At 72.6% G+C, this 115,343-nt stretch carries 97 protein-coding genes, 2 tRNA genes and 1 pseudogene (1 of these 100 running past the window's edge); 60 read left to right on the forward strand and 40 right to left on the reverse strand.

Features of this window, described 5'->3' with window-relative positions:
- The first annotated feature begins 254 nt into the window (after positions 1 to 254).
- Positions 255 to 1,577, forward strand: coding sequence for a helix-turn-helix domain-containing protein (locus ABT023_RS00560; protein ID WP_350880149.1), 1,323 nt, complete (start codon positions 255 to 257; stop codon positions 1,575 to 1,577).
- Positions 1,578 to 1,680: 103 nt separating this feature from the next.
- Here the strand turns inward: ABT023_RS00560 and ABT023_RS00565 are convergent, their stop codons facing one another.
- Both ABT023_RS00565 and ABT023_RS00570 read right to left on the reverse strand, forming a co-directional pair.
- Positions 1,681 to 3,180 carry a cellulose binding domain-containing protein gene (locus ABT023_RS00565; RefSeq protein ID WP_350880151.1) on the reverse strand — a complete coding sequence of 500 codons (1,500 nt, stop codon included), beginning with the start codon at positions 3,178 to 3,180 and terminating at the stop codon, positions 1,681 to 1,683.
- Positions 3,181 to 3,378: 198 nt separating this feature from the next.
- Positions 3,379 to 4,416: a DUF4192 domain-containing protein gene (locus ABT023_RS00570; protein WP_350880153.1), complete on the reverse strand. Its 1,038-nt coding sequence runs from the start codon at positions 4,414 to 4,416 to the stop codon at positions 3,379 to 3,381.
- 199 nt (positions 4,417 to 4,615) lie between these two features.
- Here ABT023_RS00570 and ABT023_RS00575 point away from each other — a divergent pair, with 199 nt between their 5' ends.
- The 5 genes from ABT023_RS00575 (at position 4,616) to ABT023_RS00595 (ending at position 11,388) form a co-directional block, all read left to right on the forward strand.
- On the forward strand, positions 4,616 to 5,533 hold the full coding sequence (locus ABT023_RS00575) for a fructosamine kinase family protein (RefSeq protein WP_350880155.1): 918 nt from the start codon (positions 4,616 to 4,618) through the stop codon (positions 5,531 to 5,533).
- Complete coding sequence (moaA, locus tag ABT023_RS00580; protein ID WP_350880157.1) at positions 5,530 to 6,543, forward strand: GTP 3',8-cyclase MoaA; 1,014 nt, start codon at positions 5,530 to 5,532, stop codon at positions 6,541 to 6,543. The genes ABT023_RS00575 and moaA overlap by 4 nt, the downstream gene beginning before the upstream one ends.
- Positions 6,544 to 6,546: 3 nt before the next feature.
- The gene (locus tag ABT023_RS00585) at positions 6,547 to 6,822 is read left to right on the forward strand and encodes a MoaD/ThiS family protein (protein WP_350880159.1); all 276 of its coding nucleotides are present in this window, start codon (positions 6,547 to 6,549) and stop codon (positions 6,820 to 6,822) included.
- Positions 6,823 to 6,832: 10 nt separating this feature from the next.
- On the forward strand, positions 6,833 to 8,077 hold the full coding sequence (locus ABT023_RS00590) for a metallophosphoesterase (RefSeq protein WP_350880161.1): 1,245 nt from the start codon (positions 6,833 to 6,835) through the stop codon (positions 8,075 to 8,077).
- Between the two features lie 116 nt (positions 8,078 to 8,193).
- On the forward strand, positions 8,194 to 11,388 hold the full coding sequence (locus ABT023_RS00595; protein WP_350880163.1) for a UvrD-helicase domain-containing protein: 3,195 nt from the start codon (positions 8,194 to 8,196) through the stop codon (positions 11,386 to 11,388).
- A gap of 20 nt (positions 11,389 to 11,408) precedes the next feature.
- Here the strand turns inward: ABT023_RS00595 and ABT023_RS00600 are convergent, their stop codons facing one another.
- Together ABT023_RS00600 and ABT023_RS00605 are read right to left on the reverse strand one after the other, a co-directional pair.
- Complete coding sequence (locus tag ABT023_RS00600; RefSeq protein ID WP_350880164.1) at positions 11,409 to 12,098, reverse strand: prepilin peptidase; 690 nt, start codon at positions 12,096 to 12,098, stop codon at positions 11,409 to 11,411.
- A gap of 10 nt (positions 12,099 to 12,108) precedes the next feature.
- Positions 12,109 to 13,137, reverse strand: coding sequence for an EamA family transporter (locus tag ABT023_RS00605; RefSeq protein WP_350880166.1), 1,029 nt, complete (start codon positions 13,135 to 13,137; stop codon positions 12,109 to 12,111).
- A 511-nt stretch (positions 13,138 to 13,648) separates the two neighbouring features.
- Here ABT023_RS00605 and ABT023_RS29035 point away from each other — a divergent pair.
- Complete coding sequence (locus tag ABT023_RS29035; protein ID WP_502890562.1) at positions 13,649 to 14,089, forward strand: LppU/SCO3897 family protein; 441 nt, start codon at positions 13,649 to 13,651, stop codon at positions 14,087 to 14,089.
- A 185-nt stretch (positions 14,090 to 14,274) separates the two neighbouring features.
- Positions 14,275 to 15,513, forward strand: coding sequence for a DUF8462 domain-containing protein (locus tag ABT023_RS00615; protein ID WP_350880170.1), 1,239 nt, complete (start codon positions 14,275 to 14,277; stop codon positions 15,511 to 15,513).
- Between the two features lie 39 nt (positions 15,514 to 15,552).
- On the opposite strand, the gene ABT023_RS00620 is transcribed toward ABT023_RS00615, so the two are convergent.
- A complete protein-coding gene (locus tag ABT023_RS00620) occupies positions 15,553 to 16,098 on the reverse strand; it encodes a GNAT family N-acetyltransferase (RefSeq protein WP_350880172.1) in 546 nt (181 codons plus the stop codon).
- Positions 16,099 to 16,255: 157 nt separating this feature from the next.
- Here ABT023_RS00620 and ABT023_RS00625 point away from each other — a divergent pair, with 157 nt between their 5' ends.
- Positions 16,256 to 16,798, forward strand: a complete 543-nt coding sequence (locus ABT023_RS00625) for a DoxX family protein (RefSeq protein WP_350880174.1) — start codon at positions 16,256 to 16,258, stop codon at positions 16,796 to 16,798.
- A 214-nt stretch (positions 16,799 to 17,012) separates the two neighbouring features.
- Complete coding sequence (locus tag ABT023_RS00630) at positions 17,013 to 18,467, forward strand: glycosyltransferase 87 family protein (protein WP_350880176.1); 1,455 nt, start codon at positions 17,013 to 17,015, stop codon at positions 18,465 to 18,467.
- 63 nt (positions 18,468 to 18,530) lie between these two features.
- On the opposite strand, the gene ABT023_RS00635 is transcribed toward ABT023_RS00630, so the two are convergent.
- The 4 genes from ABT023_RS00635 to moaC all read right to left on the reverse strand — a co-directional run bounded on the left by ABT023_RS00635 (position 18,531) and on the right by moaC (position 21,295).
- Entirely contained in the window at positions 18,531 to 18,962 is a 432-nt protein-coding gene (locus ABT023_RS00635; RefSeq protein ID WP_350880178.1) for a molybdenum cofactor biosynthesis protein MoaE, read from the reverse strand.
- Positions 18,959 to 20,218 carry a molybdopterin molybdotransferase MoeA gene (locus ABT023_RS00640; RefSeq protein WP_350880180.1) on the reverse strand — a complete coding sequence of 420 codons (1,260 nt, stop codon included), beginning with the start codon at positions 20,216 to 20,218 and terminating at the stop codon, positions 18,959 to 18,961. The genes ABT023_RS00635 and ABT023_RS00640 overlap by 4 nt, the downstream gene beginning before the upstream one ends.
- A 118-nt stretch (positions 20,219 to 20,336) precedes the next feature.
- The gene (locus ABT023_RS00645) at positions 20,337 to 20,807 is read right to left on the reverse strand and encodes a MogA/MoaB family molybdenum cofactor biosynthesis protein (protein ID WP_350880182.1); all 471 of its coding nucleotides are present in this window, start codon (positions 20,805 to 20,807) and stop codon (positions 20,337 to 20,339) included.
- Positions 20,804 to 21,295: a cyclic pyranopterin monophosphate synthase MoaC gene (gene moaC, locus ABT023_RS00650; RefSeq protein ID WP_350880184.1), complete on the reverse strand. Its 492-nt coding sequence runs from the start codon at positions 21,293 to 21,295 to the stop codon at positions 20,804 to 20,806. The genes ABT023_RS00645 and moaC overlap by 4 nt, the downstream gene beginning before the upstream one ends.
- Positions 21,296 to 21,974: 679 nt before the next feature.
- Between moaC and ABT023_RS00655 the strand changes: the two genes are divergently transcribed.
- The 4 genes from ABT023_RS00655 to ABT023_RS00670 are packed head-to-tail and all read left to right on the forward strand — an operon-like array spanning position 21,975 to position 26,917.
- Positions 21,975 to 24,506 carry a putative bifunctional diguanylate cyclase/phosphodiesterase gene (locus tag ABT023_RS00655; RefSeq protein ID WP_350880186.1) on the forward strand — a complete coding sequence of 844 codons (2,532 nt, stop codon included), beginning with the start codon at positions 21,975 to 21,977 and terminating at the stop codon, positions 24,504 to 24,506.
- Entirely contained in the window at positions 24,503 to 25,855 is a 1,353-nt protein-coding gene (locus tag ABT023_RS00660; RefSeq protein ID WP_350880188.1) for a glycosyltransferase 87 family protein, read from the forward strand. Before ABT023_RS00655 ends, ABT023_RS00660 begins: the two co-directional genes overlap by 4 nt.
- Positions 25,852 to 26,487, forward strand: coding sequence for a phosphoribosyltransferase (locus tag ABT023_RS00665; protein WP_350880190.1), 636 nt, complete (start codon positions 25,852 to 25,854; stop codon positions 26,485 to 26,487). Before ABT023_RS00660 ends, ABT023_RS00665 begins: the two co-directional genes overlap by 4 nt.
- Before the next feature lie 19 nt (positions 26,488 to 26,506).
- Complete coding sequence (locus tag ABT023_RS00670) at positions 26,507 to 26,917, forward strand: TFIIB-type zinc ribbon-containing protein (RefSeq protein ID WP_350880192.1); 411 nt, start codon at positions 26,507 to 26,509, stop codon at positions 26,915 to 26,917.
- A gap of 63 nt (positions 26,918 to 26,980) precedes the next feature.
- Here the strand turns inward: ABT023_RS00670 and ABT023_RS00675 are convergent, their stop codons facing one another.
- The 5 genes from ABT023_RS00675 to rpsF all read right to left on the reverse strand — a co-directional run bounded on the left by ABT023_RS00675 (position 26,981) and on the right by rpsF (position 31,957).
- Positions 26,981 to 29,647, reverse strand: a complete 2,667-nt coding sequence (locus ABT023_RS00675; protein WP_350880608.1) for a replicative DNA helicase — start codon at positions 29,645 to 29,647, stop codon at positions 26,981 to 26,983.
- Between the two features lie 643 nt (positions 29,648 to 30,290).
- A complete protein-coding gene (gene rplI / locus ABT023_RS00680; RefSeq protein WP_350880194.1) occupies positions 30,291 to 30,737 on the reverse strand; it encodes a 50S ribosomal protein L9 in 447 nt (148 codons plus the stop codon).
- A 14-nt stretch (positions 30,738 to 30,751) separates the two neighbouring features.
- Positions 30,752 to 30,991, reverse strand: a complete 240-nt coding sequence (gene rpsR / locus ABT023_RS00685) for a 30S ribosomal protein S18 (protein ID WP_007073789.1) — start codon at positions 30,989 to 30,991, stop codon at positions 30,752 to 30,754.
- A 41-nt stretch (positions 30,992 to 31,032) separates the two neighbouring features.
- Positions 31,033 to 31,578, reverse strand: a complete 546-nt coding sequence (locus ABT023_RS00690; RefSeq protein ID WP_350880196.1) for a single-stranded DNA-binding protein — start codon at positions 31,576 to 31,578, stop codon at positions 31,033 to 31,035.
- An 88-nt stretch (positions 31,579 to 31,666) separates the two neighbouring features.
- Positions 31,667 to 31,957 (reverse strand): 30S ribosomal protein S6, encoded by a 291-nt coding sequence (gene rpsF / locus ABT023_RS00695; protein WP_120683045.1) that lies wholly within the window; start codon positions 31,955 to 31,957, stop codon positions 31,667 to 31,669.
- Positions 31,958 to 32,685: 728 nt separating this feature from the next.
- Here rpsF and ABT023_RS00700 point away from each other — a divergent pair.
- Complete coding sequence (locus ABT023_RS00700; protein ID WP_350880198.1) at positions 32,686 to 33,477, forward strand: deoxyribonuclease IV; 792 nt, start codon at positions 32,686 to 32,688, stop codon at positions 33,475 to 33,477.
- Positions 33,474 to 35,669: a hypothetical protein gene (locus ABT023_RS00705; protein WP_350880200.1), complete on the forward strand. Its 2,196-nt coding sequence runs from the start codon at positions 33,474 to 33,476 to the stop codon at positions 35,667 to 35,669. Before ABT023_RS00700 ends, ABT023_RS00705 begins: the two co-directional genes overlap by 4 nt.
- A gap of 145 nt (positions 35,670 to 35,814) precedes the next feature.
- Here the strand turns inward: ABT023_RS00705 and ABT023_RS00710 are convergent, their stop codons facing one another.
- Positions 35,815 to 37,323: a glycosyltransferase family 87 protein gene (locus ABT023_RS00710; protein WP_350880202.1), complete on the reverse strand. Its 1,509-nt coding sequence runs from the start codon at positions 37,321 to 37,323 to the stop codon at positions 35,815 to 35,817.
- A 294-nt stretch (positions 37,324 to 37,617) separates the two neighbouring features.
- Here ABT023_RS00710 and ABT023_RS00715 point away from each other — a divergent pair, with 294 nt between their 5' ends.
- Positions 37,618 to 38,391, forward strand: coding sequence for an AfsR/SARP family transcriptional regulator (locus ABT023_RS00715; RefSeq protein ID WP_350880204.1), 774 nt, complete (start codon positions 37,618 to 37,620; stop codon positions 38,389 to 38,391).
- 70 nt (positions 38,392 to 38,461) lie between these two features.
- On the opposite strand, the gene ABT023_RS00720 is transcribed toward ABT023_RS00715, so the two are convergent.
- The 3 genes from ABT023_RS00720 to ABT023_RS00730 form a co-directional block, all read right to left on the reverse strand.
- On the reverse strand, positions 38,462 to 38,929 hold the full coding sequence (locus tag ABT023_RS00720) for a DUF2690 domain-containing protein (protein WP_350880206.1): 468 nt from the start codon (positions 38,927 to 38,929) through the stop codon (positions 38,462 to 38,464).
- 224 nt (positions 38,930 to 39,153) lie between these two features.
- Positions 39,154 to 41,982 carry a transglycosylase domain-containing protein gene (locus tag ABT023_RS00725; protein WP_350880208.1) on the reverse strand — a complete coding sequence of 943 codons (2,829 nt, stop codon included), beginning with the start codon at positions 41,980 to 41,982 and terminating at the stop codon, positions 39,154 to 39,156.
- A gap of 191 nt (positions 41,983 to 42,173) precedes the next feature.
- Positions 42,174 to 42,647, reverse strand: coding sequence for a DUF5318 domain-containing protein (locus ABT023_RS00730; protein ID WP_350880210.1), 474 nt, complete (start codon positions 42,645 to 42,647; stop codon positions 42,174 to 42,176).
- Positions 42,648 to 42,822: 175 nt separating this feature from the next.
- Between ABT023_RS00730 and ABT023_RS00735 the strand changes: the two genes are divergently transcribed.
- The 3 genes from ABT023_RS00735 to ABT023_RS00745 all read left to right on the forward strand — a co-directional run bounded on the left by ABT023_RS00735 (position 42,823) and on the right by ABT023_RS00745 (position 45,199).
- Positions 42,823 to 43,461 (forward strand): PadR family transcriptional regulator, encoded by a 639-nt coding sequence (locus tag ABT023_RS00735; protein WP_350880212.1) that lies wholly within the window; start codon positions 42,823 to 42,825, stop codon positions 43,459 to 43,461.
- Positions 43,462 to 43,484: 23 nt separating this feature from the next.
- Positions 43,485 to 44,564, forward strand: coding sequence for an inositol-3-phosphate synthase (locus ABT023_RS00740; protein ID WP_350880214.1), 1,080 nt, complete (start codon positions 43,485 to 43,487; stop codon positions 44,562 to 44,564).
- A 104-nt stretch (positions 44,565 to 44,668) separates the two neighbouring features.
- Complete coding sequence (locus ABT023_RS00745; protein ID WP_350880216.1) at positions 44,669 to 45,199, forward strand: hypothetical protein; 531 nt, start codon at positions 44,669 to 44,671, stop codon at positions 45,197 to 45,199.
- Between the two features lie 22 nt (positions 45,200 to 45,221).
- On the opposite strand, the gene ABT023_RS00750 is transcribed toward ABT023_RS00745, so the two are convergent.
- Positions 45,222 to 45,701, reverse strand: a complete 480-nt coding sequence (locus ABT023_RS00750) for a methylated-DNA--[protein]-cysteine S-methyltransferase (RefSeq protein WP_350880218.1) — start codon at positions 45,699 to 45,701, stop codon at positions 45,222 to 45,224.
- A gap of 218 nt (positions 45,702 to 45,919) precedes the next feature.
- On the opposite strand from ABT023_RS00750, the gene ABT023_RS00755 reads away from it, so the two are divergent.
- Complete coding sequence (locus ABT023_RS00755; protein ID WP_350880220.1) at positions 45,920 to 46,432, forward strand: NfeD C-terminal domain-containing protein; 513 nt, start codon at positions 45,920 to 45,922, stop codon at positions 46,430 to 46,432.
- A 53-nt stretch (positions 46,433 to 46,485) separates the two neighbouring features.
- Positions 46,486 to 47,982: a flotillin family protein gene (locus ABT023_RS00760; protein ID WP_350880221.1), complete on the forward strand. Its 1,497-nt coding sequence runs from the start codon at positions 46,486 to 46,488 to the stop codon at positions 47,980 to 47,982.
- A 55-nt stretch (positions 47,983 to 48,037) separates the two neighbouring features.
- Here ABT023_RS00760 and ABT023_RS00765 read toward each other — a convergent pair whose 3' ends face one another.
- Positions 48,038 to 49,501 (reverse strand): CCA tRNA nucleotidyltransferase, encoded by a 1,464-nt coding sequence (locus tag ABT023_RS00765; protein WP_350880223.1) that lies wholly within the window; start codon positions 49,499 to 49,501, stop codon positions 48,038 to 48,040.
- 126 nt (positions 49,502 to 49,627) lie between these two features.
- On the opposite strand from ABT023_RS00765, the gene murJ reads away from it, so the two are divergent.
- The 7 genes from murJ (at position 49,628) to ABT023_RS00800 (ending at position 58,206) form a co-directional block, all read left to right on the forward strand.
- Positions 49,628 to 51,373: a murein biosynthesis integral membrane protein MurJ gene (murJ, locus tag ABT023_RS00770; protein WP_350880225.1), complete on the forward strand. Its 1,746-nt coding sequence runs from the start codon at positions 49,628 to 49,630 to the stop codon at positions 51,371 to 51,373.
- A 431-nt stretch (positions 51,374 to 51,804) separates the two neighbouring features.
- Positions 51,805 to 53,412 (forward strand): protein kinase family protein, encoded by a 1,608-nt coding sequence (locus tag ABT023_RS00775; RefSeq protein WP_350880227.1) that lies wholly within the window; start codon positions 51,805 to 51,807, stop codon positions 53,410 to 53,412.
- Between the two features lie 43 nt (positions 53,413 to 53,455).
- Complete coding sequence (gene sigM, locus ABT023_RS00780) at positions 53,456 to 54,235, forward strand: RNA polymerase sigma factor SigM (protein ID WP_350880229.1); 780 nt, start codon at positions 53,456 to 53,458, stop codon at positions 54,233 to 54,235.
- Complete coding sequence (locus ABT023_RS00785) at positions 54,232 to 55,236, forward strand: RsmA family anti-sigma factor (protein WP_350880231.1); 1,005 nt, start codon at positions 54,232 to 54,234, stop codon at positions 55,234 to 55,236. Before sigM ends, ABT023_RS00785 begins: the two co-directional genes overlap by 4 nt.
- 220 nt (positions 55,237 to 55,456) lie before the next feature.
- On the forward strand, positions 55,457 to 56,410 hold the full coding sequence (trxB, locus tag ABT023_RS00790; protein ID WP_350880233.1) for a thioredoxin-disulfide reductase: 954 nt from the start codon (positions 55,457 to 55,459) through the stop codon (positions 56,408 to 56,410).
- An 80-nt stretch (positions 56,411 to 56,490) separates the two neighbouring features.
- Positions 56,491 to 56,814, forward strand: a complete 324-nt coding sequence (gene trxA, locus ABT023_RS00795; protein WP_350880235.1) for a thioredoxin — start codon at positions 56,491 to 56,493, stop codon at positions 56,812 to 56,814.
- A 222-nt stretch (positions 56,815 to 57,036) separates the two neighbouring features.
- Positions 57,037 to 58,206 carry an N-acetylmuramoyl-L-alanine amidase gene (locus tag ABT023_RS00800; protein ID WP_350880237.1) on the forward strand — a complete coding sequence of 390 codons (1,170 nt, stop codon included), beginning with the start codon at positions 57,037 to 57,039 and terminating at the stop codon, positions 58,204 to 58,206.
- 28 nt (positions 58,207 to 58,234) lie between these two features.
- On the opposite strand, the gene ABT023_RS00805 is transcribed toward ABT023_RS00800, so the two are convergent.
- Complete coding sequence (locus ABT023_RS00805) at positions 58,235 to 58,900, reverse strand: GNAT family N-acetyltransferase (RefSeq protein ID WP_350880239.1); 666 nt, start codon at positions 58,898 to 58,900, stop codon at positions 58,235 to 58,237.
- Positions 58,901 to 59,200: 300 nt separating this feature from the next.
- Between ABT023_RS00805 and ABT023_RS00810 the strand changes: the two genes are divergently transcribed.
- Positions 59,201 to 60,514 (forward strand): aminotransferase-like domain-containing protein, encoded by a 1,314-nt coding sequence (locus tag ABT023_RS00810; protein ID WP_350880241.1) that lies wholly within the window; start codon positions 59,201 to 59,203, stop codon positions 60,512 to 60,514.
- Between the two features lie 7 nt (positions 60,515 to 60,521).
- Positions 60,522 to 61,520: a D-alanine--D-alanine ligase family protein gene (locus ABT023_RS00815; protein ID WP_350880242.1), complete on the forward strand. Its 999-nt coding sequence runs from the start codon at positions 60,522 to 60,524 to the stop codon at positions 61,518 to 61,520.
- Positions 61,521 to 61,702: 182 nt separating this feature from the next.
- Here ABT023_RS00815 and ABT023_RS00820 read toward each other — a convergent pair.
- The 9 genes and pseudogenes from ABT023_RS00820 to rpmH all read right to left on the reverse strand — a co-directional run.
- Positions 61,703 to 62,296, reverse strand: a pseudogene (locus tag ABT023_RS00820) (hypothetical protein); the annotation flags it as partial.
- A 1,907-nt stretch (positions 62,297 to 64,203) separates the two neighbouring features.
- Complete coding sequence (locus ABT023_RS00825; protein WP_350880244.1) at positions 64,204 to 65,265, reverse strand: ParB/RepB/Spo0J family partition protein; 1,062 nt, start codon at positions 65,263 to 65,265, stop codon at positions 64,204 to 64,206.
- 27 nt (positions 65,266 to 65,292) lie between these two features.
- Positions 65,293 to 66,654 (reverse strand): AAA family ATPase, encoded by a 1,362-nt coding sequence (locus tag ABT023_RS00830; RefSeq protein WP_350880246.1) that lies wholly within the window; start codon positions 66,652 to 66,654, stop codon positions 65,293 to 65,295.
- A 267-nt stretch (positions 66,655 to 66,921) separates the two neighbouring features.
- On the reverse strand, positions 66,922 to 67,674 hold the full coding sequence (gene rsmG / locus ABT023_RS00835; RefSeq protein ID WP_502890563.1) for a 16S rRNA (guanine(527)-N(7))-methyltransferase RsmG: 753 nt from the start codon (positions 67,672 to 67,674) through the stop codon (positions 66,922 to 66,924).
- 136 nt (positions 67,675 to 67,810) lie between these two features.
- The gene (locus tag ABT023_RS00840) at positions 67,811 to 68,404 is read right to left on the reverse strand and encodes a Jag family protein (protein ID WP_350880248.1); all 594 of its coding nucleotides are present in this window, start codon (positions 68,402 to 68,404) and stop codon (positions 67,811 to 67,813) included.
- Between the two features lie 217 nt (positions 68,405 to 68,621).
- Positions 68,622 to 69,617: a membrane protein insertase YidC gene (gene yidC, locus ABT023_RS00845; RefSeq protein WP_350880250.1), complete on the reverse strand. Its 996-nt coding sequence runs from the start codon at positions 69,615 to 69,617 to the stop codon at positions 68,622 to 68,624.
- Between the two features lie 3 nt (positions 69,618 to 69,620).
- On the reverse strand, positions 69,621 to 69,908 hold the full coding sequence (yidD, locus tag ABT023_RS00850) for a membrane protein insertion efficiency factor YidD (RefSeq protein ID WP_350880252.1): 288 nt from the start codon (positions 69,906 to 69,908) through the stop codon (positions 69,621 to 69,623).
- Positions 69,905 to 70,321 (reverse strand): ribonuclease P protein component, encoded by a 417-nt coding sequence (gene rnpA, locus ABT023_RS00855; RefSeq protein ID WP_350880254.1) that lies wholly within the window; start codon positions 70,319 to 70,321, stop codon positions 69,905 to 69,907. The genes yidD and rnpA overlap by 4 nt, the downstream gene beginning before the upstream one ends.
- Positions 70,322 to 70,356: 35 nt before the next feature.
- A complete protein-coding gene (rpmH, locus tag ABT023_RS00860; RefSeq protein ID WP_088959667.1) occupies positions 70,357 to 70,494 on the reverse strand; it encodes a 50S ribosomal protein L34 in 138 nt (45 codons plus the stop codon).
- A 584-nt stretch (positions 70,495 to 71,078) separates the two neighbouring features.
- On the opposite strand from rpmH, the gene dnaA reads away from it, so the two are divergent.
- From dnaA to ABT023_RS00885, 5 genes are all read left to right on the forward strand, one after another.
- Entirely contained in the window at positions 71,079 to 72,950 is a 1,872-nt protein-coding gene (gene dnaA / locus ABT023_RS00865; RefSeq protein ID WP_350880256.1) for a chromosomal replication initiator protein DnaA, read from the forward strand.
- Between the two features lie 856 nt (positions 72,951 to 73,806).
- Positions 73,807 to 74,940, forward strand: coding sequence for a DNA polymerase III subunit beta (dnaN, locus tag ABT023_RS00870; protein WP_350880258.1), 1,134 nt, complete (start codon positions 73,807 to 73,809; stop codon positions 74,938 to 74,940).
- Between the two features lie 40 nt (positions 74,941 to 74,980).
- Positions 74,981 to 75,853 carry a phosphogluconate dehydrogenase (NAD(+)-dependent, decarboxylating) gene (gene gnd / locus ABT023_RS00875; protein ID WP_350880260.1) on the forward strand — a complete coding sequence of 291 codons (873 nt, stop codon included), beginning with the start codon at positions 74,981 to 74,983 and terminating at the stop codon, positions 75,851 to 75,853.
- A gap of 16 nt (positions 75,854 to 75,869) precedes the next feature.
- Positions 75,870 to 77,003, forward strand: coding sequence for a DNA replication/repair protein RecF (recF, locus tag ABT023_RS00880; RefSeq protein WP_350880262.1), 1,134 nt, complete (start codon positions 75,870 to 75,872; stop codon positions 77,001 to 77,003).
- On the forward strand, positions 76,993 to 77,727 hold the full coding sequence (locus tag ABT023_RS00885) for a DciA family protein (RefSeq protein WP_350880264.1): 735 nt from the start codon (positions 76,993 to 76,995) through the stop codon (positions 77,725 to 77,727). Before recF ends, ABT023_RS00885 begins: the two co-directional genes overlap by 11 nt.
- 3 nt (positions 77,728 to 77,730) lie before the next feature.
- On the opposite strand, the gene ABT023_RS00890 is transcribed toward ABT023_RS00885, so the two are convergent.
- Positions 77,731 to 77,958, reverse strand: a complete 228-nt coding sequence (locus ABT023_RS00890; RefSeq protein WP_350880266.1) for a hypothetical protein — start codon at positions 77,956 to 77,958, stop codon at positions 77,731 to 77,733.
- 97 nt (positions 77,959 to 78,055) lie between these two features.
- Between ABT023_RS00890 and ABT023_RS00895 the strand changes: the two genes are divergently transcribed.
- Complete coding sequence (locus tag ABT023_RS00895; protein WP_350880268.1) at positions 78,056 to 78,538, forward strand: MarR family winged helix-turn-helix transcriptional regulator; 483 nt, start codon at positions 78,056 to 78,058, stop codon at positions 78,536 to 78,538.
- On the opposite strand, the gene ABT023_RS00900 is transcribed toward ABT023_RS00895, so the two are convergent.
- Entirely contained in the window at positions 78,523 to 79,077 is a 555-nt protein-coding gene (locus tag ABT023_RS00900) for a hypothetical protein (RefSeq protein ID WP_350880270.1), read from the reverse strand. The genes ABT023_RS00895 and ABT023_RS00900 overlap by 16 nt on opposite strands.
- 528 nt (positions 79,078 to 79,605) lie before the next feature.
- Between ABT023_RS00900 and gyrB the strand changes: the two genes are divergently transcribed.
- The 6 genes from gyrB (at position 79,606) to ABT023_RS00930 (ending at position 85,638) form a co-directional block, all read left to right on the forward strand.
- Positions 79,606 to 81,552, forward strand: a complete 1,947-nt coding sequence (gyrB, locus tag ABT023_RS00905; protein WP_350880272.1) for a DNA topoisomerase (ATP-hydrolyzing) subunit B — start codon at positions 79,606 to 79,608, stop codon at positions 81,550 to 81,552.
- 130 nt (positions 81,553 to 81,682) lie between these two features.
- Entirely contained in the window at positions 81,683 to 84,205 is a 2,523-nt protein-coding gene (gene gyrA / locus ABT023_RS00910) for a DNA gyrase subunit A (RefSeq protein WP_350880274.1), read from the forward strand.
- Positions 84,206 to 84,208: 3 nt separating this feature from the next.
- Positions 84,209 to 85,120 (forward strand): DUF3566 domain-containing protein, encoded by a 912-nt coding sequence (locus ABT023_RS00915; RefSeq protein ID WP_350880276.1) that lies wholly within the window; start codon positions 84,209 to 84,211, stop codon positions 85,118 to 85,120.
- Positions 85,121 to 85,273: 153 nt separating this feature from the next.
- Positions 85,274 to 85,347 (forward strand) — tRNA-Ile (locus tag ABT023_RS00920).
- A 43-nt stretch (positions 85,348 to 85,390) separates the two neighbouring features.
- Positions 85,391 to 85,519 (forward strand): DLW-39 family protein, encoded by a 129-nt coding sequence (locus tag ABT023_RS00925; RefSeq protein WP_350880278.1) that lies wholly within the window; start codon positions 85,391 to 85,393, stop codon positions 85,517 to 85,519.
- Between the two features lie 43 nt (positions 85,520 to 85,562).
- Positions 85,563 to 85,638 (forward strand) — tRNA-Ala (locus tag ABT023_RS00930).
- A 231-nt stretch (positions 85,639 to 85,869) separates the two neighbouring features.
- Here ABT023_RS00930 and ABT023_RS00935 read toward each other — a convergent pair.
- Positions 85,870 to 86,352: a GNAT family N-acetyltransferase gene (locus ABT023_RS00935; protein WP_350880280.1), complete on the reverse strand. Its 483-nt coding sequence runs from the start codon at positions 86,350 to 86,352 to the stop codon at positions 85,870 to 85,872.
- Between the two features lie 314 nt (positions 86,353 to 86,666).
- Complete coding sequence (locus ABT023_RS00940) at positions 86,667 to 87,113, reverse strand: hypothetical protein (protein WP_350880282.1); 447 nt, start codon at positions 87,111 to 87,113, stop codon at positions 86,667 to 86,669.
- Between the two features lie 370 nt (positions 87,114 to 87,483).
- Here ABT023_RS00940 and ABT023_RS00945 point away from each other — a divergent pair, with 370 nt between their 5' ends.
- On the forward strand, positions 87,484 to 88,449 hold the full coding sequence (locus ABT023_RS00945) for an L-threonylcarbamoyladenylate synthase (RefSeq protein ID WP_350880612.1): 966 nt from the start codon (positions 87,484 to 87,486) through the stop codon (positions 88,447 to 88,449).
- Positions 88,450 to 88,510: 61 nt separating this feature from the next.
- Here the strand turns inward: ABT023_RS00945 and ABT023_RS00950 are convergent, their stop codons facing one another.
- Positions 88,511 to 93,043, reverse strand: coding sequence for a cation-translocating P-type ATPase (locus ABT023_RS00950; RefSeq protein ID WP_350880284.1), 4,533 nt, complete (start codon positions 93,041 to 93,043; stop codon positions 88,511 to 88,513).
- Between the two features lie 363 nt (positions 93,044 to 93,406).
- On the opposite strand from ABT023_RS00950, the gene ABT023_RS00955 reads away from it, so the two are divergent.
- From ABT023_RS00955 to ABT023_RS00965, 3 genes are all read left to right on the forward strand, one after another.
- Positions 93,407 to 94,831: an MFS transporter gene (locus ABT023_RS00955; RefSeq protein WP_350880286.1), complete on the forward strand. Its 1,425-nt coding sequence runs from the start codon at positions 93,407 to 93,409 to the stop codon at positions 94,829 to 94,831.
- 124 nt (positions 94,832 to 94,955) lie between these two features.
- Positions 94,956 to 95,150 (forward strand): hypothetical protein, encoded by a 195-nt coding sequence (locus ABT023_RS00960; RefSeq protein ID WP_350880288.1) that lies wholly within the window; start codon positions 94,956 to 94,958, stop codon positions 95,148 to 95,150.
- A 95-nt stretch (positions 95,151 to 95,245) separates the two neighbouring features.
- Entirely contained in the window at positions 95,246 to 95,794 is a 549-nt protein-coding gene (locus tag ABT023_RS00965; protein ID WP_350880290.1) for a YbaK/EbsC family protein, read from the forward strand.
- Between the two features lie 51 nt (positions 95,795 to 95,845).
- Here ABT023_RS00965 and ABT023_RS00970 read toward each other — a convergent pair whose 3' ends face one another.
- The 4 genes from ABT023_RS00970 to ABT023_RS00985 form a co-directional block, all read right to left on the reverse strand.
- Complete coding sequence (locus ABT023_RS00970) at positions 95,846 to 96,481, reverse strand: DsbA family oxidoreductase (protein ID WP_350880291.1); 636 nt, start codon at positions 96,479 to 96,481, stop codon at positions 95,846 to 95,848.
- Positions 96,482 to 96,626: 145 nt separating this feature from the next.
- Positions 96,627 to 97,058 carry a SufE family protein gene (locus ABT023_RS00975; RefSeq protein WP_350880292.1) on the reverse strand — a complete coding sequence of 144 codons (432 nt, stop codon included), beginning with the start codon at positions 97,056 to 97,058 and terminating at the stop codon, positions 96,627 to 96,629.
- 69 nt (positions 97,059 to 97,127) lie between these two features.
- Entirely contained in the window at positions 97,128 to 97,553 is a 426-nt protein-coding gene (locus ABT023_RS00980; RefSeq protein ID WP_350880294.1) for a CBS domain-containing protein, read from the reverse strand.
- 59 nt (positions 97,554 to 97,612) lie between these two features.
- Positions 97,613 to 99,409 (reverse strand): proline--tRNA ligase, encoded by a 1,797-nt coding sequence (locus ABT023_RS00985; RefSeq protein ID WP_350880296.1) that lies wholly within the window; start codon positions 99,407 to 99,409, stop codon positions 97,613 to 97,615.
- Positions 99,410 to 99,680: 271 nt separating this feature from the next.
- Between ABT023_RS00985 and ABT023_RS00995 the strand changes: the two genes are divergently transcribed.
- The 10 genes from ABT023_RS00995 (at position 99,681) to ABT023_RS01040 (ending at position 109,943) form a co-directional block, all read left to right on the forward strand.
- A complete protein-coding gene (locus ABT023_RS00995; RefSeq protein WP_502890566.1) occupies positions 99,681 to 99,845 on the forward strand; it encodes a hypothetical protein in 165 nt (54 codons plus the stop codon).
- 107 nt (positions 99,846 to 99,952) lie between these two features.
- A complete protein-coding gene (locus ABT023_RS01000; RefSeq protein WP_350880298.1) occupies positions 99,953 to 100,720 on the forward strand; it encodes an SGNH/GDSL hydrolase family protein in 768 nt (255 codons plus the stop codon).
- A gap of 1 nt (position 100,721) precedes the next feature.
- Complete coding sequence (locus tag ABT023_RS01005; RefSeq protein WP_350880300.1) at positions 100,722 to 101,168, forward strand: imidazolonepropionase-like domain-containing protein; 447 nt, start codon at positions 100,722 to 100,724, stop codon at positions 101,166 to 101,168.
- A gap of 142 nt (positions 101,169 to 101,310) precedes the next feature.
- Complete coding sequence (locus tag ABT023_RS01010) at positions 101,311 to 102,213, forward strand: sulfurtransferase (RefSeq protein WP_350880302.1); 903 nt, start codon at positions 101,311 to 101,313, stop codon at positions 102,211 to 102,213.
- A gap of 92 nt (positions 102,214 to 102,305) precedes the next feature.
- The gene (locus ABT023_RS01015) at positions 102,306 to 104,093 is read left to right on the forward strand and encodes an HSP90 family protein (protein ID WP_350880304.1); all 1,788 of its coding nucleotides are present in this window, start codon (positions 102,306 to 102,308) and stop codon (positions 104,091 to 104,093) included.
- Between the two features lie 7 nt (positions 104,094 to 104,100).
- The gene (locus ABT023_RS01020; RefSeq protein ID WP_350880306.1) at positions 104,101 to 106,950 is read left to right on the forward strand and encodes a hypothetical protein; all 2,850 of its coding nucleotides are present in this window, start codon (positions 104,101 to 104,103) and stop codon (positions 106,948 to 106,950) included.
- Positions 106,951 to 107,009: 59 nt separating this feature from the next.
- Positions 107,010 to 107,633, forward strand: a complete 624-nt coding sequence (locus tag ABT023_RS01025; protein WP_350880308.1) for a TetR/AcrR family transcriptional regulator — start codon at positions 107,010 to 107,012, stop codon at positions 107,631 to 107,633.
- Positions 107,634 to 107,875: 242 nt separating this feature from the next.
- On the forward strand, positions 107,876 to 108,127 hold the full coding sequence (locus ABT023_RS01030; protein ID WP_350880310.1) for a Scr1 family TA system antitoxin-like transcriptional regulator: 252 nt from the start codon (positions 107,876 to 107,878) through the stop codon (positions 108,125 to 108,127).
- Positions 108,124 to 108,309 (forward strand): DUF397 domain-containing protein, encoded by a 186-nt coding sequence (locus ABT023_RS01035; RefSeq protein ID WP_350880312.1) that lies wholly within the window; start codon positions 108,124 to 108,126, stop codon positions 108,307 to 108,309. Before ABT023_RS01030 ends, ABT023_RS01035 begins: the two co-directional genes overlap by 4 nt.
- A gap of 296 nt (positions 108,310 to 108,605) precedes the next feature.
- Entirely contained in the window at positions 108,606 to 109,943 is a 1,338-nt protein-coding gene (locus ABT023_RS01040) for an acetyl-CoA carboxylase biotin carboxylase subunit (protein ID WP_350880314.1), read from the forward strand.
- 54 nt (positions 109,944 to 109,997) lie between these two features.
- On the opposite strand, the gene ABT023_RS01045 is transcribed toward ABT023_RS01040, so the two are convergent.
- Positions 109,998 to 110,906, reverse strand: coding sequence for a hypothetical protein (locus tag ABT023_RS01045; protein WP_350880316.1), 909 nt, complete (start codon positions 110,904 to 110,906; stop codon positions 109,998 to 110,000).
- A gap of 909 nt (positions 110,907 to 111,815) precedes the next feature.
- Between ABT023_RS01045 and ABT023_RS01050 the strand changes: the two genes are divergently transcribed.
- The 3 genes from ABT023_RS01050 to ABT023_RS01060 all read left to right on the forward strand — a co-directional run.
- A complete protein-coding gene (locus ABT023_RS01050; protein ID WP_502890560.1) occupies positions 111,816 to 112,739 on the forward strand; it encodes a hydroxymethylglutaryl-CoA lyase in 924 nt (307 codons plus the stop codon).
- Positions 112,740 to 112,924: 185 nt separating this feature from the next.
- Complete coding sequence (locus ABT023_RS01055) at positions 112,925 to 114,457, forward strand: acyl-CoA carboxylase subunit beta (RefSeq protein WP_350880318.1); 1,533 nt, start codon at positions 112,925 to 112,927, stop codon at positions 114,455 to 114,457.
- A gap of 104 nt (positions 114,458 to 114,561) precedes the next feature.
- On the forward strand, positions 114,562 to 115,343 hold the 5' portion of the coding sequence (locus ABT023_RS01060) for an acyl-CoA dehydrogenase family protein (RefSeq protein WP_350880320.1). It continues 373 nt past the right edge of the window; 782 of the gene's 1,155 nt are visible here — the first part of the coding sequence; its start codon is at positions 114,562 to 114,564; the stop codon falls past the right edge of the window.

Raw genomic sequence — 115,343 nt, forward strand, 5'->3', positions numbered from 1 at the left:
GTGTTCCGCCGAGACGACTGCTAGCGCTCGCAGCTTCTCCTCCGTGGTTCCTTCGGTGGCGAGCGCCGCCGCGATGCGGTCACGAAATTGTTCGATGAACCTCAGCGCAGCCGCGAGCGTGGGGATCGACCGGCGACCGGCGACGCATCGCTACCCATGAGTAGTTATGGCGAGGCTCACGCCCCACCGGAACCCACCAACCCGGAGCCCTGTGCCACGATCGACGCACGCTCAGTGAAGGTGAACGTGGACGTGTGAGCGGTTTGTGGGGGAACATGCACGTCGGCGTATCGCAGCGCGAGGGCTTCGGGCGGGTGCTCAAGGCACTGCGCGACAGCCGCCGCCTCACCCAGGAGGAGCTGGCGGAGGCGTCCGGGTCCAGTGTCCGGACCATCCGGGAGATGGAACGAGGCCGGGTCCGCACGCCCCAGCGACGTACGGTCGTGCTGCTCGCGGACGCGCTCGGCCTGGCCGACGCGGACCGCGACGGCTTCCTCGACCTGGCTCGCGCGCAGCGCCGCCCGCCGCCGGGGCCCACTGCCCACCCGCCGCTGCCTGCGGTCCCCTCGGAGCTGCCCGCCGCAGTGCCCGAGCTGATCGGACGCGAGCCGGAGCTGGCCGCGCTGACCCGGCTCGCCGGCGGGGTCACGGGCGGCAGCGCCACCACCGCCTCCGTCATCGTGCTGCACGGACCACCCGGCATCGGCAAGGGCAGCCTCGCGGTCACCGCCGGTCACCGGACCGGCGTCGGCTTCGGCGACGGACAGCTCTTCGTCGACCTGCGCGGCACCGCGCCGGCCCGTCCCGTCGACCCGGCCGAGGCCCTAGCCGGCCTGCTCCGCTCACTCGGGCTGCCCGAGGCAGCGATACCGGGCCCGGCGGAGCAACGGGGTCGACTGTTCCGCACCCTCACCCACGAGCGGCGGCTGCTGATCGTGCTGGACGACGCCGAGGACGAGGCCCAGGTCCGCCCGCTGCTACCGGCCGGGCGGCACTGCCTGACCCTGGTCACCAGCCGGCGCCCCCTGACCGGGCTGACCGGTGCCGTCCGGGTCCCGCTCGGCCTGTTCGCCCCGGACGCCGCCCGGAGGCTGCTCGCCTCCATCGCCGGCCCGGACCGGCTCGCCGCCGACCCGACCGGCACGGACGAGCTGGTCGAGCTGTGCGGCCGGCTGCCGTTGGCGATCCGCGTCGCCGGCAACCGGCTGGCCAGCCGGCCCGGGTGGCCGGTCGCCCAGCTCGTCGCCCAGCTCCGGGACCAGGGGCGGCGGCTGACCGCGCTGGCCACCGGGGATCTCGACGTGCGCGCGACGTTCGACGTCTCGTACCACCGGCTCGGCCCGACGGTGGCGGGGGTTTTCCGGCGGGCCTCCCTGCTCCCCGGCCCGGACTTCGACGCCGCGCTGCTCGCCACGGTCACCGGCACGACCGCCGAGGTCGCGGCGGCCTGCGCCGAGGAACTGGTCGACGCCGGCCTGCTGCTCGCCCACGGCGACCGGTACGGCTTCCACGACCTGGCCCGCGTCTACGCCCGCGAACGCCTCCGGGCCGAGGAGCAAGGAAGGGCCTCCATCTGACGCCTACGGCTGGGAAGTGCGCCCTTCCCAGCCGCCCTCGACACGGGCGACGGGCCCCGCCGGGTGCCCGCCCGACGGGGCCCACCTGTGGTGGGAAGCAGGTTCAGGAGCAGGCTGCACCGTTCAGGGTGAACGGCGCCGGAGTGGTCGTGGACCCGTTCGCGGTGAACCCGAAGCTCACCGAGCCGCCGGACAGGATCGTCGCGTTGTACGACTCGTTGGTCACCGTCACGGCCGCGCCGGTCTGCTGGAACACGCCGTTCCAGTGCCCCTGGACGACCTGACCGCCACCGAACGCCCAGCCCACGGTCCAGCCGCTGACCTGCGGCCCGTCGTTGTAGACGGTGACCGCGGCCGTGTAGCCGGTGGCCCAGGAGTCGGTGACCGTGAAGGAGACCCGGCAGGTGGCGGCCGTGCCGGTCACCGGCACGATGTCGCCGAAGTCGTCGCGGGCGGTGGCGAAGTCCTGGAACCCGAAGCCGGGCCCCGCCGAGCGGGTGGTGGTGCCTGCGGCAAGGACGGTGCCGTCGGCGTTGACCGCGTACACCGGGCCGCCGCTGTCCCCGCTCCGCGCCGATTCGTCCCCGTCGAGCTGGGTCGCCTCGACCAGGTCCTCCCGGTCGGTGTAGTGGAACTGCACCTCAAGGTCGCAGATCGGGCCGCCGATCACCCCGGCCGACGTCGCGCCGGACTGGCAGAGGATCTGGCCGGGGAACACCTCGGTCCAGCCGACCACCCGGGCCCGCGCGTAGTCGTTCGAGCCGCCGACGTAGATCCAGCCGCCGGCCGACGGGGTGCCGATGAGCATCGTGTCGTGGTCGGCGTTCTTGTGTGTCTGTACGCCGATCGGCTCGCCCTGGCCGTCGCTCCACTGCGCCCCGATTGCGCCGCAGTGCCCGGCGCTGAGCAGGTGGTTGGTGCCGGCGGCGACCTCGCGTACGCCGAAGCCGACCGTGCAGCCCGCGCCCGAGTCGTTCCAGATCCGCGCCCCGCCGCTCCAGGGCGCCGCGTCGTCCTCCCTGGACCGGGGGACCAGCCGGTCCCGCTCCACGACGGTCGTCCGCACCCCGGTCCGGGGCAGCTCCGGCAGCGCCTCGTCCGCGTCGTCGACCACGATCTCCAGACCGGAGCCGTCGGTACGCAGCCGCACGTCGTGGGCGGCGTCGCCCGGGTCACCGTCCACCACGGCAGCGATCCGCGTGGCGGCAGCCGCCAGCTCCGTCTTGGCGTACGCCGCATGGGTGACCTCGACCGGCGCGATCCGGCGGGCGACGGCCACTGCCGAGGCGACGTCGGCGGGCAGCTTTCCCTTCCACCAGAGCGTGACGTGATCGCCGACCAGCCCGACGCCGGCGTACCCGCGCGACGGGCCGCGCTCGACGGCGGCCCGCAGGCCGGTCGCCGCGTCGACCAGCGGGATCTGCGCCACCATCCGGTCCCGTGTGCCGGCCGGGATCAGGTCGAGAATCGCGGCGTCGTTCACCTTCGGGGCCGGGCCTGCCTCCGCGCGGGCGGGGACCGCCGCCGGCCCGACGAGTGCGGTCGCACCGGCAAGCGCTCCTGCGGCAAGGACGCGGGAGGTCACCTTCCAGGTCTGTCTCATGACGCAGAGTCAACCGGCGACACGGTCGACGGCCCAGGCAGGACGCCCGGCAGGACACTCCTGCCGGCCGTACTGCCGGTGCCCGTGTCGTCCCGCAGGACCGCCAGGTAGCTGAGCAGGGCAACGCGGTTGCCCCGGTACTCGACCAGCAGCGGCAACCGGGCCTCGCCGCACGGCCACGACCAGCCAGCACGCTCGTCAAGCGCGCCGGCGTCGTCTGCGGCGCAGCACCCCCGGCGGGCCGGTCGTCGGCCAGCCGTCGAGCTGGGACGGGGGCACGCCGCGTCGCAGCAGGTCGTCGAGGAGCAGGGCGAGCGAGTAGTCCGGGTGCGCCTCCAGCACCCGTTCCAGTGCCACCGCAGCGAGCGCCCCCTGCCCGGCCCGCCAGGCGGCGAAGGCCAGCAGGGAACCCGGCGCGGCGATCAGATCCCGCTCGGCGCGGCGCAGGACGTCGGTCCAGAGGGCGATGTCCCGGTCCCGCCCGTCGGTGCGCTCCCAGGCGTGGTCGCGGACCGGCAGGTGGGTGAGGAGCAGGGTCAGCCAGGCCACCTCGTCGTCGGTGGGTCGCTCGCCCTGCCGGCACCGGCGCAGGGTGGTACGAACGGCATCCACGCCGGCCCGGCGCAGCGCCCGACCGCCGAGCAGGTCGGCCTCGGGTGCCCCGGCCAGCAGGGCCGCCAGCAGGCGTTCGGCGCGGTCGACCGCCTTGCGCATCGCCACCCGGGCCGGGCCGCCGAACGGGGCCACCTGCGTGGTCAGGGCCGCCCGGTCGGGCAGGGCCACCTGACCGGCGAAGACCGCCGCCGCGCTGACCTCGCTGGCCCCGGTGTCGTACGGGGTGCCCTCGGGCGGGCAGCAGGCCGGCTCGTCGCACAGGTAGGACCAGTAGCGGCCGTCGGTGACCCGCAGGGCGTCCAGCACGGTCAGCCCGGCGGCGGCCAGCGAACCGCGTACCGCGTCGACGGCCGGGGTGACCCGGGGGGCGTCGCCATAGCCGAGCACGGTGGCGGACTCGGCGCCCTGCCGGGCGATGACGCCGGACAGGTGGGCGGCCGGGTCGAGCGGGTCGTCGCCCGGGCCGGGCAGGTCCGCCCGGGCGGCGAAGATGATCCGCCGGCCCCGCATCGCGACCACCACCACGCTGTCGGCGGGATGGAACCCGAGCAGGTACGGCACGGCCGCGATGAGGTCGGCGGGCGAACGGACGGTTAGCCGGGGGCGGTCGGTACGGGCCATGGGAGGCAGCCTCGGCCGCGGCCGAGCGTCTCGACAGGCCCTGTGGACGACACGCGGGTTGTCCACAGCCACGGAGAGTAGCGGCGCAGCTCAGCCCCGATCCCCCGCCGAGCCGCCGGGCCGCTGACCGGGTGGCACGCACCGCTGACGCCGGGCGGAGACCCCCACGGGAAGCGCCCCGAGCGGCTACCTTGCGGTCATGGACCTGGCGTACCTGCGGGCGCATCCGGAACACCTGCCGACCTTCCTCACCCACCAACGGATCCGGGAGACGCCGGTCGCCGGCGGGGACGTCTGCACGGCGTCCCGGCTGACCCTGGACGACGGGCACTCCGTCTTCACCAAGACCTGGCCGGAGGAGCGGGCCGGCCGGCCGGTGCCGGAGGGCTTCTTCGCCGCCGAGGCCGCCGGGCTGCGCTGGCTGCGGGAGGCCGACGGGGTCCCCGTACCGGAGGTGGTGGTGGCGCTGCCGGAGCTGCTGGCGCTCGACTGGGTCGAGGCCGGCGAGCCGACGCCCGAGGTCGCCGAGCGGTTCGGCCACGAACTGGCCGCGACGCACCGCGCCGGGGCCGCCGCGTTCGGCGCGGAGTGGCCCGGCTTCATCGCCGCGCTCCCCCAGGACAACACGCCGGACCCGGGCCCGTGGCCGGACTGGTTCGCGCGCCGGCGGCTCGCCCCGTACCTGCGGATGTCGGTCGACGGCGGCGCGCTCACCGGCGTCGAGGCCGCGCTGGTGGAGGCGGTCCTCGACCGGATCGGCGAGTTCGGCGGGGACGAGCCACCGGCCCGGGTGCACGGCGACCTGTGGGCGGGCAACGTGCTCTGGGGGACCGACGGGCGGGCCTGGCTGGTCGACCCGGCGGCGCACGGCGGGCACCGGGAGACCGACCTGGCCCAGTTGGCGCTGTTCGGCGGGCCGCCGCACCACGACCGGATCATGGGCGCCTACCGGGAGGCCTGGCCGCTGGCCGACGGGTGGCCCGAGCGGGTGCCGCTGCACCAGCTCCACCTGCTGCTGGTGCACGCCGCCCTGTTCGGCGGGGCGTACCGCGAGGCGGTCGGCGACGCCGCCCGCGCCGCGTTGCGTGAGGCCGGGCGCGCTACGGTCGAGGAGTGACCGTCGCCCCACCGACCGGAGGCGTCCTCGCCGACCGGTACGGCCGCGTCGCCCGGGACCTGCGCGTCTCGCTGACCGACAAGTGCAACCTGCGCTGCACGTACTGCATGCCGGCCGAAGGACTTCCCTGGCTGGCCGGCCCCCAGTTGCTGACCGACGACGAGATCGTCCGGCTGGTCCGGCTGGCCGTGCGGCACCTCGGGGTGACCGAGGTGCGGTTCACCGGCGGGGAGCCGCTGATCCGTCCCGGCCTGGTCGACATCGTCGCGGCGGTGGCCGCGCTGGAGCCTCGGCCCCGCATCTCGCTGACCACGAACGGCCTCGGGCTCGACCGGCTGGCCCCCGCCCTGCGGGCCGCCGGGCTGGACCGGGTGAACGTGTCGCTGGACACCCTCGACGCCGCCCGGTTCGCCCGGCTGACCCGGCGGGACCGGCTCGCCGACGTGCTCGCCGGGCTGACCGGGGCGGTCGCCGCCGGACTCAGCCCGATCAAGATCAATACCGTGCTCATGCGCGGGGTCAACGACGACGAGGCCCCCGCGCTGCTCCGCTTCGCCCTGGCCCGGGGCTACGAGCTGCGGTTCATCGAGCAGATGCCGCTGGACGCCCAGCACGGTTGGGACCGGGCGACCATGGTCACCGCCGACGAGATCCTCGCCGCGCTGCGTACCGGGTTCGAACTGACCCCGGACCCTGCCGGGCGGGGCGCCGCGCCGGCCGAGACCTGGCTGGTCGACGGCGGCCCGGGCCGGGTCGGGGTGATCGGCAGCGTGACCCGCCCGTTCTGCGGCGACTGCGACCGCACCCGGCTCACCGCCGACGGTCAGGTCCGCGCCTGCCTCTTCGCCACCGAGGAGTCCGACCTGCGCGCGGCGCTGCGGGCCGGGGCGGACGACGACGAGTTGGCCCGGCGCTGGCGCACCGCGATGTGGGGCAAGCGGGCCGGGCACGGCATCGACGACCCGGCCTTCCTCCAGCCGGCCCGGCCGATGTCCGCGATCGGCGGGTGACGGGTGCAGCACGACGTACCGGACCATCCGACCGGGCTGCTGACCGTCCGCTACTTCGCCGGCGCGCGGGCCGCCGCCGGCACCGCCGAGGAGACCACGCCCGCCGGGCGGTCCCTGGACGAACTCGCCGGTGAGCTGGCCGAGCGGCACGGCGTACGGCTCGCCGCCGTGCTGACCGTGGCGAGTTTCCTGGTCGACGGCATGACCTGTCATGATCGTCGGACACCGCTGCCGGCCGGGACGACGATCGACGTGCTGCCCCCGTTCGCGGGCGGCTGAGGAGGCTCACGTGTTGGCGAACCTGGCGTTCGTGGGCTTCGCGACGCTCGTCGTCGGCCTGCTCCACTTCTACCTGTGGAAGCGGCTGGTCAAGGACACCACCGGCCCGGGGCGGTGGCGGCGGATCGGGGCCGTCGCCGCGCTGGCACTGGCACTGCTCGTCCCGGCCACGATGATCGGCACCCGGGCCGGCCTGTTCTGGCTGGCCTGGCCGGGCTACCTGTGGCTCGCGGTGATGTTCTACCTGCTGGTCGTGCTGCTGGTGCTGGAAGTGCCGATGCTGGTCGCCCGGCTGGTGCTGCGCCGCCGGGTGGTCGCCGCCGAGCCGGCCGCCGCCGCGCCCGAGCCGGTGCTGGTGGGCGCGTCCGGCGGGGCGGAACCACCGGCCGCCACGGCCGTCGACCAGCCCGGCCACGATCCGGACCGTCGGCTGCTGCTGGCCCGCGGCGCGGCGATCTTCGCGGGCCTCACGGCCGCCGGGGTCACCGGCTACGGGGTACGCAACGCGACGGGCCCGCCGCGCCTGGACCGGGTGCGGATCCCGCTGGCGAAGCTGCCGCGTGGGATGGACGGGCTGCGCATCGCCACCGTCTCGGACATCCACCTCGGGCCGCTGCGCGGCCGGGCGCACACCGAGCGGATCGTGGCCATGATCAACCGGCTGGACGCCGACCTGGTCGCGGTCGTCGGCGATCTGGTCGACGGCTCGGTCGCCGAGCTGGGCGAGGCGGCGGCGCCGCTGCGCGACCTGCGCTCCCGGTACGGCAGCTTCTTCGTCACCGGCAACCACGAGTACTACTCCGGCGTGGAGGAGTGGGTGCAGGAGGTGGACCGGCTCGGCCTGCGGGTGCTCCAGAACACCCGGCAGGAGATCCGGACCCCGGGCGGGGTGCTGGACCTGGCCGGGGTGAACGACGTGAGCGCCGCCGGCACCGGGCTGGCCGCCCCCGCCGACTTCGCCGCCGCGCTCGGCGACCGGGACCCGGGCCGCCCCGTGGTGCTGCTCGCCCATCAGCCGGTGGCCGCCGTCGAGGCGGCGAAGTTCGGCGTCGACCTGCAACTGTCCGGGCACACCCACGGCGGCCAGATCGTGCCGTTCAACCTGCTGGTGAAGCTCGAACAGCCGGTGGTCTCCGGCCTCGGCGAGGTCGACGGTACGAAGGTGTACGTAACCAACGGCGCGGGCTTCTGGGGACCCCCGGTCCGCGTCGGCGCGAACCCTGAGATCACCCTGGTGGAACTCCGCACCCCCTGACCCCGGTGCGCGCGCAGGCCTAGCGCGCATCGGGCGGGGTGTCCAGGGAAGGATGCTCAGGTCACCCGTACGCGTGGCGGGGAGCGGCCGTTGGGGCGGGCGTGACAGGATGCGGCGTGCTCCCGTTCAGCGCCGCATCCCCCGGTGGCCCTTCGCCGTTCGTCGCGGACCTGCACATCCATTCGAAGTACTCGCGGGCGTGCAGCCGGAACCTGACCCTGCCGAACCTCGGCTGGTGGGCCCGGCGCAAGGGCATCGGCGTGCTCGGCACCGGCGACTTCACCCACCCCGCCTGGTACGACCACCTGCGCGAGACGCTGCACCCGGCCGAGCCAGGGTTGTACCGGCTCAGCCCCGACGCGGAGCGGGACATCGCCCGTCGGCTGCCGCCCCGGCTGGCCAGCGAGGCGGAGGCGGACCCGGTCCGGTTCATGCTCAGTGTGGAGATCTCCACGATCTACAAGCGGGACGACCGGACCCGCAAGGTGCACCACCTGATCTACCTGCCCGACCTGGACGCGGTGCAGCGGTTCAACACCACCCTCGGCCGGATCGGCAACATCGCCTCGGACGGCCGGCCGATCCTCGGCCTGGACTCCCGGGACCTGCTGGAGATCACCCTGGAGGCCAGCCCGGACGGCTACCTCGTGCCGGCGCACATCTGGACACCGTGGTTCTCGGCGCTGGGCTCGAAGTCCGGCTTCGACGCGATCGCCGACTGCTACGCCGACCTGGCCGAGCACGTCTTCGCCGTGGAGACCGGGCTGTCGTCCGACCCGGAGATGAACTGGCGGGTCGGCAGCCTGGACCGCTACCGGCTGGTGTCCAACTCGGACGCGCACTCGTTGCCCGCCCTGGGCCGGGAGGCCACGGTGTTCGCCTCCGGCCGGGACTACTTCGCCGTCCGGGAGGCGCTGCGCACCGGCGACGGCCTCGCCGGCACCATCGAGTTCTTCCCCGAGGAGGGCAAGTACCACGCCGACGGGCACCGGGTGTGCGAGGTCAACTGGTCCCCGGAGCAGACCCGGGCCGCCGGCGGGCGCTGCCCGGAGTGCGGCAAGCCGCTCACCATCGGGGTGCTCAGCCGGGTCGAGGAGCTGGCCGACCGGCCCGAGGGTCACCGGCCCGACCACGCCCGGGACGTCACCCACCTGGTCCCGCTGGCCGAGATCCTCGGCGAGCTGAACGCGGTGGGCCCGAAGTCCAAGAAGGTCGAGGGAAAGCTCAACGAGCTGATCGCCGCGCTCGGCTCGGAGCTGGACATCCTGACCCGTGCCCCGCTGGACGAGATCGGCCGGGTCGGCGGGGAGCTGCTCGCCGAGGGGATCGGCCGGCTGCGCCGGGGCGACGTGCGCCGGGTGCCCGGCTACGACGGCGACTACGGGGTGATCACCCTGTTCGACCCGGCCGAGCTGGGCGGGAAGGCGACGGGGGCGCAGGCGGAGACGCTGTTCGACGTACCGGTGCCCGCGCAGCGGACGGCCGCGGAGCCGGCGGCGAGGGCGAAGGCGAAGCGGCCGGCGGCGAAGGCCGAGCCGAAGCGGAAGGCCGCCCCGCCGCCCCCGCCCCCGCCGATTCCGCCGCAGCCCTCCCCGCACGAGCCGTTCGAGCCGATGCTCGCCGGGATGGAGGAGGTCGGCACCGGCCTGCTGGACCGGCTGGACGCGATGCAGCGGGTGGCCGCCTCCGCGCCGGGCGGGCCGCTGCTGATCGTGGCCGGCCCCGGCACGGGCAAGACCCGGACGCTGACCCACCGGATCGCGTACCTGTGCGCCGAGCTGAACGTGTTCCCGGAGCGCTGCCTCGCGATCACCTTCACCCGGCGGGCCGCCGAGGAACTGCGGCACCGCCTCGACGGGCTGCTCGGGCCGGTGGCCGAGGACATCACCGTCGGCACGTTCCACTCGCTGGGCCTGGCCATCCTGCGGGAGAACGCCGGGGCCGCCGGGTTGCCGGCCGGCTTCCGGATCGCCGACGACGCGGACCGGTCGGCGGCGAGGGCGGAGGCCGGCGAGGACCTGGCGGCGTACACGGCGCTGCTGCGCAAGCGGGACCTGGTCGACCTGGACGAGTTGCTCACCCTGCCGGTGGAGCTGCTGCGCGCCGACAAGAAGCTGGTACGGCGGTACCGGGACCAATGGCAGTGGATCTTCGTGGACGAGTACCAGGACGTCGACGACGTGCAGTACGAGCTGCTGCGGCTGCTCAGTCCCGCCGACGGCAACCTGTGCGCGATCGGCGACCCGGACCAGGCGATCTACTCGTTCCGGGGGGCGGACGTCGGCTACTTCCTGCGCTTCTCGCAGGACTTCACCGACGCCCGGCTGGTCCGGCTGAACCGCAACTACCGCTCGTCGGCGCCGATCCTGGCCGCCGCCGTGCAGGCCATCGCGCCGTCGTCGCTGGTCCGGGGCCGTCGGCTCGACCCGGCCCGGCTCGACCCGGAGGCCCCGTTGGTCGGCCGGTACGCCGCCGCGTCCGTCCCCGACGAGGCCGACTTCGTGGTACGCACCGTCGACGATTTGGTCGGCGGCCTGTCCCACCGGTCGCTGGACTCGGGCCGGATCGACGGCCGGTCGACGAACCTGTCGTTCTCCGACATCGCCGTGCTGTACCGGACCGACGCGCAGGCCGCACCGATCGTGGACGCCCTGACCCGGGCGAACGTCCCGGTGCAGAAGCGCTCGCACGACCGGCTGCGGGACCGCCCCGGGGTGAACGCGATCGCCCGGGAGCTGCGACACGCCGGCGGCCCGGCCGACGGCCTACCGGCCCGGGTCCGGCTCGCCGGACAGGTGGTCGCCGACCGCTTCGCCGCCCCCACCCTCGACGGCTCCGGTGCGGCGCGCCCCGAGGAGGTCCGCGCGGCGGTGGACCTGCTGACCCCGCTGGCCCTGCGCTGCGGCGACGACCTGGAGCTGTTCCTGTCCCAGCTCGCCACCGGTGCCGAGGTGGACGCCCTCGACCCGCGCGCCGAGGCGGTCACCCTGCTCACCCTGCACGCCGCGAAGGGCCTGGAGTTCCCGGTGGTCTTCCTGGTCGGCTGCGAGGACGGCCTGCTCCCGCTGCGCTGGCCCGGCTCCACCCCGGACGAGGACGCGGTCGCCGAGGAGCGGCGGCTCTTCTTCGTCGGCCTGACCCGGGCCCAGGACCGCCTCTACGTCAGCCACGCCGCCCGGCGCGCCCGGCACGGGTCGGAGCGGGACTGTCGGCCGTCGCCGTTCCTCGACGTGATCGACCCGGGCCTGTTCGAGCGCCTGGGCGAGGCCGAGCCCCGCCGGCCCAAGGACCGCCAGCTCCGCCTGCTGTAAGAAGCCCCCGGGGGAGGGGTTCAGCCGAGCAGGGTGGCGATCCAGGCGCCGACGAGCAGGGCCGGCCCGAGCGGCAGCAGGGTGTCCCGGCGGACCCGGCGGGCGGCCAGCAGGCCGAGCACGGCCAGCCCGTGCAGCGCGTGCGGCAGGACCAGCCCGGTCAGCAGCGGCGGCCAGCCCAACCAGCCGAGCGGCAGCCCCAGCACGGCGGCGAGCTTGACGTCGCCGAAGCCGAGCCGCGAGCCGGGCAGCAGGGCCAGCAGCGCGTACCCGGTGAACGACAGCGCCGCCCCGGCCAGCGGGCCGAGCAGCCGGTCCGGTCGGCCCGCGACCGACGCCGCCGCGACCAGCCCGACCACCGCGGCGAGCGCCGCCGCGCCGACCAGCGGGTCGGGCAGCCGCAGGCAGGCCAGGTCGACCACGGCGAGCACCAGCCCGAGCGCGGCCACCGCGAGGAACGCCGGCAGCGCCGCCCCGACGCCCGGCGCGACGCCGAGCCCGCCGAAGACGACCGCCCCGATCACCGCGCACGTCGGCGACCGCCACGGCGCGGACAGCAGCGGGCGGGCCGGGGTCGTGCCCGGTCCGGCACCAACCGGCACGGCGGCGGCGGGCACGGCGGCGGCGGTGAACCGGGCGGCCAGCCACGGTGCGACGGTGCCGGCCGCCGCACCGAGCGCCGCGACGGAGATCGGCAGCCCGGCGGACACCGGCCGGACGTTACCGCCGGGCTGCCCGGCCCACCGCCCCGGTCCGCCGTCCGGCACGTTCCGTGCTCACCACCACCGCCACCCCGACGACGATCACCGCGCCGCCCAGCAGCACCTGGCTGGTCACCGGCTCGGCGGCCAGCAGCGCGCCGAGCGCGACCGCGACCACCGGGTTCACGTACGCGTACGTGGACACCAGCGAGATCGGCGCGTGATGCAGCAGCCAGACGTACGCGGTGAAGGCGACCAGCGAGCCGGCGACCATCAGGTACGCCAGGGCGAGCCAGGACGGGCCGGTGACCTGCCCGGGGTCGAAGCCGCGCAGCTCGCCCCGGGCGGCGGCGAGCACGGCCAGCGCCACGGCGCCGGCGAGCATCTCGTAGACCGTGGCGACGAACGGGTCGGCCGGCATCGTCAGACGGTTGGACAGGAACGATCCCACCGACCAGGAGGTCGCCGCCGCGACCACGGTCAGCGCCCCCGCCAGCGGTACCGCCCCCGACCCACCGGTCGGCAGCACCAGCAGGACCAGGCCGAGGAAGCCGAGGCTCACCCCGGCGAAGGTCCAGAACCGGGGCCGGTCCCCGGTGATCGTCCGAAGCAGGACGACCAGCAGCGGGACGGTGGCGACCAGCAGCGCGGCCACCCCCGAGGGCACAGCCGTCCCGGGCGGGCCGGACTCGGCGAGCACCACCAGCCCGTTGCCGCCGGCCAGCAGCAGCACCCCGACCAGCGCGGCCGAGCCGAGCCGACGCCGGTCGACGCGCAGGGCACCCGCTCCCCGGCGTACCCGCAGGACGAGCGCGAGCACGGCGGCGGCCGCGGCGAACCGGAGGCCGGCCGAGGTGAGCGCCGGCAACGACTCCACCGCGACCCGGATCCCGAGGTAGGTGGAGCCCCACAGTACGTAGACGACGACGAGCGCGGTCCAGATCAGCGCCGGTCGGACCGGCGGCGCGGCGGCTCCGTCGGGCGTGGCCCGGCCATCGGGTACGGGCGGACCGGTCGATGCCGTCGCACGCGGAGGAGGTGATGTCATCGGTTGGCCACGCTACGGTGACCACGGCGTCGGTGCCCCTGTTGGTGGCCGGCCTCACCGCTCGGGCAGGAGGGTGCGCATGTCGAACTACGGATCACCGGGTGAGGGTCCCACCGGGCCGTGGGCGGACGACGGGTACGACAGGTCCCCCGGGTCCTGGGCGGACGACGGTCGGGAAGAGCCGCACACGGCGTACCCGCCTCGCCAGCCGTGGCACCACGAGCCTCCCGAGCGGGTCTCCCACCCGGCGGACCAGGCACCCTGGACGGGCGAGCCGCAGCGGTCCGCGCCGCCGTCCCGGGAGCCGCAGCCCGACCCGTGGGACCGTCCCGAACCGTGGCCCCACGAACCCGAGGTGTACCGGCCGGGCGGGAGCGGACGGGGGTACCCGGCAGCCCGACAGCCCGGTGGCCCGTACGCCCCGGGGCCCGGCCCGAGCCGGCCGGCGTACCCCGGGGCGCCGGCTCCGGCGCCGCCCCCGGCACCGGAGCGGGGGCGCGGACGGGGACCGCTGATCGCCGTGCTGGCCACCCTGCTGGTGCTGCTGCTCGGCGGGGGCTCGCTGGTGTGGTACCTGCTGGACCGGGACGAGGCTCCAGAGGGCGCCGTCCAGGCCCGGCCGACCGCCGACCCGACGCCGCCGAAGGAGGAACCGGCCTCCCCGACGGCCCCCGCCCCGACCGCACCGGCCCCCGAGTCGTCGGCCGATCCCCGCTTCGTCAAGGCCGGGCAGTGCGTCCGCAACACGGGGCCGGCGGGTGGCAAGCCCAAGCTGCTGATCGCCCCGTGCGCCCCGAAGACGTACGAGGTGCTGCGCCGGTTCGACGGGCAGACCAGCGGCGAGAAGGACGCCGAGGCGAAGTGCGCCAAGGTCACCGGCTACACCAACTGGTACTTCTTCGACAGTCAGCTGGACACCCTCGACTTCGTACTGTGCCTGAAGGCCCGCTGACGCCCCTCTTGCGTGCTCCGCGTCAGGACGCGCACCAGGTGGGCCAGCCCTGAGTAGCCGAAACTAGGGCTGTCTAGCGCACCCGCTAGACAGCCCTAGTTTTGTCTCGACGGCCGGCGACACGCCGGTAGCGTCCTCTACGGATGTCTAGGTTTCCGGCTAGACGGCCCGATATTGTGCGATTCGTGGATCCGGTCCGCAATCCGTACGCCCCGGGCGCCGGCCAGCGCCCGCCCGAGCTGGCCGGGCGGGGGCGGGAGCTGGACGTCTTCGACGTGGTGCTGGAGCGCATCGCGCGGGGCCGCCCCGAGCGCAGCCTGATGCTCACCGGCCTGCGCGGCGTCGGCAAGACCGTGCTGCTCAACACGCTCCGCTCGGAGGCCATCAACCACCTCTGGGGCAGCGGCAAGATCGAGGCCCGGCCGGACCAGTCGCTGCGCCGTCCGATCGCCGCCGCGCTGCACATGGCGGTCCGTGAGCTCGCACCCCGGCACCGCGCCCCGGACCGCATCGACACGTTCCTCGGGGTGCTGAAGGCGTTCGCCCAGCGCTCCGCGTCCGCCGGCCGGGCCGGCGCCGCCGCTCCGAAGCTGCGCGACCGCTGGCAGCCCGGCATCGACGTGCCGGCCGCCACCGGCCGGGCCGACTCCGGCGACATCGAGATCGACCTGGTGGAGCTGCTCAGCGACGCCGCCGCCGTGGCCTCCGACGTCGGCACCGGCATCGCGGTCTTCATCGACGAGATGCAGGACGTCGGGGCCGAGGACGTCTCGGCGCTCTGCGCCGCCTGCCACGAGCTGTCCCAGCTCGGGGCGCCGCTGATCGTGGTCGGCGCGGGGCTGCCGCACCTGCCGGCGGTGCTCAGCGCCGCAAAGTCGTACTCGGAGCGGCTGTTCCGCTACCAGCGCATCGACCGGCTCGACCGGATCGCCGCCGACCTGGCGCTCTGCGCGCCGGCCGAACGGGAGGAGGTCGAGTACGAGCCGAAGGCCCTCGACCTGCTCCACGAGAAGTCCGGCGGCTATCCGTACTTCGTCCAGGCGTACGGCAAGGCCACCTGGGACCACGCGCCGCGCTCCCCGATCACCGACGCGGACGTCCGGGTCGCCGCCCCCGAGGCGGAGGCCGAGCTGGCCGTGGGCTTCTTCGGCTCCCGGTTCGAGCGGGCCACCCCGGCCGAGCGCGAGTACATGCGGGCGATGGCGACGCTGTCCCTCGTCGAGGGGCACGCCGGCGGCCGGGACGACATGGACGCCGCCGTGCCGACCGCCGAGATCGCCCGCGCACTCGGGCGCAAGCCGGCCAGCCTCTCCCCGGCGCGGGACGCGCTGATCAAGAAGGGGCTGATCTACTCCGGGGAGCGCGGGACGGTCGCCTTCACCGTGCCGCACTTCGGCCGGTACCTGCGCACCCAGCCCGCCTGACCAGAGCACAGGGGCGTCGGCCGGGTCTCGGGCCGGCGGTCAGACCTTGGACCAGGGCGGCGGGAAGAACACCTCGCCACGGGGCACCGGGGCAGCCCCGCTGGTGCTGGGCGGCAGGACCAGCGCCTGCCACGGGTCCCCCAGGCCGGACCACGGGCTGGTCAGCCCCATCCGGTCGGCGCGGGTGAAGCCGAACCGCCGGTAGAAGGCCGGGTCGCCGAGCACCACCACGAGCCGCTCGTCCAGCTCGGTGGCGGCGTCGAGGGCGGCCTGCACCACAGCCGTGCCGTGCCCGACGCGCTGCCGGTGCGGCGCGACGGCGACCGGGCCGAGGACCAGCGCCGGGACCGCGCCATCCTCCGCGCCGACCCGGACCCGGGTCAGCAGGGCGTACCCGACCACCTCGCCGCCGTACTCGGCGACCATGGCCAACTCGGGCACCCAGGCGTCGGTGTCACGCAACTCGTCGACCAGTCCCACCTCGGGCGGGGTCGACACGTCGGGGCGGGCGAAGGCCGCAGCCAGTACCCGGCGGACCGGGCCGGTGTCAGCCGGACCCTCGGGGCGGAGCCGCAGCGTGGTCACCCGGGCGAGGTTACCGGCCGGAGCCCGTCCACCAGCGACGGTCGCCCCGATCGGCGTGGCGGTCCGGATCATGGGTGCGCCTTCCGGCGTCCACGTCGGCCGATCGGATCGGGCCGTTGTGGGGGTAGCCGCCGCCGCGACGGGGTATGACTGATCCATGAAACCCGTGCGCTCCCTCGCCCGCGTCATGTTGAGCGGCGTCTTCGTGGTCAGCGGCGCCCGCACCCTTCAGAACCCGGGACGGCTGGCGCCGGCCGCGAAGCCGGTGACCGACCGGGTCGCCCCGCTGATCCAGCAGGTCTCCCCCCGAATCCCCACCGACACCGAGACGCTGGTCCGGATCAACTCGGCCACCCAGCTGATCGCCGGCCTCATGCTGGCCACCGGGAAGTTCACCCGCCCGGCCGCGCTGGTGCTCGCCGGCACGCTGGTCCCGACCACCGTCGCCGGTCATCCCTTTTGGAAGGGCGAACCGGCCGAGCGGGCACAGCACCAGACCCAGTTCATGAAGAATCTCGGCCTTCTCGGCGGGTTGCTGCTCGCCGCCGCCGACACCGAGGGGAAGCCGGGTCTGCGGTGGCGGGCGGGACACCGGATCGGCCACTCACGACGGTCGGTGCAGCGGGCCGTCCGGACCGCCCGCCGGGAGGCCCGGATCGCCGTACGCTCCGCCGCCACGGCACGCCGACTGCCTGGCTGACCTGCGGCGCGACGCTCCCTCCGCCGGCCCTTCCCCGCCAAGGCCGCGAATTACCTGAACCACCCGGTAGGCGTTAACGGGGTGGAAATGTAAAAAATCAGTGTGGGATCGGACACGGTCGCATAACGCGGGAGGCATTAACGTGAGGCGCCGTTCTAGGCTCCGTGCTGGACCTGAACGGGTAGGACGATCTTGGTATGGGGGTGGCCACGCCATGCCGACGACCGTCGGACGACGGATGGACCGCCTCACGCCGATCCGCCGCGTGACCCGGTTGACCCGTGGGGTCGACCGCAGGACCGCGGTGCGGGTCGGCGTCCTGGCCGCCGTCGCGTACGCCGCGTGGTTCGCCATCGGCGCCTTCGGGCGGCCGTACAACTTCTTCGACATGAAGATCTACCACGGCGCGGTGGTGTGGTGGATGAACGGCAACGAGCTGTACGACTTCATCGCCCCCTCCACGACGCTCGGCTTCACGTACCCGCCCTTCGGCGGGCTGGTCATGCTCCCGATGGCGTTGGTGCCGGTGCAGGTCGCCGGCTGGTTGAACGTGCTGGCCAGCATCGCCGCCCTCGCCCTCGTCCTGGCCGGCCTGCTGCGGCCGGTCGTGGACCGGCTCGGCTGGCCGCTCTGGTTCACCGTCGGCATCGCGACGCCGATGGCGGTGGCCCTCGAGCCGGGCCGCGAGACCCTCGGCTACGGCCAGGTCAACCTGCTGCTCTTCGCGCTGATCATGGCCGACCTGATCGGTCTGCGCTGGCGGGCGAAGCGGGGCACCCGGTTCGACCCCGCCGACGGGCCGCTGCGGCGCTTCGTGTTCAGCGGGGCCTGGGCCGGGGTCGGCATCGGCCTGGCCACTGCCGTCAAGCTGACCCCCGCGCTGTTCATCGCGTACCTCATGATCACCCGGCAGTGGCGGGCGGCGGCCACGGCGGTCGGCACCACGATCGGGGTGACCCTCGCCGGCTTCGCGCTCGTCGGCACCGAGTCCCGGTCCTACTTCGGCAGCGTGCTGTGGCAGACCGAGCGGGTGGGCGCGGCCGACATGACGCCCAACCAGTCCCTCGCGGGCCTGCTGGCCCGGCTCTACGACTCGATCGAGACGCCCGGCCTGCTCTGGTTGTCGTTCTCGGTGCTGATCCTGGCCCTCGGGCTGTCCCGGGCCGTCAGCGCCCGCGCCGACGGCGACGAGTTGACCGCGTTCACCCTGGTCGGGCTCACCGCCAACGTGATCAGCCCGATCTCCTGGTCGCACCACCTCGTCTGGGTCATTCCGGCGATCATCGTGCTGGCCGACGCGGCGGTACGCCGCCGGGAGGCGAGCCGGGGGTCGGTGCAGCGCGCCGGCCAGGCGTCGTCGTACAGCGGGCTGCCCGGGGTCAACGGGCTGCGCCCACCGATCTGGTACCCGACGCTCACCGGGCTCCGGCACGGCGTGGCGGCGGTCGGCCTCTACCTGCTGTTCCTGACCTCGCCGATCTGGCCGTACGAGCATCAACTCCCCGAGGTGTCGCACTACCAGGACGGCCTGTTCGGGGCGCTGATGGAGAACTCCCTCGCCGTTGCCCTGATCGTGCTGGTCGCCGCGCTGCCGTGGCGGCCCGGCGCCGAGCCGGCCTTCTACGCCGACCGGTTCGGCCGCGCCTCCCTGGTCAACGGCCGCCGCTGAGGCTCCGGCGGTCGCCGAGGGCACGGCTGCCCGCCGACCCGGACACCGCGCCGGCCGACGACGTCAGGGACAGTTGACCCACTCCTCGGTGCCGTCGTCGAACACCTGCCGCTTCCAGATCGGCAGCCGCGCTTTGACCTCGTCCACCAGCCGGGCGCAGGCGGCGAACGCGGCGGCCCGGTGCGCGGTGCTCACCGCCGCGACCAGGGCCACGTCGCCGACGCCGAGCGGGCCGACCCGGTGCGACACCGCGACCGCGTACACGTCCGGGTCGGCGGCCACCTCGGCGGCGACCTCCAGCAGCACCGCGGCGGCGTTCGGGTGGCCCTCGTACTCCAGGCTGGTCACCGTGCGGCCGTGATCGTGGTCGCGGACCACGCCCCGGAACGACACCACTGCCCCGGCCCGCCGGTCGGCGACGGCCGCCTCGTGTGCGGCCAGGTCCAGCGGCTCCTCGGTGACCGTGCCGAAGACCGTCGACTCCTCGATCGTCACCAGGACCGTTCCCCCGGAAGCAGGGGCAGCGGCACGACCGGCACCCGCGCGCCCGGCTCGCCCGTGGTGCCGGGCCGGATGACGGCGAACCCGTCCGCGCCGGCCAGCCCGCGCAGCATCGCCGAGCCGACGTGCCGGACCGGGTGGGCCGTGCCGGCCGCCCGGTCCAGCCGGACCAGGGCCAGGTGGGTGTGGTCGCCGCGGCCGGGCACCGGCTCGGCGAGCGTGGCGTGCGGCAGCCCCGGCATCGGCCGCCCCTGCAAGCCGGCCAGCAGCGGCGCGACCAGCGAGACGAGCGCGACGATCGCCGACTGCGGGTTACCGGGCAGGCCGGCCACGAACCGGACCCGGCCGTCCGGGTCGGCCAGCCGGGCCAACAGCATCGGGAAGCCGGGGCGGACCGCGACCGTGTTGACCACGTAGTCCGCGCCGAGGGCCTCCAGGGTGGGGTGCAGGTGGTCGACGGGGCCGTGCATCGTCCCGCCGGTGGTGCAGACCAGGTCGGCGGTGGTGAGCGCCGCGCGCAGGGCCGCCACGTGCGCCGGCAGGGTGTCGGCCACCGGGCCGACCACGTCGGCCGGGCGCACCTGGCAGCCGTACCGCCGCAGCCAGGCCGGCACGGCCGGGCCGAGGGCATCGCGGACCCGGCCGTCGGCCGGCGGGCCCGAGGTCAGCAGTTCGTCGCCGAAGACCAGCAGCGCGGCGCGGGGCGGGCGGCGCACCCGCAGGGCGTCATGCCCGCAGGAGGCGGCCAGACCGATCACCGCCGGGTCGACCGGGGTGCCGGCGGGGAGCAGTTCCTCACCCGCGTACGCCTCCTCGCCCGGTCGGCGCCACTCCGGGCTCGGTCGCGGGGTACCGGCGATCCGGCCGTCGGCCGTACGGGTGGACTCCTCGACCCGCACGATCGCGGTGACGCCCTCGGGCACCATCGCGCCGGTGGCGATCTCGACGGTGGTGCCGTCCTCGGCAAGCGGGGGCGGGTTGCCGCCGGCCAGCACCCGGCCGACGATCCGCCACGGCCCGCCCCCGCGCACGGCCCAGCCGTCCACGCTGGAGGTGGGGAAGGCCGGCAGGTCGGTGCGGGTGGCCAACGGCTCGGCGAGGGTGTGCCCGTCGGCGTCGGCGAGCGGCCGGCTCACGGCGGGCAGGGCGGCGGCCAGGCCGACCGCGTACACCCGGGAGCGGGCCTCCTCCCAGCCCGCCGGCGGCGGTACGGCGACCTGCTCGGCGGCGGACGCGGTTTCCGTGCTCACCGGCCGAGCCTATCGCCGGGCGGTCCGGCCCGCCCCACCAGTGGCCGGCCGACACCGCCGCTGGCCGACCCGCCCGCGCGCCGGCCCTACGGGCGGGACCACCCCGACCACCGGGCCGTCAGTGGTCGCCGCCGCGCAACTGGTCGACGGCGTGGGCCAGGATCGGGCCGAGCACCGCGAGGCCGTCGCGGGCGCCGCCGGTGGAGCCGGGCAGGTTGACCACCAGCATCCGGCCGACCACCCCGGCGACGCCGCGGGAGAGCGCCGCCGCGGGCACCTTCTCCCGGCTGTGGGCGCGGATCGCCTCGGCGATGCCGGGGATCTCATGGTCGAGGAGCACGCGGGTCACGTCCGGCGTCCGGTCGGTGGGGGTGATTCCGGTGCCGCCGCTGGTCAGCACGACGTCGATCCCGGCAGCCAGGGCGGCCCGCAGCGCCTCGCCGACCGGCTCGCCGTCGGGCACCACCACCGGGTCATCCACCTCACAGCCCAGCTCGCGCAGCCCGGCGGCGAGCAGCGGGCCGCTGGTGTCGGCGTAGACGCCGGCCGCCGCGCGGTTGGAGGCGACCACCACCCGGGCGCGGATCACGGCCGGTCCTCCGGCCGCAGCCAGCGGCCGGTCTTGCCGCCCTCCTTGCGCAGCACCCGCACCGCTTCCACCGACGCCGCCGGGTCGACCGCCTTGACCATGTCGACCAGGGCCAGGCCGGCGACCGCGACCGCGGTGAGCGCCTCCATCTCCACGCCGGTCCGGTCGGCGGTACGCGCCGTGGCGGTGATCTCGACGGTGTCGTCGGTCAGGGTGAGGTCGACCGTCACCCCGTGCAGCGCGATCGGGTGGCAGAGCGGGATCAGATCGGGGGTCCGTTTCGCACCCATGATGCCGGCGAGCCGGCCCACGGCGAGCGCGTCGCCCTTGGGCAGCCCGTCGCGGCGCAGCAGGTCGACCACCTCGGGGGTGGTCCGCAGCCGGCCGGCGGCCACCGCGAGCCGGCCGGTCACCGCCTTGGCGGACACATCGACCATGCGGGCCGCGCCCGCCGCGTCGACGTGGGTGAGCTGCGCGGGATCGGTCACGGTCGCGAGCCTATCGTCCGGTACGCCCCGGGCCCGGGCCGGCCGGGCCGGCCGGGCGGGGCCGGGGGCGGGCGGGGCGCCGACGAACGGGGCCCGAAACAAGCCGGGCCCCGTTCTCGCGGGAATGGGGTGCCGCCGCGGACCGGGCGAATGGCAGGCCCGGGAATTGATTGCTGCACCATTCGGTCACGCATATGTATACAAACTTAAACAAAAACCTGCAAAAGCGCGTCAGGCTCGGTACACCGAACGGACACCGGACCGTCATCACAATTCACCGCCCCGCCGCACGACCGCACCACGGGGTACCAACACCAGCGCAAACGGCTGTGGACGGACCGGGGAGAGACGGGAAGGAGGACCCCTCCGATAATTATGCCGAGAACTCGCAGGAGTTACGCTGTGGGTTTTCGCGCCAGAACGGTGAGTGACCTGAACGGTACTCATTAGCGCATTCTGCGCATATGGACATGCAATGCCACGAAGGCCCACCAAACGTCATAAGATTCGGCGTGTCAGCCAAGCCCGGGCAGGCATCGGTCGACGAAGTTCTTGAGACGAAAGGCGGGACCATGAAGGCTCACGACTGGCTCTGATCGAACTCTTCACCCGAGACCTGACCGGCCGTAAAGTCCGAGACACGCACTGCCAGGAATCACCGACGGCAGAGGGACCGGACGTGGCCGCGAGCGCAAGACGCGACAGTGAGACCGATCGGCGGCTTCTGCTGCTTGTCGGTCTCGTCGTGCTGTGCGCCGCCACCGCGGTCGTGCTCAGCCTGCGCGCCATCGGGTTCGACAGCCCGCCGAGCGCCCGAGAGCTCACCAGCGCGGCGACCGTGGCATTCCTCGTGGCGGTGGGCGCCACCGTGAACGTGCGAATCCGCATCCGGGCGACGACCCATGGCGTCTCCTGGACCGAGGTCGCGGTGCTCGTCGGGCTCGCGGTGGCACCGGTGCCCTGGGTGATCCTCGCGACCGGCCTGGGCGTCGGGCTCGTCCGGGGCATCCTCCGGGTGGCGCCCCTCAAGCTGGCGTTCGGCGTGGCGAAGGACATGGTCACCGCGGCCGTCGGCGGGATGGTGCTGCTGACGGTCGGCTGGAGCTGGCCGATCGTCGGGTCCGTCGGCCGGTCGATCTGGGCGCTCGTCGCCGCGTACCTCGTGGTCGTCGTCCTCGACGAGGTGCTGACCTTCCCGGTCATCGCCCTCGCCACCCGCACCCGCGTCCGCGACCTGTTCCGCGAGCACTACGACCTGCGCATCGCCAGCGCCACCGCCCGGTTCGCCGTCATCGTCTCCACCCTGCTGATCCTCAACAGCAACCCCAGCTTCCTGATCGTCGTGCCGCCGCTGGTGCTGAGCCTGCACCTCGCCTACTCCAGCCGGGTCCGCAACCGGGCGGAACGCGACGCCTGGCAGCGGCTCGCCCGCACCACCGACGCGCTCAACGTCGTCGACCTCGACAAGGTGCTCACCACCGCCGTCACCCAGGCCGCCGAACTGTTCTCCGCGGACGAGGTGGAGATCGCCCTGCGCGAGGGCACCCGGACCGTCCGCGGTGCCGCCGGCGCCCTCACCTACGACGGGCCCGCCGACCAGGTCGGTGCGGTGGACGGATCAGCCATCGAGGTGCCCCTCGAAGGATCCGACCGGGCCGTCGACATCGGCGCGCTGCGGTTGTGGTTCCGGGGCCCGGTCCGGCTCTCCGAACGCGAGCAGTACACCCTGCGAACCTTCGCCTCCGCGCTGTGCACCGCCGTGCGCAACGCCCAGGCGTACGCCGAGTTGGCCCGCGTCGCCGACGAGCACGCGTACGCGGCGACCCACGACGCGCTGACCGGCCTGGCCAACCGGCGGCACCTGCTGGAGCAGGGCACCGAGCAGCTCAACGCCCGGCACGCCGACGGGGTGACCGCGCTGGTGCTGATCGACCTCAACCATTTCAAGGAGGTCAACGACACCCTTGGCCACGCCGCCGGCGACCGGGTGCTCATGCAGGTCGCCGGCCGGCTGCGCGGCGCCGCCCACGGCGACGACCTGGTGGCCCGCCTCGGCGGCGACGAGTTCGCCGTGCTCCTGCGCGGCCTGCCCGCCCCGGCGGTGGCCGCCCACCGGGCGGAGGCGCTGCTCGCCGCGCTGCACGAGCCGCTCGGCCTGGACGGCATGCGGATCAGCATCGAGGCCAGCGGCGGCATCGCCGTCGCACCGGCCAGCGGCGGGGTCGCCGAGTTGCTGCGCCGCGCCGACGTGGCGATGTACCAGGCGAAGCGGGCCGGCCAGCGGATCTCCACGTACGCCCCGGCCCGGGACGCCGCCGACCTCGGCCGGCTCACCCTCGGCGGGGAGCCGCCCCGCGCGGTCGCCGACCACGAGTTCACCGTCAACTTCCAGCCGATCGTCGACCTCGCCACCGGCGAGGTGACCAGCGCGGAGGCCCTGGCCCGCTGGCACCACCCGGTGCACGGCATGATCGATCCGCTGCGCTTCCTGGAGGCGGTGGAACGCTCCGGGCTGCTCCCGGCGTTCGCCGAGGCGATCCTCGACAAGGCGCTGATCGCCGCCGACAGCTGGCGGGCGGCCGGCTTCGACCTGCCGGTGGCGGTCAACGTGTCGCCGCGCAACCTGCTCGACGCCCGTTTCCCCGGCGCCGTGCTGGCCCGGCTGCGCGCCCACGACCTGCCGCCGGACCGGCTGGTCCTGGAGCTGACCGAGACGCTGACCCTCAGCCAGCTCGACGTGGTCGACCGGGTGCTCAACCGGCTGCGCGACGAGGGTGTCCGGCTGGCCCTGGACGACTTCGGCACCGGCTACTCCTCGCTCTCCCTGCTCTCCCGGATCCCGGTCCACGAGTTGAAGATCGACCGCAGCTTCGTGTCCGTCATGGAGGCATCGGCGGAGGCCGCCGCCGTCATCCGGTCCACCCTCGACCTGGGCCGCAGCCTCGGGCTCACCGTGGTCGCCGAGGGGGTGGCGAGCGAGCCGCAGCGCCGCGCACTCTGGGAGCTGGGCTGCGCCGCCGGGCAGGGCCACCTGTTCGGCCGGCCCGTGCCCGCCGGGACGCTGCTCGCCACGCTGCACCGCGGGTTCGGCGGTCGCCCCGGCGCCCTCGCACCGCCGCTGCACGACGCGGGTGCCGTGCTCCGGCTCCCCTCCGGCCGCCGGCAGGGCGGCCGGGGCCGAGGGGAGCGTCTGCCACACTTGCCCGCGTGACCGCCGCCGACCGGACCACCCGCACCCCCGCGAGCTGGCGGAGGATCGACCGGGCCGCGGGCGGTCTGGCCCTCGACATCGGCCTGTACGCCGCGTCCGCCGCGTTCGCGGCTGTCACCGCAGCCACCTCCACCCTGCCGCCGCACCGCGCCTGGGGAACCGTCGCCGCGTTCGGGTACCTGCTCGCCGCCGTCGCCGTCGCGGGTCAACTGGCCGCCCGGCGACGCGATGCCGCCTCGTCGCTGGCCGGCCTACCCGGCCGCTGGGCGGTCACCGGGCTCGCCTGGGCCGCCACCACCGTGCTGCCGCTGATCCAGCAGAGCGCGCAGCGAGCGGGCGGCCGGACCGACCGGGCACAGGAGGAGGTGGTGGTCGTCGAGCACGCCGGCACCCGCCTCGTCGAGACCGGCACCCCGTACCTCGGACACGACGCGATCGCCGCGCTCCCCGCCGACGAGCGGCTGCTCGGCTACACCCCGTACCAGCCGGGGATGGCCCTGTTCGGCCTGCCCCGCGCGGTCGCGGACGGCTGGTGGACCGACGCCCGGCTGTGGTTCGCGGTCGCCACCGCGCTGGCCCTCGCCCTGGCGGTCCGCGCCCTACGCCCGACCGACCCGACCGACCCGACCGACCGGGCAGCGGCGGTGCTGCGGGGCGTCCAGGCGGCCACCGTGCTGCCGATCTGCGCCCTCACCCTGGCCACCGGCGGCGACGACCTGCCCGTGCTCGCCCTCTGCCTGCTCGCCCTCGCCCTCGCCGCCGTCGACCGGCCGGGCCGCGCGGGCCTGGCCGTCGGGCTGGCCGGCGCGCTGAAGCTCTTCGCCTGGCCGGTCGCCCTCGTCCTGATCGCCTGGGCGGCGACCCGGCGCTCCTCCGGGCGGCTCGCCGCCGGCGCGCTCGGCGTCCCGGCGCTCGCACTGCTCCCCGCGCTGCTGGTCGACCGGGACGCGCTGGTCGAGAACGTGCTGCGCTTCCCGCTCGGGCACGGCCTGGTCACCAGCCCGGCGCAGTCCCCGTTCCCCGGCCAACTGATCGCGACCGCCCTGCCCGCCGGCCGGGCGGTCGCCGCCGCGCTGCTGGTCGCGGTCGGCGTCGGGATCGCCGTCCGGCTGGTGCGCCGCCCGCCGCGCACGGCCGCCGCCACCGCCCTCATCTGCGGGTACGGACTGCTCGCCGCGATCCTGCTGATGCCGTCCACCCGCTTCGGGTACCTGCTCTACCCGGCCGCCCTGCTGGTCTGGGCACCCGCCCTCGCCCGCCCCGAGCCGGGCGGTCTCCGCCCACCGAACGGTCGTTCTCGCCGGACTGCCGACGCGGGCCCGCCGGCAGGGCGTACACCTGAGGAATGACGACGACCTACCGCGACCGGGAGGACGCCGGCCGGGTCCTCGCCGACCGGCTCGCCGAGCTGGCCGACCGGCCCGACATCACCGTGCTCGGGTTGGTCCGGGGCGGGGTGCCGGTGGCCCGGGTGGTCGCCGAGCGGCTCCGCGCACCCCTCGACGTGCTGGTGGTGCGGAAGCTCGGCATGCCGATGGCGCCCGAGGTCGCCTTCGGCGCGCTCGGCCCGAACGGGGTGCGGGTGCTCAACGAAGCGGTGGCCGCCCGGGTCGATCCGGGGGACGTCGCCGAGGTGCAACGCCACGAGCAGGCGGAACTGGAGCGCCGGGAACGCCGCTACCGGGTCGGTCGCCCCCCGCTCGACCTGACCGGGCGGACCGCCGTCATCGTCGACGACGGCCTGGCCACCGGGGCCACCGCCCGCGCCGCCGTCCAGGTGGCCCGGCGGCTCGGCGCCCGCCGGGTGGTCGTCGCGGTCCCGGTCGGCGCCGAGGAGGCGTACGAGATGCTGGTCGCCGAGGCCGACGAGGTGGTCTGCGTCCAACGGCCCGCCGGCTTCGGCGCGGTCAGCAGCTACTACGAGGACTTCCATGAGGTCTCCGACGACGAGGTGACCGACGTGCTCGCCGCAAACGGGTGACATCACCAGGTACCTTCGGATGATGCAGCTCACCTGTCCCAAGTGTCACGGAGACATGCGTCAGTACGAACGCAGCGGAGTCGTCATCGATCAGTGCGGCGAGTGCCGGGGGATCTTCCTCGACCGCGGCGAACTGGAGAAGTTGTTCGAGGCCGAGGCGAACTGGAACCGGCAGCAGCCGGCGGGCGCCCCGAACCCGGCACAGCGCCCCCAGGCGCCCGGCGCCTACCCGCCGCCACCTCCGCCCGCCCACCAGCCACAGCAGCCGGGGTACGGCGCGGTTCCCCCGCCGCCTCCGCCGCCCGTGCACGGCTACCCGCCCGTCGCCCCGGCGTACGGCGGGCACGGCCAACAGCAGCACCACGGCTACCACGGCCACTACCGCCGCAAGAAGAAGCACGGCGGCTTCCTCGGCGAGTTGTTCGACTGACGGACGTGTCCGGGGCCGGCCGGTGGTGTTGCCAGCCGGTCCCGGGATCGCCCCTGGGGTCGGTCAGACGATCGCCATGTCCACGAAGCGGGAGAGGTGAAGTTGCGCGGCCACGGTGATGGAGTCGGTCGGACCATTTCTGTGTTTGGCAACAATAAAGTCCGCCTCGCCCGCGCGTGGCGACTCCTTGTCGTAGTAGTCATCTCGATGTAGAAGGATTACCACGTCCGCATCCTGCTCGATGGAGTTGTGGGTGGCAATGCCGTTGGCGACGAAGTTGTGCGTGCCGAGGACGGTCGCGTCGTACACGTCAAGCTCACCGATCGACTCAATTGAGACGATCTCGTCCCAGAAGATGTCGTTGGTGGCGTGCAGCTCAAGGTCCACTGAGTCGAGGACCGCCGCAATCTTCGCCAGCCTGGATCTGCTGGGTGCGTGTTTCCACAGGGTGCTGCCGCAGAACTGGGTTCCGATCGCCTTGGCGAACTCCCGATGGCTCATGCCCTGGTCGACGAGGATCCTACGGACCTCCGACCACACTTCCGTGGGCACGGTGTCAACGTTGGTATTACTCTCCCGCTCCGCCAGCGCGCCCAGCAGCGCCGCGCAGTTAGCCGCCCGCTCGCCGTGCACCCCGATCTCACGGATAAAACGAAGCTGGTCATCCCGGCCTGAAATGTCGAGCGTGTACTGAGGCCGGTGCCGCGCGACAGGTACGGCCTTGAGACGGGCGGTTATTCCATACCGGAGTAGAAGTCGGGAGATGTCCTCCAACATACGTCGGCTGGTCGAGGAGAAGTAAACCCTGCCACCGCGGCCGGACTTGTTGAGGAAGACGGATCCGTCGGTCGCCCACAGATGGCGGAGGAAGGTGGTGATCTGCTCCTTGGGCAGGCCGAAGACCGTCTGCGGCACGAACTTCTCGTGAGACCTGAGGCCGAACAGCCCGAGACCGTCCAACCATTCGGCCACCGGATTCCGGCGGCCCCTGGCCAGTCGATGAGGAGCAGGCAGGCGCAGGGTGGTCACCCGGGCGGCGGCGTAGTCGTCCCGGACAGCGGAGATGCCGAAGTGCTTCGCCGCATCCGCAACGGCCTGCAAATTCTGTTCGTCGCAACTGGCGTACCGAATCGGTTGTCGCCGGACGAACGAGCCGTCACCGAGCAGATGGGCCAGCAGGACCACCTCTTCCTCAGGCCAGGGCCTAGTGGCGAGCGGCGGCGGGATGTGCCTCGGCGTCGCGATACGCGCCCCGGCGGCCAACTCTCTCAGCGGCACCCAGCCAGCAAAGTTCAGGAAGGGGTGGTTGGCCGTGGCCTCGATCTGCTTTCCCGACGCCAGTGTCATCCGGAACACCTCGCGAGTGCCGCTCGGAAAGACGTGGGTCATGGTGCGGGGGGCGTAGCGAAGGTTCTCGTCGAGCGCCCAGACAGGAACTTCCTTAACCTCACCGGCGAGAAGTTCACCCAGCGTCACCTCTGCGTTGTTGTCCGCGCGGAGGAGCCTGGTCTCGGCGGTGAGGCAGCCGGATTCACGCAGATCGGACAACTGGGGTCGCTTGTCGGTGCGCTGCTCCGGGCCACGGTTGAGCTGACTCACCGCGATCACCGGGCACTCGACCTCCTTGGCGAGCAGCTTGAGGCCACGCGACAGGTCCGCGACCTCCTGCTGCCGGCTCTCGGTGCGCTTCGGCGAGGTCATCAGCTGGAGATAGTCGACCACGATCATCTTCAGGTCGTGCTTCTGCTTGAGCCGGCGCGCCTTGGCCCGGATCTCCATCAGGTTCATGCTCGGCGTGTCGTCGACGAAGAGCGGGGCCTCGCTGATCTCGCCCATGCAGCGGGCCAGCTTGGTCCAGTCGTCGTCGGAGAGCTGGCCGCTGCGCAGCACGTGCAGCGGGACCCGGGCCTCGGCCGAGAGCAGTCGCATGACGATCTCGACCTTGCTCATCTCCAGCGAGAAGATCGCCGCAGCCTGGTTGGCCCGGATGGCCGCATTGCGGGCAAAGTCCATGCTAGCGGTGGATTTACCCAAACCGGGCCTGCCCGCCACAATGATCAACTGTCCGGGGTGCAGGCCGTTGAGCAGCCGGTCCAGGTCGGTGAAGCCGGTCGGCACGCCGGTCATCATGCCGCCCTGGGCGCCGACCGCCTCGATCTCGTCGAGCGTCGGCTGGAGCATGTCGGCCAGGACGGCGAAGTCCTCGTTGACCCGGCGCTCGGTGATGTCGTAGACGGCCTGCTGGGCGAGGTCGACGATGTCGTCCACGTCCCGGCTGCCGTTGTTGCCGGTGCCGTACCCGAGCTGCACGATCTTCGTTCCGGCCTCGACCAGCCGGCGGAGCACCGCCCGTTCCCCGACGATCCGGGCGTAGTAGGCGGCGTTCGCGGCGGTCGGCACGCTCGCGATCATCGTGTGCAGGTACGGGGCCCCGCCGATTCGGGCCAGGTCGCCGGAGTCGGCCAGGGCTGCGGCGACGGTGATCGGGTCGGCGGGCTCACCCCGTCCGTAGATGTCGAGGATGGCGTCGAAGACGGTGGCGTGCACCGGCCGGTAGAAGTCGTGGGACTTCAGGATCTCGACGACGTCGGCGATGGCGTCCTTGGACAGCAGCATGCCGCCGAGAACGCACTGCTCGGCGGCGACGTCCTGGGGCGGGGTCTTCTCGAACTGGCCCTCCCGCTGGGAGGGGGCTGGTGGCTGGCCACCGCCTCGTGGCTGCGTCCGCATGTCGTCGGCGACCGACACGGGTCCCCCCTCCGCTGCGTCGGTTCGAACTATCGGTCCGCCGCCGGGCACGGCGACTTCCGATCGGACCGGTCGGGTCGATCGGGGGTCATCGCACCGTCGGTCGAGAGGCAACCATACGGAACCCGAGGTCAGCGACTCAACCACGCCGGTGGACGAGCCTTGGGACAACCTGTGGACACCGGTGGACAACATGTGCGCAGGGTGTGCACAACCTGTGGACAACCGCTGGGGAATTCTTCCACACAGCGCCCTGAACTGGGAAAACTCCACCCACACCCTGTGGATAAGAAATTCCCGGCGAGTTTCTCCGATCCTCGCCCCGCACGGCCTCCGGCAGGCGGCTGCACCTACGTCGCGCCGCGCCCCGGTCGGGCCCCTTCGGGCCAGGGCGGAGGCCGTCCCGCCCCCGGGTCGAGCTGGTCGGCGGTGCGCAAGCAGTCGGACACCCCGCGGCCCGGCGACGGTCCGCGACCGTGGGGTTGGCGGCGGTGGTCGGGGGTGGGCTCTCGACGGTGCTGATCAGCGCCGTCGCCGGTCAGCGGGTCGGCTCACCGGGGCCGCACCATGCGCGCAGGGCCCGCACCGGCGTACCGGTGCGGGCCCTGCGCGTGGTGCTTCGGTGTCAGCCCTGGACGACGTTGAGGTCGAACTTGGCGGTCACCTCGGGGTGCAGCTTGATGCTGACCGGGTACGCACCCAGCGACTTGATGTGGCTGGGCAGTTCCAGCCGCCGACGGTCGAGGGTCGGGCCGCCGGCCGCCTTGACGGCGTCGACGATCTCGGCCGGGGTGACCGAGCCGAAGAGCCGCCCACCGTCGCCGGCGCGGGCCTTCAGGTTGACCTTCAGGCCGTTGAGCTGGGCCTTGACCTCGTTGGCGTGGTCGAGGCCGCGGATCTCCCGGGCCGAGCGGGCCCGCTTGATGACCGTGACCTGCTTCTCCGCACCCTTGGTCCAGACGATCGCGAAGCCCTGCGGCAGCAGGTAGTTACGGCCGTAGCCGTTCTTCACCTCGACGATGTCGCCCGGGGCACCGAGGCCGGACACCTCCTGAGTCAGGATGATCTTCATGTCGGTGCCTCCTCTCAGCGGGCCGTGGCCGTGTACGGCAGCAGCGCCATCTCGCGGGCGTTCTTGACCGCGCGGGCAATCTGCCGCTGCTGCTGCGAGGTCACGCCGGTCACCCGTCGAGCGCGGATCTTGCCGCGGTCGGAGATGAACTTGCGCAGCAGCGCGGTGTCCTTGTAATCGATATAGGTGATCCCGTCCTTGTCTAGCGGGTTCACCTTCTTCTTTGGCTTGCGAAGGGCCGCAGCCTTAGCCATTGACCGTGCTCCTGGTTTGCGATCGCGGGCGCTCGGCGCCATTAGAACGGGGGCTCCTCATCAAAATTGCCGCCACCCGAACCGCCGCGCGAGGGAGCTGGTGCGGCCGAGGCCCAAGGGTCGTCGAAGTTGCCTCCGCCGCCGCCCTGGGCACCACCACCGCCGCCACCGCCGCCACCGAAGCCGCCGCCACCGCCACCGGAGCGGGACATCTTCTGCACCTTCGCCGTGGCGTAGCGCAGCGACGGGCCGATCTCGTCGACCTCAAGCTCGATGACGGTGCGCTTCTCACCCTCGCGGGTCTCGTAGGACCGCTGACGCAGCCGGCCCGACACGATCACCCGGGCGCCGCGCTGCAACGACTCGGCGACGTGCTCGGCGGCCTGACGCCAGACCGTGCACGCGAGGAACAACGGCTCGCCGTCCTTCCATTCGCCGGACGCCTTGTCCATGAACCGGGGCGTGGAAGCGACCCGGAACTTGGCGACCGCGGCCCCCGAGGGGGTGAATCGCAACTCAGGGTCATCGGTCAGATTGCCGATGACCGTGATGGTGGTGTCTCCTGCCATGACCATCTCCTCGCGCACTCATCGTTCGCCGTACAGGCTCTCAGAGCCCTACGACAGCGTCGATGAAGCTGATCCGGGTGAACCGGGTGAACCGGATTGAACGCTGTTAGCGCATCTCCGGACGGATGACCTTGGTGCGCAGCACGGACTCGTTGAGCCGCAGCTGACGGTCCAGCTCGGCCACCGCCGCAGGCGTCGCCTGCAGGTCGATGACGGCGTAGATGCCCTCGGCCTTCTTGTTGATCTCGTACGCGAGGCGCCTACGGCCCCACACGTCGGTCTTCTCCACCGAGCCACCCGCGGTCCGGATCACGTTCAGGTACGTGTCGAGCGACGGGGCGACGGTGCGTTCCTCGAGGCTGGAATCGAGGATCACCATGATCTCGTAATGACGCAAGACGTGCTCACCTCCTGTGGGCTAAGCGGCCACGGTCCTTCCGCGGCAGGAGGTCGTGCGTCTGCCCGCTCCAGGACCGGGGGAACCCGGCCGGGCGCGGACAACCGGACCAGAATACCCGGTCGGAACGATCATGCCCGGGCAGGTCGGCCACTCCCGGCGGGCCGGCGGCGGGCACGGCCGGCCGGGCGACTGATCCGGCGGCACGGAGGGCCGCACAGGACGGGGGTCCGGTCCGACGCTGGCGTCGGGCCGGACCCCCGTCACGAGGCCGCGGGGCGTCCCGTCCGCATTCCTTGGGTGGGACCTGGGGAGGAACGACCACACCGATGAGGTTGGATCGCGACGCCCCGCGGAGCTTCATCGTGTTGTTATCTGACGGTACAATGACATTCATCCCGTGTGGGGCTGATTTGAACTTTTACCCAGAATTCCGCAGGTCGCCTCGGGCCGGATGGCACCGTGCTGAGTGACACCGGCCGCCGGGCCTCCTTCACGCGTCGGATCCCGCTCCGGCCGGGCCGGTCCCAGGTCGCCCCATGGCCCGCGCCCCGGAGAATCACCGGCGCCCGGGAGAGTCGACCGTCGATCCCAACCGGACCAACGACCACCCCCGCCCCGGGTGACGCCCGCCCACCGGCGCCGCCCCTGGCGGCGCCGTACCGGATGCCGCCGCCCGGGCGCACCGTCACCCCCGCGCGTCGGTGCCGCGACGTAGGCTCGCCTCCATGCGTATCGGAGCCCACGTCGATTCCGCCGACCCGCTGTCGGAGGCGGCCGCCCGGGCCGCCGAGGCCGTGCAGTTCTTCCTCTCCGACCCACAGGGCTGGAAGGCCCCGCAACCACGGGAGGACGTCGACCGGCTGCGGGCCGCCGACGTCGACCTCTACGTCCACGCGCCCTACGTCATCAACGTCGCGACGCTGAACAACCGTATCCGCATCCCGAGCCGGAAGCTGCTGCTCGGCCACGCCACCGCCGCCGCGGGGGTCGGTGCGAAGGGCCTGATCGTGCACGGTGGGCACGTCAATGCGGGCGACGACCTGGCGGTCGGCTTCGACAACTGGCGCAAGACCTTCGCGTACGCGGCCGAGAACGGCGGTTTCGCCCTGCCGGTGCTGATCGAGAACACGGCCGGCGGCGACAACGCCTGCGCCCGTCGCCTCGACGCGCTGGCCCGGCTCTGGGACGCCGTCGGCGAGTACGAGGTGGGCTTCTGCCTGGACACCTGCCACGCACACGCCGGGGGTGAGGAGTTGCTGGACCTGGTCGACCGGGTCAAGGCGACCACCGGCAGGATCGACCTGGTCCACGCCAACAACTCCAAGGACGCGTTCGACTCGGGCCGGGACCGGCACGACAACCTCGGCGGCGGCCGGATCGACCCGGAGTTGGTGGTGGCGGTGATCCGGGCGGCGGACGCACCGGTCATCGTGGAGACCCCGGGCGGGGTGGACGGGCAGGGCGCCGACATCGCTTTCCTGCGCGACCGGCTCGGCGCGGGAAGCCCGGCGGCATGACGACCGAGCGGGCCGGCGCCACCGACGAGGACACGACCGGCGGAAGTCCGCTGGTGGACGGTGCCGCCGTGAAGAGCCCGGACACCGCCACGAAGGGCATCGGGGACGACGGGGCGGCCGACGACGAGCAGACGACCGGCAGCGACCGGGCCGACGCCGGCCGGAAGACCGCCGACGCGGGACAGCACGCCGAGCCCGCAACGGGGGACGACGACGGCAACGCCGGCATCGCGAAGGACGGCATCGCTCAGGACGACGCCGTCACCAAGTCCGCGGACACGGACGCCGCCAAGGGCGGCGACACGGAGAAGGACGCCGACAAGAAGGAGTCGGCGGACAAGGACGCCGGAACGGCGAAGGCCTCAGACAGTAAGAAGGCGGACAAGGACGGCGGCACCGCGAAGGACGGCGACGGTGCGAAGCCGGACCGGTGGGAGGCGTTCGCACCCGCTCCGGAGCGGGTGCCCGGGCGGGTGGGGCGCGTCCTGCGGGCGGTCGGCCGGTTCCTGGTCCACGAGTGGACCCTGGCCGTGCTCGCCTCGCTGGCCCTGGCCGTCGCGCTCACCTGGCCGACGCTGCGCTACCCCCTCTACACGCTCCCTCAGGACTACTGGGACCCGAGCCTCCAGGCCTGGCAGATGGCCTGGTCGGGCCACGTCCTGCTGACCGACCCGGCACAGCTGTGGCAGTCCAACACGTTCTTCCCGGACCCGTGGAGCTTCGCGTTCTCCGACACCCTGCTCGGCTACGCGCCGGCCGGCATGATCGGCAGCGGCCCCGAGGCCGCCCTGCTGCGGTACAACATCATGTTCGTGCTGGCCCACGCGCTGGCCACGCTCGGGGCGTATGCGCTGGCCCGGCAGCTCGGCGCGGGTCGGGCCGGCGGGGCGGTGGCCGGGGTGAGCTACACGTACGCCCCCTGGCTGCTCGCCCAGGCGGGTCACCTGCACATCGTGTCCAACGGCGGCATCCCGCTGGCGCTGGCCATGCTGGCCCGGGGGCACGGCTGGTCGCTGCGCCACGGCTACCGCCCCGAGCGGCGGCACGCCGGGTGGGCGTACGCCGGCTGGTTGGTGGCCGCCTGGCAGCTCAGCCTGGGCTTCGGCATCGGGCTGCCGTTCGCGTACGTGCTGGCGGGAGCGACGCTCGTCGCCGCCGTGACGTGGTTCATCCGACGGCGGTCGAACCCCCGGCCGTTCGGGGCCCGGCTGCTCGTCGCCGACGTGGTCGGCGCGTTGCTCTTCGCCGGGGTGGGCGGGCTGCTGGCCATTCCCTTCTTCAAGGTCGCCGAGCTGCATTCGAACGCGGCGCGGACGCTCGCCGACATCAGCGTCTACTCGCCGCCGTTCTCGGGCTTCTTCACCGCCCCGGGGGAGTCCCGGGTGTGGGGCGGCCTGCACGAGGGCGCGCGGTCGGTCCTGCCCTGGCACCCGGAGATGACCCTGCTGCCGGGCTTCGTGCTGTACGCGCTCGCCGCGGGCGGGCTGTTCTTCTCGGTGTGGCGGCTGCGGCACCGGCTGCTGCTGCTCGCCGGGGTGGTGGTGACGATGGTGCTGGCGATGGGCACCCGGTTCTTCGGCGGCACCTTCACCTACGGGCTGCTGTTCGAGTACCTGCCCGGCTGGAACGGCCTGCGCACGCCCGGGCGGATGATGCTGTGGACGACGCTGCTGCTCGGGCTGCTCGCCGCGGGGGCGGTCAGCGCCTTCGCCGTCCGGGTTCGGGAGTGGGCCGCCGAGCGGGTCCCGCCGTGGCCGGGTCCGTGGCTGCGGCTGGCCACGGTGCTGCCGCTGCTGCTGGTGGTCGCCGAAGGGCTGAACAGCACGCCGCATCCGGTGGTGCCGGCCCAGCCCGCCGCGATGCGGTCGGTGGACGGCCCGATGCTGGTGCTGCCGAGCAGCCAGAACCTCGACCAGCCGGTGATGCTGTGGTCGACCAGCAGGTTCCAGGACATGGTCAACGGTGGCAGCGGCTTCACCCCCGTCCGGCAGGCCGAGATCCGGCAGGTCGCGGAGAGCTTCCCGGACCAGGCGAGCGTGACCTACCTGCGCGACCTGGGCGTCCGCAACGTGGTGGTGCTGCGCGACCGGATCGTGGGCACGCCGTGGGAGACGACGATCGATGTTCCGGTCGATGCCCTCGGCATCACCCGTGAGGAGATCGAGGGCGCGGTGGTCTACCGCCTCACGTAGCGGAGATGTGCCCTCGGGGAACCGCGATCCTGCAACGTCCGGATCGCCGGGTCCCCTGGGACCCGGTTCGGGAGAAGACGGCGCGGCCTGCGGGCTCGCCTCCCCGGCGAATACGTAGGTGTCATGCCTTTCGGAACGGGCGGGCTCAGGCGGTGCCCGGTACTGATCCGGCGACGGCGTCCGTCGATCGCCGACGCCCGCGGAGGTACCACGGCGCGTCCGGGGCACCGTCCAGCACGCCACCGTCCGGGTCGTCGTCGTACGTCTGCCGCACCACGTCCCGCTCCGGCCGCAGGATGTCCTTGACCACCAGGACGCACAACAGCACCACCGTGCCGAGCCGCAGCGACGAGGCGAGCACGAAGACCCCCTCGGGAAAGACCGGCCGGCCGGTGCCCGCGCCGAGCAACTCGCCGTAGAAGGCGACGAAGTAGCATGCCTCGGCGAACTGCCAGGCGAGGAAGGCCCCCCAGCGGGGACGGGCGAGCACGGCCAGCGGCAGCAGCCAGAGCACGAACTGCTGCGACCACACCTTGCTGAAGATCAGAAATGCGGCGACCACCAGGAAGGAGAGTTGCGCCAGGCGGGGCCGGCGGGGCGCCACCCACACAAGCGCGGCCACGCCGAGGCAGGCCAGGCCGAAGAGGGCGTACGAGAGGTAGTTGAGGGTGGGGATGTTGGCGTTCAACCACTCGAACGGCCCCTGCTCGCCGGGCGCACCGGTGTTCACCTTGCCGTCCAGGAACCGCCCGATGTACCAGAGGGTGCCCCAGTCGATCGGGCGGGTGGTGTTCAGCTCGAAGAAGCGGTCCCAGTTGTCTCGGTATGGAATGGCCGCCGGCAGGTTCACCGCCACCAGAGCCACCACGGCGGTGGCGAGTGCGGTCAGCGCGGCACGGAGCCGACCCGCGCGCAGGGCGAGCACCAGGATCGGCCCGAGGAGGAAGAGCGGCCACATCTTCGCGGCACCGGCCAGTCCGAGCAACACCCCGGCCAGCGCCGGGCGTCGTTTCGCCCAGGCCGCCAGTCCGAAGGCGGCCAGCCCGATGGCGAGGAAGTCCCAGTTGACCGTGGCGGTCAGAAAGAGCGCGGGAGCCAGCGCGAACAGGGCAGCGTCCCAGGGTCGTCGGCGACGCAGGGCAAGGATCACCGCCACGGTGGCGACCGCGAGTGCACCGAGGGTCAGCGCGTTGACGTTGTAGAACCACCGCCCCTGGTTGAGCTGCGGGTTGTCGACGCCGAGGGCGTGCACGGGCAGGCCCAGCGCGCCCATCATGTAGCCGGTGAGCACCGGATACTCCACCGGGTGGTCCCGGTAGGGCACCTTGCCCTCGTTGAGCCCCTCGGCGTAGTAGAGGGCGAGCACATCGGTGTAACAGAGTCGGGTGTACTGCACGTTGTTCTGCCAGGCGCCGTCCTGACAGGGCGACTTCTGCACCCAGTGCAGAGCCAGCGTCAGGCAGGCGAGGGCCAGGACGATCCGGGTTGCCGTCCAGAACCGTCGCTCCCGGCCGGCGGCGCGATCGAGGGCCACCGCGTGGTCGCCGAGTGGTCCACCGATCACCTCCGACGCGCCTCGGACGAATCCATCCGAGCGGGACGGGTGGTCGGTACTCCCGGCGTCGTCGATGCCGACCGTCGGCTGGGTGCTCATGGGCAGTAATCCTGCCGTACATCGGCCGTTCGGACTAGCACCCAGGGGCTTACCAGGTCAACTGCCTCAATCCGGCAGAAGCACCATCGCTCTCGTTCAGGGGGAGTTTTGGTGCGCATCACTGGCTGAACCTTGACTGACATCGAGTGAAAGCTATGCTAATCGAGACCATGCCTGAATCAGGGCTAAGGTATGCAACAACGGGGGAAAGTCTTGGAATTTCAGTTTCTCGGCCCGCTGATAATCAGATCGGGCCGGTCATCCGTGCACATCTCGGGAGACCGAAGTCGGGCAATGTTCGCCGCGCTCCTCGTGGACGCCAATTGCGCAGTCTCCGTCGAAAGACTGATCGACGTCGTATGGGACGAAAATCCCCCGGCGACCGCTCGTCAGCAGATCCAGAACCGGCTGGGAAAAATGCGTTCGTTCCTGCTTCGCGGCAGTTCGGCGCAGCGCATCGTCCGGCTCGGCAGCAGCTACACGCTGGAAGTCCCGGAGGACAAAGTGGACGGTCTCCGCTTCCGTGGCCTGTGCGCCGAGGCCGAGGCCGCTCGGAGAAGGCAGGACCTGGAGCACGCATCCGCGCTGCTGCGACACGGTCTCGATCTCTGGCGGGGCAGCGCGATCCAGGGCGTCGAGTCGCTCGCCCTCGAGGCCGACGCCAGGCGGTGGGACGAGGCCCGGTTGCGCGCGGTGGAAGACGTGGTGGACATCGACTTCGCCCGGGGGAGAAAGGTCGGAATGATATCCGACCTGCACGCCTGGGTCGGCGTGTACCCCTACCACGAGGGTCTGCACTGCCGGTTCGCCGAAGCCTTGTACGAGGCCGCTCGCACCGTCGAGTCACTCACCGTGCTACGCGATCTGAAGAAGCGACTCAGCGACGAGTTGGGCATTCGACCGGGCCCCGCCGTCACCCGGCTGGAGCGGCAGATCCTGGACGGGGAGGGCTCCATAACGGACCGTCCCCGGCCCCTGCAGATTGACAGGCAGGCCGCGGAGGCGCTCCGCCAGGCCCTGACCGAGACGACCAGGGCCCTCGCCATCCTGGCCAAGGCCCTGGCCTGAGTCCCGCGTCGCGAGGACCGCCCACCCGTGCAGGGTGGACGGTCCTCGTGGCATCGAGATCGACCGGACGTCAGTCGGTGCAGGCCTCCATCCACTCACCGAACGGTGCGTAGTAGAACTGCAGGCAGGCTCGCGGGTTCTGGTTGGCTGCGGCCATCGGCGTCCAGCCCGTCTCGCCCGCGTAACCCGCCAGGTCCTTCTTGTAGTTGACGCTGTTGCCGCGGATCCACGCGGTCGACGCCCCTCCCGGATAGTTCGTGTACCGGGTCCAGTACGCCTGGCAGGTCGACGAGTACCGCAGCTCGATGAAGATGCTGTTCTTGGCCGTCACGGAATCCGTGGTGACGCCGCTGCAGCCCATCGCGTTCGGGTCCTTGCCATTGCAGGAGTAGTACGAAGAGCTACCGCCGTTGCGGCAGACATCCGGATCCGCATTCGTTCCCGCCGTTGCGCCACCCGGAGTGGCAGCGAGAGCAGTGGCCACGACCGCTACGGCGGCGAGAACGTTCCGCGCCCGGCGGAGAGGGGAGGTGATCATGTGTTACTCCTTGTGAGGTGGACGACCAAAGGTAGGTCAGCTCACCATCAACCGATCATCGATCAGGCATAGGCCGATCACCATCCAGGCATAGATGCGCAAGCAACGGCCGGACACCCTCTTGGTCAGGGACCGGCATCGTGCGGCCCGACGGCGGAGGCAACGCACGGCGGCCGGACGTGGTGTCCGGCCGCCGTGCGGCGTCGATGCTCAGCCCGGTCCGCTCACTCGCGGGCGCGGGGCCCGACGGTGGGCCGGGTGTCGGGCGGGTTGCCCGGAGTTCCGGGGTTACCCGGGCCTCCAGGGTTACCGGGAGTCTGCTGGCAGAAGATGTTCAATGGGTCGCAGTTCGGCTGCCCCGGCTGCTCCGGCTGCTCCGGCGTGGGCTTTGGAGCCGGCTCGGTGCCGTTGCCGGCGTCCTGGTCGCCCATCCCGGTGACCGAGGGCAGACTCTCCTTACCCTCGCCGTCGAGCGCGGCGTTCATGTACCGCTGCCAGATGGCGCCGGGAAGCGTGGAGCCGCCGATGTCCTTGCCGTCCTTGTCCTTGATCTGCGGCCTCCGCGAGTCCTTGCTGCCCACCCAGACGGCGGTGGCGATCTGTGGGGTGTAGCCGACCATCCAGGCGTGGGCGTTGTCCTTGCTGTCGTATTCCCAGGTGCCGGTCTTGCCCGCCGCCTCCCGGCCGTTCTCCAGCGACCGGCTGTTGTGAGCGGGGATCTGCTTGAGAACGCTGGTGACCTCCTTGGCCACGTCCGCGCGGATTCGCGGCTGGGACTTCAGCTTCTCCCCCTTGAGCACCTTCCACTCGCCGGTGTCCACGTCCTGCTTCTCGACCTTCATCACGAAGTGGGCCTTGTTGTATCTGCCGTTGTTCGCGAGCGTGGCCAGGCCGTTGGCGTGGTCCAGCACCGTGATCGGGTACTGGCCGTAGCCGATCACGTTGTCGAACTTCTTCGGTGCGAGATCCTTCGAGTCGTTCTTGGCCAGGTCATACGCCTGCGGCGGGTCAACCGTCCACAGCGTGCTCACGCCGGCCTTCTTGGCCATGTCCACCACCGACGACGGCTTGATCTTCTCCGTGACGTGGAAGAACGGCACGTTGTACGACTGGACCGTCGAGTACTCCAGGGTGCACCACTTGCCGCAGGTCTGGCTCACGTCCCGGTTGGCGTTCTGCACCGGCTGGTCGTAGCCGCTGGGCTTGAACGGGGTGGCGTCCCAGTGCGACTTCACGGAGATGCCTGCGTCGATCGCGGCGGCCAGCGTGTAGACCTTGAACGACGAGCCAGGCGGATGTCCGCCGGTGAGGGCGCCGGTCTTTTCGTCGATGTTCTTGCCGGCATAGTCGAAGCCCACGCCGCTGTCACCGCCGTAGTAGGCGAGCACCCGGCCGGTCTTCGGCTCGATCGAGACGACCGCCGCCATCAGGTTCTTCGGCTGATCGGCCAGCTCCGAGTTCTTCTTGCTCCGCATGGCGGTGTTCTCCGCGGCGGTCTGGAGCTTCGGGTCGATGGTGGTCTGGATCCGGTAGCCGCCCTCACGCAGCGCGTCGACGCAGCCGATCTTGCCGGCCGCCCCGGAGTTGGTGCAGAGCTCCCACTGCTCCATCTCATCGCGGACGTAGTTGATCACGTTGCCGCGGGAGGTGCCCACGCCGAATGCGGCCGAGCCTGCGGCCTTCGGGCTGAGCGTCTTCGGGTACTGCGCGTCGGTCGGTCGTTGTGGCTTGTTCGGGGCGTTGATCCAGCCCTTGGCGGCCATGCCGTCGAGCACGTAGGTCCACCGCGACCGCGCGTCTTCCGGGTTGTCCGCCGGGTCGTAACCCTTGTGGGTCTCACTGGCGACCGGCTGCTTGATCAACGCGGCGAGCACCGCGGCCTGCGCCACGGTGAGCTTCTTGGTCGGCACCCCGAAGTAGGTCTGCGCCGCCGCCTCGATGCCGTACGCGCCGCGCCCGAAGTAGATCACGTTCAGGTAGTGCTCCATGATCTCGGCCTTGGTGTAATCCTCGCTGAGCTTGGAGGCGAGGATCGCCTCCTTGACCTTCCGGGCGTACGTGTCGTCCTTCAGGCTCGCGTAGGCGTTGCGGGCGTACTGCTGGGTGATGGTCGAGGCGCCCTGCTTGTCGCCGTTGGAGAGGTTGTTCCAGGCGGCCCGGGCGATGCCCTTGTAGTCCACGCCGGAGTGCTCGTAGAAGCTCTGGTCCTCCGCCGCGGCCACCGCGTCCTGCACGTGCTTCGGGATTTCGTCGATCTTGACGAGCTGCCGGTTCTGGTCGCCGAGCTTGGCCAGGACCGTCTTGTTGTCATTGGCGTACACCGTGGTGGACAGCGGCAGCGGCAACTGCTCGGGCAGCACGACCGTGGTCGAGTAGTAGGTGAAGCCGACGACCCCGATACCGGCCAGCATGATGAAGATCGCGAAGCTGGCGATCAGCATGTTGATCCGGCGACGCTTCTTCGCCCGCGCGATCTTGTTCGGGTCGCCCGCGCCGCGAGCGCCCCGCCCAGGCCCCGAGGGCCCGCCGGGGCCCCCCGGCCCGCCCGCACCGCCGCCGGAGACCGGGGCCACCCCGGCCCGGCCGACGGTCGCCCGGCCGGCGAGCCCGCCCACCGCCGCGGACCCGACGCTCGCCCGCCCGGCGGAGCCGACCCCGACCGAGGCCCGCCCGGCCGGGGCGCCGCCGGGCGCCGGGGAAACGGGCACCGAGGCGCGACCCGCGCCGGCCCGGCCGGCCGCCGGGGCGCCGGGGACCGGCACCGAGGCCCGGCCCGCACCCACGCGCCCGACCGAGGCGGACCCCACCGAGGCGGAGCCGGCGACGCCGCCGCGCGGCGGCGGCACGGATGCCGAGCCGCCCACCGAGGCGCGTCCTCCGGCGCCCCGGGGCGCGACCGAGGCACGGCCGCCCTGTGCCGTACCCTCTGGTGACCAGCCGTTGCCGCGGGCGTCGTCGCCGCGGGCGTGCGCGTCGGCCGTGCCTGGGTCGCCGTTGGCGCCCGGGATCTGGGCCCGCCCGCGCGAGGAGCTGGGATCGCCGTACGAGTTCATTCCTCACACCCTGCCGGTCGCGGTGGGACGCGTTCGCGCCGCCACCGGGTTGCCGTGAGCTGAAACACGCGACGTCCCCGCCCGAGCGTGTCGGGTCGGGGGCGTTACTTCAGGATCAATCGGGCCAATCAGGCCAAAGGGCTGTCGGTCGTCCCGTCTTCTCCACACCGGGTCAACCGAACCAGCTGGGTTCACCGTTGCGCCTCTCGCCTCCGCCGAACGGCCGGGCCGACACCCGCGGCAGAGGCGGCCGTGCCGCCCACCGCGCCCTGCTCCGCCCCGGCCTCCGTGTCACCGGCCAGCCCGTCCCGGCCGAGCAGGTACTGCTCGACGAGGTGGTTCCAGTCGCAGCCGAGGCACACCTCCACCACGAAGACCTGGAACTCACGCAGCGTCATCGCCAGGACGGGCAACTCGGTCAGAGTACGCGCCTGCCCGGCGGACTGCTTGAGCTCGTCCCCGTAAATGTAGTGGACGTGGGTGAGGTTCTCGCTGCGACAGATCGGGCATCGGTCCTCGGTCGGTTCCCCGTGGAACCGGGCGGCGTTCTTCAGGTACGGGGAGGCGTCGCAGACATCGTACGTACCGACCCGGCCGGCGAGGAGTTCGCGCAGCACCGCCCGCTTCCGGAGCGAGTAGTCGACCACCTGGCGCTGCGTACGCATGCGGAGAAGGGTACGCGGTCGGGCCCGACGAGGCGACCACCGTCACATTGCGTTACCCCGGAAACTCGCTTCGAAGGGTTTGCCCTGATCCTGGGTGAGCCGCTAACGTGCGATGTATCGGTCCGATACATCGCGGTGGTTACGCCCACGCGTCAGGGGTAAGAAGGGGTGGCCCGTGCTCGAGCTCGCCATCCTCGGCCTCCTCCAGGAGTCCCCGATGCACGGCTACGAGCTCCGCAAGGAGCTCGCGGCCAAGTTGGGCGCGATCCGGGCGGCGATCAGCTACGGCTCGCTCTACCCGACCCTGCGCAGGTTGCAGGCGGCGGGATGGATCACCGAAGCCGCCGAGGCACCCGCGACCGCCGAGGAGGTTCCCGCGCTGACCAGCCGACGAGGTCGGGTGGTCTACAAAATCACTGCGGAGGGCAAGGAACGCTTCGCCCAGCTCATCGGGCAGGCCGGTCCCGAGACGTACGACGACACGGGCTTCGGTGTGCACTTCGCGTTCTTCGCCCGCACTGACCAGGCGACCCGACTCCGCATCCTGGAGGGTCGCCGCCGAAAGATCGAGGAGCGTCGCGAGGGTCTTCGCGACGTGCTGGGCCGGGCGGCCGAGCGCCTCGACGCGTACACCCTGGAACTGCAACGCCACGGTCTCGACGCCTGTGAGCGCGAGGTCCGCTGGCTGGAGGAGCTCATCGCCAACGAGCGCTCCGGCCGTGCCCCGACGATCCCGCGAGCCGGGATGGTTGGCGGCCGACGAGATAACGACAGCCCGCCTCCGCCTGGAGAGTCCAGGAAAGAGCGGCCGTGATGAAGAAGAAGGAGGCAGACGCTATGGGCTCCGTCCGCGTCGCCATCGTCGGTGTGGGAAACTGCGCCTCGTCCCTCGTGCAGGGCGTGGAGTACTACCGCAACGCCGACCCGAACGACCGCGTCCCGGGTCTCATGCACGTCACCTTCGGCGACTACCACGTCTCGGACGTGGAGTTCGTAGCGGCGTTCGACGTGGACGCCAAGAAGGTCGGCATGGACCTCGCGGAGGCGATCGTCGCCAGCGAGAACAACACCATCAAGCTCTGCGACGTGCCGCCGACCGGCGTCAGCGTGCAGCGCGGCCCGACCTTCGACGGTCTGGGGCAGTACTACCGCGAGATCGTCGAGGAGTCGGACGCCACTCCGGTCGACGTGACGCAGACGCTGCGCGACGCGCAGGTCGACGTCGTCGTCTGCTACCTGCCGGTCGGTTCCGAGCAGGCCGCCAAGTTCTACGCCCAGGCCGCGATCGACGCCGGCTGCGCGTTCGTCAACGCCCTGCCGGTCTTCATCGCCTCCGACCCGGCGTGGGCGCAGAAGTTCACCGACGCGGGCCTGCCGATCGTCGGCGACGACATCAAGAGCCAGGTCGGCGCCACCATCGTGCACCGCGCCCTGGCGAAGCTCTTCGAGGACCGCGGCGTCGAGCTGCTGCGCACGTACCAGCTCAACTTCGGCGGCAACATGGACTTCATGAACATGCTGGAGCGCAAGCGGCTGGTCTCGAAGAAGATCTCGAAGACCCAGTCGGTCACCTCGCAGATCCCGCACGAGATGCAGAAGAGCGACGTGCACATCGGCCCGTCGGACCACGTGCCGTGGCTCGACGACCGCAAGTGGGCGTACATCCGCCTGGAGGGCCGCTCCTTCGGTGACACCCCGCTCAACGCCGAGCTCAAGCTCGAGGTGTGGGACTCGCCGAACTCGGCCGGCGTCATCATCGACGCCGTCCGGGCCGCGAAGATCGCCCTGGACCGGAAGATCGGCGGCCCGATCCTGTCGGCCTCGTCGTACTTCATGAAGTCCCCGCCGGTGCAGTACTCCGACCACGACGCGCACGCCGCCGTCGAGTCCTTCATCAAGGGCGAGGTCGAGCGCTGACGCGCTGACCACCTGCACCACCGCGAGGGCCGGGTCCATCGGGACCCGGCCCTCGCGCTTCGCGCCCAGCGCCGCTTCTCCGGCGCGGCAGTGAGGAGCAACCCGTGGATTCTTCGCAGATCGTCGCCCAACTCGCGCACCGGGCCCGCGACACCCCGTACGCGGTGACCCCCGTTCCGGGCGGCGCGCGGGTCGGGTTGGCCGTGGCCGACATGCGCTGGCGCACCCTGTTCCACCGCAGCGGGCTCACCGTCGAGCACGCCGTCGTGCTGCGGTTCGACGACGCGAAACGGATCTACACCCGGCAGCAGGAGACCCGGAGGCTGAGCTACCGGTTCGGCATCGACGGGCAGGTGATCGGCGCGTCCCTGAGCGCAAGCGTCTTCAAGGGCACCCAGATCAACTTCCGGCACGGTGCGGTCGTCGGCCGCCACGACGACGGCAGCCTGGTGCGCGGCTACCGGTTCGACTCCCGCGAGCTGACCTCGTTCGTTGACTCGGTGCTCGTCCCGTCGGGGTGGAGGCGGGCCATGGACCGGAGTACGAAGGTCGGGCTTGTCGCGGGGATCGTGGGGGGCGGGATCGCGGTGCTGACGCTGATCGGCCTGGGCGTCGCGATCCTCGTCACGGGCTGAGCCGACCCCGCCGACCCACCCGTCACGACCAGGCGCGTTGCAGGGCGACCCGGGCCTCCAGCTCCAGCAGCGTCACCTTGCGGGGCAGGCCGCCGCCGAAGCCGACCAGCTTCGCCCCCGCGCCGACGATCCGGTGGCAGGGCACGATCACCGGGATCGGATTTCGGTTGCAGGCCACCCCGACCGCCCGCGCCGCGCCCTGGTCCCCCACGGCCTTGGCCACCGCCCCGTACGTCATCGTCTCCCCGTACGGGATGCGGGTCATCTCCCGCCACACCGCCCGCTCGAACTCGGAGCCCCGGCGCACCGCCACCGGCACCGTGAACTCGGTCAGCTCGCCGGCGAAGTAGGCCCGCAGCTCCGCCACGGCCCGCCCGGACAATTCGTCGCCGGGCGTCTCGGCCGCCGCCGCCACCCGCCCGAAGTGCGCGCCGCACACCCCCGCGTCGTCGGTGGCCACGGAGAACTCGCCGATCGGCGAGTCGAGGACGGTCCAGCGCACACCCCCATTCTTCCCTCCCGGTCCGACCTCGCCGCGACCAGGCCGCCCGACGAGGCAAGATTCCGGCTCCGCCGCCGCGCGCCGAGCGTCCACCGACCCCGCCTCCACCGGGGCGCCCCTGCCCCGCGGCCTCCACCTGCGTGTTCTGCCCCACCGCCTCCGCCGGGGGTGGGCACTGCCGCCGGGTGACCTTGCGCGGCGGGGCTACCGTGCAGCTCATGGCCTCGGGGACGCTCATCTTCCTGATCATCGGCGGGGCGGGCGTCGCCGTGCTGGCGCTGGCCCTGCTCGGCGCGGAACTGTTCCAGTTCGGCCATCCCGACGTCGACGGGCCGGTTTCCGTCGAGGCGGTCGCCGGCTTCACCGGCGCGTTCGGCTTCGGCGCCGCGATCGTCAACGAGCTGGTCGGCGGGCGTACCCCTGGGATGATCGCGGCGGCGGCGGCCGGTGGTGCGCTGGCGGCGGTGCCCACGGCCTGGGTCGCGGTCCGGCTCAGCCGGGCGGCCCGCACCATGCGGACCGATCCCACCCCGACCCGCAACGACCTGGTCGGCGCGCTCGGCCTGGTGGTGACCCCGGTGCCGGTCGACGGGTACGGCGAGGTCCGGGTCCGCGTCGCCGGCCAGCCGGTGAAGCTCAACGCCCGCGCCGACGGGCCGATCCCGGTCGGCGCCCGGGTCTTCGTGGTGGAGGCCCTGAGCGAGACCAGCGTGTACGTCGAGACCTACTGAGCCCTGCCGCAGGGACCCACCGAATCCCATCACCCCCTCGGAGCGGAAGTCGCATGCCCCTTCTCATCGCCATCGGCGGCGCGGTCCTCCTCGCCGTCTTCCTCCTCCTCTTCGTGCTCTCCCGGATCAAGGTCGCCGGGCCCAACGAGGCGTTCATCGTCACCGGCCGTAGGGGCCGGACCACGCACACCGCCGACGGCGGACGGTCCACCGACAACTCCGGGCAGAAGGTCGTTCTCGGCGCGTCGGTCTTCGTCCTGCCGGTGGTACAGAAGATCCAGTCGCTGGACCTGTCCAGCCGTCGCATCGACGTCGGCATCAAGGGCGCGGTGAGCAAGCAGGGCATCCGGGCCGACCTGCACGGCGTCGCCATCGTCAAGGTCGGCGGCACCGAGGACGCGATCCGCGCCGCCGCCCAGCGTTTCCTGCACCAGCAGGACGAGATCGACAACTTCACCCGAGAGGTGCTGGCCGGCGCGCTGCGCTCGATCGTCGGGCGGCTCACCGTCGAGGAGGTCATCCGGGACCGGGCGGCGTTCGCCAGCGCGGTGGCCGAGGAGGCCGAGCACTCGATGACCAACCAGGGCCTGGTGCTGGACACCTTTCAGCTCCAGGACATCGTGGCCGAGGGGTCGTACCTGCGGGACCTGGGGCGCCCGGAGGCGGCCCGGGTGCTCAAGGACGCATCGATCGCCGAGGCCCGGGCCCGGCAGCAGGCCGAGCAGGAGCGGCTGCTGGCCGAGGAGGCCATCGCCGAGGCGAACCGGAACCTGTCGCTGAAGCAGGCCGCCATTCAGGCCGAGATCGACGCCGCGAAGGCGAAGTCGGCGGCGGCCGGCCCGCTCGCCCAGGCCGAGCGGGACCAGGCGATCCTCTCCGAGCAGCAGAAGGTGGCCGAGCGCAACGCCGAGCTGAAGCAGCGCCAGCTCGACACCGAGGTGCGCAAGCCGGCCGACGCCGCCCGGTACAAGGTGGAGCAGGAGGCCGAGGCGGCCCGCAACGCGGCCGTGCTGAACGCCGACGCCCAGCGGCAGGCCACCATCGCCGCCGCCCAGGCCGTCGCCGAGCAGTCCCGGCTAACCGGTGAGGGCGAGCGGGCCCGCCGGGCCGCCCTCGCCGAGGCCAACGCGATCGAGGGCGCCAAGGAGGGTGAGGCCGAGCAGCGCCGGCGCTCCGCGATCGCCGAGGCGGTCGAGCGGGAGGGACAGGCCGAGGCTGCGGCCATCCTGGCCAAGGGCCAGGCCGAGGCCGACGCGATGGCCCGCAAGGCCGAGGCGTTCGCCGCGTACGGCGAGGCGGCGGTGCTGGACCTGCTGGTCCGGGTGCTGCCGAAGGTGGTCGAGGCGGCCAGTGCGCCGATCGGCGCGATCGACAAGATGACGGTGATCTCCACCGACGGGGCGTCCTCGCTGACGAAGTCGGTGGCGAGCAACGTGGCGCAGGGGCTCCAACTCGGCACCGACCTGACCGGCATCGACCTGGCCAGCCTGCTCGGCAAGCTCGGGGCGGCCCAGTCAGGCGGCGGCAGCAAGCCCGCGGTCGACGCCTGAGCTGACGAAAGGGGCCCCGGCCGACGGATCACGTCGACCGGGGCCCCTTTCACGCTCAGGCCGGCGTGATGCCCTGCTCGTGGGCCCAGCGCAGCAGCTCCGCCTCCGCCTCGTCGCGGTCCAGCGGGCCGCGCTCCAGGCGCAGCTCCTTCAGGTGCTTCCAGGCCCGGCCGACGACCGGCCCCGGCGGTACGCCGAGCAGTTCCATGATCGCGTTGCCGTCCAGGTCGGGGCGGACCCGGGCCAGGTCCTCCTCGGCCTCGATCCGGGCGATCCGCTCCTCCAGCGCGTCGTAGTCCGCCGCCAGGGCGGCAGCCTTGCGCCGGTTGCGGGTGGTGCAGTCCGAGCGGGTCAGCTTGTGCAGCCGGGGCAGCAGGTCCTCGGCGTCGGTGACGTAGCGGCGCACCGCCGAGTCCGTCCACTCGCCCCGGCCGTACCCGTAGAAGCGCAGGTGCAGGCCGACCAGCTTGACCACCTGCGTGATGACGTCCTTCGGGTACTTCATGGCCTTCATCCGGGCCTTGGTGAGCCGGGCGCCGACCACCTCGTGGTGGTGGAAACTGACCCGGCCGTCCGGCCCGACCGCCTTGGTGGCCGGCTTGCCGATGTCGTGCATCAGCGCGGCCATCCGCAGCACGAAGTCGCAGCCGCCGGTCTCGTACGACACGGCGTTGCTGACCACGGTGAGCGTGTGCTCGTAGACGTCCTTGTGCTGCGCGTGCTCGTCGATCTCCAGCTTCAGCCCGGTCAGCTCGGGCAGGAAGCGGTCGGCCAACTCGGTGTCGACCAGCAGCCGCAGCCCGGTGATCGGGTCCACGCCGCAGAGCAGCTTGGTGAACTCGTCGCGGATCCGCTCGGCGGTGATCCGGTCGAGGTCGGCGGCCATCCGGGCCATCGCGGCCCGCACGTCCGGGTGGACGGTGAAGCGGAGCTGGGCGGCGAACCGGGCCGCCCGCAGCATCCGCAGCGGGTCGTCGCCGAACGACTCGGCGGGGGTGCCGGGGGTGCGGATCACCTTGGCCGCGAGGTCGTCGAGGCCGCCGTGCGGGTCGGTGAACCGGTGTTCGGGCAGGCTGACCGCCATCGCGTTGATCGTGAAGTCGCGGCGCTTCAGGTCGTCGGCGAGGTTGGTGCCGTACTCGACGACGGGGTTTCGGCTGACCTGGTCGTACGCCTCGGCGCGGAAGGTGGTGATCTCCAGCCGCAGACCGTCGCGCTGGCAGCCGATGGTGCCGAATTCGCGGCCGGTCTCCCAGACCGACTCGGCCCAGCCCTTGATGATCCGCAGGGTCCGGTCGGGGTGGGCGTCGGTGCAGAAGTCCAGGTCGTCGCCGAGTCGACCGAGCAGGGCGTCGCGTACCGACCCCCCCACCAGGTGCAGCTCGTGGCCCGCCTTGGCGAACCGGCGGCCCAGCTCGTCGGCGACGGGGGAGACGCGGAGCAGTTCGGCGACGGCGTTGCGCTGCGCGGCGGTGAGCTCACGGCGGTCAGCGGCGTGGGGAGCGGAGGCTTCGGACATGGGATCGCCAGCCTATCGGGCCGGTGGAGGAACTGATCCGCCGGGCGCGGGTCAGCGGTGGGGTTGACTATGGTCATGTGGTGCGGGCCGGTGCCCGGCTCCGACGTACCCCATGGAGGCTGGAAGATGAGCGGCGGTCTCTACCGCAGCGCGAACGCCGCGCAGGGCGGCGGCCGGCCCCCGGCCGACGACGCCATCTTCATCTCGGCGGAGCCGTTGAACCAGCCCGCTGTGGAGGCGACCGCGCCCCCGCCGGAGGTCGTCGCGGAGACGAGCGCCGCGACGAACAGCGCGGTGATGGCGATCGGCAGCCTGGTCAGCCGGGGAACCGGCTTCATCCGCAACCTGATGATCGGGGCCGCGCTCGGTGGTGGTCTGATCGGCAACGCCTACACCACCGCCCAGTTCCTGCCGAACCAGGTGTACGAGTTCCTGCTCGGCGGAGTGCTGACCAGCGTGTTGATCCCGGTGTTGGTGCGCCGGCGCAAGGCCGACCCGGACCGCGGCGAGGCGTACGCGCAGCGACTGCTCACCCTGGCGGTGCTCGCCCTCGCCGCCGCCGCGCTGCTCGCGATGGCCAGTGCGCCGGTGCTGACCGCCCTGTATGCCGGCGGCAAGGACGAGGCGTACACCGGCCTGATCAACAATCTGTCCTACCTGATGCTGCCGATGCTCTTCTTCACCGGCGTCAGCGCGTTGATCGCCGCGGTGCTGAACACCCGGGGGCACTTCGCCGCGCCGATGTGGGCGCCGATCCTGAACAACCTGGTGGTCATCGGCACCTGCGGGCTCTACATCGCGGTCTACGGCGCGAAGCTGCTCCCGCCGGACGAGATGGGGACCGGCCGGATCCTGCTGATCGGCGGCGGCACCCTGCTCGGTGTGGCGGTGCAGGCCGCCGGCCTACTGCCGGCGCTGCGCAAGGTGGGCTTCCGGTGGAAGTGGCGGTTCGACTTCCGCGAGCTGGGGCTGCGCGAGCTGGCGAAGCTCGGGGCCTGGATGTTCTGCTACGTCGCGGTCAACCAGCTCGGCCTGTTCGTGGTGGTCAACCTGCTCACCCGGGCGGCCGGCGACGACAACGCCGGCATCCTGATCTACAACAACGTCTTCCTGCTGCTGATGATGGCGCACGGCATCATCGCCGTCTCGATCATCACCGCGTTGATGCCCCGGATGAGTGCCGCCGCCGCGGATGGGCGGTACCGCGATGTGACCGACGACCTGTCCCGGGGCACCCGAATGGTCACTGCGGTGCTCGCCCCGATCGCGGTCTGCTACGCGGTGCTGGCCGGCCCCATCTCGGTGGTGGTGTTCCGCTACGGTGCGTTCACCGGCGAGAACGCCACCGCCACCTCCACCGTGCTGCTGGTCGCCGCGCTGGGGCTCGTCCCCTTCGCGATCAGCCAGCTCTTCACCTTCGCCTTCTACGCCCTTCCGGACACCCGCACCCCGGCGCTGGTCAACATCCCGGTGGTGATCCTGCGAGTGCTGCTCCAGGTTGGGCTCTTCGCCGCGTTCTCGGCCACCTTCGCCGCGGCCGGCATGATGCTCGGCAACGCCGTGTCGTACGTGGCGGCGGCGGTCATCTCCGCCATGCTGCTGCGCCCCCGGGTCGGCCGGATCGGGCTCGGCGGGATCATGCGGACGATGGGCAAGGCCCTCGTCGCCGCCCTCGGTGCCGCCCTGGTCGGCTGGCTGGTGCTCAAACTGCTGCCCGGCGACCCGACCGAGCTGACCTGGACGGCTGCCGCCGTACGGCTCGTGATCGGCGGTGTGGTGATCGGCGCGACGTACCTGGGCCTGGCCATGGCGCTGCGGATCCGCGAGATCACCGAGGTGGTCGGGATGGTCCGGCGCCGCCTCGGCCGCTGACCTCCCACCCGGGCTGGTACGCAGGGTGACTGGGGATCATCAGGCTGGGGATACACCTGTGGATAACTCAGCGATTCGCGGGTCAGCGACCGTAAGTGCCTGTGGACAACCAGCCGAAAGGTTGAGCATGACGGGCCGTTGGGTGGGGATTCCGGGCGGCAGAACCGGTCCGCCACACCGACCCGGCCCCTACGACGACTACTTGCGGTCAACCTCTAGATTGGCCAGTACATGTGCCAGCAACGTGGCCGACAACGGCCGTAACCGGACGAGTCCGGCATGTCCCGGCACCTCCGCCGGGTGCGGCGGGAAGATGACATGTCGGGGAGGCGGGCAACCCGGGTAAGGTCGCTCTCGACGGGTACGGCTGAGTGAGGCGTTCCACGTCGGCACCGTCGGCCGGTTCCTCAACAGGCAGAGCGGGAAGCCACATGCCCAGCAGCGCGGGTCCATCGATCGACACGATCACCGAGGGAGGACGGGTGACCCAGGTCGGCGAGGGTCAGGAGGCAGCGGAGAGCGCGCCGCCGATCATGACCTTCGGTGCTCCCACGGCGGGTGAGGTCCTCGCCGAGCGGTACGAGCTGGTCGAGCACATCAACAACGACAGCGCCGGCCGGCTGGTCTGGCGCGGGGTCGACGTGGTGCTGCGCCGTCCCGTCGCGGTCGTGCTGCGCTACCCGGGCGGCGACTCGGCCACCGAGATGCTCCAGGCGGCCGTCGCGGCCAGTCGGGTGATCCACCCGAATCTGGTCGGCGTCTACGACGCCATCGACGAGGCCGAACGGGCGTACGTGGTCCGCGAGTGGGTGGACGGGCAGTCCCTGCGGGAGATGGTCGCGGACGGCCCCCTCGACCCGGGCCGGACGACCGCGATCGGCAACGCCGTGGCCAGTGCGCTGGCCGCCGTGCACGCCACCGGCATGGTGCACGGCAACATGCACCCCGGCACCGTGATGATCAGCGAAGAGGGTCGGGTGGTGCTGGCCGACGCCCGCACCGACGGCGCCGACAGCCAGGACAACGACGTCCGGGCGATCGGCGGCATCCTCTACTTCGCCCTGACCGGACACTGGCCGCACGCCGAGGCTCCGTTGCACGGCGCCACCGCCGGGCACGGCCGGGCCGCCATCCCGGACGCCGTCCGCGATGCCAGCGGCGCGATCGCCGCGCCGAGGCAGGTCCGCGCCGGCGTGCCGGCCTACCTCGACGACCTGACGATGGACCTGCTCGACGCCGGGATCGCCCCGCCCCCGTCGGACGTGCTCGCGGCCGAACTGGGCCGGCTCGACATCCCGATCGAGGAGGAGCCGTACCTGGAGCCGGCCGGTCCGCTGCGGTTCGCCGCGGAGACCGGCGACGAGCCGTCCCCGCTGGCGTCGGTGGGCGGCCGGAAGGTCGCCATCGGCATCGCCGGACTGCTGGCGGTCGCTTTGGTCGGCCTGCTCATCGGGATCAGCGCGCTGGGCGGGGACGACGATCCCCCGCAGACCGAGCCGGTGGCCCGGCCGTCGAGCAGCGCCCCGGCCAGCGAGGCTGCCCCCGCCGCCGCCACCACCCGCAAGCTCTCGGTGAGCGAGGTGCGCATCATCGACCCGGACAGCAAGTTCCGCGACGAGCTGGGCGGCGCCGAGAAGGTGATCGACGGCAACCAGGACGCGGGCTGGGACACCGACACCTACACCCAGGCGAAGTTCGGCAACCGCAAGAGCGGCATGGGGGTCTGGATCGACCTCGGCGAGGAGCACACGGTCAAGTCGGTGCAGGTGAGCCTCTCCGCCACCGGGGCATCCGCCCAGCTCTTCGCCGGCAAGACCGACCCGCCCTCCACCTCGGCCGGCGACAAGGCGCTGTTCACGAGCTACCGGACGAACCCGGTCGGGCAACCGTTCGAGGAGCACGACGGCACCACCATGACCTTCAACGGTTTCGACGCCGACGCGAAGTACCGCTTCCTGCTGTTCTGGCTCACCGAGCTGCCCTCGAACGACCGGGGCTACCAGGTCACGGTCCAGGAGATCACGGTCCAGGGGTCGTGAACCGACGACCGTCGACGGGTCGCCACCCCGGGCGGGCCTGGTGATGGACGGCCACGACGAGCGGACCACAGACGTACCGGTGGACGGCGTCGGCCGTCCGCCGGTCGCCGTTCCGACCGGCTCCGTCCTGGGCATCGGGCCGAGCGACGTGGAGCTGCTCCGCGCCCACGTCGCCGGCGACCGGTACGCCTTCACCGAGCTCTTCCACCGGCACCGGGACCGACTCTGGGCGGTGGCCCTGCGGACGGTCGGCGACCGGGAGGAGGCCGCCGACGCGCTCCAGGACGCGCTGCTCTCCGCCCACCGCGCGGCAGCCCGTTTCCGGGGCGATTCCGCCGTCACCACCTGGCTGCACCGGATCGTGGTTAACGCCTGCCTGGACCGGATCCGCCGCCGGCAGGCGCACCCGACCGTGCCGCTGCCGGACGGGACGTACGGCCCCGGCGACGGCCCGGCGACCGGCGGGGTGGAGCCGGCCGCTGCCGTCCAGGACCACGACACCGCTCTGGTGGTCCGCCAGGCCCTCGCCGAACTGCCGATCGAGCAGCGGGCCGCGCTGGTGCTGGTGGACGTGCAGGGCTACCCCGTCGCCGAGGTGGCCCGGATCCTCGACGTCGCCGAAGGGACGGTCAAGAGCCGCTGCGCCCGGGGCCGCGCCCGACTCGCCGTGGCCCTCGGCCACCTGCGAACGGGCGTCGTTCCCGACGGGAGCATGGCCGGGCCGGACGTGCCCGTCGTCACCCGGGGGAACCCTCGGCAGGCGGGGGGCGTCCGATCTGGGTCGGGGCGCTCCCGGCGCGACGCCAACCAGGAGGAATCGTGACGGCCGGCGGGTTCAGGGAGGTCGACCAAGACCTGCTCGCCGACTACCTCGGCGGTGCGCTCGACGGCACGCCGGACGAGGCGGTCGTGGCCCGGCTGATCGAGCAGGACTCGGCCTGGGCCGAGGCCCACGACGCGTTGGTGCCGGCCCTCGCCCAGGTCGGTGAGGACCTCGCGGCCTGGGCCGGTCCGGCCCCCGAGATGCCGCTCGCGGTCGCCGATCGGATCGCCGCCGCGCTGGCCGGCGCCGGCCCGGGCACGCCCACCGACCCCTCCGCCGCGCCGGACGCCACGAACCGGACCGGCCCCGACCGCCCGACCGGCGTACCGCCCGTGCTGGTCCCGACCCAGCCGTCGGGCGGGTCACGCCGGCCTGCCGGCGGGTCAGGGCCGACGACCGGGCATACCGGCACCGCCGGTCCCGGCCGACGCGGACGACGCTGGGCCCGGATCGCCGGGCCGGTGGCGCTGGCCACGGCGTCGGTGTTCGCCATCGGGCTGGGGATCAACCGGTTCGTCACCGAGACCACGCAGTCCGACGGCGCGTCGACCACCGCGGTGAGCGAACCCGCCGGGGCTGCGCGGGGCGCGCACGACTCGTTCCGCGAGGCCGGCACCCCGCAGCACAGCGGCACCGACTGGACGCCGGAGGCGCTGGCCACCGGGGCCCCCGGCGTGCCGCCGACCGGGCCGGTCAAGTCGTTGGGGCAGGGATCGGCGGCGCCGCCGGCCGCCGAGGGGGAACGCTTCCCGGCGGCTGACGGCCTCTACCGGCTCACCACAAGGAGCGCCCTGGACTCCTGCCTCGCGGCGGTCAGCATCGAGCACGGGGCCGGTCCGCTCACCGTCGACCTGGTCGACTACGCCCGGTTCCGGGGCGCCCCGGCGCTGGTGGTGCGCTTCGTCGACCCCTCCGGGGCGCGCTGGGTGTGGGTCAGCGGCCCGGAGTGCGGCGTACCCGGATCCGGGGCCGACACCCGCTACCGGGCGCGGGTAGGGTGAGGTCGCGGTGCGCCGGCCGGTGTGACCGGCCGGGCCCGGCGAGACGGAATCGGGCGTTGCTGTCCTTCCACGTGACCTGACCCACCGGATGACCGGCCCGGGAATCCCCACTTCGTACGATGGCGTTCTGCAAGTCAGGAGCCGGCGTCCGCGTGGCGACGGCACTCAGACCGACATCGGTGCGCGCGCCGATGGCGACCACACACATCGGGAGACGGCAGTGGACGAGGTCCGCAACCTGATCATCATCGGCTCCGGGCCAGCCGGTTACACGGCGGCGGTCTATGCCGCGCGCGCCAACCTCAAGCCCCTGATCATCGAGGGCGTGCAGTCCGGTGGCGCACTGATGACGACGACCGAGGTGGAGAACTTCCCCGGGTTCGCCGACGGCATCCTCGGCCCCGAGCTGATGGACAACATGCGCAAGCAGGCCGAGCGGTTCGGGGCCGAGTTCCTCACCGACGACGTGACCCGGGTCGAGCTGAAGGACACCGGCAGCGTCGGATCCGACGCGATGAGCACCGTCTGGGTCGGCGAGACCACATACCGGACCAAGGCTGTCATCCTCTCCACCGGTTCGGCCTGGCGTCCCCTGGGCGTGCCGGGTGAGCAGGAGTACCTCGGCCACGGCGTCTCGTCCTGTGCGACCTGTGACGGGTTCTTCTTCCGCAACCAGCACATCGTGGTGGTCGGCGGCGGTGACTCCGCGATGGAGGAGGCCAGCTTCCTCACCCGGTTCGCCGAGTCGGTCACCATCATCCACCGGCGCGACTCGTTCCGGGCCAGCAAGATCATGGCCGAGCGGGCGCTGGGCAACGACAAGATCAAGGTGGAGTGGAACGCCGTGGTCGAGGAGGTCCTCGGCGCCGACGGAAAGGTCTCCGGCGTACGGGTCCGCAACGTGCACAGCGGGGAGAGCAAGGTTCTCGACGTCACCGGCGTCTTCGTGGCGATCGGTCACGACCCGCGCAGCGAGCTGTTCCGCGACCAGGTCGAGCTGGACGACGAGGGCTACGTGAAGGTGCAGGCCCCGAGCACCCGGACCAGCGTCCCGGGCGTGTTCGCGGCCGGTGACGTGGTTGACCACACCTACCGGCAGGCGATCACCGCCGCCGGCACGGGCTGCGCCGCCGCCCTGGACGCCGAGCGCTTCATCGCCACGATCCAGCCCTGAGCCGGCAGCACCAGCGACGCCGGCGCGGCGTGGCACCGAACGACGAATGAGTCGAACCGCAGTTCTGGAGGAGAGTCATAGTGGGAGCGACAAAGGCGGTCACCGACGCGAGCTTCGCCGCCGACGTGTTGAAGTCCGACAAACCGGTGCTCGTCGACTTCTGGGCCGAGTGGTGCGCGCCGTGCCGCAAGGTCTCGCCGCTGCTGGAGGAGATCGCCGGCGAGATGGGCGACCAGGTCAGCATCGTGAAGCTCAACATCGACGAGAACCCGGAGACGGCCCGCGCCTACCGGGTGATGTCCGTGCCGACCCTGACCGTCTTCAAGGACGGCGAGCCGGTCCGGTCCATCGCCGGTGCCAAGCCCAAGGGCGAACTGGTAAAGCTGATCCAGTCCGCGCTCTGACCGACGCGTTCCGAAACCCCCCGCACCCGCCCGGGTGCGGGGGGTTTCGGGTTCCCGGCCCTTGACCTGCGCAGACACCGCACCTCGACGGGCCGGACCGCATAGCCTCAACCGGGGGGCGTCCGGTGGTCGGCCACGCCGCGCCCCGTCGCCGTCCGGGTCGTAGGCCCGCCTCCGGCGTCGCGGGACGACCGGCCGGCAACCGTGCGAAGGGGGTCGAGCGTGCGTCCGATCCGACCCGGTGACCGGGGACCGGCGGTGACCGAGATCCGCGGTGTGCTGACCGGACTCGATCTGCTCCCCTCGTCGCCCACGGGCGACGACGACGATTTCGACGCCGCGACCGAGCGCGCGGTCCGGGCGTTCCAGCAGTCCCGGGGGCTCAGCGTGGACGGGCGGGTCGGCGCGGAGACGTGGCGCGCGCTGGACGCCGCCCGCTGGCGACTCGGCGCGCGGACCCTGTACCACGCGGTGCCGGAGCCGCTGATCGGCGAGGACGTCCGATCGCTGCAGGAACGCCTGCTGGAGATGGGATACGACGTGGGTCGCGCCGACGCCATCTACGGCGTGCGCACCTCCCGGGCGGTGGCCCAGTTCCAGCGGGAGATGGGGCTCAAGCCCGACGGCTCCTGCGGCCCGTACACGATGGGGGCGCTGCGGCGCCTGGGGCGCAAGGTGGTGGGCGGCCGGCCGCAGTGGCTGCGCGAGTCCGACGCGATCCGGCAGACCGGCCCGGCCCTGGTCGGCCGGATCGTGGTCATCGACCCGGGGCACGGCGGCACCGATCCGGGGGTGGTGGTGCCGGACGGGCCACTGCGCTGGACCGAGTCCGACCTGGTGCACGACCTGGCCAGCAGGCTGGAGGGGCGGCTCGCCGCTTCCGGGGTGCGGGTGCAGCTGACCCGGGGGCCGGCGCCGGGGAGTTGCCTGCCGGACATGGAGCGGGCGCAGCTGGCCAACTCCCTGGGCGCGGACGTGTTCATCTCGCTGCACACCGACGGGCACGCCAATCCGGAGGCCGAGGGCGTGGCGACCTACCACTACGGCACCGACAACGGGGTCACCTCGGCCACCGGTGAGCGGCTGGCCGGGCTGGTACAGCGGGAAATCGTGGCCCGGACGGGGCTGCGGGACTGCCGGACCCATGCCAAGACGTGGGACCTGCTCCGGCTGACCCGGATGCCGGCGGTACGGGTGGAGGTGGGCTACCTGACCTCCCCGGCGGACCGTGGGCGGCTGATCGACCCGCGCTTCCGGGACCGGATCGTCGAGGCGATCGTGGCCGCCGTCCAGCGGATGTACTTCCCGGTCGAGCGGGACGTGCCCACCGGCTCGATCGACGTCAGCGAGCTGCGCGCGGCGGTCGCGGCCGGCCGGGTGGCGACTGCCTGATCCCGGCCGATCCGGCATCGGTGCGGCGTCAGCCGCTGGTGGAACGGGTGGCCGGGGCGGGCCGGACCGGCCGGAGCAGGGTCTCCGGGCTCATCGAGCCGAGCAGCTTCTCCAGGGCGTACTCGACGTCGGACTTCCAGCTCAGTGCGGTACGCAGTTCCAACCGCAGCCGGGGATAGCGCGGGTGCGCGCGGACCGTCTTGAAGCCCACCGAGAGGAAGTAGTCGGCGGGGGCGACACAGCTTCCGGGCGGATCACCGTCGTCGCCGAACTTCGCGTCGCCGAACGCCTCGACCGCCTTGATCCCCCGCTTGGTGAGGTCCCGGGCCACGCCCTGCACGAGCATCCGGCCGAGCCCGCCACCGGCGAAGGGAGCGACCACGTACGCGGTCATCAGCAGCGCCGCGTCGGCGGAGACGGGCGAGGTGGGGAACGCCATCGCGCGGGGCACGTACGCCGGCGGCGCGTACATGACGAAGCCGGCGGGCATGCCGTCGACGTACGCGAGTTTGCCGCAGGAGCCCCACTCCAGCAGCGTCTGGGAGACCCAGGCCTCCTTTTCCAGCCCCGGGTCGCCAGCCGCGCAGGCTCGGTCGGCGGACACCGGGTCAAGCTCCCAGTAGACGCACTGCCGGCAGGTGCGGGGCAGGTCTTCGAGGGTGTCGAGGGTCAAGCTGACCAGACGTCGCGACATTGGCGCATCCCCACAATAGGCTCGGAGGCGAGACCGGCGCGCAACGACGCCGCCTCGGGCCCCCGACGAGCGATCGTACGCCGACTGATGACGCTACGGGAGGGGACGCGCGAATGCACCCGGGGTGCCCCGCCGGCCGGTCCACCGGTCCGGGATGTGGACTCGTGGGTCACGTCGTGGCACCGATCGCCGTCGACCGGACTACCATCGGGCCATCTGCGTCCCGTGCCGCCATGGTCTGCGGCGTCCCGGGTAACCCGGGCAGGCGGGAGCCGCCCGACACGCGATCGAGGTGATGTCATGACCGGCACGACGCTCGACGACTACACCGACCGGTACGCCCGGCGCGTCCGGGGCATGACCGCCTCGGAGATCCGTGCGCTGTTCGCGGTGGCCAGCCGGCCGGAGGTGGTCTCCCTCGCCGGAGGCGCGCCCTACATCGCCGCCCTGCCGCTGGACGCGGTGGGCGAGATGCTCGGCCGGCTCGGCTCCGAGCACGGGGCCACCACCCTCCAGTACGGCATCGGCCAGGGCACCCTGGAGCTGCGCGAACGGATCTGCGAGGTGATGGCCCTCTCCGGCATCGACGCGGCCTGCGGGGCGTCACCGGAGGACGTGGTGGTCACCGTCGGCGGCCAGCAGGCGCTCGATCTGGTGGCCCGGCTCTTCCTCGACCCGGGTGACGTGGTGCTCGCCGAGGGGCCGACCTACGTCGGCGCGCTCGGGGTGTTCCAGGCCGCCCAGGCCCAGGTGGTGCACGTGCCGATGGACGACGACGGGCTGATCCCGGAGGCGCTGGAGGCGGCCGTCGCGGAGTTGGCCCGCGCCGGCCGGCGGGTGAAGTTCCTCTACACGATCCCGACATACCAGAACCCGACGGGCGTGACGCTCAGCGAGGAACGGCGCGAACGGGTGCTCGACATCTGCGAACGAGCCGGCCTGCTGGTGGTCGAGGACGACCCGTACGGTCAGCTCGGTTTCGAGGGTGACGCCCCGCGCCCGCTGCGGGCCCGCCGCCGCGACGGGGTGTTCTACCTGAGCACCTTCTCCAAGACCTTCGCCCCGGGGTTGCGGGTGGGCTGGATCCTGGCCCCGCACGCCGTGCGCGACAAGCTGGTGATCGCCAGCGAGGCACAGATCCTCTGCCCCAGCGGGTACGCCCAGGCCGCCGTCTCGACCTACCTGGGCACGATGCCGTGGCGGGAGCAGCTCAAGGTCTACCGGGAGGTCTACCGGGAGCGCCGGGACGCGATGCTGGCGGCCCTGGACGACCTGATGCCCGCCGGCACCACCTGGACCAACCCCGCCGGTGGCCTGTTCGTCTGGGCGACGCTGCCCGAGGGCCTGGACTCGAAGGCGATGATGCCGAGGGCCATCGCGGCGCGGGTGGCGTACGTGCCCGGCACCGGCTTCTACGCCGACGGCACCGGCACCGGCAACATGCGGCTGAACTTCTCCTTCCCGTCCCCCGAGCGGATCCGCGAGGGCGTGCGTCGGCTGGCCGGAGTGATGGAGCAGGACATCGCCATGCGCCGGGTGTTCGGCACGGTCGGCCGTCCCGAGGTGCGGCGCGGGCAGGCCGGCGCGGACGCGCCGGGACCCGACTTGGCATGATTCCGGCATGGTTTCCACCCCTGCCGAGCGCATCACCGTGACCGAGCCCGCCGCCACCGCCGAGTTGCACGTGCTGGTGCTTGCCGGCGGGCTCTCCTACGAACGGGACGTCTCGCTCCGGTCCGGCCGCCGGGTGCTCGACGCGCTCCGGGCCGTCGGGGTGGAGGCGGAGCTGCGGGACGCCGACATCGCCCTGCTGCCTGCGCTGGTCGCCGACCCGCCCGACGCTGTGGTGATCGCCCTGCACGGCGCCACCGGCGAGGACGGCTCGCTGCGCGGCGTGCTCGACCTCTGCAACGTCCCGTACGTCGGCTGTGACTCCCGCGCGTCCCGGCTGGCGTGGGACAAGCCGTCGGCCAAGACGGTGCTTCGGGAGGCCGGCATCCCCACCCCCGACTGGGTGGCGCTGCCGCACGACCGATTCTCCGAGCTGGGCGCCGTGGCGGTGCTGGACAGGATCGTCGACCGGCTGGGCCTGCCGCTGATGGTGAAGCCGGCGCAGGGCGGTTCCGGGCTGGGGGCCGCCGTGGTCCGGGAGGCGGCGTCGCTGCCGGCCGCGATGGTCGGCTGTTTCGCGTACGACTCGACGGCGCTCGTCGAGCGGTACGTCCCCGGCATGGACGTGGCCGTCTCGGTGGTCGACCTCGGGGAGGGGCCGCAGGCGCTGCCCGCCGTGGAGATCGTGCCCCGCAACGGCGTGTACGACTACGCGGCCCGGTACACCGCCGGCCGGACCACCTGGCACGCCCCGGCCCGGCTGGACCCGGAGGTCGCGGCCACGGTGGCCCAGGTGGCCGTGGCCGCGCACACCGCGCTCGGGCTGCGCGACCTGTCCCGGGTCGACCTCATCGTGGACGCGGAAGGCCAGCCGCACGTGCTGGAGGTCAACGTCTCGCCGGGGATGACGGAGACGTCGCTGCTACCGCTCGCGGTACAGGCCGCCGGTCTGGACTTCGGCCGGCTGCTCGGGTTGTTGGTGAGCCGGGCCGCCGCCCGTCCCGCCTGACCTTCCCTCCCGCCTGACCTTTCCGCATTTCGGTCCGTCATGCGGTGTCAGTGGCGTCCGGTCTCACCGGTCGGCGGGGCGGCGTCCCCGCCGTCCGGTTCCGGGATCTCCTCGGCCGCTTCGATCACCCCGATCGCGTCGTCCTCGTCCGGGGCGGGGGCGGGGGCGGACGACTGCGCGGCGATGCTCGACGGCGCCTGCCACTGGATGCGGGGCGGCTCGGCCAGCGGGCGGCCGCCGAAATCGGCCAGCCAGGCGGCCACCAGGGCCAGGTTCTCCCGCCACTGTTCCTCGGAGATGGGCGGCAGGATCGAGTCCCACAGCGACAGGAACGTTCCTCGGAGCTGGAGTCGCCCGTACGGCCGGGCCAGGAACCACAGGTGCAGGTGGGCGGAACCGTCACCCCAGCGGTTGACGTGGACCCGCGCGACGCCGTCGAGGGAGCGGATGGCCCGTTCCAGCCTGACCGTCATCACGCCCAGCTCGGCGGCGAGGAGGTTGGGCAGGTCGCCGAGGTCGAGGTGGGAACGGGCCTCCAGGATCAGCACCATCGGCAGCCCGGTCGGCCGGTCCATGGCCCGAACCCGCCAACGCTCGCCGACCCAGATGTACGCGTCGTCCGGCGCACCGCACGCCGTGCATTCCTGAGCCCCCTCGCCCTTGCGTGGGGGCTCCACCGCGACCGGGGCGTCGAGGTGCTTGACCTGAAGGTCGCCTTCGAAGGGGAACGAGGGCCAGGAGGTGAAATCGGGAACTGAGGGAGGGGTGTCGTGCACGACGCTGACCCTAACCGAGCGAGCCACGGCTGTCCCTACCTGATTCGCCCGCCCACGGGTCCACCGGGCCGGCCGCAGGCGCTCGCCCCCACTCCGGTCAGCCCTCTCCGGCTCGACAACGTATCGGTTGTCCACACGTTATCCACAGGCCCCCGAGGCCATCACCACCCCGCGTCATCCACAGGCTGGCACCGCGTTTCACGCGGGGTTTCACGTGAAACGGGGGGTGCCTGTGGAAAACCGCTGTGGATAACTTCGCGGCTCGGCGGCGAAGTTGTACACAGCCCACCGGTTCCCTCGTACCTAACGAACCGATGAGCGATGGGTCGCTGGCCCAGCCACCAGAATGTGAGCACTTCGAGGCCCAGGGAGGGGCGCGCGGGACGAGTCGGGGGTGCGTGTTCTGGTGGGCGAGGTCTTCGTGGCTGCCGCGGCCGGGCGTGGGACCGGGACGCCGCGCCGGCCGCCTCGTGACCCGGTCGACCCCTCCGGCCTCCGCCGGCCCATGGGCTTCCCCCCAGGGTGAATTCGCTCCGCCCGGCACGCCTGACTGCCGTGGCTTCGTCCCGGCTCGGTGGCCACTCCCGAAGGCCAGGGTTGCGCGGTGGGAGGGGCAGGGTCGGCCGGGGATGCCGCCGCGTCGCCGCCGGAGGCGAACAGAGTCCGCACCACGGCGGACAGAGTCCTCGGCACCACACGGGCGTCGAGCCGGCGGGCACCCCCGGGCGGGCCAGGACGTGGCAGCACCCACGGTGGCGCCCTTCCGGCCCCGCGCGCTCCCAGGGCACGAACCGACCGCGGATGCCACCCGGACGCACGCCGAGGCGTACCACCCGCCCTGCTTCCTGCTCGTCGGCCCCGTCCGGTTCCACGTGAAACCGGACGGGTGGCGATCCGGTCCTCGTCCCGGCCGGTCTGGCCCGTGAGCCACGGCGGCGCGGCCTCGTTCGCTCCCGGTCGCCTCCGCCGCCGGGTCCGGTCGCGTGGCACCACCGCGCAGCCGTCGACCGGTGTGACTACACCCGTCGACGGCCCCGCCCCGGGTCGACGAAGTAGGCGGGGCTCGTTTCACGTGAAACGGGCACTGCCTGGCCGGCGCTTCGGCCCCACGGGCGAAGCTGCGCCGAAAGCAGGGCTTGGGCGGTCGCGGCGGCTGAGATCGGCTCCGTTCACGGCGGGCTGCCTCGTCGTGACCGGGATGGCGTGGAACGGGGCGTCGCCGGGACACCCTTCGCACCCCTCAGCCCGCGCACCGATGGCGCCGGGGCCAGGATCTGAGAGCACGCTGGCGGCGGCACACGGGCGACGCTTGGAGAGGGCCGGCCGCCATGGCAGCCGGGTCGCAGGGCCCGACAGGCTGGGCTTCCCCGGCCGGGCGCCTTTGCCGGCAGCTGCCGGGCGAGCGGACGTTTCACGTGGAACGTGCCCCGGCGCTGCCGGGCACACACGGCCGATTCCGAGCCCGTCGCGTTGTCGCCCCCACCATCAGGACGGGCCTCCTGCCGGCCCTGGAGCCTCGTGATTGATCCCAGCCACCCCCGGAGCCGCGTCGCCCCGATCACGCCCGCAGGAGCCCGCACAGGGGCCGGCCCGCCGTCCGCGTTCGGTCCCCGCGTCGCCCCGGTTCGCCGGCCGCCAGGTCCGGCCATCGCGAGGCTCACCCCCGCAACGCATGCATCGGTCTGCACCTCGCACTCCACGTGCTCGCCTCGGTCCGCGCCGAGCGCCCGGGCGGGGCAGGTTCGAGTCGACCCGGGGCCGCTGCGGCAAGACTGACGGAGCCGGCCTGCTGTGGTCGTTGCGGGGCCCTGTGATCACGGTGGCGCCTCCCGTATCGGGGAGGGGCCGGAAAGACAAATCGGCCGCGCCGTCCTGCACGGACGGCGCGGCCGGGGATCCAACCCGGGTCAGCCCTCGGCTTCCTCCTGGCCGACCCCGATGATGCCGACGATCCTTTCGAGGTCGTCGACCGTGGCGAACTCGATCGTGATCTTGCCCTTGCTGCGCCCGATGTCCACCTTCACGCGGGTGTCGAAGCGGTCGGAGAGCCGGTCCGCAAGATCGGTCAGGGCGGGGGCGTGCGGCTTGGTCCGTCGCTTCGCGGCGGGGCCATTGGCCGGGCCGTCCGCCAGCGCGAGCGCGACGATCTCCTCGGTGGCCCGGACGGACAGCCCTTCGGCGACGATGCGCAGCGCCAGTTGCTCCTGGGCCTCCGCCTCGTCCAGGCTCAGCAGTGCCCGGGCGTGACCGGCGGAGAGCACCCCGGCAGCGACCCGCCGCTGCACAGGGGCGGGCAGGTTCAGCAGCCGGATGGTGTTGGAGATCTGCGGTCGGCTGCGACCGATCCGCCGGGCCAGCTCCTCGTGGGTCGCGCCGAACTCCTCCAGCAGTTGCTGGTAGGCGGCGGCCTCCTCCAAGGGGTTGAGGTTGGCCCGATGGATGTTCTCCAGCAGCGCGTCCCGGAGCATGGCGTCGTCGCGGGTGTCCCGGATGATCGCCGGGATGTTCTCCCGACCGACCGCTTGCGCGGCCCGCCACCGGCGCTCGCCCATGACGAGTTCGTACTTCTCCCCGTCCAGCGCCCGCACCACGATCGGCTGGAGGAAACCGACCTCCTGGATGGAGGTCTTCAGTTCCTCCAGCGCCTCCTCGTCGAAGACCTGGCGGGGCTGCTTCGGGTTGGGCATGATCGCGTCGACCGGAATCTCGGCAAACCGGGCGCCCGGCACCGGGCTGAGCTGAAGCTCGGGCTCCGTCGACTCGGGCTCCGTCAGATCGGACTCGGTCGCCACCGGCTCCGGTGTCGCCACCGGTTCGGTCGCTGCGGGCCCGGCGATCGCCGGCGGAACCTGGGCGGCCCGTTCACCGACCTCAGGCGTCGCCGTCATCGTTCCGGCGGGCTGGACCGGACCGGTGGGAATCAGGGCACCAAGACCCCGACCCAGACCGCCCCGAGGACGGTTCTTCATACGACGCCTCCCAGCGACTCGTCCGCACTACGCATTCCGGCTCACCGGCTCCTTGACCCCACGCTCGGCAATTTCCTGGGCGGCCTCGAAATAGCTCGTCGCCCCCCGCGAACCGGGATCGTAGGTCACCACCGACTGGCCGTAGCTCGGAGCCTCCGAGACGCGGACGTTCCGGGGGATGACCGCCTGGAGCACCTTGTCGCCGAAGTGGTTCCGGACGTCCTGCTCCACCGCGTCGGCCAGCCGGGTGCGCCGGTCGTACATGGTGAGCAGGATGGTGGAGACCTCCAGCCTCGGGTTGAGGTGCTGACGGACCAGGTTGATGTTGTTGATCAGCTGGTTGAGCCCTTCCAGCGCGTAGTACTCGCACTGGATCGGGATCAGCACCTCCTGCGCGGCCACCAGCGCGTTGACGGTGAGCAGGCCGAGCGAAGGTGGGCAGTCGATGAAGACGTAGTCGAAGTGCCCGGGGTAGGCGGCGATTGCCCGGACCAGGCGAGACTCCCGGGCAACTACCGAAACCAGCTCGATCTCGGCACCGGCCAGGTCGATCGTGGCCGGCACGCACCACAGATTGGGGATGCCCTCGACGCCCTGGGCCACCTCCTCCAGCGGCACGCTGTTGATCAAGCAGTCGTAGACGTCCGGGACGCCGGTATGGTGCGGGACGCTCAGCCCGGTCGACGCGTTGCCCTGCGGGTCGAGGTCGACCACGAGGACCCGGTTTCCGTGCAGGGCGAGCGCCACCGCCAGGTTCACCGTGGTCGTGGTCTTACCCACTCCGCCCTTCTGGTTGGCGACGCACATCACCCGGGTCCGCTCGGGGCGGGGCATGGTCACCTCGCCACTCGGATTAAGGATCTGCACGGCGCGCATAGCCTCCATAGCCAACGGTGGGTCATCCTCTTCGCGCGTCGGGGTTTCACGTGAAACGTACGCGGCATCCGCCGGATCGGCCCCGTAGGCCCCGGCCGGCGGCGCCGGCGTGTCGACAGGAACAGCGACTCCAGGGGTCGCGTCGGGCACCGCACGAGGTGCGGGATCTCGGAGAACGGCAGCCTCGGCCGAGGGCGACGACTCGAACCGGACGGGCACGGCGGTGTCGCGCTGTTCCGCTGCGGCGCGCTCGGCGACGGCCAGATCATCGGGGCGGCTCGCACCGTAGACCGTGCCGGACCTTCCCACGGAATGCGGGGCGCCACCCGAGCCGGTCGGCGCGTCGCGGCGGACCGCCGGATCGCAGTCGGCTGACGGCGAGCCCGAGCCCGGGGCGTGGGCAGGGGCGGCCCGTTCGCGCTGGTCGGTTTCACGTGAAACGGGGTCGGCCGCGGAGTGCCCCCTGCGGCCGACCGTCACCCGTGGATCGTCGTACCTGCCGTCGTCATGCACCTGTCATCCCTGCCCGCTCCGGATGGTCGGTCCGCACCCCGTCGTCTTGGCCACGCTCGTCGCGCCACGGAGCCTACGGCCCGGCGGAAGCGGCCGGGGTCCCCCGGGGCGCAGATGCCGCCCGCTCCCACACTAACGACGCGCGGCCAGCCTACGGCGGACAGGCGCGACCGGTCCACGTCGGGTTCTTCAGACCACCGCGCACCCGTCCCACTATCAACGACGCGACCTGCGGTGGGAAGCCGGCGGAGATTCAGGGAAGTCGGATCAGCGACCCCGGCGCGACCCACCACGCGCCCGCTTCGCCGCACGCTTGACCCGCGGCTGGTTCACCACCCGCTCCCGGACGATCTCCACCACCGTCGCGGGCGGCTCAATCACCCCGACCCCGCAGTGGTGCACCTTGGGCCCGCCGCCGCCCAGTTTGGCAACCGCCTCGGCGTGCTCGGCGATCTCGTCTCCGGCGGACGATCCCTTCACCGCCAACAGGCGTCCGCCGGGCACCAACAGCGGTAGGCACCAGGCGGAGAGGCGATCGAGTGGGGCCACCGCTCGCGCGGTGACGATCTCCGCGCGGAACGGCCCGACACCGGTGGACCCCGTCGCCGCCTCGTCGGCCCGGCCCCGGAACACCCGGACGGCCTTCGTCAGACCCAGCCGCTCGACGACCTCGACGAGGAACGAGGTACGCCGGGCCAGCGGCTCGACCAGCGTCACGGTCAGATCGGGGCGCGCGATCGCGAGTACCAGGCCGGGCAGACCCGCGCCGGAACCGACGTCCAGCACCGACGCGCCCTCCGGAATGCGCTCCGCCACCGCGGCGCAGTTCAGCAGGTGCCGCTCCCAGATCCGTGGTGCCTCGCGTGGCCCGATCAGGCCCCGGAGCACACCGTCGGTGGCGAGCACCTCCGCATACGCGGCGGCGAGGTCGAGCCGGTCGCCGAAGAGAGAACGCGCCGCCTGGGCCAACTCCGGCGGCAGCGCCGCAACGGCCGGGTCCGACCCGTCGGTGTGGTCCAGCCCGACGGCCGGGTCCGGCTCGTTGCTCGGATCCGGCGCGTCGGCACGTAGCCGGGACCCGACAGGCGACGGCCCGGGCGGCGTGCCACCCGGGCCGGTCACGGCGTCAGCCGTGGTGTCGTCGCGTGTCACCCGATCAGTCCGCCGGCTGGACGATGATGCGGCGGTTCGGCTCGACGCCCTCGGACTCGCTCTCCACCCCGCTCATCGCGTTGACGACGTCGTGGACGCACTTGCGCTCGAACGCGGACATCGGCTCCAGCCGCACCGGCTCGCCGTACTCCTTGACCTTCTCCACCGCGTTCTTGGCGACGGCGGCAAGCTCCTTGCGACGGTTGGCCCGGTAGCCACCGACGTCGAGCAGCAGCCGGCTCGGGGTGCCGGTCTGCCGGAAGACCGCCAGCCGGGCCAGCTCCTGAAGCGCCTCCAGAGTGGCGCCGCGCTGACCGACCAGGTTCTGCAGCCCGTCGCCGACCACCTCGACCACCGGGCGGCCGGCGGACACCAGCTCGTCGATGTCCCCGTCGTAGTCGAGGATGTCAAGCAGCCCTTCGACGTAGTCGGCCGCGATCTCGCTCTGCCGGAACAGCTCGCTCTCGCCCAGTGCCTTCTTCTCCCGCGTGCCCGAGCCGGCCGCGCCCTCCTCCGCCTCGGTGTCGTCGGTGGCCTCGATCGGTGCGCCCTCCTCGTCCACGGACTGCTCAGCGCTGGGGATGCTGGTCTCGGTCACGGTCTCATCTCCGTACTCGCTCGGCCGGACCGTCGGGTCCGCTGGTTTCCCGGGTCCGGCGGGAGATCACCGGTGCCCTGGGCACGTCTGTACGGGCCAATCTCGCCCGTGTCCGCGCTGGGCGCGGCGGTTCCGGCCCGGCGCCTGCCCTGGAGGCGGCTGCCAGGGAGCCGGGTCCGTCCGTCGCCGGCCGGGCCGGCGACGGACGGCGGGAGGATCAGCCCTGACGCTTGGCCGGGCCGCCCTTCTTCGGGTTGACCGGCTTGGCGCCCGGCTTGGGGCCGGCGATCTTCGGGGCGGACGGGGCCTGCTTGACCGGGGCCGGGGCGGCCTTGCGGCCGAGCAGCCCGCCGGTCTTCTTGGCCGGCTGGACCGGCCCGCGGGACGCGGAGGCACCGGTGCGGCCCGGGGTGGGCGGCGGCGGGTACTTGCGCAGCACCCACTGCTGCTGGCCGAGGGTGAACATGTTGTTGGTGACCCAGTAGATGATCACGCCGATCGGGAAGATCGCCCCCGAGACGAGCAGCGACAGCGGGATGCCATAGAGCATCAGGCGCTGGATCATCTTCTGCTGCGGGTCCTCCGCCCAGCCGGTCTTGAGGATCATCTGGCGGCTGGTGAGGTAGGTGGTGCCCATCATGATCAGGACCAGGATGCCGGCGATCACCTTCACGGTGGTGCCGTTGGCGTTCAGCGCCGTCAACTCGTCAGCGGTGGAGCCGAACTTGCCGGCGATCGGCGCGGTGAAGATCTTGGCGCTGGAGGCGCTGTTGAACTGGTCGACCGCCCAGCCGTAAAGGGTCTTGTTGTTCTCGCTCTTCCCCGGGTCGAGGCGGCGCAGCACGTGGAAGAGACCGAGGAAGACCGGGATCTGGAGGAACATCGGAAGGCAGCCCATGAGCGGGTTGGCCTTTTCCTTCCGATAGAGCTCCATCATCTCCTTCTGGAGCGTCTCCCGGTCACCCTTGTGCTTCTCCTGGAGCTCCTTCACCTTGGGCTGGAGCGCCTGCATGGCCCGCTGGGACTTGATCTGCTTGACGAAGACGGGGAACAGGATCACCCGGACGGTGACCACCAGGAAGACGATGGCCAGGATCCAGGACCAGTTCGTGCCGATCACCGCGTTGACCGGCACACCGATGGCATCCCAGGCCGAGTGCCAGGTCAGCAGGATCCACGAGATCGCGTAGTAGATCCAGTCCAGACTGAACAATTCTCAGGCTCCAGTCACATCGGCGCGGCGGCGACCGCCCGGCTCAGGCACCGGGTCGTATCCACCTGGGTGAAAGGGGTGGCAGCGCGACAACCGCCGGACCGTCAGGCCGACTCCCCGGAACGCGCCGTGCCGGGAGACCGCCTCGAGGGCGTATGCACTGCACGATGGGTAGAAACGACAGCGGGCCGGCAGCGCCGGGCTTATCCAACGACGGTACGCGACGATGGGCCAGGTCAGCACCCGGGCACCCGGGCTCGTCGGCCGTGACGCGGCGGAACCGCTGTTCATCGGGACCGCCGTCCCCGGGGTGTGCGGGCGGTGGCGAGCGCCCCGTCGAGGTCGGCCCCGAGCCGGGCGTACGACGCCTCGGCTGCGGCCGGCAGCGCGCGTACCACCAGGATGCTGCCGGCCGGCAGGGCCGCCAGCCGCTCGCGGACCAGATGGCGCAGCCGACGCCGAACCGTGTTACGGACCACGGCGGGGCCGACGGCCTTGGACACGACGAAGCCGGCGCGGGCCGGTACGGAGGTTTCCTCCGCACCGGGGGTCCGCGCCGGCTTAGGCGAGGTGTCGATGGTGGGGCCGGGTGTGACGGGCAGCGTCAGGTGGACGACGAGCGAGCCTCGGCCGGCTCGACGGCCAGACCGGACCGCTGCGGCGAAGTCGCTGCTGCGCCGCAGTCGTTGCGCGGCCGCCAGCACTACTGCCCACGTCCCCCGGACCGGACCGGTCGGCCTCAGGCCGACAGGCGGGTGCGGCCCTTGGAGCGACGGGTCGAGAGGATGGCGCGGCCGGCCCGGGTGCGCATGCGCAGCCGGAAGCCGTGGGTCTTCGCGCGCCGGCGGTTGTTCGGCTGGTAGGTGCGCTTGCTCACGTCAGGCTCTCCGTTTTCATACGCCCCGCGCGCAGGCCCGCAGGGGTCGTGTGGTGGTCCAGGCCACCCTCGGCGGTGGCCCCGATCGGTGCTGCCCGGGGGCGCGGGACCCCGACTATGCGGGGAGGGCGACCACGGACAGCAAGCACGCACCACCCTAGCAGAGGGCGGTAGAGCAGCCGCTCCAGCCTACGCAGGGGGGCAATGACCGTCAAACACCTCGTACCACGACCCCGCCAGGCCGCGAGCGCGGTCGAAGCGGTGGTTTTCACTGATGCCGACAAGGGTGCCACGCGGTGACGGTTGATGGGCCCCACCCCCCGCTGTTAGCGTGCGCGTTTGCGGTCCGCGCCGGCAGCCGATTGGCGTCGGCAGGCAAGACCGGACAAGGTAGTGAGTCGTTCGGCACGGTGAAACCCGCTTCAGCGCCCGCCCAGACAGGGGGCAGGTCCGACCCGCGTCCGGCGGGAGGCCACAATCGGTCGGTACACAGGCTGTGGATAACTTGTGGATAACGACGACCGGTCAGCCGTTCGGGCTGGACCAGCGGCGGTCGGGAGCAGAGGCGAGGGGGTGGCACGACGGTGGCCGGTACGACCGACCTTGCCGCGGTGTGGACCGCGACCACGGACGAGCTCGCCGATGAGATCATCTCCGCACAGCAACGCGCGTACCTGCGGCTCACCCGTCTCCGCGCGATCGTGGAGGACACCGCGCTGCTCTCCGTCCCGGACGCGTTCACCCGCGACGTGATCGAGTCCCGGCTGCGGCCCGCCATCACCGAGGCGCTGACCAGGCGGCTCGGCCGGCCGATCCAGGTGGCCGTCACCGTTCGGGTGGCCGAGGACGGGGCCGGACGCCCGGCAGGCACGGTCTACCGCAGCGCCCCCGACGCCGCCGGCCCGCCCGGCTTCGACGGGCCCTCCGGCTTCGACGCCCCGCCCGGCTTCGACGCCCGCGGCTACGACGGGCAGGGAACGGACCGGCACGAGCCGGAGCCCGGCTTCCCCGCCCCCGGGTACCCGGACCGGGGTGAGCAGGCCCACGCCGACCGCGGCCGGCCGGGTGGTTCCGGTCGCGAGGACGCCGGCTACCCGGAGCGCGACACGTCGGAGCACCCGTCGGCGGATGACGCCCCCGCGCGCTCCGACGGTCACCGGCCGGGGCTCGTGCCGGCGAGCCGGGACGCCCAGGAGCCGCTGTTCAGCGCCGCCTTCGCCGAACCGCCTCCGCCGGGCCGACGCGGCTACGAGGGGCGCCCGGGTGCCGACAGCCGGCCCTACGAGCCCCGGTACCGCGACGCCGGGCCGGCGAGCGGCCCGCGGCTGCCCCGCGACGGCGCGACGGACAGCGGTCCGGGTCGCAGCGTCGCGGATCACCGGTCCGGCGGCCGGGACGACCGGCGGCCCGGCGGCGCGGAGGCCGGCGGGAACCGGCTCAACCCCAAGTACATGTTCGAGACGTTCGTCATCGGCTCGTCCAACCGGTTCGCGCACGCCGCCTCGGTCGCGGTGGCCGAGTCGCCCGCGAAGGCGTACAACCCGCTGTTCATCTACGGCAGCTCCGGGCTGGGGAAGACCCACCTGCTGCACGCCATCGGCCATTACGCCACCACGCTCGGCAACGCCCGCTCGGTCCGGTACGTCTCGACCGAGGAGTTCACCAACGACTTCATCAACTCGCTGCGGGACGACAAGACCAGCGCGTTCCAGCGCCGCTACCGCGACGTCGACATCCTGCTGATCGACGACATCCAGTTCCTGGAGAACCGCGAGCGGACCCAGGAGGAGTTCTTCCACACCTTCAACACCCTGCACAACGCCAACAAGCAGATCGTGATCACCTCGGACCGGTCGCCGAAGCAGCTCGCCACGCTGGAGGACCGGCTGCGGACCCGGTTCGAGTGGGGGTTGCTTGCCGACATCCAGCCACCGGACCTGGAGACCCGGATCGCGATCCTGCAGAAGAAGGCGGCCCAGGAGCGGCTGTACGCCCCGCCGGACGTGCTGGAGTTCATCGCCTCGCGGGTGTCGAACTCGATCCGGGAGTTGGAGGGGGCGCTGATCCGGGTCACCGCGTTCGCCAGCCTCACCCGGTCGACCGTGGAGCTCTCGCTGGCCGAGGAGGTGCTGCGGGACTTCATCCCCGACGGCGCGGGCCCCGAGATCACCGCCGACCAGATCATGGTCTCCACCGCCGACTACTTCGGGGTCAGCCTGGAGGACCTACGCGGGCACTCCCGGTCCCGGGTGCTGGTCAACGCCCGCCAGGTGGCCATGTACCTGTGCCGTGAGCTGACCGACCTGTCGTTGCCCCGGATCGGACAGGCGTTCGGGGGCCGGGACCACACCACCGTCATGCACGCCGATCGGAAGATCCGTCAGCAGATGGCGGAGCGCCGCTCGCTCTACAACCAGATCGCCGAGCTGACCAACCGGATCAAGCAGACCACCTGAGCCGTACGCCCGCCGCCCACCCGCGGCGCGAGGACCCGACGCCCGGCCGGACCCGGCCGGGCGTTCGCGCGTCCGGAGGCGGGTGACCCGGGACACATTCCGCCCGACGTTCCGTTGTCCACAGGCCGTCCCGAGCGGTTCGGGCTCGACCCTCGACCGGGTCGAGGCCGCAGAATCGGGCCGTGCCCGTCCACCGCCGCTGTTCGTTGTCCACAGCTGCCGCCAGTTTTCCACAGCTAGTTTTCCACAGTCGGTGGAAAACTACGGTCCGTCCCCCGCCGGTTACCCACAGGCTGTGGAAAACCCTGGGGACGAGGCTGTGGACGCCTGGGGACAACGCAGTCGTTGTCCACGGATCTGAAGGGTCCTGTGGATTTCCTGTTGAAGGTTCTGGGGACGACGGCGATCCGGCCGGACCGGTCCGTCCACAGGTCTGGGGAGAAAGTCGGTGGATAACCGGTGGATAACCGGTGGACGGCGGTGGACAACTCGGGGATGCCGGGCGGCCTGTGGATGGCAGGGTCGGTTGTACCCCCGGTTCTCCACAGCCAATCCACCGGTGGATAACCTGTCTGACCTGCCCAGACGGCGGTTTTCCACAGTTTCCACAGGTGCGATGAAGACGATGAGTTTCTTCTTCTAAGAGAACAAAAACCAATCATCACCGTTGGACTTCCTGTGGATGGGGTCGGAACGGCCGGGGACAGCCCGCCCGGCACCGACGCGATCCGCGGGGTCGGGCGCACAGCCGATGCCCCCGCGCCCTAAGGTGCGATGGGTACCCGCACGGTCGGGCGGGACGGTAGGCAGCGGTCGGCATGAGAGAGTTGTCGCTGACGTCGACGCGGAGGCATTGATGAAGTTCCGAGTAGAGCGCGACGCGCTCGCCGAGGCCGTGGCGTGGACCGCGAAGAGCCTGCCCAGCAGGCCTTCCGTACCGGTACTGGCCGGCGTGATGCTCCGGGTGACCGACGGCAACCTGCAGGTCTCCGGCTTCGACTACGAGGTCTCCAGCCAGGTGACCGTCGAGGTGCAGGGCGACGCCGACGGTGCCGCGCTGGTCTCCGGGCGGCTGCTCGCCGAGATCACCAAGGCGCTGCCGGCCAAGCCGGTCGACATCGCCGCGGTGGGTGCGCACCTGGAACTGGTCTGCGGCAGTGCCCGGTTCACCCTGCCCACCATGCCGGTGGAGGACTACCCCGCCCTCCCGGAGATGCCGGAGAGCGCGGGCACCGTCGACGCCGCGGCGTTCGCCGCAGCCGTCGCCCAGGTCGCCGTGGCCGCCGGCCGGGACGAGACCCTGCCGATGATGACCGGCGTCCGGATCGAGCTTTCCGGTGGCAACCTGGCCATGCTCGCCACCGACCGGTACCGCCTCGCCCTGCGCGAGATGGAGTGGACCCCGAACGACCCCGGGGTGAGCATCAACGCCCTCGTGCCGGCCCGGACCCTGCACGACACCGCCAAGGCCCTCGGCCCGCTCGGCGGCCAGGTCACCATGGCGCTCTCCCAGGGCGCGGCCGGCGAGGGCATGATCGGTTTCTCCGGCGGCACCCGGCGCACCACCAGCCGGCTGCTCGACGGCGCGAACTACCCCCCGGTCCGCTCGCTGTTCCCGAGCAGCCACAACGCCGAGGCCCGGGTGGCGGTGAGCACCCTGATCGAGGTCGTGAAGCGCGTCGCCCTGGTCGCCGAGCGGACTACCCCGGTGCTGCTCAGCTTCAGCTCCGACGGGCTGGTCGTCGAGGCCGGCGGCACCGAGGAGGCCCGGGCCAGCGAGGCCATGGACGCCACCTTCACCGGTGAGGCGCTGACCATCGGCTTCAACCCGCAGTACCTGATCGACGGCCTGAACAACCTGGGTGCCCAGTTCGCGCTGCTCACGTTCGTCGACGCGTTCAAGCCGGCGGTGATTTCCCCCGCTGGCGAGGATGGTGAGGTCATCTCGGGGTACCGGTACCTGATCATGCCGATCCGCGTCTCCCGCTGATCGCACACTTCTTGATCCAGAGCAGCGGAGGTAGGAACAGATGCAGCTCGGCCTGGTAGGACTCGGCCGGATGGGCGGCAACATGCGTGAGCGGTTGCGCGCAGCCGGGCACGAGGTGGTCGGCTACGACTCCAACGCGGAGCTGAGCGACGCCGCGAGCCTGGCCGAGCTGGTCGACAAGCTCGACGCGCCCCGCGCCGTCTGGGTGATGGTCCCGGCCGGTGTCACCGACACGACCATCGACGAACTCGCCGGCGTGCTCGGTGCGGGCGACCTCATCATCGACGGCGGCAACTCCCGGTTCAGCGACGACGGGCCCCGCGCCGAGCGGCTCGCGGAGCAGGGCATCGGCTACGTCGACGTCGGCGTCTCCGGCGGCGTCTGGGGCAAGCAGAACGGGTACGGCCTGATGGTCGGCGGCGCGCAGGAGCACGTCGACCGGCTGCTGCCGATCTTCGAGGCGCTCAAGCCGGCCGGCGAGTTCGGCTTCGTGCACGCCGGCCCGGTCGGTGCCGGCCACTACGCCAAGATGGTGCACAACGGCATCGAGTACGGCCTGATGCACGCCTACGCCGAGGGCTACGAGCTGCTCGCCAAGTCGGAGATCGTGACCAACGTGCCGGGCGTGTTCAAGTCCTGGCGCGAGGGCACCGTCGTCCGTTCCTGGCTGCTCGACCTGCTCGACCGGGCCCTCGACGAGGACCCGGAGCTGGCCGAGCTGAGCGGCTACACCGAGGACACGGGCGAGGGCCGGTGGACGGTCGACGAGGCGGTCCGGCTGGCCGTGCCGTTGAACGTCATCACCGCGTCGCTGTTCGCCCGGTTCGCCTCGCGGCAGGACGACTCGCCCGCGATGAAGGCCGTCGCCGCGCTGCGCCAGCAGTTCGGCGGGCACGCCGTCCACAAGCGCTGAGCGGTATCCACAACCTGTGTACGTCCGCCGGCTCGAACTGGTCGACTTCCGCTCGTACGAGCGGGTCGGCGTCGATCTGGAGCCGGGTCCGAACATCCTGACCGGCGCCAACGGCGTCGGCAAGACCAACCTGGCCGAGGCGCTGGGCTACGTGGCGACCCTGGACTCGCACCGGGTCGCCACGGACGCCCCCCTGGTCCGGATGGGGGCGTCCTCCGCGGTGATCCGGTGCGCCGTGGTGCACGACGCGCGTGAGCTGCTGATCGAGCTGGAGATCGTGCCGGGCAAGGCCAACCGGGCCCGGTTGGGGCGCTCGCCGGCCCGGCGGGCCCGCGACGTCCTCGGCGCGCTGCGGCTGGTGCTGTTCGCCCCGGAGGACCTGGAACTCGTCCGGGGCGACCCGGCCGAGCGCCGCCGCTACCTCGACGACCTGCTGGTCAACCGCCAGCCCCGGTACGCCGGGGTGCGGGCCGACTACGAGCGGGTGGTCAAGCAGCGCAACGCCCTGTTGCGTACCGCGTACCTGGCCCGTAAGACCGGCGGGTCGCGGGGCGGGGACCTGTCCACCCTCGCCGTCTGGGACACCCATCTGGCCCGGCATGGCGCCGAGCTGCTCGCCGGCCGGCTGGAGCTGGTCGCCGCGCTCGGCCCGCACGTCACCAAGGCGTACGACACGGTGGCGGCCGGCCGGGGCGCGGCCGGTGTCACGTACCGGCCGTCGGTGGAGCTGACCGACCCGACGCCGGACCGGGCGGCGCTGGTCGAGGCGTTGACGGCGGCGCTGGCCGAGTCGCGGTCGGCCGAGGTCGAGCGGGGCACCACCCTGGTCGGCCCGCATCGCGACGATCTGGTGCTCAACCTCGGCCCGCTGCCCGCGAAGGGGTACGCCAGCCACGGCGAGTCCTGGTCGTTCGCGCTGGCGCTGCGGCTGGCCGGGTACGACCTGCTCCGTTCCGACGGCATCGAGCCGGTGCTGGTGCTCGACGACGTCTTCGCCGAGCTGGACGCGGGGCGCCGGGAGCGCCTGGCGGAGCTGGTCGGCGGGGCCAGCCAGGTGCTGGTGACCTGCGCCGTGGACGACGACGTGCCGACCGGCCTGCGGGGCGCCCGGTACCAGGTCGGAGAGGGGACGGTGCGTCGTGTCGGCTGAGCGGGAGCTTCCATCGGCCCGCCTCGGGCCGACGCGCCCGGGACGTACCCCGGCCGGCGGGGACGCGACCGGGGGTGAGGACGCGCCTCGCCGGGCCGGGCGGCGCGCCGGCGGCCAGGCGGCACCGCCGGCCGACGGTGCCGGGCGGCCCGACGGTCCGGCGGCGGCCGGCACCGGTGCCGGTGCCGGTGCCGGTGCTGATAGCGACGTTTCCGCAGGGGCGGCGGGGCCGGAGTTGGCCCGGGCGGTGCTGGACGCCGCGAAGGCCCGCCGTGACTCGGCGGCCCGGACCCGCCGGCGCAGCGTGGTGTCCGGCGACGGCGAGGGCGCTCGGCGGCTGCGCGGTTACTCGGGCCCGGGGCCGGACCCGCGTGATCCCCAGCCGCTGAGTGCCGTGCTGAACCGGTTGGTCAAGGCGCGCGGCTGGGAGCAGCCGGCGGCCGAGGCGACGGTCTTCGGCGCGTGGGAACGAGTGGTCGGCTCCGAGGTGGCGCAGAACAGCCGTCCGGTGAAGCTGGAGAACGGCGAGCTGACCGTGGAGGCCCGGTCCACCGCGTGGGCGACCCAACTGCGGCTGCTCGCCGGGTCCCTGCTGAAGAAGATCGCCAGCGAGGTGGGCCACAACGTGGTGCGCAAGCTGCACATCCATGGCCCGGCCGCGCCGTCCTGGTCGCGTGGGCCGCGCAGGGTCCGGGGCCGGGGCCCCCGCGACACCTACGGCTGACGGTCACTGGCCCGGGCGCTGGGCCTCCCGCTCGGCGCGTTTGCGTTCCCGCTGCTCACGGCTCCACTGCTTACGTCTCTCCAGGTCCTGCTTCCACGCCTCTCGGGCATGGCGCGAGCCGCCCTGCACCGCCCCCTGCACCTCGGAAGGGCCGGCGAGGTTGCGGAACACCCAGCCCATGAGGCGGCCGCCCCTGCCCGAGGAGTCGCCCACCTGCTTGTCGTCGCTCATCCGCCTGGCCTCCACCGCGCCCGGAATACTTCGTGTACCAATCATTGGTACACCAATCGTTGCTAGGATCGCAACGGCGACGACGAGGAGGCCCGCAGTGTCCGACCAGCTTGGGGGCGACCCCCTGGCCCTGGAGGAGCAGGTGTGCTTCGCGCTCTCCGTGGCGGCTCGGGGCGTGGTCGCCGTCTACCGTCCGCTGCTGGAGCCGATGGGGCTGACCCATCCGCAGTACCTGGTCATGCTTGCGCTGTGGCAGCACGCGCCGCTGTCCGTACGGGAACTCAGCCGTCTGTTGCAGCTCGACCCAGGGACGCTGTCACCGCTGCTGAAGCGCCTGGAGGCCAACGGGTACGTCCGGCGGGAGCGCGACCCCGCCGACGAGCGCAGCCTGGCCGTGACGCTCACCGCCGGCGGCGAGGCGTTGCGTGCCCGCGCCGAGGAGATCCCGCCGGCGATCGTGCGGCGGCTCGGGATGCCGATCGAGGAGCTGCGAGACCTGCACGCCGTCCTGACCCGGGTGATCGCGGCGACGAACCGGGCCGGCGCGGGCGGTGTGAATTCCGGTCAGGCGTCGGCGTAGACCGCGAAACCGCGGTCGGCGCAACGGCGGTAGAAGGCCGCCAGCACGCCCAACTCGGCGCAGGTGAAGTCCCACTGCGGCGGGTCGCCGTTCTCGTCGCGCAGCGCGTCCAGCCGGGTGCCCAGCCAGCGCAGCTGCTGCTCGGCGAGGCGGCCGTCGGCGAGCAGGCCGCGCAGCACGCTGCTCACCGTGTCGAAGTCGATCGTCTCCCCGTGCGGGCGGTGCCCGACCACGAAGCGCTCGATTCCGCCGGCGACCCAGGCGCAGCCGTCCGGGTCGATCACCGGGTCCTCGTCCTCGGCGGCGGCGTCCGTGGCGTAGAGCACATTCTCCAGCCCGAGCAGGAGGTCGACCAGCTCGGTGTACGCCGTGGCCCGGACGGTCCCGGTCTTGGCGATGTGTTCCGCGAGGGCCGCCGTCGGCGCGGAGATCCGCGGCAGGTCGACGATCTCGCCGAAATCGACGAACTCGGCCGGTGCGACCGGGTCGTAGAAGCGGCCGGTCCGCGGCCAGTGCACCGCGACGTTGTCCAGCCCCATCTGGCGTCACCCCTTGAGAGCACGTGTCGGATCGTTCGGGTCGATCGTCCGGTTCCGACCGGAAAAGATCAAGACCAGCCACGCTGGGCGCCGCAAACGTACGCCCGTTGCGGGCCCCGACGCGACCCCGGGCCCTGAACGTCCCGGCCCGATCGGCGGCGACGTCGCCCGCCGATCGGAGCTTGGCGTGTAGGGGGAGTCGCGGGTGGCGCGGTTCGGCCGGCTACGGAGGTCTCAGCCACCGCGAAAGGGGTGCCGAGTGGCGGTTCTGTCGTCAGCGCACAGTAAGATTGAGGCGAGACGAAGACCCGACACGGAGCGACGGACGCGGGCTCACCAAAGGTCCGAGATCATTGTCCCACGTCGGGTCGAGCCGATCGCGATCCGCGGGCAACCGTGGCGACCGGCGTTCCGGCCCGTACCCCGGTTTCCACCGGTCTCGGGCCGCGCGCCGACGTCGCGTCCTGTCCGCCGAACCCGCGTCCGACGCGCCGCTTGCGGCCCGGGGGCGCGAGAAAGTGGCCGAGGGTGGCAGCGCAGGACAAGCAGGAGTACGGCGCCGAGTCGATCACCGTCCTCGAAGGGCTGGAGGCGGTCCGTAAGCGGCCCGGCATGTACATCGGGTCGACCGGTGAGCGTGGATTGCACCACCTGGTGTGGGAGGTCGTCGACAACGCCGTCGACGAGGCGCTGGCCGGACACTGCGACACCATCGACGTGGTGCTGCTGGCCGACGGCGGGGTCCAGGTCACCGACAACGGCCGGGGCTTCCCGGTCGACCTGCACCCCAAGTTGAAGAAGCCGGGCGTCGAGGTGGCGCTGACCGTGCTGCACGCCGGCGGCAAGTTCGACGGCAAGGCGTACGCCGTGTCCGGCGGCCTGCACGGCGTCGGCGTGTCCGTCGTCAACGCCCTCTCCAGCCGGATGGCGGTGGAGATCCACAAGTCCGGCTTCGTCTGGCGGCAGAAGTACGCCAACTCCAAGCCGGGCCCGCTGGACAAGGGCGAGACCACCGACCGCACCGGCTCGACGGTCGCGTTCTGGCCCGACCCCGACGTGTTCGAGACCGTCGACTTCGACTTCCAGACCATCTACCGCCGCATCCAGGAGATGGCCTTCCTCAACCGCGGCCTCACCATCCACCTGCTCGACGAGCGGGTCCCGGAGGGTGAGGAGGGCAAGCCGCGCGAGGTCACCTTCTGCTACAAGGGCGGCATCGCCGACTTCGTCCGGCACCTCAACGCCTCGAAGAACCCGATCCACAAGACGGTGGTCGAGTTCGGTGCCGAGGAGGAGGGCATGTCGGTCGAGATCGCCATGCAGTGGAACGAGTCGTACGGCGAGTCGGTCTACACCTTCGCCAACACGATCAACACCCACGAGGGCGGCACCCACGAGGAGGGCTTCCGGTCCGCGCTGACCGGCGTGGTCAACCGCTACGGCGCGGAGAAGAAGCTGCTCAAGGGCGACGAGAAGCTCTCCGGCGAGGACATCCGCGAGGGCCTGGCCGCGATCATCTCGGTCAAGCTGGCGAACCCGCAGTTCGAGGGCCAGACCAAGACCAAGCTCGGCAACACTCCGGTGAAGAGCTTCGTGCAGCGGGTCTGCAACGACCGGCTGGTCGACTGGTTCGACCGCAACCCGGCCGAAGCCAAGATGATCATCACCAAGGCGTCCCAGGCGGCCCGAGCCCGGATCGCCGCGCAGCAGGCGCGCAAGCTGGCTCGGCGCAAGTCGCTGCTGGAGTCCGGCTCGATGCCGGGCAAGCTGGCCGACTGCCAGTCCACCGACCCGCGCGAGTCCGAGGTGTTCATCGTCGAGGGCGACTCGGCCGGCGGCTCGGCCAAGCAGGGCCGGGACCCGCGCACCCAGGCGATCCTGCCGATCCGCGGCAAGATCCTCAACGTGGAGAAGGCCCGGATCGACCGGGTGCTGAAGAACGCCGAGGTCCAGGCGCTGATCACCGCGCTGGGCACCGGCATCCACGACGACTTCGACATCGAGAAGCTGCGGTACCACAAGGTGGTGCTGATGGCCGACGCCGACGTCGACGGCCAGCACATCCAGACTCTGCTGCTCACCCTGCTGTTCCGCTTCATGCGGCCCCTGGTCGAGCTGGGCCACGTCTACCTGGCCGCCCCGCCGCTCTACAAGATCAAGTGGAACAAGAAGGGCGACGACGCGCAGTACGCGTACTCGGACCGGGAGCGGGACGGGCTGATCGCGCTGCGCCAGCAGAAGAAGCCGAACGCCAAGCCGGACGACATCCAGCGGTTCAAGGGTCTCGGCGAGATGAACTATCCCGAGCTCTGGGAGACCACGATGAACCCGGGCACCCGCACCCTGCGGCAGGTCACGCTCGACGACGCGGCGACCGCGGACGAGCTGTTCAGCGTGCTGATGGGTGAGAACGTCGAGGCGCGTCGCTCGTTCATCCAGCGCAACGCCAAGGACGTCCGCTTCCTGGACATCTGACGGACCGGGCGGGCCGCCCCGGTCGTCCACCGGGCGGTCCGCCGATCCACAGGGTTATCCACAGCCTGGTCGGTTTCCACAGCGGTTATCCACAGCCCGAAACCGACTCTGATTCTGATAAGGGTTAACAGTGACCGATACCCCCGAGTCCACCCCGAGCGAGCCCGAGGTCCCCGAGACCGCTGCCGCCGCAGTCGTGGCGCATGACCGCATCGAGCCGGTAGGGCTCGAGGTGGAGATGCAGCGCTCGTACCTCGACTACGCGATGAGCGTCATCGTCGGGCGGGCGCTGCCGGACGTCCGGGACGGGCTCAAGCCGGTCCACCGCAAGATTCTCTACGCCATGTTCGACTCCGGCTACCGGCCGGACCGCGGCTACGTGAAGTGCTCCCGGGTCGTCGGCGACGTGATGGGCCAGTTCCACCCGCACGGCGACTCGGCCATCTATGACGCCCTGGTCCGGATGGCGCAGCCCTGGTCGCTGCGCTACCCGCTGGTCGACGGCAACGGCAACTTCGGCTCGCCCGGTAACGATCCTGCTGCCGCGATGAGATATACCGAATGCAAGCTCGACCCGCTGGCGATGGAGATGCTGCGGGACATCGACGAGGACACCGTCGACCTCCAGGACAACTACGACGGCCGGGCCAAGGAGCCCACCATCCTGCCGTCCCGCATCCCGAACCTGCTGATCAACGGCTCCGAGGGCATCGCGGTCGGCATGGCCACCAAGATCCCGCCGCACAACCTGCGCGAGATCGGCGCGGCCGTGCAGTGGTGCCTGGAGAACCCGGAGGTCGACGAGGCGACCACCCTCGACGCGCTCATCGAGATCGTCAAGGGCCCGGACTTCCCCACCCATGGCCTGATCGTCGGCACCCAGGCCATCCAGGACGCGTACCGGACGGGCCGTGGGTCGATCCGGATGCGGGCAGTGGTGGAGGTCGAGGAGGACAAGCGGGGTCGCCCCTGCCTGGTGGTCAGCGAGTTGCCCTACCAGGTCAACCCCGACAACCTCGCCGAGCGGATCGCCGAGCTGATCAAGGAGGGCAAGCTCGCCGGCATCGCCGACATCCGGGACGAGTCCTCCGGGCGTACCGGAATGCGGATCGTGCTCGTGCTCAAGCGCGACGCGGTCGCCAAGGTGGTGCTCAACAACCTCTACAAGCACACCCAGCTCCAGGAGACCTTCGGCGCCAACATGCTGGCGCTGGTCGACGGCGTGCCGCGCACGTTGAACCTGGCCCAGTTCCTGCGGTACTACGTCGAGCACCAGATCGAGGTGATCCGGCGGCGGACCGCGTTCCGGCTGCGCAAGGCCGAGGAGCGGGCGCACATCCTGCGCGGCCTGTCGAAGGCGCTGGACGCCCTCGACGAGGTGATCGCCCTGATCCGGCGGTCGCCGACCGTCGAGGACGCCCGGCAGGGCCTGATCCGGCTGCTGGAGATCGACGAGATCCAGGCCACCGCGATCCTGGACATGCAGCTGCGCCGGCTCGCCGCCCTGGAGCGGCAGCGGATCCTCGACGACCTGGCCAAGCTCGAGATCGAGATCGCCGACCTCAAGGACATCCTGGCGAAGCCGGAGCGGCAGCGGCGGATCGTCTCGGAGGAGCTCGGCGAGATCATCGCGAAGTGGGGCGACGAGCGGCGGACGAAGATCCTGCCGTTCGACGGGGAGGTCTCGATGGAGGACCTCATCGCCCGCGAGGACGTGGTGGTCACAATCACCCGCACCGGGTACGCGAAGCGGACCAAGGTCGATCTGTACCGCTCCCAGCGCCGCGGCGGCAAGGGCGTCAGCGGGGCCACGCTGCGGCAGGACGACATCGTCAGCCACTTCTTCGTCTGCTCGACCCACGACTGGATCCTGTTCCTCACGAACAAGGGTCGCGTGTACCGGGCCAAGGCGTACGAGCTTCCGGAAGCCAGTAGGGTAGCCAAGGGCCAGCACGTGGCCAATCTGCTCGCTTTCCTACCGGACGAGCAGATCGCGCAGATCATCGAAATTCCGAACTACCAGGTGGCCCCCTACCTGGTACTGGCCACGAAGAACGGCCTGGTGAAGAAGACACGGCTCGAGGAGTTCGACTCCAACCGTTCCGGCGGAATCATCGCGATCAACCTGCGCGATGAGGACGAGTTGGTCGGTGCTGCCCTGGTCGCCCCGTCCGACGACCTGCTGCTGGTCTCGAAGAACGCCCAGGCGATCCGCTTCAACGCCACCGACGAGGCGCTGCGGCCGATGGGCCGGGCCACGTCGGGCGTGATCGGCATGCGGTTCAGCGACGACGACGTCCTGCTCGCGATGGAGGTCGTCCGCGAAGGGCTGGACGTGCTGGTGGCCACGAACGGGGGATTCGCGAAACGTACCCCGATCGAGGAATACCCGGTCCAGGGCCGGGGAGGTAAGGGCGTGCTGACTGCGAAGATCACCGAGCGGCGCGGTGGTCTGGTCGGCGCTGTGGTGATCGACCCGGACGACGAGCTGTTCGCGATCACCAGCAACGGTGGCGTCATCCGGACTCCGGTGAAGCCTGTACGCCGTACGCGTGACCGGAACACAATGGGGGTCAAGCTGATGGACCTCCCGGACGGCGTGACTATCGTGGCGATTGCTCGCAATGCCGACGAGCCTGACGAACAGGACTAGTTGATGACGGAGACACAGGCGAAGTCGGGGAACAAGGGGACCTCGGCCAACCCGGTCGACGAGGAGGCCGCCGCGACGGGCGGCGCACCAGCGACCGGCCGCGCGGCCGTGGGCCGGGCGACGGTCCCCGCCGACGCGCCTGCCCCGAAGTTCACCCGGGCTCCCGGGATGGCACCGCCGCCGGAGACCCCCGGCGACGACTCGGGGGCCGGTGACAAAACGGAGACATCCGGCATCGACGCGCCCACCTCCGCGACTGCTCCGGCCGCGGGGGCGGGCAGCGCCGCCCGCCCGGGGACGACAGCGCCGATCCGGACAGGAAGCGGCCAGTCGACCGGCAGCGCCGCCACCGGCACGCTGCCGCGCGTCGGTGGCGGCACGGCCAGCCCGCGCCCGGACGGCACCCGTCCGGGCGCGGGGGGACGCCCCGCCAACGGCGGAGGGCTGCCGCCGGGGGTCGCCGGGTCGTCGACCTCGGCCGTCGGGGCTGCCCGGGTCGGTGAAGCGGTACGTGCCGCGCGTACCTCGGTCAGCTCCGCCGCGTCCCGCGGGCCGCGGCGGGCCCGGCTGAACCTGAAGCGGATCGACCCCTGGTCCGTGATGAAGTTCGCCTTCGCCGTCTCCGTGGTGCTCTTCATCGTGGTGGTCGTCGCCACCTCGGTGCTCTACCTGGCGCTGGACGCGATGGGTGTGTTCCAGAGCGTCAACGAGAGCCTGAGCGACCTGGTCAACGCCGGCGGGCAGAGCACGAGCGGCTTCCAGATCACCGCCAAGGGCGTGATCCTCAGCTCCGCCCTGATCGGTCTGGTCAACGTCGTCCTGTTCACCGCGCTCGCCACCCTCGGCGCGTTCGTCTACAACGTCTGCGCCGACCTGGTCGGCGGGATCGAGCTGACGCTCGCCGAGCGGGACTGATCGCACCCGACGCCGGGGCGCGCCGCGTAAAGCGGTCGCCCCGGCGTCGTGCGTCCGGGTAGTTTCAGGGGGGGTACGGCGAGCACGGACCCGTCACCGGCCCCCGATTTGGGGCGCGGCGGGCGGATGCGTTAACCTTGGCCGTCGCCACGCGGGGCTATAGCTCAGTCGGTTAGAGCGCAGAGCTGATAACTCTGAGGTCGCTGGTTCGATTCCAGCTAGCCCCACCGCACATGGTTCCGACGGCTGTCGAGCGCAAGGGGTCGCCCCATGTTCAAGAAGCTTCTGATTCTGGCCGGCATTGTCGGCGTGGCCGCCGTGGTGGTCAGGAAGATCAAGGTTTCGAACGACGAGCGCGCCCTGTGGCATGAGGCGACCACCGCCCCTGACCTGCGCTGATCACTTCTCCGACGTCCAGCTCCCGGCGGCTTCGCCCGCCCTCGGGGCCCTAGCTCAACTGGCAGAGCACTGCCTTTGCAAGGCAGGGGTTAGGGGTTCGAGTCCCCTGGGCTCCACCAAATATCGCCTCCGAGTAGGCGTTTCGCCCGAGCAAGATCAACGGGCACGAGTTTGGGCGCAGGTCAGCTTTGATCTTGTGACTGCTTGACGCTCTTGTTCGCACGCTGGGCCGCCGATGGAGTGCGTCAGGTCCTCGGCCGTCCTGGTGGATATCGGTGACGTCTCAGGAGCCGTGGGTGCGCCCGTATGCCGAGTGGAGGGCGTCGCTACGGCCGATTGAGTGACCTGGTTCACGTCGCGGTGGCAGTCGCAGGCCACAGGTAGTTGTACAGGATGTAACCCCTGTAGATGGCGATCTTGTCGTACAGCGCGCGAGCGTCGGCGTCGACCTCAGTGTTCCAGTAGAGGCGTGGGGCACCGTGCTCATGGGCATCCTGCGCCACCCAGCCGATCATTGCTGTCGCGATACCTCGCCGTCGTACGTGCGGATCCACGAACAACTCTGCCAGGTAGCATCTCCCGGCCCCCCAGACGCTGGCGTGAAACAAGTAATGCGCGATACCGACCATCTTGCCGTCGAGCCTTGCGCAGATGCCACGGATCTGATCACCGCTGACCAAGCGTTGCCATGTCCGTTCGTAGCCATCGTCGTCAACCTCAGTCGCGGGCCGACCCGGCCGGCCAGCCCAGTGCGCGTGGAAACTTCGGGTCAGGCCTTCCCACTCGTCGCGGTCCAGTTCGGACAGCGGGCCGATGCTCACCTCGGTTGCCATCCCCGCATTATCTCCAGCGCACTCGGCGTACCCGAGCGGGCTAGTGCTTGGTCTCATGCGCCACGACAACTTTGCTGAGGCGTGGTGTGCTCAGGCTTTCTACTTGGTCAAGGGTGGGGCTGCGGCCCGCCGCCGTGCCGTGCACCGGGGCGCGCGTGCGGCTTCCGGCCGGTCACGCCCCGGCGCGCGGCGTACCAGGACAAGCGATGGACAACCACAGCCAGCGCAGCTTCCCAACGTCGGGTGGACGAAGCCTCGTGTACCCCGGCGCTAGAACGGACCGCCGCCGGAGCTCAAGCAGTTGATCTAGGGCGTCAGCCCTGGCTGTTGCTACTACCAGGTTCCTTGGGCGTGACCAACCGCTGACCACGAATCGGTTGACCACCACGGCGTCCACCCGATTCCGCGTTGCCGGCGGCATCAGGGGCGGTGAACGGCACTCCAGGACCGCGCCCCCACCCCTCGCGAGCAGAGGGATCAGGCGCGGAGCACACCCCCTCCCTGCGGGGCCGGCGGTGCTTCCCGGCGTAGATCAGGGCCGCGAGGCCGAGGAGAGCCAGGGCACCGGCGACGACTGCGTACACGGCGAGTCTGTGCTCGGCCGCAGCGATCTCCTCGGCCTGCTTCTCCACCATGCCGGGGGTCGGGTCCTGGTAGGGCAGTGACACCGCCGACAGGTCCAGGAACGGGAGGCACGGCAGGCCGCAGGAGGCGACGAGGAGGAGGGCGCCGGCGGCAACCGCCAGTCGGGCACGGGACACCGCGCCAGGCTGTCACAGTCGTGGACCGCAACGTCCAGCGCCCGGGCGGCGAGGAGGGGATGCAGCAGCACGTCCCCCGGCGGACCAGGCGGATCCGGGCGCGTGGCGGAACCCCGGGCGGGCCCGGGGAGTAAAAGGCAGCCACCTCGTCACCTGTCGGTGCCGTCCTGGTGCTGGTTGTCCGGCAGGGCTGAGGATGCCGTCCAGACCGGAAACCGCCGCGATCCACGCCCGCAGCGGGGCGACCATCTGACGAAGGAACGGGAACCGCGGCTGGTGGGGGGCTCGGGGGGCGGGCACGCACCCACCAGCCGTGCCCTCGGGACGGGCAGGTTAGCGTCGGGGCGTGAGCACCGGATCCCCACGCCTCCTGCCCGCCGAGGGCGGCATCGCCGAAGCCGCCTGCGTCCTGCGCGCCGGAGGGCTGGTGGCGTTCCCCACCGAGACCGTCTACGGGCTGGGCGCCAACGCCCTCGACGCCCGTGCGGCGGCCCGGATCTTCGAGGCGAAGCAGCGGCCGAGCTTCGATCCGCTGATCACCCACCTGGCCGACGCGGCTGACCTGGCCGGGCTGGTGGGACGGGTGCCGGCGATGGTGGAGGCGCTGGCCGAGCGGTTCTGGCCGGGTCCGCTGACGCTGATCGTGGACCGACCCGCCGTGATTCCGCCGATCGTCACGTCGGGGCTGGACACGATGGCCGTCCGGGTGCCGGACGAGCCGTCCGCCCGGGCGTTGATCGCCGCGGCCGGGGTGCCGGTGGCCGCGCCCAGCGCCAACCGGTTCGGCCAGCTCAGCCCCACCCGCGCCGAGCACGTGGTGGCCGGTCTGGGCGCGGCGGTGGACGTGGTGCTCGACGGCGGGCCCACCCGGTGCGGGATCGAGTCCACCATCGTGGACGCCCGGGGCGAGCGTCCGGTGGTGCTCCGGCTCGGCGCGCTGCCGGTGGAGGCCCTGGTCGAGGCGGTCGGCCCGGTGACCGTACGGTCGGGCAGCTCCGGCCAGCCGGTGGCGCCCGGCACGTTGGCCGCGCACTACGCCCCGCGTACCCCGTTGCGGATGGTCGGGGCGGCGGAGTCGGCGGCCGGCGACGGTGCCCGGCGGGCGCTGCTGGCCTTCCGGGAGCGCCCGGCGGAAGGCGACTGGGTGGCGGTCGAGGTGCTGTCGCCTGCGGGGGACCTGACGGTGGCGGCGGCCCGGCTCTTCGACGCGCTGCACCGGCTCGACGCGGCCGGGGTGACCGAGATCGTCGCCGAGCGGGTTCCGGATGTCGGCGTGGGTCGGGCGATCAACGACCGGCTGGGTCGGGCGGCCGCGACCTGGCACCAGGGCGGCTGACCCGGCGGGGCCGGCTGCACTGCCTCAGGCGGGTCGGCTGACGGGCTCGGTACGACCGCCCTCACCTGTCGGAGGGAGCCCCCTCGCCACCGGGCACGTCCGCTCCTTCGGTGTCGGCCGGGGAGCCCTCCTCGCGGTTGAGCAGGCGGGTGAGGGCACCGTTGGCGAGGGTGGCGCCGAGCGCCGAGCCGGCGGCGATGCCCCAGCCGACCGGCCCGAGCGGGGTACAGCCGAAGAAGTGGCTGACCCCGGGGGTCTGCACCACGAAGACCAGCACCCCGACCGACGCGGCGGTCGAGGCGAGCACCGTCGGGCTGGTCCCGCCCGCGAGCACGGTCTGCCCGAGCTGGGTGCCGATCAGCGAGGCGAGCGCGACCGTACCCGCCCGGCGCTGCCGTCCGGTGTGCCGGGCGAGCGTCCAGCCCACCGTCGCGCCCAGCGTGGTGGACGCCGCCCGCAGCGCGATCTCCCGGTCGAGGGTCGCGCCGAGCGAGGTGTCCGGGCCCTCCCGCAGCAGGTGGTCGGCGTGGTCGGAGGCGGGCGGCCGGACCGCGATGGCCAGCGCCGGCGCCAGGTCGGTGAGCAGGTTGACCAGGAGCAGTTGCCGTCCGGTGAGCGCCGAACGGCCGGTGCGGGCCGCGCTCAGCACGCTGAACGCGATCTCGCCGAGGTTGCCGCCGACCAGGATGCTCAGCGCGTGCCGGACCGACGACCACATGGCCCGCCCCTCGACCAGGGTGGCGATGATCGTCTCCAGCCGGTCGTCGGTCACCACCAGGTCGGCGGCGGCCCGCGCGGCGGGGGTGCCGCGCTGGCCGAGGGCGATGCCGACGTCGGCCAGCCGGATCGCCGGGGCGTCGTTGGCACCGTCCCCGGTCATCGCCACGGTCCGGCCGCACTTCTGCAGCGCCTGAATGATCCGGACCTTGTGGGCGGGGGTGCAGCGGGCCACCACGTCGGTACGGGTGAGCAGCTCGGCGAGCGCGTCATCGTCGAGCCGGTCCAGCTCCGTGCCGGTGGTCACCCGCTGCTCGCCGTGGTCGGGGCTGATGGTCGACGCGATCGCCGAGGCAGTCGCCGGATGGTCACCGGTGATCATGATGGTGTGCACCCCGGCCTGTCGGATCCGGCGGACGGCGGGCGCGGCGGACTCGCGTACCCCGTCGGCGAGCGCCAGGAAACCGACGAAGACCAGGCCGTCGACCTGCTCGTCGGTGACGGTCTCCCCGGCTACCCGCCGCTCGGCGACGGCCAGGATGCGGTGCCCGGCACCGGCCCGGTCGGCGAGCATCCGATGCAGCTCGTCCCGGCCTGCGTCGTCCAGCGGTGCGTCGCCGCCGTCGGCGGTACGCCGATCGGCGCACCGCGGCACCACGGTCTCCGGCGCGCCTTTGACGCTGAGCAGCAGGCCGTCGCCGGTTCTGCCGACCGTGGCGTGGTAGCCGCGGGACGGCTCGAACGGCAGCCCGCCCGCCGCCCGCCAGCCGTCCGCGCCGACCAGCTCGTCGACCCCCGCCACCCCCGCCCCCCGGCGGACCGCCCGGTCGGTCTGCTGTGGCAGCTCGTCCGGGTCTCCGGCCGGGGTGGCCCGCAGCGCGGCGGCCAGGGTCAGCCGCAGCGGATCGTCCAGCCGGTCCGGCGGGGCGTACCGGGTGCCGCCGCCGTCGCCCACGCCGGCGAGCAGCAACCGGCCCTCGGTGAGAGTGCCGGTCTTGTCGAAGCAGAGCACGTCGACGCGGCCCAGCGCCTCGATCGTGCGCGGGTTGCGGACCAGCGCGCCGTGCTCGGCCAGCCGTCGGGCCGCGGCGAGCTGGGCGGCGCTGACGAGGAACGGCAGCCCCTCCGGCACCGAGGCGACGGCCAGGTTCGCGGCGGTCGCCGCCGTCTCCGCCAGGGGTACGCCGCGTAGCAGGCCCACCCCGGCCACCGCCACCGCGGAGCCGGCGGCCAGCGGGATCGCCGAGCTCGTCAGCCGGCCGAGCCGGGCCTCCACCCCGCTGGCCGGGGGCGACTGCCGGGCCAGCGCCAGGCTCCGGCCGGCCTCGGTGCCCGCGCCGGTGGCCACCACCACGGCGGTGCCGTGACCGGTGGCGATCGTGGTGCCCTCGTACAGCATGGAGCGCCGGTCCGCGACGGCGGCGGCGACCACCGGGTCGGCGGTCTTCCCCACCGGCAGCGACTCGCCGGTCAGCGACGACTCGTCGGCCTCCAGTCCGTCCGTCGCCAGCACCCGGCAGTCCGCCGGTACGGCGTCGCCGGGCCCGAGCACGATCACGTCCCCCGGGACCAGGTCGTCCGCGGGCACCGGCCTTTCCTCGCCGTCCCGGCGGACCCGGGCGGTGACCGCCGAGCGGGACAGCAGCTCGGCCAGCGACCGTTCGGTGTTGCGCTGGTGCACCGCGCCGACCAGGGCCGATCCGGTCACCACCCCGCCGACGAGGGCCGCGTCGACCAGCGAGCCGAAGCTCGCGGAGAGCACCGCGCCGGCGGCGAGCACCGGCGTGAGCGGGTTGGCCAGCTCGTCGACGAAGGCGCGGAGCAGCCCGGACGGCCCGGTTCCCTCGCCGGTCGCGTCGCCTCGGCGGCGCTCCGCCTCGGCGGAGTCCAGCCCCTCGACGCCGGTGTCGAGCTGGCGGAGCACGGCGTCGGCCGGCATGAGGTGCCAGGCGGTCACGGCCGGGACCGGGGAGTCGGCGCGGTCCGGCAACCGACCCGCCCGCCACACCCCGTGCAGGAAGGCCAGGGCGGCGGTCCCGTTGACGGTGTTCAGCGGCAGTCTCGGCAGCCGCCGGGGCTCGGCCGTGAACGCCCCCAGCGCGGCCAGGCCGGTGCCGGCCATGGACAGCCGGATGTTCTGTTCGGTCATTCGGCGGGCCACCCCGGCCGCCTCGATGATCAGCGCGGCGATCCGCGGGTCGGTGCCGACCAGCAGGTGCGCGCCCCAGGGCGGCAGGTCCTCCGGGCCGGCCAGCCCCAGCCCGCAGTCGGCCGCGCCCAGCGCCGCCCGGTCGGAGGAGAGCAGCATCACCATCGCGCCCTCGCTCTGCAACCGGCGGACGGTCTCGGCGATCCGGGCGCCGCCGGGCAGCACGGCGTCGGCGAAGGCGTACCGGCCGTCGTCGTCGCCGGCCACCACCAGACGCAGGCCGGCCCGGCGGGAGGCGGTCGGCAGCGCGTCCACGCCCGGGGCGGGTTCGGGCTCCACCCGGAGCAGGGCGGCCAGGCGGTCCCCCTCGGCGAGGCCGAGCAGGTTGCCACCGTCCGCCCGCATCCGCCGGCTGTCGTCGGTGTCGCCCGGGTCGGTGGCGTCGAGCTCGTCCAGCGGTCCGAGCCGCCACCCGTCCGCCTCCCGCACCCGGTCCGGAGCGGCCGGGTCGAAGAGGGCGAAGGCGCGGGCCGCCACCTGTGCGGTGTCCGCCCCGGACAGCGGGGCCAGATCGGCCAGTACCCCCCGGTTCGAGCCGAGCACCGCCGCGTCCAACACCACCGTGTCGATCCGGTCCAGTTCCCGCAGCACGCTGCGATCCATCGCGATCACGCCACGTCGGGCGAGCATCCGGCCGAGCTGGGCCGCGTACCCCTCACGGCCGCTGCCCGGGGCCTTGGGCAGGCTGGACAGCGCCACCGCGGCGGCCCGTTTGGGGCCGACGACCGGCACCGCCGCCGCGCCGGCCGCCGCCCCCGCAGCCAGCATCCGTTGGGCGAACCGCTCGACGAGACCGTCCGGCTTCGGGTTCGGCCGCTCGGCCGTGGGCACCCGGGCGACGGCCCGCTCGGGGTCGCCGGTGAGCCGGGGCTCTGCCTTCGTCCAGGCCACGAGCTGGGCGTGCGCCTCGCCCCAACGCACGATCCGCTGGGCGCCGTCCAGCACGAGCCCGGTCCAGCCGCCGGTCAGTCCCTGGACGACGGCCTCCGCGAGCGGGAAGAGCAGTTCGGCGCGGGGATCGGCGCGCAGCCCCCGACCGGCCAGGGCGTGCAGCTTCGGGTGCAGGTCGACGGCGGCGAGCACCCCGGCCACCTCGGCCGGGACCGGGGTGAACGGCAGGATCCGGGTGGCCGCCGACAGGGTCAGGCCGAGCGCGTCCGAGGCGAGCGCGCCGAGGGTGCGGGGCGTGCGCGGCCCCTCCTCCGGCGGGTGCGGCGGGGGGATATCGGGGTCCGGTTCGTGCTCGCAGGTGCGTTCGCACCGGGCGATCGTGGCGATCAGGTCGCGCAGCCTCGGCTCCGGCTCCCCGACCGCCACCACCACCCTGCCCGAGGGGGCGTTGACCCTGGCCCACCGCACGCCGGGCAGCAGCTGCAGCTCCCGCTCCACCTGTCGCGCCAGCCCGTCGCCGCCGTCCTGGCAGACGCCGTGCACCTCGATGTGGTGCCGTCCGGGCCGGGACCAGACCCGGCGTCGGGTCAGGCCCGCCAGCCGGGCCAGCCGGGCCGCGGCGGCCCCGGCGGTACGTGACGCGTCGCCGACCAGGTGCGGGACGGCTCGTGACGCGTCGCTGACGAGGTGCGGCACTGCCCGTGACGCGTCGCCGACGAGGTGCGGCACCGCCACCGACGGCAGGAGGCGGCCGGTCACCCGGCCAAGCAACGTCATCGAGCGGTACGGCCGGAGACCGGCCGGCCGGGGCCCCCGGTGCCGCCGTTGCCCCCGCCGTGCCCCATTTCGCCTCCCACGCTCGGTCCCGGCGGGCTGCCTTCCCGCCAGTGCGCCCGTTATTCCCCGTCGGTGGGGAAGTTTCCGCGGCCGGCGGACGGATCGGAGCGCGGGTGGGACCCGGTGCACGCCGAGACTCCGGTCACCTCCGACTTGACTTCAATCGGGGTTCAGGGCGGAAGCTGGCCGCATGTCGTGGGAACTTTTCAGGCAGCAGGCGGGCCGAGGGCTGCCGGTGGGTGGGCGTCGTCGGGACGCGTCACGGCGGGCCCCGGACCGGGTGTCCGGTACGGCCGGTTGCCGGTGACCCCCGCGGTCGCGGATCAGGTCGCGCCGGAGCGCCTGTTCGCCCCGCGCCTGCGGTCCATGACGGTGGGCGTGGTGGCCCTGGTCTCGCTGATCGCGTTCGAGGCGCTCGCCGTCGGCACCGCGATGCCCACGGTCGCCCGCAACCTCGACGGGCTGTCCTGGTACGGGCTGGCGTTCGGCGGCCCCTTCGCCTCCGGCGTGGTGGCCATGGTGGTCTCCGGCATCTGGTGCGACGCGCGGGGCCCCCGGGCACCGGTGTGGCACGGGGTGGGCTGGTTCGTCGCCGGGCTCCTGCTCGCCGGTACCGCGTCGACGATGGGCGTGCTGGTGGCGGGTCGATTGGTGCAGGGATTCGGCTCCGGCCTGCTCTCGGTGGCGTTGTACGTGGTGGTGGGGCGGGCATACCCGGAGGCGCTGCACCGGCGGATCTTCGCCGCGTTCGCTGCGGCCTGGGTCGTACCGTCGCTGGTCGGGCCGGCGCTGGCCGGGCTGATCGTCGAGCATTTCGGCTGGCGCTGGGTCTTCCTGGCGGTGCCGGCGGTGGCGATGCCGGCGGCGCTGCTCATCCAGCCGGGCCTGCGGGCCGTCGTCTCGCCCACCGTCCGGCTGGCCACGGGCGCGGCGGCCCGGGTCGGTTGGGCCTGTGGGGCGGGGGTGAGCGCCGCGCTGCTGCACTACGGGGGGCAGCAGCGCGGCGCGTCGGCGGTCGGCCTGGTGGCGGCGGCGCTGGCCGGCCTGCTGTGCTGCGCCCCGCGTCTGCTGCCGGCCGGCTTCCTGCGGGCGGGCCGGGGCCTGCCGACGGTGATCGGGTTGCGCGGTCTGGCCTCCGCCGCGTTCGCCAGCGCGGAGATGGTGATCCCGCTGATGCTCTCCCGGGAGCGCGGGCTGTCGCCGACCGAGGCGGGCCTGCTGCTCACCGTCGGGGCGCTCTCCTGGTCGGCCGGGTCCTGGTTGCAGGGCCGGCTGCCCGCCCCGGGGAGCGCCCCGGGGAGCGGGGGTCGGGCGCGGCTGCCCGTGCCCGGTTCGCCGGCCCTCCTCGTACGGGCCGGGCTGGTCTGCATCGCCGTCGGGACGGTCACGGTGGCGTTCGCGGTGTGGCCGGCGGTGCCGCTGCCGGTCGGAGTGCTCGGCTGGGCAGTCGCCGGGCTCGGGATGGGGCTCCTGTACCCGTCGCTGTCGGTGCTCACCCTGGAGCTGTCGGCCCCAGGTGAGCAGGGGCGCAACAGTTCCTCCCTGCAACTGGGCGACTCGCTGTTCGCGGCGTCGGTGCTGGCGCTGACCGGCGCGGTACTCGCGGTCGGGTCGGCGCCGGGCCCGGGCAGCTACACCACCGTTCTCGTGCTGGCCGCCGCCCTGGCCACGTTGGGTGTCCTCCTCGCCGGTCGGGTGGTTCCGGATCCGGCCAGGCTGGCCGGCTGACGGAGCCGCTCCACCGCGACCCGGACGGGCACCCGGAGCTGGGTCGACCACCTGGCCGACACGTACGGGGGAACCGGCCGGAGATGAGAAGTCCACTCGTTCGCCGGCTGCCTACGGTGGCCCCATGCTGGTTCTCGTCACCACCGTGACCCTTTACGTCTGCGGATTCGTGTTCCTCTACGGGGTGATCCGGATCGCCGTCCGGCACGCCTTCGAGGACCTGGAGGCCCGCCGGCCCGGCCTGCTCCGCGCCGAGGAGGTCGCCGCCGCCGGGGACCGGACGTTCGTCCGGGACAACCCGTTCATCGCCAACGGCTGACGGGCCGTCCGTCCCGACCGGGTTGAGTGGGTCGGGCCGACCCGCGGCGGGCCTTCGCGAGCGCGTGGCGGCCATGGTGCGAGGATCCACCTGTGATGGGGACACTGAAGACCGAGCCCGCCCGGAACCGACTCGACCTGCTGGCGCCCCCGGTGGCCGCCGCGATCGGGCAGTGGTCCGCCGACGCCCCGGTGGACGTCGACGACGTGCTGGTGGCGCCGATCGACGCGGGCCTCGCCGACACCGCCGCGTTCTGTGCCGCGTACGAGGTGGGGCTGGACGTGTCGGCGAACTGCGTGGTGATCGCGGGCCGGCGCGAGGGCGAAATTCGGTACGCCGCCTGCGTCGTGCTCGCCACGACGCGCGTGGACGTGAACGGGATGGCTCGCCGGATGCTCGACGTGCGCAAGGCGAGCTTCGCCCCGATGGCCGACGCGGTCGAGGCGACCGGGATGGAGTACGGCGGGATCACCCCGATCGGGCTGCCCGCGGACTGGCCGATCCTGGTCGATGCGCGGGTGATCGCCGCCCCGCACGTCATCATCGGCTCGGGCGTGCGGCACAGCAAGATCGCACTGCCGGGGCCGGCCCTCGGCGCGTTGCCCGGCGCGCGGGCGGTGGAGGGCCTGGCCAAGCCGGCGTGAGTTTTAACTACGTCGATGTTGTTGCACGTGAAACATCGTGATCTTCGATGTTCAGTGGGCGCTCGACTCGCGCTGCTCCACCTCGGCCAGGGCTGCCAGCAGGGTCTGCGGCTCCTGGGCCCCCGTGACCGCGTACTTCCCGGCCAGCACGAACGTCGGGACGCTGGTCACGCCCAGTTCCCGCGCGGCGGCCAGTTCGGCGGCGACCTCCGACGCCCCCTCCCCGGAGTCGAGGAACGCCCGCACCTCGGCCTCGTCGAGACCCACCCCGGCGGCGAGCCGGGCCAGCGCCACGCGCGATCCGACATCCACGCCGTCGGTGAAGTGGGCCCGGTACAGGGCGTCCACGGTCTCGGCGGCGAGGCCCCGCCGAGTGGCGTACCAGACGAGCCGGTGGGCGTCGAAGGTGTTGGCGGCAACCGCCCGGTCGAAGTCCAGCCGCAGCCCCACGTCCGCCGCGACGCCGGTCACCTGGGTGAACATCTGCTCGACGCGTTCCCGGCTGCCGAACTTCGCGGCCAGCCCCGTTAGGAGGGGCTGCGGGGTCGGCACCGGCGACGGGTCGAGCTGGAACGGCCGGTACCGGACCGTCACCTCGCCGTCGTACGACTCCAGGGCCTGCTCCAACCTGCGCTTGCCGATGTAGCACCAGGGGCAGGCCACGTCGGCGTAGATCTCGATCTCCATGACCAGGGACAACCCGCAGGCCGGCGTGGCTGTTCCCGGACGTGACGCGAAACGGGCCGGACGGCCCTCCGGCACCGTCCCTCGACGGAGCCGACCCGCTCCGGATCGCGGTCGTCCCCGCTCCGGGGCGGTCGGGTTCGCGGCGTCAGGCGACGGTCTGCTCCCGGACCTGGCGCTTGAGCCGGGCCAGGATCGCCGTGCCGCCCCGGACCCGCAGCGGGCTGATCGCCTGGGCCAGCCCCATCCGCTGGTAGAGGTCGTCCGGCACGGCGAGCACCTCCTCGGCGCTCAGCCCGGCCAACCCCTCAGCGAGGATGCCCGCGAAGGCGCGGGTGGTCGGCGCCTCCGGCGGGCAGTCGAACCAGGTGGTCACCGTGCCGTCCGGCGCGACCTCGGCGCGCAGGAAGAACGCCGTCTGACACTCAGGGACCTGCTCCATCCCCTCCCGGCCGGCCAGTTCCTCGGGCAGCGGAGGGATGACGTCGGCGTACTCCAGCAACATCTCCAGCACCACGTCGCGGGGCGCGGAGGCGAACTCGTCGACGATCTCGGCCAGCTTGGTCGGCATCTCGGGCATCCAGTCAGGTTACCGATGTCGCAGAGGTGGCCCCTCCGCCGCCGCAGGCGTCGACGGGGACCACCCCCGTCAACGGGTCGGGGCCTGCTCGCTGATGTCGCTGAGGGCGGAGTTGGGGTCGAGCTGCATGGCGAGGTCGCCGAGGGAGACGATGCCGACGAGCTTGCGCTCGTTGTCGCAGACGAGGATGCGGCGGACGCCGCGCTCGCGCATCAGCGAGGCCGCCTCCCCGGCGGTCGCGTGCTGCTCGATCATCACCACCTCCCGGGTGACGATCGAGCCGATGGTGGTGCTGGCCGGATCGCTGCGCTCGGCCACCGCCCGGACCACGATGTCGCGGTCGGTCAGCATGCCGGCGAGGCTGGCCCCGTCGGTGACCACCACGTCCCCGATGTCCGCCTCCTGCATCACCCTGGCCGCCTCGTCCAGGGTGGTCTCCGCGGACAGGTAGACCACCTGCTTGGTCATTACGTCGCTGACCCGGTAACCGGTCATGAGAGCCTCCGAATACACACCTGTGCCGATTCGGAGACCAGTACCCAGTTCGACAACCGTCACACCATCTCTGACTGCGGTCGCTGCCACACCAGCTCTCCCCGGGCGCACAGCGCCTCGTCCCGCAGCCGGTCGACCAGCCCTTCCATCGGCAGTTCGGCCCGCTCGCCGGTGGCCCGGTCGCGCAGCTCGACGTACCCGTCGGCGAGACGGCGGCCGACCACGACGGCGCGTGGGACGCCGATCAGCTCGGCATCAGTGAACTTCACCCCGGCCGAGACGTGGGTGCGGTCGTCGACCAGCACCCGCAGCCCGGCGGCGGCGAGGCGTCCGCCGAGGTCGAGCGCCGCGTCGAGCTGCGGCCCCTTCCCGGCGGCCACCACGTGTACGTCGCACGGCGCGACCGCCGCCGGCCAGACCAGCCCTCGGTCGTCGTGGTGCTGTTCGGCGATCGCGGCGACCGCCCGGGACACCCCGATGCCGTAGCAGCCCATGGTGGGGCGGACCGGCTTGCCGGCCGGGCCGAGTACATCGACGGCGAACGCGTCGGTGTACCGGCGGCCGAGCTGGAAGATGTGCCCGATCTCGATGCCCCGCCGCATCGTCAGGGTCCCGGTGTCGCAGGCCGGGCAGGGGTCGCCCGGGCGCACCTCGGCCGCCTCGATCGTGCCGTCCGGGGTGAAGTCCCGGCCGCAGCTCACGTCGGTGGCGTGCCGGCCCGGCTCGTTGGCGCCGGTCAGCCAGGCGGTGCCGACGGCTACCCGGGGGTCGACGAGATATCGGACCCCCAGCTTGCCGAGCAACTGCGGGCCGATGTACCCACGTACCAGCTCCGGGTGGTCGGCCCAGCCGTCGAAGACTGCCACGGTGGCCGGGGCGAGCGCCGCCGTCACCCGCTTCAGGTCCACCTCGCGGTCGCCGGGCAGGCCAATCGCCAGCAGCTCGGCCTTGTCTGCGCCCGGCCGGCGGACGGTCAGCACGACGTTCTTCAGGGTGTCGGCGGCCGTCCAGTCTGCGCGGTCGGCGAGCCGGCGGGTGTTGGCCAGCTCGACCAGCGCGGCGATGGTCGGGGTCTCCGGGGTGTCGTGCACGGCTGACGCCGGATGCGCGGACGGGTCGCCGGCGGCCGGGGCTCGGGTCACGACCGCCTCGGTGTTGGCGGCGTGGGCGCAGGCGGTGCAGCCGACGAAGGTGTCCTCGCCTACCGGGGTGGCGGCCAGGAACTCCTCCGACGTCGACCCGCCCATCGCCCCGGACGTCGCGTGCACCACCGTGTGGTCGAGCCCGAGCCGGTCGAAGATCCGCTGGTACGCCGCCCGGTGCCGGTCGTACGCTGCCTGGAGGCCCGCGTCGTCCAGGTCGAACGAGTACGCGTCCTTCATGAGGAACTCGCGCCCGCGCAGCAGCCCCGCCCTGGGGCGGGCCTCGTCGCGGAACTTCGTCTGGATCTGGAACAGCGTCACCGGAAAGTCCCGGTAGGAGGTGAACAAGTCTTTCACCAGCAGCGCGGCCAGCTCCTCGTGGGTCGGGGCGAGCAGGTGCTGGGCGCCTTTACGGTCGGCCAGGGTGAAGATGTCGTCGCCGTACTCCGTCCACCGGCCGCTGGTGTGGTAGGGCGCGGCCGGCAGCAGCGCCGGGAAGTGCACCTCCTGGTCGCCGATTGCGGTCATCTCCTGCCGGACGACCTCGGTCACCCGGTCCAGCACCAGCTTGCCCAGCGGCAGCCACGTGTAGCCGCCCGGCGCGGCGCGGCGGACGTAGCCGGCTCGCAGCAGGAGCCGGTGGCTCGGCACCTCCGCGTCCGCCGGGTCCTCGCGCAGGGTCCGGAGTAGCAGGGTCGACATGCGCAGCAGCATCAGCGCAGCGTACGCCCGGTGCGGGAGAGGAGGCGATCCAATTCAGGCGGTGCGATTCATCGGTGCCACGCCGATCACGCGGCATTGTCATGCCGCTGGTCAGCAGCGCTTTGCGTACTCGATGAAGGCCGCTTCTCCACCTCGTCCTCACCGAGCATGTCGTCCGCGCGGATCATGGCGCGAGCGTAGTTCTCGGTCTGGAGCAGCCCGGGAATCAGAGTGGGCTGGTAGCGCGCGGCTGCTCCTGCGGATCGAGTACGACGCCAGCCCTGTGGACCTGGCCGTCTACCTGTCCGGCCTGTGCCACGAGGCGACCCATGCCCTGTTCCGGCTGAACCCGCACGACGGCCCGACGCGACGGGAGCTGTTCGAGCGCTTCGTCGCCTGGGGGCCGTACCGGAGAGGGGTGGTCGACCCGCCGACGGGTCACCGGTGATCCAGGCATGGGAGATGGGACACGCCGGCCCCGGTCCGGTGCCGCCGATCCCGACGGCAGTGCCAGACTGATCGTCGCTGGGCGATCCGAGGAGTGCGGGAGGCGGCGTGCGCTGGCGCAGTTTCGTGGCGGTGGGGGACAGCTTCACCGAGGGCATGGATGACGCGTACCCGGACGGCACCTACCGCGGCTGGGCGGACCTGGTGGCCACCCGGCTGGCGGCCGGGGCCGGCCCCGACTTCCGGTACGCGAACCTGGCGATCCGGGGCCGGCTCTTCCCCAACGTCGTGGCCGAGCAGGTACCGGCCGCGCTGGCGATGAAGTCCGACCTGATCAGCTTCGCGGCCGGCGGCAACGACGTGCTGCGCCGCACCTTCGACCCCGACGCCCTGGCGGCCCGCTTCGACGACGTGGTCGCCCGACTGCGCTCGGGCGGCGCGGACGTGGTGCTGTTCCGGTTCGCCGATGTGATGGCCCGGCTGCCCGGCCAGCGCCTGGTCGCCCCCCGGGTCCAACTGCTCAACCAGGCGGTCGGGGCGACCGCCGAGCGGCACGGCGCGATCCTGGTCGACCTGTACGCCGACGACACGTTCCTCAACCCGATGTTGTGGAGCACAGACCGGCTGCACCTGTCGGCGGCCGGGCACCGGCGGGTCGCCGCGCAGGTGTTGACCGCGCTCGGGGTCGGTTGCGACGAGGAGTGGCTCCTGGTTCCGCCGCACCCCGCGCCGACGCCCTGGCTGGCTGCCCGCGCCGCCGACCTCCGTTGGGCGGGCCGGCACCTCGCCCCGTGGATCAAGCGCCGACTGACCGGCCGGTCGTCCGGGGACACGGTCACCGCGAAGCGGCCCCGACTCGGCCCGTTCGCCGACTGACGTGCCCACCCTGCACGCCGCGCGGCTGCTGCGGCGCACCCTCGACGACCCGCCGATGCCCGGCGGGGCCGTGCTGGTGTCCGGGAGCCGGATCGAGGCGGTCGCGCCGCTGGACGAGTTGCTGGCCGCGTACCCCGGGGTGCGGGTGCGGCGGTGGGCCGGGACCCTCGGGCCGGCGCTGGTGCACGACGGGCCGCTGCCGGCCGCCCCCACCCCGCGCGAGCGGGTGCACGTGCTGTTCCGGTCCGGGGTGGCGGCGGTCCCGGCCGCGTACCTCACCGACCCGGAGCTGCGGGCGGCGGCGGTCCGCGGCGACGTCGCGGTCCTCGATCGGGTACGGCCGCCCGCGCTGGCCGTCGGCGGACGGGCCGACCTGGCCGTCTTCGCCGACGACGGCACCTGCCTCGCCACGGTGGTGGCCGGCCGGCTCGTGCACCGCCGCGCCTGACCGTCCTCGGCCCGCGTGGCCCGGCGCCCGCGTGGCTCGCCATGATCGTCTGCTGGATACCGGCACGACACGCCGGGCCGCTGCCGCTCAACGACAGACGATCATGAAACGGCGCACGGAGAACCGGCGTACTTTGGGACTCATGCCTGTGCCGAGCGATCCCGACCCGCGCCTCCAGTCGTACGCCGACCCGCAGCGGCTGGTCACCACCGAGTGGCTGGCCGAGCACCTGGGTGACGAGGGGCTGGTGGTGGTCGAGTCCGACGAGGACGTGCTGCTCTACGACACCGGGCACATCCAGGGTGCCGTGAAGGTCGACTGGCACACCGAGCTGAACGACCAGGTGACCCGGGACTACCTGGACGCGGAGAGCTTCGCCGAGCTGTGTGCCGCCAAGGGCATCGGCCGCGACGACACCGTCGTCTTCTACGGCGACAACTTCAACTGGTGGGCCGCGTACGCGCTCTGGGTCTTCTCCCTCTTCGGGCACGCCGACGTGCGGCTGCTCGACGGCGGCCGGCAGAAGTGGGCCGCCGAGGGGCGCGAGCTGACCCGGGACAGGGTGACCCGGCCCCGCGCCGAGTACCCGGTGCCGCAGCGCGACGACGCGCCGATCCGGGCGTACCGGGAGCAGGTGATGGCGCACGTGGCCGCCGGCCGGCCGCTGGTCGACGTTCGCTCGCCCGGCGAGTACACCGGCGAGATGCTGCACATGCCGGACTATCCGCAGGAGGGCGCGCTGCGCGGCGGGCACATCCCGGGCGCGGTGAACAAGCCGTGGAAGGCCGCCGCGAACGACGACGGCACGTTCAGGTCCGCCGACGAGCTGCGCGTTCTGTACGCCGACCAGCTCGGGCTGAGCCCGGCCGACGACGTGGTGGCGTACTGCCGGATCGGGGAACGGTCCAGCCACACCTGGTTCGTGCTGCGCCACCTGCTCGGCTATCCGCAGGTGCGCAACTACGACGGCTCGTGGACCGAGTGGGGAAACCTGGTCCGGGCCCCCGTCGTGCGGGGCGACCAGCCGGGCGGCCTCGCCGGCTGACCGGCGGTTCCCGTTCCGGCGTACGGGGGGCAGCCGGCCGTCGGTGATCACCGGTACGGTGAGCGCCGGCACCGGACCGGGGAGCAGCAGGCGTGGACCGCACCTTCCAGGTCGACCTCCGAGGCGTGGTCGACCTGCTCAGTCACCATCTCTATGGCAGCCCACGGGTTTACGTCCGTGAGCTCATGCAGAACGCGGTGGACGCGATCACCGCGCGCCGGGCCACCGAGCCCGACGCCCCGGCGTTGGTCCGCATCGAGCCGCCCGAGCTGACCGGCGACGGCACGCTGCGGGTGCACGACACCGGCATCGGGCTCACCGAGGCGCAGGTGCACGAGCTGCTGGCCACCATCGGCCGCAGCTCGAAGCGGGACGAGCTGGGCTTCTCCCGCCACGAGTTCCTCGGCCAGTTCGGCATCGGGCTGCTCTCCTGCTTCCTGGTCGCCGACGAGATCCGGGTGGTCACCCGGCACGCCGACGAGCCGACGGTGCTCTGGACCGGGTACTCCGACGGCCGGTACGCCGTCACGACCGCCCCCGCCGGGCAGCGGCGGGCCGAGCCGGGGACGACCGTGACCCTGGTGCCGCGCCGCGACGCCGGCCAGTGGTTCACCACCGCGACGGTGGCCGACCTGGCCCGGCTCTACGGCTCGCTGCTCCCGGTCACCGTCCGGGTCGGCGACGTGGTCACCACCGCCGGGGACCCACCCTGGCCGACCGCGCCCGGTACGCCCGCCGACCGCCCGGCCCTGCTCCGGTACGCCCGGCAGCACCTCGGCGTCGACCCGTTCGACGTGGTGCCGCTGTCGGTGCCGGAGGCGGGGCTGACCGGCGTCGCGTTCATCCTGCCGACCCCGGTGAACCCGGCCGCCCGCGCCGGCCACCGGGTGTACCTGAAGCGGATGCTGCTCACCGAGCACGCCGACGGTCTGCTGCCCGACTGGGCGTTCTTCGCCCACTGCGTGGTGGACGCCAGCGAGCTGCGCCCCACCGCCAGCCGCGAGGCGCTCTACGAGGACACCCTGCTGACCGCGACCCGGGAGGCGCTGGGCACGCAGGTGCGCGGCTGGCTGGTCCGGCTGGCCCGGCACGACCCGCGCCGGCTCGCCGAGTTCCTCCAGGTGCACCACCTGGGGGTCAAGGCGCTCGCCCTGCACGACGACGAGATGCTCCGCCTGGTCGACCAGTGGTGGCCGATGGACACCAACGTCGGCACGCTCACCCTGGCGGAGTTCCGCCAGCAGCACGGCCTGATCCGGTACGCCGCCGGCCTGGACGAGTTCCGCCAGCTCGCCGCCGTCGCCGCCGCGCAGGACCTGGCGGTGGTCAACGCCGGCTACACGTACGACACCGAGCTGATCGAGCGGCTGCCGACGGTGGACCGGTCGGTGCTCATCGAACGGCTGGAGCCAAGCGACCTGACCACCCGCTTCGACGCCCTCGAACCGCAGGTGGAGCTGGCCCTGCGGCCGTTGCTCGCCGGGGCGCAGCGGGCCCTGGAACGGCTCGGCTGCGAGGTGGTGATCCGGGCGTACGACCCGGTGTCACTGCCGGCGCTCTACCTGGTCAGCCGGTCGGCGGCGTTCAACGACCAGCTTGCCGCGACCCGGGACCGGGCCGACGAGCTGTGGGGCGGGGTGCTCGACGCGCTCGCCGCGTCCGCCCCGCCGGACCGCCCGCAACTCGTGCTCAACCACCGCAACCCGCTGGTCCGCCGGGTCACCACCCTCGACGACCCGGAGCTGGTCGGGCTCGCCGTCGAGGCGCTGTACGGGCAGGCCCTGCTGCTCGGGCACCATCCCATCCGCGCTGCCGACGCCGCGCTGCTGAACAGTTCCTTCCTCGGCCTGCTCGGCCGGGCCGTACCGGGTCGGGAGTGAGGCCGCGATGAGCGAGGACGACCTGTGGCGGATGCTGCACGGGACCACCGACATGCCGTACGGGGCGGGGCGGACGGCCGCCCTGGAGCAGCTGCTGCGCCGGGCCGACGCCGGGGACGACCGGCACCTGGCGTTCGCCGTCCGGATGCAGGCCACCACCGGGTACGTCTACGGCGGTGAGCCGGGCAAGTCCTTCGTCACCTTCTCCTGGTGCCTGGCCGAGTTCGACCGCGATCCCCAGCCGTACCACCAGGGCTACGCCCACCAGCTCCTCTGGCACTTCAAATACATGATCAACGCCATGCTGAAGTTCCCCGAGCTGCCGCTGGACCGCACGTACGCGGTGCTCGACGACATGGAACGCCGGTACCGGGACGCCGGGCACAGCCTCCAGGCAGTGCACAAGCACCGCTACCTGGTCGCCGACCACGTGGGCGACGTCGAGGCCGCCGAGCGGTGGTACCGGGAGTGGCTGACCGCCCCGCGCGACGAGCTGTCCGACTGCGCCGGCTGCGACCCCACCACCCAGGTCGCCCATCTCGCCCACGTCGGGCGGCACGACGAGGCGGTGGCGCTGGCCGAGCCGGTCCTCGCCGGCCGGCTGACCTGCACGGAGCAGCCGCAGGCGATCCTCACCGCGCTGCTCGTGCCGTACCTGCGCACGGGGCGGGGCGACGCGGCCCGGGACGCGCACCGGGAGGCGTACCGGCGGCTGCGGGGCAACCTGTCGGACCTGTGGGACATCGGGGACCACGTCGAGTTCTGCACGCTGACCGGCAACGAGGCCCGGGCCGTGGAGATCGTCGAGCGGCACCTGGACTGGCTGGACCGGGCGCCCACCCCGGCCGCCGCGATGCACTTCGCGGCGGCGGCCGCCGCCGCGCTGCGCCGGGCCGCCGGGGCCGGCGACGTCACGCTGCACCGTCGGGCGGCCGGCGACCGGCCGGCGGGTGAGGTGTCCGCCGCCGCGCTGGCCGCCGAGCTGACCGACACGGCGACGGCGCTGGCCGCCCGGTTCGACGCCCGCAACGGCACCTCGCACCAGTCGGAGCGGATCGCCCGGCGGCTGGCCACCGGACCCGCCGGGGAGCACCTGCCGCTCTCGGCCAGCCTGCGCCGCCGCCCGGCAGACCCGACCCGGTCCCCGCAGCAGGCGACGTCCCCGGCCGAGGAGCCGGCCGTCCCGGCCGACGCCACCGCCGACGAGCTGCTCGACCTGGCCGACGAGTGCCTGCGCACCCACCGCCGGTCGGGGCTGGTCGCCGCGCTGGCCGCGTACGACGAGCGGTTCGGCGCCGCCGAGGCGTCGCCCCGGACGGCTGCCCGCCGGCTGGAGCTGCGGGCGGGCGAGCTGACCGAGACCGACGGCCCGGAGGCGGCGCGGGACGCGAGCCGGGCGGCGCTGACCGCGTACCGGGAGCTGGGCGACCAGCTCCGGGCGCAGGTGGTGGCCGGCCGGCTCGGGGTGCTGCTCTGCATGAGCGGGGAGGCCGAGGAAGGGCTGGCGCTGGTCCGGGAGGCCGCCGACTTCCTCGCCACGCACGCCGACGCCCGGGAGCGGGCCGCCGCGCACGACCGGCTCGCGCTGGCGTTGGCGCACCTCGAACGCTGGGCCGAGGCGCTGGCCGCCGCGGACCGGGCCGCCGCCGAGGCGTACGACGATCCGTGGTTGGCCGCCCGCGCGGCGCTGCACCGCGCGCACGTGCTGGAGGAGCTGGATCGGCCCGAGGAGTTCCGGTCGGCGGCCGGGAAGGCCCGCCGGCTGGCCCGGGAGGTGGGCGTCGGCGAGCTGGTCACCGCAGCCGCGCTCGCGTACGCCCGGGCGGTGGACGACACCGCCGAGACGGTGGCGGCCTGCGACGAGGCGCTGCGCACCGCCCCGCCGGGCGCTCGGCTCCCGGTCCGGGTGTTCCGGGCCCGGGCGCTGCTGGCCGCGCAGCGGGCGGCCGAGGCGGTGGAGGACTTCGCCGAGGCGGTGACCCTCTGCGTGGAACAGGGCGCCGAGGGGGACGCCTTCCTGCGCTGGGAGCTGGCGAACGCGTACCGGGTCGCCGGGCGGCCCGCGGAGGCGGCCGAGGTGGCCGAGGAGGCGGTGCTCGGGCTGGACCGGCTCGGGGCCCAGGCCGAGGCGGACCGCTGCCGGCATCTGCTGGTCGGGATCTACGTCGACCTGGGCGAGCTGGAACCGGCGCTGGCCCTGCTGGCCCTGCTGGCCCGCAACCTCGACGGGCCGGACAACCTGCCGCACCGGGCGCAGGTTCTGGAGGAGGCCGGCGGCCTGCTCTACGACGCCGACCGGGACGCGTTGGCCGGGCAGCGGTTCGCCGAGGCCGCGACGGCTTACCGGCTGGCCGGGGCCCCGGTCGACGAGCTGCGCGCCCGTCGCCGGGAGGTGGACGCGCTCTTCTGGGCGGGCGACGGGCCGGCGGCGGTCCGCGCGATCGAGGTCTGCGACGGGCTCGCGACCGCGCTGACCGGTCAGCCGGAGCAACCGCCGGTGGTGACGTACGAGGTGGCGCTGGCCGCCGAGGCTGCGGCCCGGGTGCTGGCCGGCGCCGGCCGAACGGACGAGGCGCTGGACCGGTTGGCCGGGGTCCCGGCCCGGTTGCGGTCGATCGAGGCCTTCGGCGAGGCGGCCCGGGCGGAGCTGCTCACCGGCGAGACGCTGGCGCACGCCGGCCGACCCGGCGAGGCCGAGCCGCTGCTGCGCGAGGTGCTGGGCGGGCTGCCTCCCGGCTCCCGGTCGGCGGCCCGGGCCGCCTGGCTGCTGGCCGGGGTGCTCGACGAGCTGGGCCGCCCGGACGAGGCGGCGGCGGTCCGCGCAAAGCACGGGCTGACCGACGACGAGGAGGACTGACCGGCGACCGACGGGTAACCGAGCCCCACCCCGTCCGGGGGCGGGTCTAGGCTTGCCCGGTGAGCGTGGAGCAGCGGGCACGGGGGACGGCGGGCGGCGTGACGGGTACGGGTCGGCGACGGTCCCGGCGGGACGAGATCCTGGAGATCGCGGTCGGGCTCTTCGCCGCGCGGGGCTATCACGGCGTTTCGATGGACGACATCGGCGCCGCCGCCGGCGTCACCGGCCCCGCCCTCTACCACCACTTCGCCGGCAAGGAGGCGATGCTGGTCGCCGCGCTGGTCCCGGTCAGCGAAGGGCTGCTCGACGGCGGGCGGGAGCGGGCCGCCGGCCACCCGGACGACCCGGGCGGCACGCTGGAGTCGCTGATCGACTTCCACGTCGAGTTCGCGCTCGCCAATCCGGCCGTGATCGCGCTTCACCTGCACGAGCTGGACCGGCTGCCGGACGAGCCGCGTCGCCGCATCCGCCGGCTCCAGCGGCTGTACGTCGAGGAGTGGGTGACCGTGCTGACCGCACTGCACCCGGGGCAGCCCGCCGGCGAGGCGCGGGTGCTGGCGCACGCGGCGTTCGGCCTGATGAACTCGACACCGTTCCTCGGCGGTGAGGTGGACCGGCGGCGCCGCGCCGCCCTGCTGCGCGCCGCCACCCTGGCCGCCCTGCTGACCGAGACGGCTGCCTGAGCCCCCACCCGGGGGAGCTGCCTCGGCGGACGCGTCAGCCTGAACATTGCGTCATCCGGCGCAGCCCCAACGCAGATATCCGCCCCGGTAACCACCCTTCCACGGGGGAAGGAAACAGGCCCAGGGTGGGCGCTCAGCGGCGCTCGGTACGGCGTGGCCGGCGCGCCGGGGACAGCCAGCCGAGGAACCGGGTGTGCATCGCGGCGGGGTCGGGGCGGCCGCCGAGTCGGTAGGTGTCGTCCGTGGCGTTGCAGGTCCACGTGGTACCGGCAGGCACCCCCATGTACCCCGGCATGGGCGGGCCTTTCACCCTGGCCGAGATGCCCGACGGGGCACGGGTGGTGCACATAGACGGGCAGATCAATGCACAGATCATCACCGATCAGGTCGATATTGCTACCGTGGAGCGGCGATGGGCGCGCATTGTAGGTGAAGCGCTACCTCGGGTGGCCTCCCTGGACCTCATCAAGAAGGCGGCAGCATCATGGACATGACCGGTGCCCAGTGGCGTAAGAGCACGAAGAGCGGAAACAACGGCGGTAACTGCGTCGAGGTCGCCGACAATCTGCCCGGCGTCGTCCTCGTCCGTGACACGAAGGACCGCGACGGCGGAACGCTCTCCTTTCCGCCGGCCGTGTGGCGCGGCTTCGTCGATCTGGCGAAGCGCGTCGGCTGACCCCGCTCAACCCGCAGGCCCTTCAACCCATACGCCCTTCAACCCGCAGGCCCTCGGCATACGCCGGGGGTCTGGTTCGTTGCCGAAGCGGGACGACACGGGTGCGATGCCGAGCCGAGGCGGAGCGACTTCGACACCGGCCCTGGCGCCAACGGCGGCGAGGACCTGGGGCGGGACGTCGGGCGCGTCGTCAGCGTCCTCCCTGAAACCCTCCCGGCTACGGGCTCGACTCGTGGGCGACGGGTCACTCGTGGTTTCCTTGCCTCCGTCCCATCTTTTGGACGCTGGAGGAGAACATGATCGAGTCGCTGCTGGTCGCCAACCGGGGCGAGATCGCCCGCCGGGTCATCCGTACCGCGAGGCGGCTCGGGATCCGCGCGATCGCGGTGCACTCCGAGGCCGACGCCGACCTGCCGTTCGTCACCGAGGCCGATGAGGCGGTCTGTGTCGGCCCGGCCAACCCGGCCCAGAGCTACCGCAACGTCGAGGCGATCCTCGCCGCCGCCAAGTCGACCGGCGCGCAGGCGATCCACCCCGGCTACGGCTTCCTGTCGGAGAACGCCGAGTTCGCCCGTACCGTCGAGGCCGGCGGGCTGGTCTGGGTCGGGCCCGGCGCGGACGCGATCACCGCGATGGGCGACAAGATCAACGCCCGGAACCTGATGGCCGCGGCCGGGGTCCCGGTCGCGCCGGGCACCACCGACCCGGCGGCCGACGTGGACGCGGCGGTCGCCGCCGCCACCGGGATCGGCTACCCGGTGATGGTCAAGGCGGCGGCCGGCGGCGGCGGCATGGGCATGGGCGTGGCCACCGACGAGGCCGGGCTGCGCACCGAGTACGACAAGGTGCGCGCGTTCGCCGAGCGGATGTTCGGCGACGGCTCGGTGCTGATCGAGCGGTACTTCCCCCGGGTACGCCACGTCGAGGTGCAGATCCTCGGCCTGGCCGACGGCCGGGTGGTGGCGCTCGGCGAGCGGGAGTGCTCGGTGCAGCGGCGTAACCAGAAGCTGGTCGAGGAGTCCCCGTCCCCGGCGGTCTCGCCGGAGCTGCGCGAGCGCATCCTCGCCGCCGCGGTGCGCGCGGGCGAGGCGGTCGGCTACCGCAACGCGGGCACCGTCGAGTGTCTGCTCGACCCCGCGACGGGGGAGTTCTTCTTCCTGGAGATGAACACGCGGCTCCAGGTCGAGCACCCGGTCACCGAGTACGTCTACGGCGTCGACCTGGTCGAGGAGCAGCTCCGGGTGGCCTCCGGCCTCGCCCCGACGTTCGACCCGGACGCGCTCGTCCCGCGCGGGCACGCCATCGAGCTGCGGATCAACGCCGAGGACCCGAAGCGGTTCCTCCCCGGCCCGGGCGTGATCAGGACCTGGAACGAGCCGGCGGGCGAGGGGGTGCGGGTCGACTCCGGTTACGTCGCCGGCAACACGGTGACCCCGTTCTACGACAGCCTGATGGCCAAGCTGATCGTCAGCGGCAGCGACCGGGCGGAGGCCGTCGAGCGGGCCCGGGCGGCAGTGGCGGCCTTCGAAATCGCCGGCCCCAAATGCAACCTCCCGTTCCACGCCGAGCTCCTGGAGAACGAGGAGTTCCTCTCCGGCGACTACGACACCGGCATCGTCGGCCGGATGCGCTGACCGTTCCGGCCCGCCGGTCCGCTGCCCTCGAACGCAAGCCCGAGCGCCGCCCGATCAACCCCGACGGACACCGCCGGGGGCGTGCGGGAGCGGGCCGACCTGGTACGCGGCGGGGAGCGGGCCGGTGGGGCGGGGCGTGGCCCACACCTGATCGAGCATGGGCGACCGGTGTCGACCGGCCGGGGCGTCGTTGGTCGGGGCCGGGGTGGCGGGGGGGTTCCCGGCCGCGGGCGGGGCGGAGAACCGGCCGGGGTTCCAGCCTCCTCGGGGCGCCCCGAGGGGCGGCACGGATGCCCGTTGCCGCGGCACGTCCTCCGGTCGGGCCTGGCCACCGAGCGGGCGGTGCCGGGAGCCGTCCCGGACCGGCCGCCGGGCCGGTGTGCTGAGGGCGTGTCGTAGCAGCTCGTTCTCGGCCTGGCTGGCGGCCAGCCGCTGCCGCAGCGAGGCGTTCTCGCGGAGCAGGTGGGCGATTGTGGTGCGGGTGCGCTCGTCGGGCCGGTCGGCGTCCGCCTCCGGGTCGAGGGCGTCGGGGTGCGCCGGGTCGGCCGTCCGGTGACCCGACGGCGGGCGCTCACCCCGGGCCGCCTCGTAGAGCCGCTCGAAGTGGCCGAGCGTGTCCTCCCGCTCGGCCTCCGCGACGATGCACTCGACGACCAGGACGACGGTCTGCCACGGGGGCCCTTTCGTCTCGGCCGTGAAGTGCCGCGAGAGTCGCTTGCGCCAGGCGTCCCGGTCGCGGGCGGGCTTGTTCCGGCAGATCCGCTCGGCCAGCCTGCTCCAGGTGTCGACCGCCCCGATCCCCGGGCAGCCCTCGACGAGGTCGCGCACCGCCAGCCCGTACGCGGACACCGCCGTGGATCCGTACCGGGACTCGTACTCATCAGCCAGTCGCTCACGCGAGACGAGCCAGTGCCGCCGATGCCATTCCCGGGGCGAGGGTGACGTGCTGGTGTCGGAGGTCATGGCCGGACCTTTCTCAGAGCTGCCTGACTCGGGAACCGTATTTGTACCCCTTCCGGTCGAACGACGGATACCTCGATCTGTGCCCATGGTCATTTTCTGGCCGGGTGGTTGTCCGGGTAGGACGGTCTGATTCCGGTCGGGAAGGCCCGCTCGGACCTCCTACGACACAACCCTTGCGGCGGGCCCGCGACCCAGCCTCCACTTTGGCCGCCCGGCCGGGTTGCCGCCCGGCCAGAACGCCGCGCGGTCATCCGTGACCGGTCGTTGTTCCCGTCGTGCGACCGGCTGCCGTCGAACTGCCTGGCGGCGCTTATCGGACGCGCATTTTTGCCGATGGAAATCCCATCGGTGCATCTTGCGTAACCGGGATGGAGAAATGGGAAGAGGAAGAGCGAACAATGGCGTGCCTCCACGCCTCGACCGTCGTCGCCTGGCCCGGTGCCTGCGGTCGGTGTCCCTGTTCACGGAGGGGGCGATGGCAATGGCGCTGGCTCTGGGCGGGGAGGAGGCCGTCGCCTGCGCCGGAGCCCTCTCGGCCACGCTCCGCAGCGCCGCCGAACTCCTAGAAGGGCCCGCGCGGCGCTGACCGGCCGCAGGCGTGGGTGAGGGCGTGAGCCGGCGCGGGCTCCCGCGCCGGCTCGCCGCGCCTCGCCTTCGGCCTGTGTCGCTCGTCGGCTCGGGTCCCCGCCCCCGGCTCTGGCCTGTGCCCCGGCTCTGGCCTGTGCCCCCGGCTTCGCCCGTACGTTGCCGGTCGGCGAATGCCGCCGGGCCCGGCCTGGCGTCCGGTGCCGGCCTTCTGGTTCCCTGGGGGGAACCACCGGTCGGCCGGGCGTCGGCCGTCGGCCGCCTTCACGAGAGACGGCGCGGCGCGACGGCACCCCGGCGACCCGATGTCACAGCGAGGTGACCATGAGCCAGATGCCAGCGGCGGTGTCGATCCGCGAGGTCGGGCCGCGCGACGGGCTCCAGAACGAGGAGCCGGTCCCGACCGAGGCCAAGGTGCGGCTGGTCGACGCGCTCTCCCACACCGGGGTACGCCGGATCGAGGCGGTGTCGTTCGTGCACCCGAAGGCCATTCCGCAGATGGCCGACGCCGACGAGGTGTGGCAGCGGGTCGCGAAGGACCCCGGGGTGCGCTACTCGGCGCTGGTGCCGAACACCCGGGGCGCGCAGCGCGCCCTGGCGGCCGGGTTCACCGAGATCGAGGTGGTGGTCTCGGCCAGCGACACGCACAACCGGCGCAACGTCAACCGGTCCACCGACGAGTCGCTCGACGACATCGCGGAGCTGATCGACCTGCTGCACGGCGCCGGGGCGACCGCCGAGGTGATCGTGGCGACCAGCTTCGGCTGCCCCTACGAGGGCGACGTGGACCCCCGGCGGGTCGCGGGAATCGTCGACCGGGTGGTCCGCGACGGCGCGGACCGGGTCGCGTTCGGCGACACCACGGGCATGGGTACGCCCCGGCGGGTCCGCGAGTTGGTGACCGCCGTACGCGATCGCAACGCGCACGTTCCCGTGCTCCTGCACTTCCACAACACCCGGGGCACCGCGTTGGCGAACCTGCTGACCGCCCTGGAACTCGGGATCACCGAGTTCGACGCCAGCGTCGGGGGCCTCGGCGGCTGCCCGTACGCCCCGGGGGCCAGCGGCAACCTGGCCACGGAGGAGGCGGTGCACATGCTGCACGACATGGGCATCGACACGGGAATCGACCTGGACGCCCTGATCGAGGCAGCCGAACTGGCGGAGCGCCTGCTCGGCAAGAGGCTCCCCTCCGGCGTCCTCCGCGCCGGCCCCCGCACCCGCCTGACCCCCACCCCACCTGGCTAGGGCCTGTGTCGAGGTCATCGCGTCGTGCGGCCGGCCCCGTTCTGACGCAAACCTCTTGATCAACGCCCTTGATGGAGGGTGGGTGGGGTGTCGGGGGGTGGGGGGATGGGTTAGCCTAACGATCGTTTAGGTTGTTTTGCCGCGCTTTCTATGGGGCGTGGTGGTCAGGCGGCGAGGGAGTCGGCGTGACGCTCGACGGTGAGGCACTGGAGCAGCTGCGCAAGCGCGCCCAGGCCGGCGGTGCGGACAAGTACCATGCGGCGAACGCCGCGAAGGGCAAGCTCTTCGCCCGCGAGCGGGTGGCGCTCCTGGTCGACGAGGGCTCCTTCGTCGAGGACGGCCTCTACGCCAACGCGCTGGCCGAGGGCCTGCCCGCCGACGGCGTGGTCACCGGCACCGCCACCATCGACGGCCGGCAGGTCTGCCTGATGGCCAACGACTCCACGGTCAAGGCCGGAAGCTGGGGCGCGCGTACCGTCGAAAAGATCATCCGAATCATCGAGCGGGCGTACTCGGCCGGGGTGCCGATGGTCTACCTGGTCGACTCGGCCGGCGCCCGGATCACCGACCAGGTCGACCTGTTCCCCGGCCGGCGCGGCGCCGGGAAGATCTTCTGGAACCAGGTCCGCGCGTCCGGCTCGATTCCGCAGGTGTGTGCCCTGTTCGGGCCGAGCGCGGCCGGCGGGGCGTACATCCCGGCGTTCTGCGACGTGGTGGCGATGGTGGAGGGCAACGCCAGCATGTACCTCGGCTCCGACCGGATGGTCGAGATGGTCACCGGGGAGAAGACCACCCTGGAGGCGATGGGCGGGGCCAAGGTGCACTGCGCCGAGTCGGGCGTCGGGCACTTCCTCTGCAAGACGGAGGCGGACGCGCTCGACGTGGTCCGCCGCTACCTGTCGTACCTGCCGGCGAACTGGACCCAGCAGCCGCCGGCCGTCGAGGCGCTGCCCGCTCCGGAGAAGGCCGACCTGGCCGCGCTCGTCCCGGCCAGCGAGCGGCAGGCGTTCGACATGCGCCGGTACGTCAAGGGCCTGCTCGACGACGGTTCCTTCTTCGAGATCCAGGCGTTGTGGGCCAGGGAGCTGACCATCGGCTTCGGCCGGCTGGACGGCGAGGTCGTCGGCGTGGTCGCCAACAACTCGATGTTCAAGGGCGGGGTGCTCTTCGTCGACTCGGCCGACAAGGCGACCCGGTTCGTGCAGCTCTGCGACGCGTTCAACGTGCCGCTGCTGTTCCTGTCCGACGTGCCCGGGTTCATGGTCGGCAGCGCGGTGGAGAAGCAGGGCATCATCCGGCACGGGGCGAAGATGATCACCGCGATCTCCGAGGCGACCGTACCCAAGATCTGCGTGGTGGTGCGCAAGGCGTACGGCGCGGGCCTGTACGCGATGGCCGGCCCCGGCTTCGAGCCGGACGCCACGATCGCGCTGCCCACCGCGAAGATCGCGGTGATGGGCGCCGAGGCCGCGGTCAACGCCGTCTACGCCAACAAGATCGCCGCCATCGCCGACGAGGCCGAGCGGGCCGCCTTCGTCGCCGCGAAACGCGAGGAGTACGAGCGGGACATCGACATCGTCCGGCTCGCCAGCGAGCTGGTGGTCGACGCGATCGTCGAGCCGCACGAGCTGCGCGCCGAGCTGGTCCGCCGGTTCACCGCAGCCCGCACCAAGGACCGGCACTTCTCCCGCCGCCGGCACGGCGTCACCCCGGTCTGACCGCCCCCCACCCCAGGGGCACCGGCACCGCCACCGAGACCAAGGATCGTCCCACCCGTCAGCGTCACGAGCGCCCGGCGGAGGAACCCGTACAGGAGGAACCGATGGACTTCCGGCTCACCGACGAGCAAGAGGCGCTGCGGGAGAGCGTGCGGGACTTCGCCCGCGAGGCAGTCGCCCCGGTCATCGCCGAGCACTACGAGAAGCACACCTTCCCGTACGAGGTGATCCGGCAGATGGGCAAGATGGGCCTGTTCGGCCTGCCCTTCCCGGAGGAGCACGGCGGGATGGGCGGCGACTACTTCGCGCTCTGCCTCGCCCTGGAGGAACTGGCCCGGGTCGACTCCAGCGTGGCGATCACCCTGGAGGCGGCGGTCTCCCTCGGCGTGATGCCGATCTTCCGTTTCGGCACCGCCGAGCAGAAGGCGCGGTGGCTGCCGAAGCTGGTCAGCGGCGAGGCGCTCGCGGGCTTCGGCCTCACCGAGCCCGGCACCGGCTCCGACGCCGGTGGCACCCAGACCCGGGCCGTCCTGGACGAGTCCACCGACGAGTGGGTGATCAACGGCTCGAAGGCGTTCATCACCAACTCGGGCACCGACATCACCGCCCTGGTGACGGTCACCGCCGTCACCGGCACCCGGCCGGACGGCGCCAAGGAGCTGTCCACGATCATCGTCCCGTCCGGCACCCCTGGCTTCACGGTCGCTCCGGGCTACTCCAAGGTCGGCTGGAACGCCTCGGACACCCACGAGCTGACCTTCGACGACTGCCGGGTCCCGGCGGCCAACCTGCTCGGCGAGCGCGGCCGGGGCTTCGCCCAGTTCCTGCGCATCCTCGACGAGGGTCGGATCGCGATCGCAGCCCTCGCCGTCGGCCTCGCCCAGGG

The organism is Micromonospora sp. NPDC002296 (assembly GCF_040296145.1).
GTDB lineage: Bacteria > Actinomycetota > Actinomycetes > Mycobacteriales > Micromonosporaceae > Micromonospora.

Excerpts from the sequence above, each read along its gene's own strand:
- ABT023_RS00565 (WP_350880151.1), bottom strand. The coding sequence starts at position 3,180 with ATGAGACAGACCTGGAAGGTGACCTCCCGCGTCCTTGCCGCAGGAGCG.
- ABT023_RS00570 (WP_350880153.1), bottom strand. The coding sequence starts at position 4,416 with ATGGCCCGTACCGACCGCCCCCGGCTAACCGTCCGTTCGCCCGCCGAC.
- ABT023_RS00575 (WP_350880155.1), top strand. The coding sequence starts at position 4,616 with ATGGACCTGGCGTACCTGCGGGCGCATCCGGAACACCTGCCGACCTTC.
- ABT023_RS00605 (WP_350880166.1), bottom strand. The coding sequence starts at position 13,137 with ATGACATCACCTCCTCCGCGTGCGACGGCATCGACCGGTCCGCCCGTA.
- ABT023_RS00625 (WP_350880174.1), top strand. The coding sequence starts at position 16,256 with ATGAAACCCGTGCGCTCCCTCGCCCGCGTCATGTTGAGCGGCGTCTTC.
- ABT023_RS00630 (WP_350880176.1), top strand. The coding sequence starts at position 17,013 with ATGCCGACGACCGTCGGACGACGGATGGACCGCCTCACGCCGATCCGC.
- ABT023_RS00665 (WP_350880190.1), top strand. The coding sequence starts at position 25,852 with ATGACGACGACCTACCGCGACCGGGAGGACGCCGGCCGGGTCCTCGCC.
- ABT023_RS00670 (WP_350880192.1), top strand. The coding sequence starts at position 26,507 with ATGATGCAGCTCACCTGTCCCAAGTGTCACGGAGACATGCGTCAGTAC.
- ABT023_RS00675 (WP_350880608.1), bottom strand. The coding sequence starts at position 29,647 with ATGCGGACGCAGCCACGAGGCGGTGGCCAGCCACCAGCCCCCTCCCAG.
- rplI (WP_350880194.1), bottom strand. The coding sequence starts at position 30,737 with ATGAAGATCATCCTGACTCAGGAGGTGTCCGGCCTCGGTGCCCCGGGC.
- rpsR (WP_007073789.1), bottom strand. The coding sequence starts at position 30,991 with ATGGCTAAGGCTGCGGCCCTTCGCAAGCCAAAGAAGAAGGTGAACCCG.
- ABT023_RS00700 (WP_350880198.1), top strand. The coding sequence starts at position 32,686 with ATGCGTATCGGAGCCCACGTCGATTCCGCCGACCCGCTGTCGGAGGCG.
- ABT023_RS00705 (WP_350880200.1), top strand. The coding sequence starts at position 33,474 with ATGACGACCGAGCGGGCCGGCGCCACCGACGAGGACACGACCGGCGGA.
- ABT023_RS00710 (WP_350880202.1), bottom strand. The coding sequence starts at position 37,323 with ATGAGCACCCAGCCGACGGTCGGCATCGACGACGCCGGGAGTACCGAC.
- ABT023_RS00715 (WP_350880204.1), top strand. The coding sequence starts at position 37,618 with ATGTTCGCCGCGCTCCTCGTGGACGCCAATTGCGCAGTCTCCGTCGAA.
- ABT023_RS00720 (WP_350880206.1), bottom strand. The coding sequence starts at position 38,929 with ATGATCACCTCCCCTCTCCGCCGGGCGCGGAACGTTCTCGCCGCCGTA.
- ABT023_RS00725 (WP_350880208.1), bottom strand. The coding sequence starts at position 41,982 with ATGAACTCGTACGGCGATCCCAGCTCCTCGCGCGGGCGGGCCCAGATC.
- ABT023_RS00730 (WP_350880210.1), bottom strand. The coding sequence starts at position 42,647 with ATGCGTACGCAGCGCCAGGTGGTCGACTACTCGCTCCGGAAGCGGGCG.
- ABT023_RS00740 (WP_350880214.1), top strand. The coding sequence starts at position 43,485 with ATGGGCTCCGTCCGCGTCGCCATCGTCGGTGTGGGAAACTGCGCCTCG.
- ABT023_RS00755 (WP_350880220.1), top strand. The coding sequence starts at position 45,920 with ATGGCCTCGGGGACGCTCATCTTCCTGATCATCGGCGGGGCGGGCGTC.
- ABT023_RS00760 (WP_350880221.1), top strand. The coding sequence starts at position 46,486 with ATGCCCCTTCTCATCGCCATCGGCGGCGCGGTCCTCCTCGCCGTCTTC.
- ABT023_RS00765 (WP_350880223.1), bottom strand. The coding sequence starts at position 49,501 with ATGTCCGAAGCCTCCGCTCCCCACGCCGCTGACCGCCGTGAGCTCACC.
- murJ (WP_350880225.1), top strand. The coding sequence starts at position 49,628 with ATGAGCGGCGGTCTCTACCGCAGCGCGAACGCCGCGCAGGGCGGCGGC.
- ABT023_RS00775 (WP_350880227.1), top strand. The coding sequence starts at position 51,805 with ATGCCCAGCAGCGCGGGTCCATCGATCGACACGATCACCGAGGGAGGA.
- sigM (WP_350880229.1), top strand. The coding sequence starts at position 53,456 with ATGGACGGCCACGACGAGCGGACCACAGACGTACCGGTGGACGGCGTC.
- ABT023_RS00805 (WP_350880239.1), bottom strand. The coding sequence starts at position 58,900 with ATGTCGCGACGTCTGGTCAGCTTGACCCTCGACACCCTCGAAGACCTG.
- ABT023_RS00810 (WP_350880241.1), top strand. The coding sequence starts at position 59,201 with ATGACCGGCACGACGCTCGACGACTACACCGACCGGTACGCCCGGCGC.
- ABT023_RS00815 (WP_350880242.1), top strand. The coding sequence starts at position 60,522 with ATGGTTTCCACCCCTGCCGAGCGCATCACCGTGACCGAGCCCGCCGCC.
- ABT023_RS00825 (WP_350880244.1), bottom strand. The coding sequence starts at position 65,265 with ATGAAGAACCGTCCTCGGGGCGGTCTGGGTCGGGGTCTTGGTGCCCTG.
- yidD (WP_350880252.1), bottom strand. The coding sequence starts at position 69,908 with ATGAACAGCGGTTCCGCCGCGTCACGGCCGACGAGCCCGGGTGCCCGG.
- dnaN (WP_350880258.1), top strand. The coding sequence starts at position 73,807 with ATGAAGTTCCGAGTAGAGCGCGACGCGCTCGCCGAGGCCGTGGCGTGG.
- gnd (WP_350880260.1), top strand. The coding sequence starts at position 74,981 with ATGCAGCTCGGCCTGGTAGGACTCGGCCGGATGGGCGGCAACATGCGT.
- ABT023_RS00890 (WP_350880266.1), bottom strand. The coding sequence starts at position 77,958 with ATGAGCGACGACAAGCAGGTGGGCGACTCCTCGGGCAGGGGCGGCCGC.
- ABT023_RS00900 (WP_350880270.1), bottom strand. The coding sequence starts at position 79,077 with ATGGGGCTGGACAACGTCGCGGTGCACTGGCCGCGGACCGGCCGCTTC.
- ABT023_RS00915 (WP_350880276.1), top strand. The coding sequence starts at position 84,209 with ATGACGGAGACACAGGCGAAGTCGGGGAACAAGGGGACCTCGGCCAAC.
- ABT023_RS00925 (WP_350880278.1), top strand. The coding sequence starts at position 85,391 with ATGTTCAAGAAGCTTCTGATTCTGGCCGGCATTGTCGGCGTGGCCGCC.
- ABT023_RS00935 (WP_350880280.1), bottom strand. The coding sequence starts at position 86,352 with ATGGCAACCGAGGTGAGCATCGGCCCGCTGTCCGAACTGGACCGCGAC.
- ABT023_RS00950 (WP_350880284.1), bottom strand. The coding sequence starts at position 93,043 with ATGACGTTGCTTGGCCGGGTGACCGGCCGCCTCCTGCCGTCGGTGGCG.
- ABT023_RS00960 (WP_350880288.1), top strand. The coding sequence starts at position 94,956 with ATGCTGGTTCTCGTCACCACCGTGACCCTTTACGTCTGCGGATTCGTG.
- ABT023_RS00965 (WP_350880290.1), top strand. The coding sequence starts at position 95,246 with ATGGGGACACTGAAGACCGAGCCCGCCCGGAACCGACTCGACCTGCTG.
- ABT023_RS00970 (WP_350880291.1), bottom strand. The coding sequence starts at position 96,481 with ATGGAGATCGAGATCTACGCCGACGTGGCCTGCCCCTGGTGCTACATC.
- ABT023_RS00975 (WP_350880292.1), bottom strand. The coding sequence starts at position 97,058 with ATGCCCGAGATGCCGACCAAGCTGGCCGAGATCGTCGACGAGTTCGCC.
- ABT023_RS00980 (WP_350880294.1), bottom strand. The coding sequence starts at position 97,553 with ATGACCGGTTACCGGGTCAGCGACGTAATGACCAAGCAGGTGGTCTAC.
- ABT023_RS00985 (WP_350880296.1), bottom strand. The coding sequence starts at position 99,409 with ATGCTGCTGCGCATGTCGACCCTGCTACTCCGGACCCTGCGCGAGGAC.
- ABT023_RS01010 (WP_350880302.1), top strand. The coding sequence starts at position 101,311 with ATGCCTGTGCCGAGCGATCCCGACCCGCGCCTCCAGTCGTACGCCGAC.
- ABT023_RS01020 (WP_350880306.1), top strand. The coding sequence starts at position 104,101 with ATGAGCGAGGACGACCTGTGGCGGATGCTGCACGGGACCACCGACATG.
- ABT023_RS01035 (WP_350880312.1), top strand. The coding sequence starts at position 108,124 with ATGACCGGTGCCCAGTGGCGTAAGAGCACGAAGAGCGGAAACAACGGC.
- ABT023_RS01040 (WP_350880314.1), top strand. The coding sequence starts at position 108,606 with ATGATCGAGTCGCTGCTGGTCGCCAACCGGGGCGAGATCGCCCGCCGG.
- ABT023_RS01045 (WP_350880316.1), bottom strand. The coding sequence starts at position 110,906 with ATGACCTCCGACACCAGCACGTCACCCTCGCCCCGGGAATGGCATCGG.
- ABT023_RS01050 (WP_502890560.1), top strand. The coding sequence starts at position 111,816 with ATGAGCCAGATGCCAGCGGCGGTGTCGATCCGCGAGGTCGGGCCGCGC.